This is a genomic window from Hymenobacter sp. HDW8, from assembly GCF_011305775.1.
GTDB classification, from domain to species: Bacteria; Bacteroidota; Bacteroidia; order Cytophagales; family Hymenobacteraceae; genus Hymenobacter; species Hymenobacter radiodurans.
In genome coordinates this window covers 922,743-1,038,085 of record NZ_CP049907.1, presented here as the reverse complement: position 1 = coordinate 1,038,085, position 115,343 = coordinate 922,743, and the positions used below count along the sequence as shown (strand labels likewise).

77 protein-coding genes, 1 tRNA gene and 6 pseudogenes (2 of these 84 cut by a window edge) are annotated in these 115,343 nt (G+C 54.3%); 53 read left to right on the top strand and 31 right to left on the bottom strand.

What is annotated here, in order from left to right; translation table 11 throughout:
* From G7064_RS04295 to G7064_RS04255, 9 genes are all read left to right on the top strand, one after another.
* Positions 1 to 2,190 carry the 3' portion of a substrate-binding domain-containing protein gene (locus G7064_RS04295; RefSeq protein WP_240935730.1) on the top strand. The gene continues 531 nt to the left of window position 1, outside the view, so only the last 2,190 of its 2,721 coding nucleotides appear in the window; its start codon lies off the left edge, out of view; it ends in the stop codon at positions 2,188 to 2,190.
* 189 nt (positions 2,191 to 2,379) lie between these two features.
* Positions 2,380 to 3,705, top strand: a complete 1,326-nt coding sequence (locus G7064_RS04290; protein WP_166072595.1) for a sugar porter family MFS transporter — start codon at positions 2,380 to 2,382, stop codon at positions 3,703 to 3,705.
* Between the two features lie 157 nt (positions 3,706 to 3,862).
* Entirely contained in the window at positions 3,863 to 7,021 is a 3,159-nt protein-coding gene (locus G7064_RS04285; protein ID WP_166072594.1) for a SusC/RagA family TonB-linked outer membrane protein, read from the top strand.
* A 21-nt stretch (positions 7,022 to 7,042) separates the two neighbouring features.
* Entirely contained in the window at positions 7,043 to 8,764 is a 1,722-nt protein-coding gene (locus G7064_RS04280) for a RagB/SusD family nutrient uptake outer membrane protein (protein ID WP_166072593.1), read from the top strand.
* 191 nt (positions 8,765 to 8,955) lie between these two features.
* A complete protein-coding gene (locus G7064_RS04275) occupies positions 8,956 to 9,849 on the top strand; it encodes a carbohydrate kinase family protein (RefSeq protein ID WP_166072592.1) in 894 nt (297 codons plus the stop codon).
* 147 nt (positions 9,850 to 9,996) lie between these two features.
* A complete protein-coding gene (locus G7064_RS04270; RefSeq protein WP_166072591.1) occupies positions 9,997 to 11,505 on the top strand; it encodes a glycoside hydrolase family 32 protein in 1,509 nt (502 codons plus the stop codon).
* Between the two features lie 387 nt (positions 11,506 to 11,892).
* Entirely contained in the window at positions 11,893 to 14,253 is a 2,361-nt protein-coding gene (locus G7064_RS04265) for a glycosyl hydrolase family 28 protein (protein WP_166072590.1), read from the top strand.
* A 72-nt stretch (positions 14,254 to 14,325) separates the two neighbouring features.
* Positions 14,326 to 16,272, top strand: coding sequence for a glycoside hydrolase family 88 protein (locus G7064_RS04260; protein ID WP_410505532.1), 1,947 nt, complete (start codon positions 14,326 to 14,328; stop codon positions 16,270 to 16,272).
* 26 nt (positions 16,273 to 16,298) lie between these two features.
* Complete coding sequence (locus tag G7064_RS04255) at positions 16,299 to 17,921, top strand: glycoside hydrolase 43 family protein (RefSeq protein ID WP_166072589.1); 1,623 nt, start codon at positions 16,299 to 16,301, stop codon at positions 17,919 to 17,921.
* Positions 17,922 to 17,993: 72 nt separating this feature from the next.
* Here the strand turns inward: G7064_RS04255 and G7064_RS04250 are convergent, their stop codons facing one another.
* The gene (locus tag G7064_RS04250; protein WP_166072588.1) at positions 17,994 to 19,085 is read right to left on the bottom strand and encodes a LacI family DNA-binding transcriptional regulator; all 1,092 of its coding nucleotides are present in this window, start codon (positions 19,083 to 19,085) and stop codon (positions 17,994 to 17,996) included.
* A gap of 317 nt (positions 19,086 to 19,402) precedes the next feature.
* Here G7064_RS04250 and kduD point away from each other — a divergent pair, with 317 nt between their 5' ends.
* The 18 genes and pseudogenes from kduD (at position 19,403) to G7064_RS04155 (ending at position 43,275) form a co-directional block, all read left to right on the top strand.
* Positions 19,403 to 20,173 (top strand): 2-dehydro-3-deoxy-D-gluconate 5-dehydrogenase KduD, encoded by a 771-nt coding sequence (gene kduD, locus G7064_RS04245; protein WP_166072587.1) that lies wholly within the window; start codon positions 19,403 to 19,405, stop codon positions 20,171 to 20,173.
* Positions 20,174 to 20,214: 41 nt separating this feature from the next.
* Complete coding sequence (gene kduI / locus G7064_RS04240; RefSeq protein WP_166072586.1) at positions 20,215 to 21,033, top strand: 5-dehydro-4-deoxy-D-glucuronate isomerase; 819 nt, start codon at positions 20,215 to 20,217, stop codon at positions 21,031 to 21,033.
* Between the two features lie 37 nt (positions 21,034 to 21,070).
* Entirely contained in the window at positions 21,071 to 24,337 is a 3,267-nt protein-coding gene (locus G7064_RS04235; RefSeq protein ID WP_166072585.1) for a SusC/RagA family TonB-linked outer membrane protein, read from the top strand.
* Between the two features lie 20 nt (positions 24,338 to 24,357).
* The gene (locus tag G7064_RS04230; protein WP_166072584.1) at positions 24,358 to 26,223 is read left to right on the top strand and encodes a RagB/SusD family nutrient uptake outer membrane protein; all 1,866 of its coding nucleotides are present in this window, start codon (positions 24,358 to 24,360) and stop codon (positions 26,221 to 26,223) included.
* A gap of 10 nt (positions 26,224 to 26,233) precedes the next feature.
* Positions 26,234 to 26,578 carry a cupin domain-containing protein gene (locus G7064_RS04225; RefSeq protein WP_166072583.1) on the top strand — a complete coding sequence of 115 codons (345 nt, stop codon included), beginning with the start codon at positions 26,234 to 26,236 and terminating at the stop codon, positions 26,576 to 26,578.
* Positions 26,578 to 28,659 carry a pectate lyase gene (gene pelA, locus G7064_RS22210; RefSeq protein ID WP_240935728.1) on the top strand — a complete coding sequence of 694 codons (2,082 nt, stop codon included), beginning with the start codon at positions 26,578 to 26,580 and terminating at the stop codon, positions 28,657 to 28,659. The genes G7064_RS04225 and pelA overlap by 1 nt, the downstream gene beginning before the upstream one ends.
* 10 nt (positions 28,660 to 28,669) lie before the next feature.
* Positions 28,670 to 30,199: a tagaturonate reductase gene (locus G7064_RS04210; protein ID WP_166072582.1), complete on the top strand. Its 1,530-nt coding sequence runs from the start codon at positions 28,670 to 28,672 to the stop codon at positions 30,197 to 30,199.
* Positions 30,196 to 31,851 (top strand): UxaA family hydrolase, encoded by a 1,656-nt coding sequence (locus tag G7064_RS04205; RefSeq protein ID WP_166072581.1) that lies wholly within the window; start codon positions 30,196 to 30,198, stop codon positions 31,849 to 31,851. Before G7064_RS04210 ends, G7064_RS04205 begins: the two co-directional genes overlap by 4 nt.
* A gap of 258 nt (positions 31,852 to 32,109) precedes the next feature.
* Complete coding sequence (gene uxaC, locus G7064_RS04200) at positions 32,110 to 33,567, top strand: glucuronate isomerase (RefSeq protein ID WP_166072580.1); 1,458 nt, start codon at positions 32,110 to 32,112, stop codon at positions 33,565 to 33,567.
* Positions 33,568 to 33,674: 107 nt separating this feature from the next.
* Positions 33,675 to 34,682: a sugar kinase gene (locus tag G7064_RS04195; RefSeq protein ID WP_166072578.1), complete on the top strand. Its 1,008-nt coding sequence runs from the start codon at positions 33,675 to 33,677 to the stop codon at positions 34,680 to 34,682.
* Positions 34,683 to 34,831: 149 nt separating this feature from the next.
* On the top strand, positions 34,832 to 35,488 hold the full coding sequence (locus G7064_RS04190; protein ID WP_166072577.1) for a bifunctional 4-hydroxy-2-oxoglutarate aldolase/2-dehydro-3-deoxy-phosphogluconate aldolase: 657 nt from the start codon (positions 34,832 to 34,834) through the stop codon (positions 35,486 to 35,488).
* Positions 35,489 to 35,564: 76 nt separating this feature from the next.
* Positions 35,565 to 36,914 (top strand): MFS transporter, encoded by a 1,350-nt coding sequence (locus tag G7064_RS04185; protein WP_166072576.1) that lies wholly within the window; start codon positions 35,565 to 35,567, stop codon positions 36,912 to 36,914.
* A gap of 53 nt (positions 36,915 to 36,967) precedes the next feature.
* Positions 36,968 to 37,441: a nuclear transport factor 2 family protein gene (locus tag G7064_RS04180; RefSeq protein ID WP_240935726.1), complete on the top strand. Its 474-nt coding sequence runs from the start codon at positions 36,968 to 36,970 to the stop codon at positions 37,439 to 37,441.
* Positions 37,442 to 37,634: 193 nt separating this feature from the next.
* Positions 37,635 to 38,686: pseudogene (gene fbp, locus G7064_RS04175) on the top strand (class 1 fructose-bisphosphatase).
* 41 nt (positions 38,687 to 38,727) lie between these two features.
* Positions 38,728 to 40,080, top strand: coding sequence for a Gfo/Idh/MocA family oxidoreductase (locus G7064_RS04170; RefSeq protein WP_166072575.1), 1,353 nt, complete (start codon positions 38,728 to 38,730; stop codon positions 40,078 to 40,080).
* An 86-nt stretch (positions 40,081 to 40,166) separates the two neighbouring features.
* Complete coding sequence (locus tag G7064_RS04165) at positions 40,167 to 41,711, top strand: aldehyde dehydrogenase family protein (RefSeq protein WP_166072574.1); 1,545 nt, start codon at positions 40,167 to 40,169, stop codon at positions 41,709 to 41,711.
* A gap of 175 nt (positions 41,712 to 41,886) precedes the next feature.
* Complete coding sequence (locus G7064_RS04160; protein WP_166072573.1) at positions 41,887 to 42,228, top strand: hypothetical protein; 342 nt, start codon at positions 41,887 to 41,889, stop codon at positions 42,226 to 42,228.
* 72 nt (positions 42,229 to 42,300) lie between these two features.
* Complete coding sequence (locus tag G7064_RS04155) at positions 42,301 to 43,275, top strand: ADP-ribosylglycohydrolase family protein (protein WP_166072572.1); 975 nt, start codon at positions 42,301 to 42,303, stop codon at positions 43,273 to 43,275.
* Between the two features lie 83 nt (positions 43,276 to 43,358).
* On the opposite strand, the gene G7064_RS04150 is transcribed toward G7064_RS04155, so the two are convergent.
* From G7064_RS04150 to G7064_RS04140, 3 genes are all read right to left on the bottom strand, one after another.
* Positions 43,359 to 44,225 carry an AraC family transcriptional regulator gene (locus tag G7064_RS04150; protein ID WP_166072571.1) on the bottom strand — a complete coding sequence of 289 codons (867 nt, stop codon included), beginning with the start codon at positions 44,223 to 44,225 and terminating at the stop codon, positions 43,359 to 43,361.
* 151 nt (positions 44,226 to 44,376) lie between these two features.
* Entirely contained in the window at positions 44,377 to 44,826 is a 450-nt protein-coding gene (locus G7064_RS04145) for a DUF983 domain-containing protein (RefSeq protein WP_240935725.1), read from the bottom strand.
* 344 nt (positions 44,827 to 45,170) lie between these two features.
* Positions 45,171 to 48,401: a VPS10 domain-containing protein gene (locus tag G7064_RS04140; RefSeq protein ID WP_240935722.1), complete on the bottom strand. Its 3,231-nt coding sequence runs from the start codon at positions 48,399 to 48,401 to the stop codon at positions 45,171 to 45,173.
* A gap of 200 nt (positions 48,402 to 48,601) precedes the next feature.
* On the opposite strand from G7064_RS04140, the gene G7064_RS04135 reads away from it, so the two are divergent.
* Entirely contained in the window at positions 48,602 to 50,185 is a 1,584-nt protein-coding gene (locus tag G7064_RS04135; protein ID WP_166072570.1) for an N-acyl-D-amino-acid deacylase family protein, read from the top strand.
* A 17-nt stretch (positions 50,186 to 50,202) separates the two neighbouring features.
* Here the strand turns inward: G7064_RS04135 and G7064_RS04130 are convergent, their stop codons facing one another.
* The 6 genes from G7064_RS04130 to G7064_RS22205 all read right to left on the bottom strand — a co-directional run bounded on the left by G7064_RS04130 (position 50,203) and on the right by G7064_RS22205 (position 58,736).
* Positions 50,203 to 51,579, bottom strand: a complete 1,377-nt coding sequence (locus G7064_RS04130) for an alpha-amylase family glycosyl hydrolase (protein ID WP_205711172.1) — start codon at positions 51,577 to 51,579, stop codon at positions 50,203 to 50,205.
* 134 nt (positions 51,580 to 51,713) lie between these two features.
* Positions 51,714 to 54,146, bottom strand: a complete 2,433-nt coding sequence (locus tag G7064_RS04125; RefSeq protein WP_166072569.1) for an ABC transporter permease — start codon at positions 54,144 to 54,146, stop codon at positions 51,714 to 51,716.
* Between the two features lie 144 nt (positions 54,147 to 54,290).
* Positions 54,291 to 56,657, bottom strand: a complete 2,367-nt coding sequence (locus G7064_RS04120; RefSeq protein ID WP_166072568.1) for an ABC transporter permease — start codon at positions 56,655 to 56,657, stop codon at positions 54,291 to 54,293.
* 55 nt (positions 56,658 to 56,712) lie between these two features.
* Positions 56,713 to 57,402: an ABC transporter ATP-binding protein gene (locus tag G7064_RS04115; RefSeq protein WP_166072567.1), complete on the bottom strand. Its 690-nt coding sequence runs from the start codon at positions 57,400 to 57,402 to the stop codon at positions 56,713 to 56,715.
* A 75-nt stretch (positions 57,403 to 57,477) separates the two neighbouring features.
* Positions 57,478 to 58,533 (bottom strand): efflux RND transporter periplasmic adaptor subunit, encoded by a 1,056-nt coding sequence (locus tag G7064_RS04110; RefSeq protein WP_240935720.1) that lies wholly within the window; start codon positions 58,531 to 58,533, stop codon positions 57,478 to 57,480.
* Positions 58,533 to 58,736, bottom strand: coding sequence for a hypothetical protein (locus G7064_RS22205; protein ID WP_240935718.1), 204 nt, complete (start codon positions 58,734 to 58,736; stop codon positions 58,533 to 58,535). Before G7064_RS22205 ends, G7064_RS04110 begins: the two co-directional genes overlap by 1 nt.
* Positions 58,737 to 59,052: 316 nt before the next feature.
* Here G7064_RS22205 and G7064_RS04105 point away from each other — a divergent pair.
* The 6 genes and pseudogenes from G7064_RS04105 (at position 59,053) to G7064_RS04080 (ending at position 67,309) form a co-directional block, all read left to right on the top strand.
* Positions 59,053 to 60,434, top strand: a pseudogene (locus G7064_RS04105) (sigma-54-dependent transcriptional regulator).
* Positions 60,424 to 61,776 (top strand): sensor histidine kinase, encoded by a 1,353-nt coding sequence (locus tag G7064_RS04100; RefSeq protein WP_166072565.1) that lies wholly within the window; start codon positions 60,424 to 60,426, stop codon positions 61,774 to 61,776. Before G7064_RS04105 ends, G7064_RS04100 begins: the two are co-directional and overlap by 11 nt.
* A gap of 130 nt (positions 61,777 to 61,906) precedes the next feature.
* Positions 61,907 to 63,439 (top strand): alpha/beta hydrolase family protein, encoded by a 1,533-nt coding sequence (locus G7064_RS04095; RefSeq protein ID WP_166072564.1) that lies wholly within the window; start codon positions 61,907 to 61,909, stop codon positions 63,437 to 63,439.
* A 14-nt stretch (positions 63,440 to 63,453) separates the two neighbouring features.
* Positions 63,454 to 63,891: a hypothetical protein gene (locus tag G7064_RS04090; RefSeq protein ID WP_166072563.1), complete on the top strand. Its 438-nt coding sequence runs from the start codon at positions 63,454 to 63,456 to the stop codon at positions 63,889 to 63,891.
* Between the two features lie 235 nt (positions 63,892 to 64,126).
* Entirely contained in the window at positions 64,127 to 65,203 is a 1,077-nt protein-coding gene (locus G7064_RS04085; RefSeq protein WP_166072562.1) for a metallophosphoesterase, read from the top strand.
* A 378-nt stretch (positions 65,204 to 65,581) separates the two neighbouring features.
* Positions 65,582 to 67,309, top strand: a complete 1,728-nt coding sequence (locus G7064_RS04080) for a CotH kinase family protein (protein ID WP_166072561.1) — start codon at positions 65,582 to 65,584, stop codon at positions 67,307 to 67,309.
* A gap of 142 nt (positions 67,310 to 67,451) precedes the next feature.
* Here the strand turns inward: G7064_RS04080 and G7064_RS22200 are convergent, their stop codons facing one another.
* Positions 67,452 to 68,297: a tetratricopeptide repeat protein gene (locus G7064_RS22200; RefSeq protein WP_240935717.1), complete on the bottom strand. Its 846-nt coding sequence runs from the start codon at positions 68,295 to 68,297 to the stop codon at positions 67,452 to 67,454.
* Positions 68,180 to 69,019 carry a hypothetical protein gene (locus G7064_RS22195; RefSeq protein ID WP_240935715.1) on the bottom strand — a complete coding sequence of 280 codons (840 nt, stop codon included), beginning with the start codon at positions 69,017 to 69,019 and terminating at the stop codon, positions 68,180 to 68,182. Before G7064_RS22195 ends, G7064_RS22200 begins: the two co-directional genes overlap by 118 nt.
* Before the next feature lie 456 nt (positions 69,020 to 69,475).
* Between G7064_RS22195 and G7064_RS04070 the strand changes: the two genes are divergently transcribed.
* The 10 genes and pseudogenes from G7064_RS04070 (at position 69,476) to leuB (ending at position 81,759) form a co-directional block, all read left to right on the top strand.
* Positions 69,476 to 70,381, top strand: coding sequence for a branched-chain amino acid transaminase (locus G7064_RS04070; RefSeq protein WP_166072560.1), 906 nt, complete (start codon positions 69,476 to 69,478; stop codon positions 70,379 to 70,381).
* Positions 70,382 to 70,427: 46 nt separating this feature from the next.
* Positions 70,428 to 72,100 (top strand): annotated as a pseudogene (gene ilvD, locus G7064_RS04065) (dihydroxy-acid dehydratase).
* Between the two features lie 9 nt (positions 72,101 to 72,109).
* Positions 72,110 to 73,846 carry a biosynthetic-type acetolactate synthase large subunit gene (ilvB, locus tag G7064_RS04060; protein WP_166072559.1) on the top strand — a complete coding sequence of 579 codons (1,737 nt, stop codon included), beginning with the start codon at positions 72,110 to 72,112 and terminating at the stop codon, positions 73,844 to 73,846.
* A 155-nt stretch (positions 73,847 to 74,001) separates the two neighbouring features.
* Positions 74,002 to 74,607: an acetolactate synthase small subunit gene (gene ilvN / locus G7064_RS04055; RefSeq protein WP_166072558.1), complete on the top strand. Its 606-nt coding sequence runs from the start codon at positions 74,002 to 74,004 to the stop codon at positions 74,605 to 74,607.
* Positions 74,608 to 74,806: 199 nt separating this feature from the next.
* Positions 74,807 to 75,871: a ketol-acid reductoisomerase gene (ilvC, locus tag G7064_RS04050; RefSeq protein WP_166072557.1), complete on the top strand. Its 1,065-nt coding sequence runs from the start codon at positions 74,807 to 74,809 to the stop codon at positions 75,869 to 75,871.
* Positions 75,864 to 77,138: a threonine ammonia-lyase IlvA gene (gene ilvA, locus G7064_RS04045; RefSeq protein WP_166072556.1), complete on the top strand. Its 1,275-nt coding sequence runs from the start codon at positions 75,864 to 75,866 to the stop codon at positions 77,136 to 77,138. Before ilvC ends, ilvA begins: the two co-directional genes overlap by 8 nt.
* 347 nt (positions 77,139 to 77,485) lie before the next feature.
* On the top strand, positions 77,486 to 78,652 hold the full coding sequence (locus tag G7064_RS04040) for a 2-isopropylmalate synthase (RefSeq protein ID WP_166072555.1): 1,167 nt from the start codon (positions 77,486 to 77,488) through the stop codon (positions 78,650 to 78,652).
* 1 nt (position 78,653) lies between these two features.
* Positions 78,654 to 80,044, top strand: a pseudogene (gene leuC, locus G7064_RS04035) (3-isopropylmalate dehydratase large subunit).
* 9 nt (positions 80,045 to 80,053) lie between these two features.
* Positions 80,054 to 80,650, top strand: a complete 597-nt coding sequence (gene leuD / locus G7064_RS04030) for a 3-isopropylmalate dehydratase small subunit (protein WP_166072554.1) — start codon at positions 80,054 to 80,056, stop codon at positions 80,648 to 80,650.
* Complete coding sequence (gene leuB / locus G7064_RS04025) at positions 80,638 to 81,759, top strand: 3-isopropylmalate dehydrogenase (protein ID WP_166072553.1); 1,122 nt, start codon at positions 80,638 to 80,640, stop codon at positions 81,757 to 81,759. Before leuD ends, leuB begins: the two co-directional genes overlap by 13 nt.
* A gap of 186 nt (positions 81,760 to 81,945) precedes the next feature.
* Here leuB and G7064_RS04020 read toward each other — a convergent pair whose 3' ends face one another.
* From G7064_RS04020 to G7064_RS03995, 6 genes and pseudogenes are all read right to left on the bottom strand, one after another.
* Positions 81,946 to 83,415 carry a glutamate synthase subunit beta gene (locus G7064_RS04020; protein ID WP_166072552.1) on the bottom strand — a complete coding sequence of 490 codons (1,470 nt, stop codon included), beginning with the start codon at positions 83,413 to 83,415 and terminating at the stop codon, positions 81,946 to 81,948.
* A 212-nt stretch (positions 83,416 to 83,627) separates the two neighbouring features.
* A pseudogene (gene gltB, locus G7064_RS04015) lies at positions 83,628 to 88,141 on the bottom strand (glutamate synthase large subunit).
* A 132-nt stretch (positions 88,142 to 88,273) separates the two neighbouring features.
* On the bottom strand, positions 88,274 to 88,609 hold the full coding sequence (locus G7064_RS04010) for an ASCH/PUA domain-containing protein (RefSeq protein WP_165963526.1): 336 nt from the start codon (positions 88,607 to 88,609) through the stop codon (positions 88,274 to 88,276).
* 617 nt (positions 88,610 to 89,226) lie between these two features.
* Entirely contained in the window at positions 89,227 to 89,808 is a 582-nt protein-coding gene (locus G7064_RS04005; protein WP_410505529.1) for an outer membrane beta-barrel protein, read from the bottom strand.
* A gap of 364 nt (positions 89,809 to 90,172) precedes the next feature.
* A complete protein-coding gene (locus tag G7064_RS04000; RefSeq protein ID WP_133272460.1) occupies positions 90,173 to 91,405 on the bottom strand; it encodes an NADP-dependent isocitrate dehydrogenase in 1,233 nt (410 codons plus the stop codon).
* A 153-nt stretch (positions 91,406 to 91,558) separates the two neighbouring features.
* Complete coding sequence (locus tag G7064_RS03995) at positions 91,559 to 92,491, bottom strand: hypothetical protein (protein WP_166072548.1); 933 nt, start codon at positions 92,489 to 92,491, stop codon at positions 91,559 to 91,561.
* A 165-nt stretch (positions 92,492 to 92,656) separates the two neighbouring features.
* On the opposite strand from G7064_RS03995, the gene G7064_RS03990 reads away from it, so the two are divergent.
* Both G7064_RS03990 and G7064_RS03985 read left to right on the top strand, forming a co-directional pair.
* On the top strand, positions 92,657 to 93,109 hold the full coding sequence (locus G7064_RS03990; RefSeq protein ID WP_166072547.1) for a MarR family winged helix-turn-helix transcriptional regulator: 453 nt from the start codon (positions 92,657 to 92,659) through the stop codon (positions 93,107 to 93,109).
* The gene (locus G7064_RS03985) at positions 93,100 to 94,455 is read left to right on the top strand and encodes a serine hydrolase domain-containing protein (RefSeq protein WP_166072546.1); all 1,356 of its coding nucleotides are present in this window, start codon (positions 93,100 to 93,102) and stop codon (positions 94,453 to 94,455) included. Before G7064_RS03990 ends, G7064_RS03985 begins: the two co-directional genes overlap by 10 nt.
* A gap of 129 nt (positions 94,456 to 94,584) precedes the next feature.
* Here the strand turns inward: G7064_RS03985 and G7064_RS03980 are convergent.
* Positions 94,585 to 94,656 (bottom strand) — tRNA-Glu (locus G7064_RS03980).
* A gap of 307 nt (positions 94,657 to 94,963) precedes the next feature.
* On the opposite strand from G7064_RS03980, the gene gap reads away from it, so the two are divergent.
* From gap to G7064_RS03960, 4 genes are all read left to right on the top strand, one after another.
* A complete protein-coding gene (gap, locus tag G7064_RS03975) occupies positions 94,964 to 95,971 on the top strand; it encodes a type I glyceraldehyde-3-phosphate dehydrogenase (protein ID WP_133272483.1) in 1,008 nt (335 codons plus the stop codon).
* Positions 95,972 to 96,068: 97 nt separating this feature from the next.
* On the top strand, positions 96,069 to 97,040 hold the full coding sequence (locus tag G7064_RS03970; RefSeq protein ID WP_240935714.1) for a diacylglycerol/lipid kinase family protein: 972 nt from the start codon (positions 96,069 to 96,071) through the stop codon (positions 97,038 to 97,040).
* A 31-nt stretch (positions 97,041 to 97,071) separates the two neighbouring features.
* Entirely contained in the window at positions 97,072 to 97,419 is a 348-nt protein-coding gene (locus G7064_RS03965) for a translation initiation factor (protein WP_166072545.1), read from the top strand.
* 76 nt (positions 97,420 to 97,495) lie between these two features.
* On the top strand, positions 97,496 to 97,900 hold the full coding sequence (locus tag G7064_RS03960; protein ID WP_166072544.1) for a DUF1622 domain-containing protein: 405 nt from the start codon (positions 97,496 to 97,498) through the stop codon (positions 97,898 to 97,900).
* Between the two features lie 9 nt (positions 97,901 to 97,909).
* Here G7064_RS03960 and G7064_RS22965 read toward each other — a convergent pair whose 3' ends face one another.
* Together G7064_RS22965 and G7064_RS22960 are read right to left on the bottom strand one after the other, a co-directional pair.
* Positions 97,910 to 98,239: a cytidylyltransferase domain-containing protein gene (locus G7064_RS22965; protein WP_317172853.1), complete on the bottom strand. Its 330-nt coding sequence runs from the start codon at positions 98,237 to 98,239 to the stop codon at positions 97,910 to 97,912.
* Between the two features lie 122 nt (positions 98,240 to 98,361).
* Positions 98,362 to 98,661, bottom strand: a pseudogene (locus G7064_RS22960) (cytidylyltransferase domain-containing protein); the annotation flags it as partial.
* Between the two features lie 401 nt (positions 98,662 to 99,062).
* Between G7064_RS22960 and G7064_RS03950 the strand changes: the two are divergent.
* Together G7064_RS03950 and G7064_RS03945 are read left to right on the top strand one after the other, a co-directional pair.
* A complete protein-coding gene (locus tag G7064_RS03950; RefSeq protein ID WP_166072543.1) occupies positions 99,063 to 99,956 on the top strand; it encodes a LysM peptidoglycan-binding domain-containing protein in 894 nt (297 codons plus the stop codon).
* A 112-nt stretch (positions 99,957 to 100,068) separates the two neighbouring features.
* The gene (locus tag G7064_RS03945) at positions 100,069 to 100,827 is read left to right on the top strand and encodes a TIGR02757 family protein (RefSeq protein WP_166072542.1); all 759 of its coding nucleotides are present in this window, start codon (positions 100,069 to 100,071) and stop codon (positions 100,825 to 100,827) included.
* Between the two features lie 13 nt (positions 100,828 to 100,840).
* On the opposite strand, the gene G7064_RS22955 is transcribed toward G7064_RS03945, so the two are convergent.
* From G7064_RS22955 to G7064_RS03900, 10 genes are all read right to left on the bottom strand, one after another.
* Complete coding sequence (locus G7064_RS22955; protein WP_317172817.1) at positions 100,841 to 101,527, bottom strand: amidohydrolase family protein; 687 nt, start codon at positions 101,525 to 101,527, stop codon at positions 100,841 to 100,843.
* Positions 101,528 to 101,535: 8 nt separating this feature from the next.
* The gene (locus G7064_RS22950) at positions 101,536 to 102,108 is read right to left on the bottom strand and encodes an amidohydrolase family protein (RefSeq protein WP_317172816.1); all 573 of its coding nucleotides are present in this window, start codon (positions 102,106 to 102,108) and stop codon (positions 101,536 to 101,538) included.
* Positions 102,109 to 102,276: 168 nt separating this feature from the next.
* Positions 102,277 to 104,529 carry a S46 family peptidase gene (locus G7064_RS03935; RefSeq protein WP_166072541.1) on the bottom strand — a complete coding sequence of 751 codons (2,253 nt, stop codon included), beginning with the start codon at positions 104,527 to 104,529 and terminating at the stop codon, positions 102,277 to 102,279.
* 192 nt (positions 104,530 to 104,721) lie between these two features.
* Positions 104,722 to 105,210, bottom strand: a complete 489-nt coding sequence (locus G7064_RS23185; protein ID WP_166072539.1) for a YkvA family protein — start codon at positions 105,208 to 105,210, stop codon at positions 104,722 to 104,724.
* Positions 105,211 to 105,506: 296 nt separating this feature from the next.
* Positions 105,507 to 108,584 carry a T9SS type A sorting domain-containing protein gene (locus G7064_RS03925; RefSeq protein ID WP_166072538.1) on the bottom strand — a complete coding sequence of 1,026 codons (3,078 nt, stop codon included), beginning with the start codon at positions 108,582 to 108,584 and terminating at the stop codon, positions 105,507 to 105,509.
* 214 nt (positions 108,585 to 108,798) lie between these two features.
* Entirely contained in the window at positions 108,799 to 109,986 is a 1,188-nt protein-coding gene (locus G7064_RS03920) for a hypothetical protein (RefSeq protein WP_166072537.1), read from the bottom strand.
* Between the two features lie 125 nt (positions 109,987 to 110,111).
* Complete coding sequence (locus G7064_RS03915) at positions 110,112 to 110,945, bottom strand: type 1 glutamine amidotransferase (RefSeq protein WP_166072536.1); 834 nt, start codon at positions 110,943 to 110,945, stop codon at positions 110,112 to 110,114.
* 148 nt (positions 110,946 to 111,093) lie between these two features.
* A complete protein-coding gene (locus G7064_RS03910; RefSeq protein ID WP_133272496.1) occupies positions 111,094 to 112,197 on the bottom strand; it encodes a carboxylate-amine ligase in 1,104 nt (367 codons plus the stop codon).
* Between the two features lie 89 nt (positions 112,198 to 112,286).
* Complete coding sequence (locus G7064_RS03905) at positions 112,287 to 113,381, bottom strand: RimK family alpha-L-glutamate ligase (RefSeq protein WP_166072535.1); 1,095 nt, start codon at positions 113,379 to 113,381, stop codon at positions 112,287 to 112,289.
* A gap of 82 nt (positions 113,382 to 113,463) precedes the next feature.
* Positions 113,464 to 114,168 (bottom strand): esterase family protein, encoded by a 705-nt coding sequence (locus G7064_RS03900; RefSeq protein WP_166072534.1) that lies wholly within the window; start codon positions 114,166 to 114,168, stop codon positions 113,464 to 113,466.
* A gap of 137 nt (positions 114,169 to 114,305) precedes the next feature.
* On the opposite strand from G7064_RS03900, the gene G7064_RS22945 reads away from it, so the two are divergent.
* A protein-coding gene (locus G7064_RS22945; RefSeq protein WP_317172815.1) for an alpha/beta hydrolase-fold protein crosses the window boundary here: on the top strand, positions 114,306 to 115,343 show its 5' portion. 468 nt of this gene lie beyond the right edge of the window; the window shows 1,038 of its 1,506 coding nt (coding positions 1-1,038); the start codon lies at positions 114,306 to 114,308; its stop codon lies beyond the right edge, outside the window.

Below are 115,343 nucleotides of genomic sequence, written 5' to 3'. Positions count from 1 at the left end.
CACGGCGACTGGAAGCGCCCTTCCGTCATTCAGAATCTCCCGGCCTTACTCAAAGCTCATCCCGAAGTCGATCTGATTTTTGCCCACAACGACCGCATGGCACTGGGCGCTTATCAGGTGTGTAAGCAGTTGGGCCTCGACCGGCGCATTAAGGTGGTGGGAGTAGATGGGCTGCCGGGTCCGCACGGCGGTATTCAGTTTGTGCAGGATGGCATCCTGGCAGCTACTATTCTCTACTCGCCGGGTGGGGAAGAAGCCATTCGGGCGGCCATGAAAATCATCAAGGGCCAGCCGTACGAAAAGGAAAACATGCTCGGCACAATGGTCATTGACTCGACCAACGCGCTGACGATGAAGATGCAGACGGAAAAGCTGAATAGTCAGCAGCAGGATATTCAGCGCCAGCAGCAACTTCTGCAACAGCAGCGTGATACCTACGCCAGCCAGCGCACCGTGTTGTACATCTTGCTTGCTGCCTTGCTAGGTGCTGCCATATTGGGCTTACTGGCGTGGCGGGCTTTTCGAGTAAACCGTCGCTTAATCAAGCGGTTAGAAAGGCAAAATGAGGAAATCAGCTCCCAGCGTAACCAGATAGCCGAGCTAGCCGAGCAGGCCCGCATCGAGACGGAAGCCAAGCTGCGCTTCTTCACCAATTTCTCCCACGAGCTACGCACGCCGCTCACCCTTATTCTGGGGCCGGTGGAGGAAATGCTGACCGCCAGCGCCGATTTATCGGCCGGGCAGCGCCACGATTTAACCTTGGTGCACCGCAACACCCAACGCCTGTTGCAACTGGTGAATCAGCTCATGGATTTCCGCAAAATCGAAGTGGGTAAGATGCCCGTGCGGGCGTCGGAGGGCAATATTGTGGCCTTCGTGCGTGAGATTATGGACGTGTTCGAGAAGTCGGCCCGGCAGCGCGGCATCATGCTCCGTTTTTTGCCTGCTGAACCCATCATTCCGCTTTGGTTTGATGTGAATATTCTGGATAAGGTCTTCTTTAACCTGCTATCTAACGCTCTGAAATTTACCCCCGACCGGGGCCAGATCACAGTCAGCATCCAGCGCGTGCCCACCGACAATACGGTGCGCGTGAGCGTAGAAGACACGGGTTGTGGCATCTCGGAACAAGACCGGGAGCACATTTTCGAGTGGTTTTACCAAGGGCATCAGCCAGCCGCCAAAGGCTCGGGTATGGGCTTGGCATTGGCAATGGGCCTCGTGCGTCTGCACCAAGGGCAGTTATCATTTACCAGTCAGCCGGGGCAAGGCAGCACGTTTGTCGTGACCCTACCGCTGGAGCTGCCGGCGGCGCTGCGGAGCAATACGCCTTATGCGGGCCTGCCCACCAGCTTCGCCCAGGAGGAAGAAATGCCCCCCAGAGCCCAGGAAGAACTCACGCCCACACCTATTTCTGCCAGTGAGTCCTTGATATTGGTGATTGAGGATAACGACGACGTGCGGGACTTTGTGGTACAGAAGCTGGCGCCGCACTTTCAGGTGTCCTCAGCCGCTGATGGCGACACGGGCCTGCGAATGGCTGCCGAAACCATTCCGGACCTGATTGTATGCGACGTGATGCTGCCTGGCCTCAGCGGCCTGGAAGTAGTTACGCAGCTGCGGGCCGACTGGCGCACCTCGCACATACCAGTGGTCATGCTCACGGCCCGCAACGCGCCCGAGCAGCAGGTAGAAGGGGTGCAGTCGGGCGCCGACTTATACCTAACCAAGCCGTTTAACCCGACCTTTCTGCTGGAAAGTATCCGCACCTTGCTCGCCAACCGCGCCCACCTGCGCGAGCACTTCCGCCGCGAGTTATCGGTGGACACCGCTACCGTGGCGCCCCAGCGCGTCGACCAAAAATTCCTGGCCGAACTCACCGCCATCGTGGAGGCCAACCTCACGCGCTCCGACCTGAGCGTAGAAGATGTAGCGCGCAGCTTGGGTATCTCGCGGGTGCAGCTTTACCGCAAAGTGAAGGCCCTGCTAGGTACCGGCGTCACCGACTTTATTCAGGGCATCCGCCTGACCAAAGCCCGCCAGGTTTTGCTCGACGACAGCCTGACTATTGCCGAAGTAGCTTACCAAATGGGCTTCTCTTCGCCCTCATATTTCTCCACTGCTTTCAAAGCCAAGTACCAGATTTCGCCTTCCGAGTTCAAGGCCTTGCACGTTACGCCCCAAAGCTGAATCAATTTCGAAAGCCAGGTATCATGAGCGAAACCCTAGTTTCAAAAATGAATCAGGAATAGTAGTTAAGTTATTGACTTATAGTGATTTAAATATTACGTAAACGTTGTATCAAAAATGGAAGACTTTGGAATAATAGAGCACGCTTAGGCAGCCGCCACGACCGAATTTTGAGAAAAAAAAACGGTCGTGAAAAACAGCAAAGTATTCTTCTGGTCCATTGTCATTGCCCTGGGGGGCTTTTTGTTTGGCTTTGACACGGCCGTTATATCCGGCGCGGAAAAAGCGATTCAACAGCTCTGGCAACTCACCGCTTTCGAGCACGGGTTCACCATATCTATCGCGCTTATAGGTACGGTGCTCGGTGCCTTACTGGGGGGCATTCCTTCTGATAGACTAGGGCGCCGCAAGACGCTGATCTGGATTGCGGTCCTCTATTTCATCTCGGCTTTGGGCGCGGCATTGGCGCCGAGTTGGGTGCCTTTTCTAATCTTCCGCTTCCTTGGTGGTCTGGGTGTTGGCGCCTCCTCCGTCACGGCGCCGCTCTACATTTCAGAGATTTCGCCGGCTGCCTCCCGGGGCCGCATGGTGGCGCTGTTTCAGTTTAACATCGTCTTCGGAATCCTGATTGCCTACCTCTCCAACTATCTGCTGGCCGATAGCGGCGACGCGGCCTGGCGCTGGATGCTCGGCGTGCAGGTGTTCCCAGCCGCCGCGTTTTTACTCCTGCTCTTCCGCGTACCTGAAAGCCCACGTTGGCTGATCACAAAGAAGGGACTGGTAGAAGAGGGTCGCGCGATTCTGCGCATCATCAACCCCACCTCCTTTGACAGCGACGTAACAGCCATCCTGACGTCGCAGGCTCAGGAAGGCGCGGGCGGTGAGTCGCTCTTTACCCGCAAGCATATTGGTCCGGTGATGCTGGCAGTGCTGTTCGCCGTCTTCAATCAGGTTTCCGGCATCAACGCTATTCTCTATTATGCCCCCCGCATCTTTGAAATGACGGGGTTGGGTACTAGTTCGGCGCTGCTATCGTCGGCGGGCCTGGGGCTGATCAACTTCGCCTTCACGCTGCTGGCCATGAACTTCATCGACCGTTTTGGCCGCCGCAAGCTCATGCTGATTGGCTCCTTCGGCCTGATTGCCACATTAGGTTTGGTAGCCCGGTCTTTCTACACGGAGCAGTTTACGGGCTTCACGGTGCCCATCCTTTTGTTTGTGTACATCGCCTTTTTCGCCTTCTCGCAAGGGGCTGTTATCTGGGTATTTATCTCCGAGATTTTCCCCAACAGTGTTCGCGCTAAAGGACAGGCGCTGGGTAGCTCCACGCACTGGATCATGGCTACCATCATCGCCTTCACCTTTCCTTACTTCGCCGAGCACCTGGGCGGCGGCCACACCTTCCTGTTTTTCTGTCTGATGATGGTGCTGCAACTGGTCTTCGTGTGGCGCTTTATGCCCGAAACCAAGGGCACGAGCCTAGAGCAAGTCGAGAAAATCTTGGTGGTCCATTAAGATACCATTCAAGAAAAAAAGCCCCTCAGACCGTCATGCCGAGCACAGCGAAGCATGCTTTTGGGTGCTTCACAACCAAGACCGATTACCACCTGAGGGCGCTTTTTTGCCCCCAGCACTGGTTAGCCATTAACTCCCTCCACTTTACACAACACCCATGAAAAAGATCGTACTCATGCGCCGCCGGACACTCCTGCCCACGGCGTTGGCTGCTCTGCTGCTGACGGCCCCAAACCTCGTCGCAGCGCCCAACCGAATAGAACGGATCAGTATCTATAAGGCTGATATCCAGGTGACTGGTCAGGTAGTTGACGATAAGGGCGCGGGGATACCCGGTGTAACCGTGCTTGTGAAAGGCACCACCAACGGCACCGCTACCGACCCCGACGGCCGCTTCAGCCTTACCGTTCCCGAAGATGCGGTGCTGACCTTCTCTTCCATCGGCTTCACTTCCCAGGAAATTGTATTAGGTGGCCGCACTACCCTTAATGTAACGATGGCCGCCGACACCAAGACCCTGGATGAAGTGGTCGTGACGGGCTACCAAACCCAGCGCAAGGCCGACCTGACCGGCGCCGTATCGGTAGTGAAAACGGAAGAAATCAAGGATATGGCTTCCAACGACGTGACCCGCAACTTGCAGGGTCGGGTGCCGGGCGTGAACATCACCACCGACGGTGCGCCGGGCAGCTCCGCCACCGTGCGCATTCGCGGTATCGGTACGCTGGGCAACAACGACCCGCTCTACGTCATCGACGGCATCCCGACGCGGGAAGGCATCAACCAAATCAACCAGAATGACATCGAGTCAATACAGGTGCTGAAAGACGCTTCCGCCGCCAGCATCTACGGCTCGCGGGCCAGTAATGGCGTTATCATCATCACCACCAAAAAGGCCAAGCAAGGTGCCACGCGGGTGGATTTCTCGACCTTCTTCACTCTCCAGACGCCGGGCCCGCACATCCAGATGCTCAATACCCTGGACTACGGCCGGGTGTACTGGCAGGCAGCCACCAACGATGGTGCCGTGGCCAGCCGCCCGTTCTACACCTTTCAAACGCGCACGGGTCCCGACGGACAGCCCGTGCTCGACCAGGTGATTGTGCCTGAGTTCATCGACAAGGACAAAACCATGCGCGCCGCCGACACCGACTGGTTTAAGGAAACGCAGCAGAACGCCCTGATTCAGAGCTACAACCTGAGCGTGAGCAGCGGCGGCGAGCGAGGCGGGGCATTGTTTTCACTGAACTACTACGACAACTCCGGTACTCTCAAACATTCTGGCTTCAACCGCTATACGGCCCGCCTCAATTCCGATTATAACTTCCTGGGGGGCAAATTAAAGATTGGCGAAAACCTGACCATCGTCAAGTCGCAGCGGGCGGAGTTCGACCTGAACCTAGTGCGCGACCGGACTACCCAGTTGCCCTCTATTGTGCCCGTGCGCACCGTGGATGGTATCGGCTGGGGCGGCCCTGTGGAAGGCATGAGCGACCGGGACAATCCGTTGCGCCTGCTCTCCGATAACCGCCAGAACCGCTCCAACACCGGCCGCGCCTTCGGTAACGTATTTGCCGACGCCGAACTGCTGCCCGGCCTGCATTTGCGCACCAGCTTCGGCATCGACTACAGCATGTACAAGTTCCGCCAGATATACAAAACCTATAAGGCGGGCTTCCTCTCCGAAGCCAACAACCGAGTAACTGATAACCAGCGCTTTTATGGTAACTGGGTGTGGCAGAATACTTTGAACTACGACATGACGTTGGGGGGCAAACATCAGCTCAACTTCGTGGCCGGCACCGAGCGCATCAGCTACTACGACGAGAGTAGCTACGCCTCCCGCACCAATTTCGCCAGCGAAGACCCCACCTACGCCTACCTCGACGCGGGTGCGGCCAATAAGGACAACGGCGGCGGCGGCACCGCCTACAAGCTGGCTTCCTACTTCGGTAAATTCAACTATTCGCTGGCTGACAAGTACTTGGCCTCCGTTACCATCCGCCGCGACGGCTCCTCCCGCTTCGGTGAAGACAACCGGTTTGGCGTATTCCCGGCCGCGTCGGTGGGCTGGCGTCTGAGCGAAGAGAACTTCGTGAAAAACACGACCCCGTTCTTTTCCGATCTGAAGCTGCGCGCCGGCTGGGGCCAAACCGGCAACCAGGACATTGCCAACTTTGCCTCCCGCGGCCTCTATCAGTCGCTCTTAGGCACCCTAGACCCCAACTTTGAGTACGACCGTGGCACGGCCTACGACATCTTCGGCAACGATACCAATTTGCCTTCCGGTTACCGCCGCGTGCAGCAGGCCAACCCCGATTTGAAGTGGGAAACCACCACCCAAACCAACCTCGGCCTTGACTTCGGCTTGCTGGATAACCGCCTCACGGGTTCGGTCGACTACTTCATCAAGAAAAGCGAAGACATCCTCGTGAACCTGCCTTACCTGGCCGTAGTTGGCGAGGGCGGCGACAAGTTCGTGAACGGCGCTTCGATCGAAAACAAGGGCTGGGAGTTTCTGGTAGGCTACCAGAATGAGTTAGCCAACGGCCTGACGTACAGCATCACGGGTAACCTGTCCACGTACCGCAACAAGCTGACCTTCCTGCCCGACGAGGTTATCAACGCCTACGGCGGCAACGGCCAGGACGTAACTCGCTTAGGCCATTCTATTAATGCCGTGTATGGCTACGTAGCCGACGGCTTGTACCAGAACGCCACCGAAGTAAGCGAAGGCCCCACGCAGGTAGGTGCCGCCCCCGGCCGCATTCGCTATAAGGACCTGAACGGCGACGGCAAAGTTGACAACTTCGACCAGACCTGGATTACCGAGGGCGTGCCCGACTTCAACTACGGCTTAAACTTGGGCGCCGGCTACAAAGGCTTCGACGTGCAAGTGTTCCTGCAAGGGGTGCAAGGCCTGGAAGCTTACAACAACGCCAAATTCCGGACTGACTTCGCATCAATTGCCTCGGGTGAGAACTGGGGCGAGCGCCTGCTCGACGCGTGGTCGCCGACTAACACGGGCTCTTCGATTCCGGCCCTTACCCTGCAAAACTCCAACAATGAAGGCCGCGCCTCGACTTACTTCATCGAAAACGCTTCTTACCTGAAGCTGCGCAACATTCAGCTGGGCTATTCGCTGCCCGCCACCTTGGTCAGCAAGATTAAGCTGCAAGGGGTGCGCGTGTACGTGCAGAGCCAGAACTTATTCACTGTCAAGAGCAAGGAGTACACCGGCCCGGACCCCGAGGTAACCAACTACCAGTACCCGGTTCCCCGCATTTTCACCACCGGCCTCAACGTTTCCTTCTAATCATCCGCCAGCATTACTACCATGAAAATCCTGAAATCCAGCGTACTGGCGATTTCGCTGCTCGCCCTTTCCTATGGCTGCAACGACAAAGAGTTTCTCAATGTGCAGCCCACCGGCGCGCTCAGCGACGACCAGCTGAATACCGCCGCCAATATTGAAAAGCAGGTTATTGCCACCTACTCCCAGCTGGGTAACGACGTGTACCGCGCGCCTTATACCTCTTTGTGGCCCTACGGCAACGTCCGCGCCGGCGACGCTTACAAAGGTGGCAACGGCACGGCCGACGTGGATGCGTTTCACTTCTACGAAACCTTCACTTTCAACCGCGTCGATGTAGGCAACACCGACGAGCTATGGTTCCTGATCTACATCGGCATTTCGCGCGCCAACGACGCCCTCCGCCGCCTCGAAACCGTGGATGCGGCGGCCATGCCCAACAAGGCCATTCGTCAGGGCGAGATGCGCTTTCTGCGCGGCCACTTCTACTTTATGCTGAAGGAACTGTTCAAACGAGTGCCTTACATTGACGAGAAAGTGCCCACTGCAGAGTACGCTACCGTATCGAACGTGGGCCTGACCAACGACGAACTATGGACGAAGATTGCCGATGACTTCCGCTTTGCCGTAGCTAATCTGCCGGATACCCAGCCTGAAATCGGGCGAGCCAACAAGTCGGCGGCGCAGGCATATCTGGCCAAAACGCTGCTTTTCCAGGCTTACGTACAGAGCGACAACAACGCCGTTACGTCCGTTGACCAGGCGAAGCTACAAGAAGTGGTTTCCCTTACTAACCAGGTAATTGCCTCAGGCAAATACTCGTTGCACTCTGATTTTGCCACCAACTTCCTGACAGCCGGCGACAACGGGGTAGAGTCGGTATTTGCCATCCAGTTTTCACGCAACGACGGCACCCCCAAGGGTCGCACGGACCGGGGCAATGCCCTGAACTACCCGATGAATCCGGACTACGGGTGCTGCGGGTTTCATCAGCCCAGCCAGAACCTGGTGAACGCCTTCAAGACGGATGCCCAAGGTCTGCCCCAGTTTGAAACCTTCAACAACTCGGACCTAAGCGCCCCCGCTGATTTCCAGACCAATACCGTCGATCCACGCCTCGACCACTCCGTTGGTATTCCCTCGCACCCTTACAAATATTCTCCATCGTTCATCTTCGAAACCTCCTGGTTGCGCGACCAGAATACTTACGGGGTGTATATGTCGATGAAGGAAAACGTGCTGCCCACGGACCCAAGCTTCCAGAAAACGCCCCCCTTCATGAGCTCATCGAAGAACTGGACCATTATCCGCTACGCTGATGTGCTCCTTTGGAAAGCCGAAGCATTAATTGAGCTGAACCGCCCGGCCGAAGCTCTGCCCATCGTTAACCAGATTCGGCAGCGTGCCCAGAACAGCACCGCTCGGTTGAAAACCACTTCCGGCGCCAACATCTCCAACTACCGGATCGGTCAGTACTCGGCTGGAGTTTGGAATCAGGCGTACGCTCGCCAGGCGCTACGCTTTGAGCGCCGCTTAGAGTTTGCTTTGGAAGGCCAGCGCTTCTTCGACCTCGTGCGCTGGGGAATCGCGGCCGATTACCTGAACACGTACTTCGAAAAGGAAAAAACGAAGCGTCAGCACCTAAAGGACGCCCGCTTCACCCGCGGCCGCGACGAATACCTACCAATTCCGTTAAATCAAATCAACTTCAGCAAAGGCCTGTACCAGCAGAATCCAGGTTGGTAGGCATTCAAAAGAGGTCATATCGCAGGTTTGATTCGGTCATTCCACCCCACCTGTCATCCTGAGTTTACGAAGGACCTTATCACGTTAATACGAACAGTTGCTATGCTAATTGTTCATCGGGCATAAGGTCCTTCGTAAACTCAGGATGACAGGAGAATTGACAGGTCTATAAATCATCAAATCAACTTCTTATGCAAAATACAGTTGTGTGCTTCGGTGAGACGCTCTGGGATGTGCTGCCCTCGGGTAAGCAGCCGGGCGGAGCACCTTTCAACGTGGCGGTGCACCTGCATCAGTTTGGGCAGCCCGTAGAGCTTATCAGCCGGGTCGGCGACGACGACCTAGGAACTGAGCTGTTGGATTTCCTAGAAAGTCGAGGCGTCAGCACAAAATATGTACAGCGCGGCAAGACTCATTTGACGGGTGTCGTAAAGGCGAATGTAGACGACCGTAATGAGGTAGTTTACAAAATTGTTCAGCCCGTGGCCTGGGACTACATCCAATACGATAATGAGGTCCGCGACCTAGTGGCCGGCGCCAAAGTATTCGTATATGGTAGTCTGGCGGCGCGGAGCCAGGCTACGCGCGAAACTCTGTATCGGCTGCTGCAAAGTGCTCAACTCAAGGTATTCGACGTGAACATGCGCCCGCCGCATTACACCCGCGAGGTCATTAAATACCTGCTGGAACAAGCCGATGTGGTGAAAATGAATCACCATGAGTTGGCCGAAATCCTTGATTGGTTCGGCGGTAGCACCGAAGACGAAGCGGCCTTGGCTGGACTGGCCAGTCGTTTTGACCTAAAAGCCGTGTGCGTCACGCTTGGCGCCGACGGGGCCATGCTATGGGCTGGGGGGCAATTTTACCGCGCCCCCGGTATCAAAGTCGAAGTAGTGGATACTATCGGCAGCGGCGACGCGTTCCTGGCGGCTTTCTTGCGAGCTTGGTTAAGCGGGCGCCCCTACGACGAATGCCTGCGCATTGCTTGCGCGAGTGGGGCTTTAGTTGCGACTTATCAGGGCGCAACCCCAGCCCTCAGCGAAACGCATATTACTGATTTGCTGGACGTTCAAGTTCGGCAGTAAATCATGCTCCTCTAGGCGGTCATGCAGAGCGGAGCGAAGCATCTCGCTTGCTAACGTCAGATTAGTAATCTTACTACCGATGGCGAGATGCTTCGCTCCGCTCTGCATGACCGCCTTTTTCCTTAATAGGTCATTTATCAACTCCCTATGAAAAAACTGATTTGTCTAACTGTGGGCCTGCTGGGCCTGACGCTCAGCGGCTGGGCCCAACGGCCGCAAGCTACTGAGCAGTACCGCCCCAAGTTTCACTTCACCCCGAAGGCGAAGTGGATGAACGACCCTAACGGCATGGTCTATAGCAAGGGGACGTATCATTTGTTCTATCAATATTACCCCGACAGCACCATATGGGGGCCGATGCACTGGGGTCACGCTACCAGCAAAGATCTGGTGAGCTGGCAGCACCAACCCGTGGCCTTATATCCTGATAGCCTGGGGTATATCTTCTCGGGTAGCGCCGTTCTGGATGTGAACAATACTTCGGGCTTCGGCAAAAACGGCCAGGCGCCGATGGTGGCTATTTTCACCCATCATAACCCTAAGCTGGAGAAGCTGGGGGGCAATAAGCACCAGAATCAGAGTATTGCTTATAGCCTGGACGAGGGCAAAACCTGGACGAAATACGAGAAAAACCCAGTGCTGAAAAATCCCGGCATTCCGGACTTCCGCGACCCAAAAGTGAGTTGGTACGAGAAGGACAAAAAGTGGATTATGACCCTGGCTACCAAAGACCGCATCACGTTTTACTCCTCGCCCAACCTGAAGGACTGGACTAAGCAAAGTGAGTTTGGCGAGAAGGTAGGCGCGCACGGCGGCGTGTGGGAGTGCCCCGACTTGTTCCAGCTGACGCTGGGGGGCAAAAAGCAATGGGTGTTGCTGGTGAGCATCAACCCCGGCGGCCCCAACAAAGGCTCGGCGACTCAATACTTCGTGGGCGACTTTGACGGTAAGACGTTTACACCACTTTCTACCGACACGAAATGGGTTGATTATGGCCCCGACAACTACGCCGGCGTGACGTGGTCGAACACCGGCGACCGGAAGATATTCTTGGGTTGGATGAGTAACTGGGAATATGCCAATCAGGTGCCCACGTACCCCTGGCGCAGTGCCATGACCATCCCGCGCGACTTGTCGCTGCGCAAAGTAGGAACGGAAGTGCTATTGGTGTCGCAGCCATCCAAGGAAGTAAGCAAGCTGGAATCAGGAGAAATTACACTGGATAATGTAGCGGTGAAAGGGGAGATGAACCTCTCTGACAAGACCAAGAACACGGGTCCATTCCAACTAAAACTCTCTGCTGATCAGCTCGCTGACTTTGCCGTGGTTTTGACCAACGACCGTAAGGAAGAAGTCCTGATTGGCTATGACAAAAAAGCCAACCAATACTATATCGACCGCACCAAGTCCGGAAAGCTTGACTTCAGCGACAAATTTGCGAGTCGGGCCACTGCGCCGCGCCTGACTACCAGCGCGAAAATGGACTTGACACTCATTGTGGATGCCGCTTCGGTAGAGCTTTTTGCTGATGAAGGCCTGACCGCCATGACGGGGATATTTTTCCCGAATGAGGAATACAAAATAATCAAGGTTCGCGTGGCTAATCCACTGACGCTGCGCAAAGTCACTTACAAGCGTATGGGCGTCGGAATCTGATAATAATGCGACGGTTTCATTGAAGAAGCTGTGCAATAAAAGCAAATCGGGTAGCAAGCTGAGCTAGGTTCAGCCTGCTACCCGATTTGCTTTTATTGCATCGTCATAAAATACAACATTGACGCAGCCTTACAAACGTCACTTACTTCCTCAGATCACGCACGACGGCTTTAAAAGCGCATTATTTGGGTGTTGCAAAAGGCATCAGAGGGAGGAATGAGAACGTTCCCGGTAACGATTGCGCAAATAAACTCTCTGCTAAGCCCGTTTCGCTAAAGCGTCCGTCTGTAGCTTAAGCTATTGCTCAATAGCTGCGAAAGCGGCCGCATCAGGAAAGAATTACACTCCAGCCCGAGCTGGGGGGCTTTTTTCTTTAAAGCTCATTCCATGAAAAAATACGCTGTATTGCTCTTGTCTTTGGTCGCTCTGGCCTTCCGACCGGCTGAGGAAAAGAAGGTTCAAGTATTCCTGGTTGGCGACTCCACGATGTCGGAGAAGCCGGACCGCAACAAGCCGGAGCGCGGCTGGGGCATGTACTTTGATCAGTTCTTCGATGGCGAAACCACCGTGCAAAACCACGCCATGAATGGGCGTAGCACCCGCAACTTCCGTCACGAAGGCCGCTGGGCCAAGGTGATGGAGCAGGTGAAGCCTGGCGACTGGGTGCTTATCCAGTTTGGCCACAACGATCAAAAAAAGGAAGACACCGCCCGTTACGCCGCGCCCCAAACCGATTATCGCAAAAACCTGACGCGCTACGTGCAGGAAGCCAAGCAGCGGGGGGCAAATCCGGTGCTGCTCACGCCTGTGGGCCGACGCTACTTTGATGAGCAGGGCAAGCGCAAAGACGACCATGGCGAGTATCCGGCGGTGGTGCGTGAGGTAGCAAAGTCGCAGAAAGTGCCGCTGATTGACATGCACGAGAAGAGCTGGGCGCTGTACTCTCAACTGGGTGAGAAGGGTAGCCGAGACCTTTTCTGGAGTTACCAGAACGGCTACTACCAAGAGAACCCGGTGCCCCCAGCCAAGAACGACAACACCCACTTTTCGGCCTACGGCGCTGAGCTAATTGCGCAGCTGGTTGCCCAGGACATAAAGAAGCAAAACCTGGGTATAGCCAGTCACCTGAAGCCCTTGGCCTTTACGGGCAAGTACGCCTTCGATTTGCCGGTGGTTCTCCAGCCTTCGTTCCGTGCCGATACGTTTAACATCACCAAGTTCGGAGCTGTAGCCGATGGCCAAACCCTGAACACCGAGGCGTTTCGCAAAGCCATTGAGGCCTGTAGCCAGCAGGGCGGCGTAGTATTGGTGCCGCGCGGCTTATGGCTCACGGGCCCGATTCAGTTGAAAAGCAACGTGAACTTACACGTGCAGCGGGGAGCTCTGGTCCAGTTTAGCAACAAGCTCTCCGACTACAAACTCATCAAAACGAACTGGGAAGGCGAGGATGCCGTGCGCAATCAGTCTCCTATTTCGGGCTACGACCTCGTGAATATTGCCATTACCGGCGAGGGCACTTTCGACGGTGCCGGCGACTCCTGGCGCATGGTGAAGAAGGAGAAGCTGAGTGAAGGGCAGTGGCAAAAGCTCGTGAAGTCGGGCGGCGTGGTGGATGAAAAAGCCACCACTTGGTACCCGACTGCTAGTTCTTTGAAAGGCTCGCTTTCGCCCAAAATCTGGGTTATTCCTGCTGGACAAACTGATGTTGATTACAACCGCTTCACGGAGGTAAAAGACTTCCTACGGCCCAACATGCTCAGCCTACAGCGCTGCAAGCAGATTCTGCTCGAAGGCTTCACCATTCAGAACTCGCCGGCCTGGACTATCCACCCGCTGCTCTGTGATAACATTACTCTGCGCAACGTGACGGCCAAAAACCCTTGGTACGGCCAAAACACCGACGCCCTCGACCTTGAATCTTGCCGCAATGGTTTGGTAGAAGGCTGCACGTTTGATGTAGGCGACGACGGCATCTGCATCAAGTCGGGCCGCGACGAGCAGGGCCGAAAGCGTGGGGTGCCAACGGAGAACTTCATCATCCGCGACACCAAAGTATACCACGCCCACGGCGGCTTCGTGATTGGCTCCGAAATGTCGGGCGGCGCGCGCAATATCTACGTGACCAACTGCACCTTCATGGGTACCGATGTAGGTCTGCGCTTCAAAACGGCTCGTGGCCGCGGCGGGGTAGTAGAGAACATCTTCGTCGACGGCGTGGACATGACCGACATTGCCGGCGAGGCCATTTTGTTTGACATGTTTTACGCGGCCAAAGACCCGGTGCAGGTAAACGGCGAGGCCTTTGCTATTCCCGAAATCAAGGCGGAGCCTCTGAACGAGGGTACCCCGCAGTTCCGCAGCTTCCGCATCAAAAACGTCACTTGTAAAGGGGCAAATACTGGTATCCTGATTCGCGGGGTACCCGAAATGAACATCAAGGACATTGAGATCGAAAACGTTGTGCTCGAAAGCAAAAAGGGCCTCGTATGTCAGGAAGCCGATGGTATCAAGCTCAAAAACGTAGCACTGTTTTCCACCGAAACCAAGCCCGTGCTGGAAGTGCAAAACAGTCGCAACATCGTGATGGACAACATCCGCTACACCAACGGCGCCGAATTGCTGCTGCGCGTAACCGGCGACCGGAGTAAGAATGTAAAATTGGTAAACACCAATGTAAAAGGCGCGAAGGAGGATGTAGAGTTCGGGAAGAAAGTGTCGAAAAAGGTGGTCACCGTTTCGAGCCGCTAACCTATAAGAACAGTAACCCTCGCCTCGACTGAGGTGAGAGAATAGCCCATTGCTTAAGCTCACACAAAGCCTATGTTCCGTAGTCTCTTCCTTGTCTGTTTTCTATTCTCGTTTGTTGCTGCGACGGCCCAAAAAGCCCCCCAGACGGCCGCGCGGCCTATGTCGCAGCGCATGGCTGATTCATTCATCAAATGGCACCCCGATTCTATCGTTATCGGCAGCCGGAAAACGACTCGGTGGGATTATGAGCAGGGCCTGATGCTGAAGGCATTGGAGCGGGTGTGGCAGCGTACCGGCGACCCCAAATACTTCACTTATATTCAGAAAGATCTCGACCTGTTTGTGCAGCCCGATGGCAGTATTCGCACCTATAAAATCGAAGATTATAACCTCGATAACCTGACAACCGGCCACGCGCTTTTGCTGATGAGTCAGATGTCGTTGGGTAGCTCGGTGGTGCAGCAGAAATACGTTAAAGCCGCTCAATTGCTCCGCAAGCAGCTTGCGGAACAGCCCCGCACCAAAGCCGGCGGCTTCTGGCACAAGAAGATTTACCCCAATCAAATGTGGCTGGATGGCCTGTACATGGCTCAGCCATTTTACGCGGAGTACAACCAGGTTTTCAAACAAACTCAGGACTTCGACGATGTAGCAAAGCAGTTTGCGTTGATCGAGAAAAACCTTGTTGATCCGAAAACTGGGCTGCTTTACCACGGCTACGATGAAAGCCGGGAGCAGCAGTGGGCCAACAAGCAAACGGGCCAGTCGCCTAACTTCTGGGACCGGGGCATGGGCTGGTACGCAATGGCCTTGGTTGATGTGCTTGACTACTTTCCGAAGGAGCACAAAGAGTACGCGAACCTGCTGAAATACGTGCAGCGGTTGGCGCCCGTGTTGGCTAAATATCAAGACCAAAAAACGGGCACTTGGTCATTGGTAGTAGACCAAAGCTCACGCAAAGGCAACTACGCCGAAGCCTCGGGCAGCAGCATGTTTGTGTACATGCTGGCCAAAGGCGTACGCATGGGCTACCTCGATAAGTCGTATCAAAAAGTGGCCGATAAAGGCTATCAGGGCCTATTGAAAACCTTTGTAGCCAATGAGGCCGACGGCGCACTAGCCTTCAATGGAACAGTAAGCGTGGGTGGTCTGGGGGGCAAACCTTACCGCGATGGTAGCTTTGAATACTACCTCAGCGAGCCGCTGCGCAAGAACGATTTGAAAGGTGTTGGGCCATTTATTCTGGCCAGTGTGGAGATGGAAATTGCTGCTGAAAATAAGCTCGGCCAAGGCAAGACAGTAGGCCTAGACTATTACTTCAACCACGAGTCGCGCAAGAGCCCGATTACCGGCGAGCCGGAGCCATTTCATTACACCTGGGAAGAGCGCACGCACGGCGGCTTCTGGTTCTGGGGCAATCAGTTTCGGGAACTGGGGGGCAAAACAGTGTCTGTGCCCACGGCGCCAACAGCCGCCTCGCTTAAGGGTTTGGACGTGTACATTATCGTAGACCCGGACACACGCAAGGAAACTCCCAATCCGAACTTTGTGGAGGCCGCGCACGTGCAGGCTATCAGCGACTGGGTAAAGGCTGGTGGTACATTGGTGATGCTGGCCAACGATACTTCCAACTGCGAAATTCCACGTTTTAATCAGCTGGCACAGGCCTTCGGATTACGCTTCGCTAACACCAGCCTCAACATGGTGAAGGGCGACCAATTTGAGCAGGGAAAAGTTGACCTGACCGGCGGCAAAACGGTGTTCAAAACGGCCAAGACGGCGTACGTAAAGGAGCTAGCGCCATTGGAAGTAAAGTCACCTGCTCAGCCGCTGGTCAAGAACGGCAATCACGTGATTATGGCCACGGCCAAAGTGGGTAAAGGAACGGTGTTCGCGCTGGGCGACCCGTGGCTGTACAACGAGTATGTGGACGGCCGCAAAATTCCGGCTACGTACGAGAACTTTCAGGCTGGTAAAGATCTGGCTACCTGGCTCCTGCAGCAAACCGTTCGCAAGTAAGGCTGAGCCATTTAGCTTTACTTCTCATGAAAATACTTAGCGTTCTGTACTTGTTGCTGCTACCTGTTCTGGGGGTGGCGCAGTCATCAACTTTGTCGAAAGTATGGGTGCCGGATTTGGGCAATGGCACCTACAAAAATCCAGTGCTGTACGCCGATTATTCCGACCCAGATGTTGTGCGTGTTGGCTCCGATTATTACCTCACTTCTTCGAGCTTTAACGCGGCGCCCGGCTTGCAGATTCTGCACTCGAAAGACCTGGTAAACTGGACGATTATCAGCACGGTTTTCAGCCAGCAGTCACCGCTGGATGTATTCAGCAAGCCCCAGCACGGCAATGGGGTTTGGGCTCCTTCCATTCGCTACCATAAGGGGCAATTTTACATCTATTACCCCGACCCGGACTATGGGATTTATGTAACGCGGGCGAAGAATCCGGCGGGCCCTTGGGAAACGCCCATCCTCATCAAAGAAGCGAAAGGCTGGATTGATCCTTGTCCGCTCTGGGACGCGGACGGACAAGCCTATCTGGTGCACGCTTTTGCCGGTTCGCGGGCCGGATTTAAAAGCGTGCTAGCCATATCGCGCATGTCGCCCGATGGGTTGAAGCTGCTGGGTGATGAAGTGCTGATTTTTGATGGCCACGAGAAGCACCCAACCATCGAAGGCCCGAAGTTTTACAAGCGCAACGGCTACTACTATATTTTCGCGCCGGGTGGGGGAGTATCCACGGGCTGGCAAGTGGTACTGCGTTCCAAGAATGTATTCGGTCCCTATGAAGACCGCATTGTGATGGCGCAGGGCAACACACCCATCAACGGGCCTCATCAAGGTGCGTGGGTGACGACGCCCGGCGACAAGGAAGATTGGTTTATGCACTTTCAGGACCAAGGCCCTTACGGCCGAGTGGTGCATTTGCAACCAATGGTTTGGAAAAACGACTGGCCCGTAATCGGCAACGACCCTGATGGCGATGGCAAAGGCGAACCCGTACTGACTTACCGCAAGCCCGCCCACAAAGCAAAAACTCAACCGCTAGCGACGCCGGCTACTTCTGATGAGTTTGATGGTACTACGTTGGGCTTACAGTGGCAGTGGCACGCTAATCCTCAGCTCGGCTGGGCCTTCCTAAATGCCCCCCAGAGCTTGCTGCGCCTCTACTCTGTGCCCTTGCCCACTGATTTCAAGAACTTCTGGCAGGTGCCGAATCTGCTGTTGCAGAAGCTGCCGGCCGCCGCGTTTACCGCTACCACAAAGCTTACATTTATTCCACGCTTTGAAGGCGAGAAAACGGGTTTGATTGTGATGGGGATGGACTACGCTCACTTAAGTCTCACCAACCAAAATGGCCGCGTATACTTAGCTTCAACGGTGTGCCAAAACGCGGACAAGCTTGCGCCGGAAACAGCGACTGCAACACCAGTAGAAGTGCCAGCCAACAAGCCGATTTATCTGCGTGTAGCCGTGCGTGAGGGCGCCAAATGCCAGTTCAGCTACAGCCTCGACGGGCAGCAGTTTCAGCCTATCGGTACCGAGTTTCAAGCCCGTGAAGGCCGCTGGATTGGAGCCAAAGTTGGCCTGTTCTGCACTCGGGCCAGCAAAACCAACGACGCTGGCTCCGCCGATGTGGATTGGTTTCGGATTGAATAGAAAAAAGCCCCCAGCGAATGCTTGCTTCAGCTTAACACCCAGTGGGGGGCTTTTTCTATCCTGACTTCCTAATTAGATAGACAGTACAAAATCCTTTGGCTTCGACTTCTGATCGGGTGATGCTGTTGCTAGGCGGGCCGCGATGTGGTCTGGGAGTCGCGTGGAGTCGCGCGCTATTAACTCAGTGGGAATGCGGACGGTGCCAACGGGCTGCGCCCGATGCTTGCGCTCAATCAAATCGATGAGGCGTTCGGCCGCAACTTGCCCAATCTCCTGAGCCGGCTGCACCACCGTGCTCAGTGAGGGCGACAGAAGTTCGGCTACGTTCAAGTTGGTAAAGCCAATAAGCGACACATCATCGGGAATGGTAAGGTTGCGCTGGCGCAGGGCCGTAAGGCAGCCCACTGCTAGTCGGTCGCTGGCGGTAAAAAAGGCATCGGGGGCAACCGGTAAGGCCATGAGCTCGTCTACCATCGGTCCAACTTCATTGGGGCCAAAAGTGCCGTAGCGTACTAGATTTTCATCGAAGGGCAAGCCGTATTTTTCCAAGGCGGCGCGGTAACCAGCTAGGCGCTCCTGCGTGATGCTCAACCAAGGCTGAATGGTGAGGTGGGCGATGCGCCGCCGGCCCGACTGAATAAGGTGCTCGGTGGCAGCAAAAGCCCCCTTGAAGTTATCAGCCACGACCTGCGTTACATCCAACTCGGCTGAAACCCGGTCGAAGAGGACAATGGGAACACCTTTAGCGTGCAGCTCACGCAAATAGGTAACGTTGGACGTTTCGCTGGATAAAGACAGCAGCAGCCCATCAACCCGCCGCGACATAGCCTGCTCTACATTCGCCACTTCGCGGTCGTAAGACTCGTGGCTCTGGAAGATAATAACGTGGTAGCCGCGGTTGTAGGCAATAGCCTCAATACCGTTGATGGCTTGGGAGAAAAAGTAGTTGGCAATCTGGGGTACAATGACACCAATAGCGCGGGTGCCACTCCCTTTTAAGCTCAGCGCTATCGGATTGGGGCGATAGTTAAGACGCTCGGCGCATTCCATCACCAGCCGCTTGGTCTCGGGGTTGATTTCGTAGCTGCCGCGCAAGGCACGCGAAACAGTAGAGGTTGAAATATTCAGTTCGCGGGCAATATCCTTGATGGTGAATGTTTCCAAGTAAGTAGCAGTGTAGGGAGAGAGGAGTAGGGGAAGATAGGGGCAAAGCTTCTTAAAGTTCAAGAACTATAAGCGTGCCGCTAGGGCCTGTTGCATGCTGACAGCAGAAATATCCACTTGTTTTCAGCGCAAATCCTAGTCGGGACCGAGGAGATTCGGCTTTGTGGCAACGTTCCCGATAACGTTTGCGCGAATAAAAACCAGCTTATACTTCCTGTTAACCATCACTTGAGTTGATATTAACAGAGCGAATAATTCGATCAGTGTCTTAAAAGTACACTGAATTTCTTTGAAAAGTTTATAAAGACAACACCTGCATGAGTGCATCATCTCTCTTCAACTTGGCTGGCAAAGTGGCCTTGGTAACTGGTTGTAACCGGGGTATTGGTCAGGCAATGGCGATAGGGCTGGCAGAAGCTGGCGCTGATATTATCGGCGTGTCTGCCTCCCTGGAAGCCACCGGAAGCGAAACGGAGCAGCAAGTGCAGGCCCTAGGTCGGCAGTTCACGGCCTACCAGGCCGACTTTAGCCAGCGCGCCCAAGTCGATGCCTTTATCCAGCAGGTGCAGCATGACTTTCCCCGCATCGATATCCTGATCAATAACGCGGGCACCATCCGCCGCGCCCCCGCTGCCGAGCACTCTGATGCCGACTGGGATAACGTGCTGGCCATTAACCTAGACTCACCATTCCGTCTGGCTCGCGCTATTGGGGGGCAAATGTTGCGGCAGGGCAGCGGCAAAATCATCTTCACCGCGTCCTTGCTCACCTTCCAAGGGGGCATTAACGTGCCGGGCTACGCGGCCAGCAAAGGCGCTATTGGCTCCTTGGTAAAAGCCCTGGCCAACGAGTGGGCCGGTAAAGGCGTGAATGTGAACGCCATTGCCCCCGGCTACATCGCCACCGATAATACCGAGGCGCTCCGCAACGACCCCGACCGCTCCGCTAGCATCCTGGGCCGCATTCCGGCCGGCCGCTGGGGCACGCCCGAGGACTTTAAAGGGCCCACTGTATTTCTGGCTTCCGAGGCCGGAGGCTACGTGCACGGCACCATCCTCACCGTCGATGGCGGCTGGATGGGGCGCTAATTCCACCTACGACTTCCTACAGCACAACCCAATACGTTCCCATGCAGCAACGCCACGCCAGCAGCCCCCGCGAAACCGTCACCCTGACCACTGACCAGCTCCGCGAGCAGTTTTTGATCGAACAGCTTTTTGTCGACGGTCAGATTGAACTCGTGTACTCCCACTACGACCGCATGATTGTGGGCGGCGCAGTACCAGCTGGTCAAACCTTGACTCTGCCTAACCCGGAAAACCTCAAAGCCAACTACTTTCTGGAGCGCCGCGAGCTAGGCATTCTGAACGTGGGTGACGCGGGCCAAGTCACAGTCGATGGCACTAGCTACGAGCTCGGCAACCAAGATTGCTTATATGTGGGGAAAGGTGCGCAAACCATTACGTTCAGCGGCGCAGAGGCTCGCTATTATTTACTCTCCGCGCCGGCGCACGCCACCCACCCGACCACACGACGCACACAGGCCGAGGCCACGCCGGTAGAAATGGGATCCATGGAAACGGCCAATGAGCGCACCATCTACAAGTACATATACAACGAGGGCATTCAGAGCTGTCAACTGGTAATGGGCCTTACCCAACTCAAGCCGGGCAACGTGTGGAACACCATGCCGGCCCACACCCACGACCGGCGCATGGAAGCCTATCTGTACTTCAATTTGCCCCCCAACCAGCGGGTACTGCACCTAATGGGCGAACCCCATCAGACCCGGCCGCTGTGGGTGAGCAACGAGCAAGCCATCATCTCGCCGCCCTGGTCCGTGCACACGGGCTGCGGTACCAGCGCCTACGCCTTCATCTGGGGCATGGCCGGCGAAAACTTAGAATACACCGACATGGATGCCGTGGGCATTTATGAGTTACGGTAAGCGACTTAAAACCCACCATTTTTTTCTCATCCCCACCATGAAAAAATATCTATTCATCTTCTGTCTGCTGCTGGGTGCGGCGACGGGGGCTTTTGCTCAGGCCCAACGAACCATTACGGGCGTGGTGCGGTCGGCAACCGAGGCCCTGCCCGGCGTAACCGTGCTCGTGAAAGGCACCACCAACGGCGCCTCTACCGATCCCGAGGGCCGCTTCAGCCTCACTGTGCCTACGGGCCAGCCGGTGACCCTAAATATCAGCTCGATCGGCTACGTATCGCAGGAAATCCCCGTAGGCGACCGTGACCAGATCAACGTGACGTTGAAAGAAGATGCGCAACAGCTGAATGACATAGTAGTAATTGGTTACCAAGAGGTTAACCGCCGCGATGTAACTGGCTCCGTATCATCAGTTGGCGCCCAGCAGATTAAGGACGTACCGGTAAACTCGGCCGCTGAGGCACTCACGGGCCGCTTGGCTGGTGTGCAGCTGACCAGCGCAGAAGGTACGCCCGGCAATCAAAACGTTCAGATTCGGGTGCGCGGTGGGGGCTCCGTAACGCAGGATAACTCGCCGCTCTACGTGGTCGATGGTATCCAAATTGAGAATGCACTCGGCGTAATTGCCCCCCAGGACATTGCCTCCGTCGACGTACTCAAGGACGCATCTGCTACGGCTATTTATGGCGCGCGCGGTGCCAACGGCGTTGTAATTATCACCACCAAAAAAGGCTTGGAAGGCAAAACTGTTATCAGCTACAACGGCTTCGCTGGGGTTCGCAAAATCACCAACACGCTGGGCGTGCTCGGCCCCGATGACTACCTCAACTATCAGTATGAGCGGTCCCGGTACGCCGGTACGGCTGGCCTAAACAGCTTCAGAACGCTGTTTGGCTCTAGAGACTTTGCGAGCGACACTATCACGCGGGCCCGTAATTCTCCCTTTGTAGATTGGCAGGACGATGTGTTCGGCAAGAATGCATTCCAGCAAACCCACAACGTATCAGTAGCTGGCGGCGTGAAAGGCACCACCTACTCTCTGAGCCTGACCCGCAATACGGAAGACGGTATCCAGCGCGGCTCCGACTACGAGCGCAGCCTGATCAACTTCCGCTTCGACACTAAAGCGACTGACAAGCTCACCGTCGGCCTGAACGTGCGCTTCAACGATCAGGAAGCCAACGGCGCCGGCACCTCTACCTCCGGTTCCTCCGTTACCTCACGCCTGCGCAATACGGTGCAGTATCAGCCCCTGATTATTCCCAGAGCTGACGGCACTGTGATAGATGTAAGTGCCTTCGACCCGGAGTTCTTCGAGACTTCTTCGCTGGTAAACCCCATCCTGACCATCGACAACGAATACCGCCTCGATAAGCGCCGCACCTTCAACGTGGGGGGCAATATTGCGCTTGAACTAGCTAAAGGCTTGGTGTTCCGCTCGACGGCTGGTTTCGACATCACCAACTTTGACCTAAGCACCTTCAATGGCCGCTATTCGCCTACCATTCGGCAGGCAGCGGGGGGCTATTTGAACCTGCCTTTCGCCACTATCACGACTACCAACCAGACCACGATCAACAACTCCAACGTACTGGACTATTCCTTCAAGAAGGACCAGCACTCTGTTGGTATCCTGGTAGGTCAGGAGATCTATCAGCAGCGCAACACCCAGCAGTTTATTCAAACCAACTTCCTGCCGCTAGAAATCACGGCGGAGCGGGCATTGGCCAACATCAACCAAGGCGTATTGCCCGCTGGCCAGACTTCGCAGCCTGTGCTGCCCCAAACCAGCATCCCGCAGGACTACCGCTTGCTGTCTGGCTTTGGTCGCCTGACGTATTCATACAATGACAAGTACCTGTTTACCGGTACTTTCCGGGCCGACGGCTCTTCAAAATTTAAGGATAGCAACCGCTTCGGCTTCTTCCCTGGTGCTTCCGTTGCGTGGCGGATTTCGCAGGAAGAGTTCTTTAAAGGAGTTCCAGCCGTATCCGATTTGAAGCTGCGCTTAAGCTACGGCCAAGCCGGCAACAACCGCATCGCCGACTTCCTGACCGACCAGTTGTACCGGGCTGGTAGCGCCCCTTACGCGCTCAACGGCAACATCGTGAATGGCTCGGCTCCGGTCAGTTTGCCAAACCCAGATTTGCAGTGGGAAAAAACCACTTCGCGCAACTTAGGTCTGGATTTGTCATTGCTCGACAACCGTATTCAATTCACGGCTGATGCGTACTACAACACCACCAGCGACCTGCTGATTAACCGTCCGATTCCGGCTTTTACGGGCTATACCTCCCAGCTCCAGAACATCGGCTCGACCTCTAACCGCGGTCTGGAATTGCAGGTCATTGGTAACATCGTAAATAACGAGAACTTTACCTGGACGGCAACCGCCAACACCTCCTTCAACCGGGGCCGCATTGAGGATTTAGGCCCTAACACCAACGAAATTCTAGGCATTGCCTCTGGCTGGGCTGGCACTGCGCTCAATCAGGATTTCGTGGCCCGCAAAGGACAGCCAGTAGGACAGATGTACGGCTTCGTAACGGATGGCTACCTAACGGCCGATGACTTCATCGGATACGTTCCTTCCACTACGCCCGGCGGCGTGGGCACCTGGACGGTTAATCCTGATCGGCCTTTGGTAAATAACCTCGGTATCATTGGCGCGAATGAGTTCCGTCCAGGTTTGATTAAGCTGCGTGACCTCAATAACGACGGCATCATTAATAACCAGGACCAGACGGTAATTGGAAACGCGAACCCGAAAGCAGTGGGCGGTCTGAATCAGCAGTTTACCTACAAGAACTTCGACGCCAGCATCTTCCTGAACTTCGTGGTTGGTAACGATGTCTACAACGCGAACAAAATCGAGTTCACGACCAACACGGCTAACACTACCTTTAACAACGTGCTCGACATCATGGGCAACCGCTACCGCACTATTGAGGAAAACGGCAGCCCCATCACAACATTAGAGCGTCTGCGTGAGGTGAATCAAAACGCCGACATCTGGACGCCTACGCAGGCTTACTTCCTGCACTCATGGGCAGTAGAAGATGGCTCTTTCCTGCGGGTGAACAACCTGACTCTGGGTTACTCATTGCCCAAGGCTCTGATCAGCCGCGCCAAGCTCTCGACGCTGCGCTTCTACGTGACGGCCAACAACATCTACACGTTCACCAAGTACTCGGGCTACGACCCTGAGGTGAGCACCCGCCGTGCTACGCCCCTCACGCCGGGCGTTGATTACGCTGCTTATCCCCGCAGCCGTGCTTTACTTTTTGGTGTGAACGTTTCCCTCTAATCTAGCAATCTCTTCAACTCATGAAATCCTTTATTTCTTTTCGAGCTGCGCTAGCTGCTGTCGCCTTAGCCGGCACCGCTGGAACGATATCTTCCTGTAAAGACTACCTGGAGGTTGATCCGGTAGGTTTGAATACCACTAGCTACACCTTTAGCACCGTGGCCGGCGCTACTGCCGCCGTTATTGGGGCCTACGATCCGCTGTCCGGCGATAATGGTTATGGTACTCGTATTAGCATGTATTATCCCTTTGATTCCGACGAGATGATCGGGTCTATAGGACCCGTCGATGGTGGTCGGCGCAGTATTGCCCGCTACGCTGCGCTGCCTGCTAATACCGAAATCACGAACCCCTGGAACCAGTTATACCAAGGCGTTGAGCGCACGAACATTTGCATCGAGCAGATTCCGTTAATGGCGCTGTATACTACCGGCACACCCGCCGATACGGCCGAGCTGCACCGCTTACATGGTGAAGCATTAACTCTGCGCGCCCAATATTTCTTTGAGCTGATTCGCAACTGGGGCGATGTACCGGCTCAGCTTACACCAGCTAAATCAGGTCAGGATTTCAACCTGCCCAACGCTGACCGCAATGTGACGCTCACCAAGATGATCGAGGACTTGGGGGTTGCTGCCAAGCTGGTGCCGTGGCGCTCGAAGGCGGGCGCCGCCAATGAGCGTATTACCAAAGGTGCCGTGAAAGCGTTGCGGGCGCGCCTGGCCCTGTATCGGGGCGGCTACTCGCTGAAAGGCAATGCAATGGTGCGCCCCACCGACTACCTGGAGTACTACGCTATTGCCCGCCAGGAATGTGCTGAGCTGATGGCAAACCGTGGGGAGCATAACCTCTCGCCTGACTTCCTGCAGCTATTCAAAAGCATCAATGAGAAGAAGCCTTCGCCCAACAACGAAATCATATTTGAGGTAGGCATGGCCACGGCCACGGCAGGTTCGGGCAGTAAAGTGGGCTACTATAATGGCCCCCGCATGAATGCCTCACCCATTTATGGCTCTTCGCAGGCCGGCGTAAACATCGCGCCCACCTACTACTACGCCTTCGATTCCACTGATACGCGCCTCAACGTTACCATCGCGCCCTATACCATTCCCTCGACTAACTTCCAGACGGGCGTGGCCTTAAACACGGTTTACGACGGTAAATTCCGCCGGGATTGGCACATTCCACCCGTGCCTGGCACCGGTAACTACTTGGATTACAACTGGCCTTTGATCCGCTTTGCCGACGTGCTGTTGATGTTTGCGGAAGCTGAAAATGAGTTGAACGGCCCAACCGCCGCCGCTCAGAACGCACTGCTGGAAGTGCGTACTCGTGCTTTCGGAGGCAATCGGACGCGGGCTACTACTACGCTTACCCAGGGTGGCTTCAGCTTAACTAGCAAGCAGAATTTCTTTAATGCATTGGTGAATGAGCGTTATCTGGAATTTGGGGGCGAAGGCATCCGCAAGTTTGACCTGCTGCGCTGGAATCTATTTGAACAGAAAATAGCCGAGGTAAAAGCCAATATTGAGAAGCTGTCGAAGGGCGAGGCGCCTTACCAAAACGTGCCGCAGTACATGTACTTCCGTACACCGTCGGCCAGCGCCTTGCAGTGGACCCGCTCTTTCTATCGGCCTTCGCCAGCTAATAACGCTGCCCCCGCGGGCACCGTGCGTATCAACTGGCGCCTGAGTGTCGATGCCCAATATGTAGCCAATACCAAACCAGTAGGTACGGTTTACATTCAGAATGCTACTACTCGCGCCACTAGCACAGGTGCTGGCTTAGCTGCTGAGTACGTGCCCGGCAAAGGCAAGGAGCTACTTCCGATTCCGCAAAGCACTATCGCTTCCGACCCGGCGCTCGTGCAGAACTTCGGCTACTAGTATTCTGCTGATGGCAACTACATCCACGTCAGACACCTTCTTCGAATCCGATCGTCTTCCCTGGGAGACGGTCGGAGAGGGGGTGAGTCGGCAGATTCTTACCCACGAGCCTAGCTTGATGTTGGTACGCGTGAGCTTCGAGGCGGGCGCCGTGGGTGCCCTGCATCACCACGTGCACACGCAGATGAGCTACGTGGAAAGCGGCGTATTTCGGTGCACGGTAGGAGAGGAGGAACGCATACTAAAAGCCGGCGACGCTTTCTATGCGCCTTCCAATGTGTGGCACGGCGTGGTGTGCGAAGAAGCGGGAAAATTGGTGGATGCCTTCAGCCCCATGCGGGAGGATTTTGTGTAATGCCCCGAAGGCACCTATACGATGCATATGAAACAACTACTCAAATCACTTCTGCTGCTACTGCTGTTGGGGGGCTTTTTGCCCCCGCTCAGGCCCAGCGAATTGTGGTAGCTCAAAATGGCTCGGGGCAGTTTCGCACTATTCAGGAAGCTATCAATAGCCTGCCGAATGAAGCGGCTAAGCCACGGGTAATTCTGATCAAAAACGGCACTTACCGCGAGAAGCTTTTCATCGACGGCAAGAGCAATATCACGCTCAAAGGTCAGAGCGAAAAGGGGGCCATTATTACCATTTCGCAGGCCCGCGATGCCTGGCGCTGCGACCCCGTAAAAGGCGCCGATGACTGGGGCGTAGCGACGCTGAATATGCGTAACTCACCTGACATCACGCTCGAAAATTTAACCTTCATCAACAGCTACGGCTTTGATGCCAAAGGCGAGACTACCATTGACTGCCCCGCTGACCCAACGGGCAAGAAAGTGGTGCAAAAAGATGGTCACCAGATGGCCATGCGCACCTTCGGGGGCGCTACGCGGATTGCGGTTCGGCAATGCACTTTTCGCGCCTTGGGTGGCGACACGGTTAGCCCTTGGGATACCGAAGGTGGCATGTTCTATTTTCAGAACTGCACCATGGAAGGTGGGGTCGATTTCTACTGCCCCCGCGGCTGGGCTTACATCGAAAACAGCCGCTTTATCTGCCACAATATGTCGGCCGCAATTTGGCATGATGGCTCAGGTAATCGTGACTCCAAAACGGTACTGAAGAACTGCACTTTTGAGGGCGACGACAACTTCAAATTGGGGCGTTACCACCGCGAGTCGCAGTTCTATCTGATCGACTGCAAGTTTCCCAAGAACATGGCCGATGCCGACATTTACCATTCGCCTTCTGGGCCGGGTACGCCTAACTGGGGGCGGCGCGTGTACTATGCCAATTGCCACCGCGAAGGCGGCGACTACGCGTGGCACCGCGACAACCTAAACACCGCCGAAAATGCCCCCCAGGTGCGTGCGATTACGGCCAACTGGACTTTCGGCGGCCGCTGGAACCCCGACCCCAAATCGCCTATCATCAAAGCATCTGCCGCGCCAGTTAGCGTTGATACCATCGCTGAGAAAATGCTGGTGTATCAGCGTAGTGTAGGCGGCTGGCCCAAAGCTGTTGGTGATGTTAAAGTGGACTACACCAAGCCGTTGAGCACCGCTAAAAAAGCTGCTACACTCGACGATTCAAGTCGCAATGACGCCACCATTGACAATGATGCCACCACCCGGGAGATTAAGTATCTGATGGAGGCATTCAAGCAAACCAATAACCAAGCTTACCGGAGTGCGGCTCATAAGGGCATTCAGTATCTGCTGAAAATGCAGTATCCCAACGGGGGATTTCCGCAGTACTACCCCGACAACAGTGGCTACCGGCACTACATCACCTACAACGACAACGCCATGATGCGGGTGATGGTGTTACTTCGGGATGTAGCACAGCAGAAAGGCAACTTTGCCATCGTGAATTCAGCCTTGATACCGCAGGCTCAAGCTGCCGTGGCGCGGGGCATCGACTGCATCCTGAAAACGCAGTATGTACAGAATGGCAAGCTCACGGCTTGGTGTGCCCAGCACGATGAGAAAACCTTTCAGCCAGTGAAAGCCCGGGCCTTCGAACTAGCCTCGCTGAGCGGTATGGAAACCGTGGAAATAGTGGAATTCTTGATGGACGTGGATAAGCCTTCGCCCGAGATTAAAAAGTCTATTGAGGCGGCTGTGGCTTGGCTGGATATGGTAAAGATTCCGGGCTACGCAGTGAAGCTTATTGATGCGCCGAAGGAGCCCACCGGCAAAGACCGCGTGATTGTGCCGGAGCCTGGCTCGGTTATCTGGGCCCGCTTTTATGATTTGGAGACCAACAAGCCCATTTACGTGGGCCGCGACGGGGTGAAAAAAGCCACCCTAGCTGAAATCGAAAATGAGCGGCGTGCAGGCTATGCCTATGCGGGTACGTGGCCGGCTAAGCTGCTAGCGAAAGAATACCCCAAGTGGCAACAGAAGTGGGCCAATACCACCGGTGCGAAACTATAAGTACTAGATTATGAAAAATTTATCTCGCGCTGTAGCCTTGACAGACACTGAGGCACCCGTGCTCCGACCCACTGCTGCTCTGCTGGAATTGCCCGAAAAAGTGCTGCAATTCGGCACCGGCGTCTTGCTACGGGGCCTGCCCGATTATCTGATTGACAAAGCTAACCGCCAAGGTGTTTTTAATGGCCGTATTGTGGTTGTAAAATCAACTGATGGTGGTGACCTGACCGCTTTCGAGCGTCAGGATAACCTCTACACCGTCGGTATTCGGGGTGTGGAAGATGGCCAGACCGTAGAGGAAAATGTGCTGTGTGCGTCCATCAGCCGAGTGCTGTCGGCGAAAAGCCAGTGGGCGGAAGTGCTTGACTTTGCGGCTAGCCCCGACTTACAGGTTGTCATTTCCAACACGACAGAAGTAGGGATTCAGCTTTCGGCTGATAATATTCAGCAGGAGCCGCCACACTCGTTTCCGGGCAAGCTGCTAGCCGTGCTGTACGCTCGTTTTCAGGCCTTTGATGGTGATGTATCTAAAGGTCTAATCATTGTGCCCACGGAATTAATTCCGGACAATGGCAGTAAGCTAGAGGCGATTCTTTTGGAATTGGCTCATCGGAATGGCCTCGAACCGGAGTTTATTGAGTGGCTGGAAACGGCCAACACCTGCTGTAATTCCCTGGTCGACCGAATTGTGCCCGGCAAGCCCGACGCCGCTACTCAACAGGCGCTGACTACGCAGCTTGGCTACGAAGATGAGCTCTTGACCATGACAGAAGCATACCTGCTGTGGGCCATTGAGGGCGACGAGCGGGTGAAGGAAATTCTGTCTTTCCACCAAGCGGATAAGGGCATATTTATTCGGCCCGATATCAATCTGTTTCGGGAGCTGAAGCTGCGCTTGCTCAATGGTACGCACACGCTAAGCTGCGGCCTGGCTTATCTGAGTAGCTGCGAGACGGTGCGGGGGGCTATGGAGAATGATTCTGTCGCCACTTTTGTGCACAATCTGATGTTAGGAGATTTGCTGCCGGGCATCCCGTATGCCGTGGACGAGAAAGTAGGTCAGCGCTTTGGTTTGCAAGTGCTGGACCGCTTTCGGAACCCCTACATCGAGCACCGGTGGCTGGCTATTACCATGCAGTACACCATGAAAATGCAGATGCGCAACGTGCCCACTTTGCTGCATTATTACAAGCGGTTCAACACGGCCCCGCACTATGTGGCGCTTGGGTTTGCGGCCTATCTGCTATTTATGCGCGGCACTCGTCAGGAAGGTAAAACGTGGTACGGCACGGCCAACGGCACGGAGTATCCCATCAACGATGATCAGGCCGGCTACTTTGCCGAGTTGTGGAGCCGCAACTTATCTGCGTCCGAGTTGACAAACATTGTTCTACAAAATCAAACGCTTTGGGGCCACGACCTCAGCCAGTTACCAGGCTTTGCCAAGCGCGTAAGCGACAATCTTCAGCAAATGCTGGAAACGGGCGTTTCTGCCACGGTAGCAAAGCATTTAAATAAAAAAGCCACCTTAGTCAAATGAAGCATCAGGTAGCCCGAATTCATCCCGATGATAACGTATTGGTAGCCCTGGTTGATTTGCCAGAAGGCACGCCCGTACCGTGGGATGGAACGACCATAACCACGACGGCTCGAATCCCGGCCAAGCACAAGCTGGCTACCCGCGACTTCGAGCCCGGCGATTTAATAACCATGTACGGAGTGTTGGTAGGTAAAGTCCGTCAGTCGATACCGGCCGGGGGCTTGCTCACGACTAGCAATATTCAGCACGCCACCGACAGCTACGACGAACATCAACACGAAAAAGCCCCCTGGACGGCCCCTGACGTAATTCGTTGGCAAGACCGCACCTTCATGGGCTACCATCGTAGCGATGGACGCGTGGGTACGGCCAATTACTGGCTGGTTATTCCGCTGGTTTTCTGCGAGAACCGCAACGTGCAGGTGTTAGAAGAAGCATTGGTAAATGACCTGGGCTATGCCCGGCGCAAGAGCTATCAGCCCCAAACGCAGGCGCTGATTTCGTTGATGCAGGCGGGGAAGTCAGTGGAGGAAATTCTGCAAACTGACCTGCATAGCGACGAAAATGCCCCCCAAGGCCCAAACCGACTGTTCCCAAACGTGGATGGTATCCGGTTTCTGAGCCACGAGGGCGGCTGCGGCGGTATTCGCCAAGATGCGCAGACGCTTTGCGGCCTGCTGGCCGGCTATATCACGCATCCGAATGTGGCCGGTGCTACGGTGCTGAGTCTGGGTTGCCAGAACGCGCAGGTAACCATGCTGCAAGACGAAATTAACAAGCGCAGTCCCAACTTCGATAAGCCGCTGTTCATTCTGGAGCAGCAGAAAATTGGGACGGAAGAAGCAATGATTAGCATGGCTTTGCGGCAGACGTTTGCGGGCTTGATGCAGGCCAATCAGATGCGGCGCCAGCCCGCGCCGTTGAGCAAGCTAAACATCGGTTTGGAATGTGGCGGCTCCGATGGATTCTCGGGTATTTCGGCGAATCCAGCCGTCGGATACGTGTCGGATATGGTGGTGGCGCTGGGTGGCTCGGTTATTCTAGCGGAGTTTCCGGAGCTGTGCGGCGTCGAGCAGGAATTGGTGAATCGGTCGGTGGATAACGCTACGGCTGAGCGCTTTAGCCAGCTGATGAAAGCGTACGGCGACACTGCCATTGCTGTGGGCTCGGGCTTTGACATGAATCCTTCGCCCGGCAACATTCGGGATGGGTTGATTACCGATGCCATGAAGTCGGCGGGTGCAGCGCGCAAGGGTGGCAGCTCGCCAGTAGTGGCGGTGCTCGACTACCCAGAACCAGTGACCAAGCCTGGATTGAACCTACTTTGCACGCCCGGTAACGACGTGGAATCGACCACGGCTGAGGTAGGCTCGGGTGCCAATGTGGTGCTGTTTACGACTGGCTTGGGTACGCCTACCGGCAACCCGATTGCCCCGGTTGTGAAGATTGCGACCAACACGGCGCTGGCCAAGCGCATGCCCGATATCATTGACGTGAACACCGGCACCGTCATCGACGGCGAGGAAACTATCGAGCAGGCTGCCGAGCGCATTCTGGATTATGTGGTTCGGGTGGCTAGCGGGGAAGAAGTTGCTGCCGTGCGCCACGGACAAACTGATTTTATTCCGTGGAAACGCGGCGTTTCGCTCTAATAAATAAGAACGACCAAATCCCCTCCTCATCTGAGGAGGGGACGCGGCGCCAACGGCGCCGCTGGGGTGGTTGACCTCGTTGCTGATGTTGTTTAGTTGTTTAAAAAGGATTGAAAAAAGCCCCCCACACGCATCGTTCAACTAAATAACGACCTCAACCACCCCAGCCGCGCCTTCGGCACGGCATCCCCTCCTCATCTGAGGAGGGGAGCTACGTTCACTAATCAAAATTTGCACGCTACTTCACAGGTACCAACCATGAAAAAGCCCTTTCTCAACGACGATTTCCTGCTGCAAACGGAAACGGCCCAGCAACTCTACCATGAGTTTGCGAAGCAGATGCCCATTATCGATTACCATTGCCATTTGCCCCCCGACCAGATTGCGGAGGATCGGCAGTTCGAAAACATCACCCAAATCTGGCTGTACGGCGACCATTACAAGTGGCGCGCCATGCGCACCAATGGGGTAAATGAGCGCTACGTGACGGGTGATGCGTCAGATTGGGAGAAGTTTGAGAAGTGGGCCGAAACCGTACCACAGACCGTGCGCAATCCGCTGTATCACTGGACGCACCTGGAGTTGCAGCGCTACTTTGGCATCACGGAAGTGCTGAACAAGGACAGCGCCCGCCGCATCTACGACGCCTGCAACGAGAAGCTGCGCACGCCAGAATATTCGGTAAAGAACTTGCTGCTTAAAATGCAGGTGAAAGTGGTGTGTACGACGGATGATCCGGCCGATTCGCTGGAGTATCATCAGGCTATTGCGGCCCAGCCATTTGGAGTACAAATCTTGCCTACTTTCCGGCCCGATAAAGCCATGTCGCCGGAAAATGTAACGGCTTACAATAGCTACCTAGATAAGCTGGGGACAGCAGCTGACGTTACCATTGCTACTTATGATGACCTGCTGGAAGCGCTGCGTCGTCGCCACGATTTCTTCCACGCTCAGGGCTGCCGCCTTTCCGACCACGGCTTGGAGCGTCTGTACGCTTCTGACTATTCCGCGGAGCAAGTCGCTAATGCCTTTGCGCAAGTGCGTGGGGGGCAAAAATTAAATCAGGAAGATACCGAGGCGCTGAAATCGGAGCTACTGCTGGAACTGGCCCGCATGGACCACGCTCGCGGCTGGACGCAACAGTTTCACGTGGGCGCCCTGCGCAACAACAACGCGCGGATGCTGCGCCAACTCGGCCCCGATACGGGCTGGGATTCTATTGGTGACTTCCCGCAGGGCCGCGCCCTATCTACCTTCCTCGACCGCCTCGATTCATCAGATCAACTGGCCAAGACCATCCTCTACAACCTCAACCCCGCCGACAACGAGCTGATGGCGACCATGATTGGTAACTTTCAGGATGGCACGGTGGCCGGCAAAGTGCAGTGGGGCTCGAGCTGGTGGTTTTTGGATCAAAAAGACGGCATGGAGAAGCAGATTAACGCCCTGTCGAACATGGGCTTAATCAGCAAGTTTGTGGGCATGCTCACCGATTCGCGTAGCTTCCTTTCTTACCCACGCCATGAGTATTTCCGCCGCGTGCTCTGCAACCTGTTGGGCAACGACGTGGAAAACGGCGAGCTGCCCGACGATATGGAGCTGCTGGGGGGCATTGTAGAGAACATCTGCTACTACAACGCCAAGCAATATTTCGGCTTTGACGCGGTAGCTCAGGCGGCACCAACTGCTGCCTCAGGTGAGTACATGAAGGTATAGCCGCATTCATTGCCCATCTTGCTTGTACCACGAAATGAGGAGAAGCAGGGTGGGCTTAAAATTATCAGCAAATCAGCTTCGCTTTTTTCAGCATTCCTACCTTCCCGATGAAACAGGTTGTCACCTTTGGCGAGATTATGTTGCGGCTTTCGCCGCCTCTGAACTACCGGTTTACGCAAGCGGCTAGCTTCGAGGCGACGTATGGTGGGGGCGAGGCTAACGTGGGCGCGGCCCTGGCTGGGCTGGGCATACCGGCGGCGCACGTCACCTGCTTTCCGGCCAACGAGCTAGGCCAAGCTGCCACCCAAAGCTTCCAGCGCCTGGGCATGGACATGAGCCATACGGTGTACAGCGGCAAGCGGCTGGGGCTTTATTTCCTGGAAGTAGGTGCCTCCATGCGAGCCAGCAAAGTCGTCTACGACCGCGCCGATTCATCCTTCGCCAACCTTGATCCGGCCGCTTTCGATTGGGATGATATTCTGAAAAATGCCCAATGGCTGCACTGGACGGGTATTACGCCCGCCATTTCGGCCGCGGCGGCTCAGGCCATCGGTGAAGGTATTCAAGCGGCTCGCCGTATGGGCCTTACCGTATCGGCTGATGTGAACTACCGCCGCAATCTGTGGCAGTACGGGCAGCGCGCTCAGGATGTAATGCCGGACCTCGTAGCTGGCTGCGACGTGGTGGTATGCTCCGAGAATGACGCCGACGACTTGTTCGGTATTCGACCTGAGGCGGGCGCCGAGAATAAGTTTGCTTCCATCAGCGAGCAGCTGATGACTCGGTTTCCGCAAATTAAACAAGTAATCAGTACGCGTCGCAAAACCCAGAGTGCCTCTCACGAGCGCATTAAAGGTCAGCTGTTTGACGGCGCTTATTCTGAAACGCCCTACTACGATATCACGCCCGTGGTCGACCGCATTGGTGGTGGCGACGCGTTTCTGGGGGGCTTTATTTATGGCACGTTAACCTACGCTACGCCGCAGGAGGCGCTGCACTTCGCCGTGGTGGCTTCGGCCCTCAAACACACGATTCACGGCGACGTGAACTTGGTGACGGTGGCCGAAGTGGAGCACGTGTTGCAAGGAAATACGACCGGCCGCTTAGTGCGGTAGTCAGAAAAGTGCCGCGAAGCTTCCGCTTTGCAAATCGTTGGGGTGTTCTCAAAAAAGCCCCCCAACGCTCATCATTCCACAATTCACGGAGCTGAAGCTTGACTGCGTCATTCTTCGGTTCACGTTACAGCTTATCTCGATTTATCTCGATGCCTCGTTTTTCCGCTGACCATATTCTCGAAACCGTTCTGCGCCATCCCATCGTGCCGGTTTTTTACCACGCTGAAGCTGACTACGCGAAGCGTATTATGCAGGCTTGCTACGACGGTGGACTGCGGGTATTTGAGTTTACCAACCGCGGTGAAAAAGCCCCCCAGGTTTTTGCTGAGCTGGTGACTTTTGTGCGCGACATCTGCCCCGATATGTTGCTGGGAATCGGCACTATTTATCAAGCCGAAGAAGCGGAGCGCTTCATTGCCGCCGGCGCTGATTTTGTGGTGCAGCCCGTCACGACGGAATCCGTAGCGGCGGTGTGCCAGCAGCACGATGTGCCCTGGCTGCCCGGCGCCATGACCTTGAATGAAATCTATAACGCTACCCAGCTGGGCGCGAAGCTCGTGAAGGTGTTTCCGGGCAACGTGGTCGGGCCGGGCTATATCAAGAGCTTGCGCGGGCCCATGCCGACGGTGAAGATAATGGTGACTGGCGGCGTGGAGCCCACAACGGAAAGCTTGCAGGAGTGGTTTGGCGCCGGCGTAAACGTTGTTGGGATGGGTTCGCAGCTCTTTAAAAATGCCGATGATACCGAAGCGTTAAGCCGTCAAATTGCCGACTTGCTAAAGTTTGTAGATACCTTGAAAAAGTAGAGTTGCCCCGGGTGGCGCGTCGTTCGCGTCGTCGTTTTGCTTACGAATACTGCTCTGACTTTTATTCCCACAATCGATGATACCTTCTCCCACTCAATCGCCGCCCGGCACTCTGCATACTGCCTCTGAGAAGATGAGCAAGTATCGGTGGACCATCTGCGCGCTGGTGTTTTTCGCCACTACGGTCAACTACCTCGACCGGGCCGTTATTTCGCTGTTGAAGCCTTATCTGGAGACGGAGTTTAATTGGAATTCGGGTGACTATGCCAACATCGAAATTGCCTTCAAAGTAGCTTACTCGCTGGGTATGCTGGGGGCGGGTCGCATCATTGATGCGCTAGGCACCAAGATTGGCTACGCGTTATCTACTTTTTTGTGGAGCTTAGCCGCTATTGGCCATGCCTTTGTCAGCAGTACGATAGGCTTTAGCGTGGCGCGGGCTTTCCTGGGCGTAACCGAGGCTGGCAACTTCCCCGCCGCCATCAAGACGACGGCCGAATGGTTTCCACAAAAAGAACGGGCATTGGCAACCGGTATATTCAACTCGGGCTCCAACGTGGGCGCTATCATTGCCCCGCTCACCGTGCCGCTCATCGCCGAGACAATCGGCTGGAAATGGGCTTTCATTATCACTGGCGCTTTCGGTTTTGTTTGGCTTGCCTTATGGTTCATCTACTACGAGGTACCTGCTAAGCAAGCCCGCCTGACCAAAGCTGAATTCGACTATATCCACAGCGACGTGGACGATATGGCGGCGGCCTCAATTACGACCCAACCCAAGGTTTCCTGGTTTAAGCTGTTGACTTTCCGTCAAACCTGGGCCTTCGTGCTGGGCAAGTTCCTGACTGATCCGGTGTGGTGGTTTTACCTCTTCTGGTTGCCCGATTTTCTGAACAAGCAGTACGGTTTGAAAGGCACCGATGTGGCCTTGCCTGTGGCGGCGGTGTATGTGCTGTCGAGCATCGGTAGCGTGGGTGGCGGCTGGATTCCGCTGAACTTTATCAAGCACGGAATGCCCGCTTTTAAAGCCCGCAAAACCTCCATGCTGCTTATCGCGCTGTGCGTATTCCCGATTGTATTTGCCCAGTACCTCGGGCGAATTGATATGTGGCTGGCGGTATTGGTAATCGGGATTGCCGCGGCGGCGCATCAGGCCTGGAGCGCTAATATCTTCACTACTGTATCGGATATGTTCCCCAAGCGGGCCGTGGCTTCGGTTACGGGCATCGGCGGCATGGCGGGTGGTCTGGGGGGCATTTTGCTGACGGCGTTGGTGCAGAAGCAAATGTTCGTGTACTACGAGAGTATCAATCAGCTGGACAAGGCCTACTTCATTATGTTCCTGATTTGCGGTGGCGCCTATCTGCTGGCTTGGGTGCTTATGCACTTCCTAGCGCCGCGCATGAAGCAAATTTCCCTCGACTAAGTAGCTCGCCTCACGCTGCTGCGCGGTCCTTTCGCATTCTAACTCTCCCTGTTATGCAAAAACATTTTCTGCTGCTGGCGCTCCTGTTATTGGTGCTGCCGGTGCTCAGCTTCGCCCAAAACAAAAAAAACATGGATGCCGCGAAAGAGGTAGAAGCACTAGAGCGTCAGCGCTTTGCGGCCCAAGTGAAGAAGGATTACGCGCTGCTCGATAAGTACTTCGGCGATGATTTGATCTACACGCATTCCAACGGTAAGCAGGATAATAAAACCAGCTACATCCAGAGCATTCGCGATGGCAAAAGCGTGTATGATAAGATCGATGTGGAAGCGGTGAACGTGCGTGCCTATAACGACGGGCTAACGGCTGTGGTGAACGGCATTATTACAATTACCTCGCCGCCCAAACCTGATGGCCAGCTCAATATCGCTCACATCAAATACGTGGTTGTGCAGGTGAAAGACCCTAAAAAAGGATGGCAGGTAGTGCTCTGGCAATCGCAAAAGCAGCCGGAGGTAAAAAGCTAAGCCACAAGCATAACAAGAATATATCGGGTCGTTGCGCCATACCCCAACTGCGCACAAAAAAGACACATAATGATGTGTCTTTCCATAATCCCTGCAAGACAAGGTAGCTTCTTCTGAGTCGGGAGATGCTGCTTCCTGCCTTACATCTTCTGGCCTTGTAACGAATTCTCTGCTCCCCATTCATCCTACTCCTATGAATCCCGCTCACGAAAACAACCTAGCCCAGCCTGTTGGCACCACGCTCGATCGTTATATCATGCGCAATCAGTCCGAGTTTGCTTTTGCAACCGGCGAGCTGTCGCAGCTGCTGCGTGATATTGCCTTAGCGGGCAAAATCGTGAACCGAGAGGTAAACCGCGCGGGCCTTACCAGTATTGTCGGGACGTTTGGGGGGCAAAATGTACAGGGGGAGCAGCAGCAAAAACTGGATGTAGAGGCGAATATCCGCTTTATTCGGGCCCTCACTAATGGGAAGGAAGCCTGCGCAGTACTATCAGAGGAGAACGAAGATATTATTCAAACCGGCAACCCCGAAGGCCGCTATGTGGTAGCCATTGACCCGCTGGATGGCTCGTCGAACATCGATGTGAATATTAGTATTGGCACGCTGTTCAGCATTTATCGGCGCGTATCACCGATAGGAACCGAGGCCACGCGCGCCGATTTTTTGCAGGGTGGGCGCAAGCAGGTGGCGGCGGGCTACATTCTGTACGGCTCCAGTACCATGCTCGTATACACCACCGGGCACGGGGTGGCGGGCTTCACGTATGAGCCGTCGCTGGGTGAGTTTTTCCTCTCCCATCCCAATATCCGCATCCCCGCTAGCGGCCCCGTATTCTCCTGCAACGAAGGCTACTGGTTTGAGTACCCCGAGTACGTGCGCAAGTTCCTGCTGAGCTGCAAGCGCCGCACAATGTCGGGGCGCTACGTGGGCTCCCTGGTCGCCGACTACCACCGCAATCTGTTTACGGGGGGCATTTATTTGTACCCACCCAACAAAAAAGCCCCCAAGGCAAGCTACGCCTGCTCTACGAAGGCTATCCGCTGGCTTTCATCATTGAGCAAGCCGGCGGCTTAGCTTCGTGCGGAAAACAAGCAATTCTCGACCTCGAGCCCACCGATTATCATCAACGCTCCCCGCTCTTTATTGGCTCGCCCGAGTTAGTGGCCGAACTAATAGCGGGCAACGTGGAGCCCGTTACAGCCCCGGCCTACGAGGCTGCATCCGATCTGCATAGTGTTTGAGAATTAACATTCTCTCCCTTCAACTTCTGGTACTTCTTTCAATGAATGCGAATACGAGCGACGCTTCCCGCCGGGAATTTTTACAAAAGTCGATGCTAGCCACGGCGGGCCTGCTCACGCCGCTGCCGCTCACTGTATTGGGCGCGCCGAAGGCCAAGCGCCGCGTGGCCATGGTGGGCACCGGTCATCGTGGTACCGACATGTACGGCAAGGATTTGCTGGCCGAGCATGGAGATGTGATTGAGTTCGTTGGCCTGTGCGACTCGAACAAAGGCCGCCTCGAAACGGCGAAGAAGATGATGGGCGTAAACTGCCCCACCTTCACCGATTTCGAGCAGATGATGCGCAAAACCAAGCCCGAAATCCTAATCGTGACTACCGTGGATAATACCCACGATGAGTTCATTATCAAGGGGATGGAAATGGGCGCCAACATTGTGTCGGAGAAGCCCATGACCACGGACGAGACGAAGTGCCAGGCTATTCTGGACGCGGAAAAGCGGACGGGCAAAAAGGTGACTGTTACCTTCAACTACCGCTACTCGCCGCACCGGCAGAAGATGTACGACCTCATCCGGCAGGGCGAAATTGGCACGGTAACATCCGTCGATTTTCACTGGTACCTCGACAACCGCCACGGCGCCGACTACTTCCGTCGCTGGCACCGCCTCACCGAGAAAAGCGGCTCGCTGTGGGTGCACAAAGCCAGTCACCATTTCGACTTGCTGAACTGGTGGCTGGAGTCGGAGCCCGAAACCGTGTACGCGAAAGGCGCCTTAGAAAACTACGGCAAAAATGGCCCCTTCCGTTTCACCAACTGTCGTCCCTGTCCGCACAAAGACAAGTGCCCCTACTACTGGGACATGACCAAGGATGCCCGCTTGATGGCTCTGTACGCCGCCAACGAGCAATACGACGGCTACCACCGCGACGGTTGTGTGTACAAGGAAGACGTAAACATCTATGATAAGATGGCTGCCACCATCGGCTATGCCAACGGGGTGCAGGTTAGCTATTCGCTTACCGCTTACTCGCCTTACGAGGGCTACCGCATTGCTTTCAACGGCACCAAAGGCCGCATCGACGCCTGGATAAAAGAGTCGGGTGCCATGAAAAAGGAGCCCTACGACGAGATTATGCTTTCTCGAAACTTCGGGAAGGTGGAGTACTTCCAAGTGCCTCAGGCCGAAGGGCACGGCGGCGGCGACAAACTGCTGCGGGCCCAGATTTTCCGCCACCCCGAAGCCCCCGACACCTACCGCCAAGCCGCCGGCAGCCGCGATGGCGCTATGGCTATTCTGGTAGGGGTGGCAGCTCGTAAAAGTATAGCCAGCGGCCAAGCCATTCGTATTGCCGACCTTACCAATCTGAAGCCTGTGGCTGTCAAAGCGTAGCCGCTTTACTGTTCTAACCTAAACCTCTACTCTTTCCCTCGAGAGCTGCGTTGACTCCAACCTCACAACCGGCTCTTTTCTGCACTATGCCCAAAATAATTGCCCCCCAGGTCGAGTTCAGCCACTTGCTGAGCCAGGTTAAAAGCGTCACTCCCGAAATCCTGACCCCGGATGGTCAGTTTCTGAACCTGATGGAAGGCCGCTGGCAGGAGCCAGGCAAGCCCCGCAAATTCACGTCGCCTGTGGACGGCACCGACCTGGGCTCCCTGCCCATGCTCGACCACGACACCGGGCTGCGGGCCGTCATCTTCGCCAAGCAGGAAGCTGCCGCTTGGGCCGCCACCGACCTCGACGAGCGTAAAAGCCGGGTGCAAGATTGTCTCAATCAGCTCCGCGACCAGGTAGATCTGGTGGGCAAGCTGCTCATCTGGGAGATTGGCAAAACCTATAAGCTGGGCTTCACTGACATCGACCGGGCCATTGAGGGCGTACAGTGGTACGTTGATAATATTGAGGAGATGCTGGGCCAGCGCAAGCCGTTGGGTTTGGTGAGCAACATTGCCTCTTGGAACTACCCCATGTCGGTGCTGCTACACGCGGTGCTGGTGCAGGTGCTTTGCGGCAACTCTGTGATTGCCAAGACGCCGACTGATGGTGGTTTTATCTCCCTGAGCCTCACTTTCGCCATTGCCCGCCGCTGCGGCTTACCGGTTACGCTGGTGAGTGGTCCGGGGGGCGAATTGAGCGACGTACTCGTGAAGCACGATGCTATCGACTGCCTCAGCTTCGTGGGTGGCCGCTACAACGGGCGCAACATTGCCGACGCCCTGAGCGCCCACCACAAGCGCTACATGCTGGAGATGGAAGGCGTGAATACCTACGGCATCTGGGATTATAGCGATTGGAACAGCATGGCCGATCAGCTCAAAAAAGGCTACGATTACGGCAAGCAGCGCTGCACGGCCTACGTGCGTTTCGTGGTGGAGCGCCGCCTGTTTCCGCAATTCCTCGAAACCTACCAGAGCGCCATCCGCAGCCTGAAAGTGGGCAATCCAACCTTGGTCGATAACGCCGACAACAAACTGCCTGATCTAGCCTTTGGCCCGGTAATTCACGCTCAGCAGGCCCAGGATCTGGATCGACTGTATAAGAATGCCCTCCAGACCGGCGCTACGCCCATCTACGAAGGCCGGCTCGACGATAACCTGTTCCTGCCCGGCCAAGACCGCTCGGCCTATGTCGCGCCCCGCGCGCTCGTCAACCTGCCCCGCCAAAGCGAGCTTTACTTCAAAGAGCCGTTCGGCCCAATCGACAGCATCGTGCTGGTAGATAGGGTAGAGGAACTGGTCGGCGAGATGAACATCAGCAACGGCGCGCTGGTGGCCGCCATTGCCTCCGACGATGAGAAGCTGGCCCGCCGCACGGCCAAGGAAGTGCGCGCCTTTAAAGTGGGCCTCAACAAGCTGCGCTCCCGCGGCGACCGGGAAGAAGTATTCGGTGGCTTGGGCGAATCTTGGAAGGGAGCCTTCGTGGGGGGCAAATTGTTGGTTGAAGCCGTGACAGTAGGCAACCTCGGGCAGCCGGTATTGGGAAATTACGAAGAGGCCACCCTGCTACCGGAGAAGATTTAGATGCATTATAGCATTTTTTGACCCGTAATTGAATAAAAGAAGAGCCTCAAGGAATGATATTCATCGTCATTCCTTGAGGCTCTTCTTTTACAGAGAATTCCTTTCTAAGGAGTATCATTGGTAGATAATAGCTACTTCAAGGACTTGAGTCCAACCAATACATATTTTGCTACGAATGACAACCACTCTATTTAGACCTGCCAGTAAAAAAGAACTAGATCTAATTGAAAAACTGGGCTGGGCACGCTTTCCACCTAGATTACCGGAGCAGCCTATTTTCTATCCTGTTACTAACCTGGAATATGCGAGGCAGATTACCGTCGATTGGAATGTCCCTGCTTATGGTAATGGTTATGTAACCAAATTTGATGTCAATAGTGCGTATTTGAAGAAATACACAATAGAGAATGTAGGTGACCCAATTCATAATGAATTATGGGTACCTGCCGAAGATCTCGAGGCATTCAATGATAACATTGTGGGCCTTATTGAAGTCGTTGAGTCTTACTCGAAGTAACAAAGTTGTAATACATCTGCAGTTGAAGCACTGACCATTTAAGGCTCTTACTTTTGTTGTCGCCTCCCTCAAATGAATACTCCTAATTGTAATCCTTATCAAAGCGCCTTACTGGGATTAGCCGTCGGGGACGCGTTGGGAGTGCCCGTTGAGTTTGAAAGCAGGGCGCGCCGGCGTTTAGATCCGGTAGTAACTATGCGCGGCTACGGTACCCACAATCAACCTCCTGGTACTTGGTCCGATGACGCTTCCCTTACCTTTTGCCTCGCTGAATCGATAAGCCGATGCAAAGCCGATGCTATTGACATGCAGGATTTAAGTCGGCGTTTTATTAACTGGTTGGATAGCGGGTACTGGACTCCACATGGTCGAGCGTTTGATGTTGGTGTAGCCACGCGTGCCGCTATTGGGCAATTGCGCGCTGGCATTGAACCTGAGCAGGCGGGGGGCAAAAAGGAGTATGACAACGGTAACGGCGCCTTAATGCGCATTCTGCCCCTGGTTTTTCATCCGTTGTGGCAGGCTGCCACCTCCGCAGATCGGCAGCGACTAACCCACCGTGTTTGTAGTATCACGCACGGCCACACCCGCTCTACACTTGCTTGTTATCTTTACTTAGAAGTAGCCTGGGGCCTGTTGCAAGGGCTAAATCCGGTGCAAGCACATGCACGATTACGGCGCGAAATCCCCATCATGCTGATACCAGTACTCGCAAAAGAAATAGAGCATTTTGCAACGGTACTGGACGAGCATTTAATCCTTATTCCGCAACAGCTTATTCAGTCAACAGGCTATGTGGTTCATACATTAGAAGCGGCGCTCTGGTGCCTATTGCGCGGCGAATGGTACGCTGATACGGTATTGGCAGCGGTAAACCTGGGTGACGATAATGACACGACTGGCGCAGTTACGGGTGGACTGGCTGGGCTAAATCATGGTATTGATAATATTCCTGTGGAATGGCAGGATACGCTAGTGCGCCGAGCAGACATTATCATGTTGGCTGATCAGTTAGCTCATGCATGTACATTAGTACAAAAAAGGTAAGCCAGTAACTGATTAGGAGGTGGGTACTCCTCCTGCGCAAAAAGATGTGTAGCGCGGCCGCCGTCGAAAGTAATATGAATTGGTCATTGCGACTCATGCCGAAAGGCTTCGGGCGTTTGACCTGTGTACTTTTTAAAGTAACGAGTAAAGTAGGAGGCGTCTTCAAAACCTAGCGCGTCGGCCACTTGCGCAACAGAATGCGCGGAGTGCTTTAGTTGACGCTTGGCCTCGGCCACTACTCGTTCATGAATCAGGGCACTGGCCGTTTTGTTGAGCAAGCGCCGACAGATAGCATTTAGATGGTTGCCCGTTAGGGATAGTCGCTCAGCATAGTAGCCTACCGTTTTTTCGGTGCGGAAATGCTGACTAAGCAGCCGCCCAAACTCCCGTATATGCTGCTGACCATAAGCAGGTTGAAGAGCGGGTTCGTGCGGATACCAACGAGCCGCGAGTTCCAGATACAGGAAAAGATAAGCTCCTACGACGTTGTCACGATTGGGGGCGGGATGAGTTATATTATTCTCCTCAAAAATGCCCCCTAACAACGGTAGCAACTTGTTTTCGGAGGGCATTGCGGAAATGACCGGAGCATTGCTGAGGTTAAAAAAAGGGTACTCCGCCAGTCTGCCAGCCGGGTATTGCTGAAGATAAAATGCCTCGCTGAAAAACAGAATGAACCCGCGCGTATCAGCCGACAATGACCACGAGTGGACCTGCCCCGGTGTCAGGAAGAATAGGCTGCCCGGTTGCAAGTCGTAGGTAATCAGGTCGATGGTATGCGTGCCGTGGCCGTGCGTAACGTAGAGTAGCAAGTAAAAGTCGTGAGCATGCGGCTCTTGTACATGCGGAAACTGCGCTACGTGCACCTCTAGCTGCTGAATGTAATAGAGGTGCTGGTGATGCGACGGAAACGCAGCAAGAGCCAAAACAGGCAGCGACGGAGATTTCATAGGAGCGGGCCAGCGCCGCTATCCAGGCCCTGACTTGTCCGTGCAAGCTACGCAACGTTCACTTCTGCGTGCCGCCTCCACCTACGACTCTTTTTTGCCTAAAGCCATCATAAAAAGCTGCCAGCCTGTACGGGCCAGCAGCGTAGAAAAGTTAAGCTACGGCTTTTAGGGGACTTTTTCGTGGGCTAGGCTGCGGGCCAGAATCTAGTGGCCGGCCGTCATTGTATTTCGGATCGTAGGGAATGAAGCCGAACAGATAGAGCATAATAGCCCGGGAATAGCGCAATGTAATCGGGGCCGTGACCAAAACGAAACCAGTGACCATCAGCACGTACACCCACACCGCCGGATCATTGAACAGGTAGTAGGTTGCTACGCCGCCTAGGGCAAAACACGCTACCGAAAAAGCGTAGCTCACAAACATTGCCCCCCAGTAGAAGCCAGGCTCGGGTTCGTAGGCTACCTCGCACACGGCGCATCGCTCGGGCATTACCGCGTACTTGGTAAGCTTATAGGCAGGATATGAAAACAACTTACCCTGATGGCACCGGGGGCAGCGCAAATCCAAGAGGGCTAAGGTCGAAGAATCAATAGGTTTCATAATAATGTGATTATGAATAATTTGATAGCACAAAGTTAACTATGGTACACTAGCCAAGTAAGACACAAACTCGGGGATTTACCGCACAAATCAACGATCTGCTTACCCTGCCTTTTTAGAGAATCTCCCAACATCAAAGTGCCTCCCTTTCCAAAAGGAGGCACTTTGATGTTGGGAGTACTCGCTACCTGCTATTTTCCGTGCTCCTCCTTGCCCTAGCTACTTTGACTTAAAACCCGAAGGCGGATATTCTTATCCATTACGCCGTTCCCTATGATAATACTGCAATACCTAGAGACCTGGCCATGCAGGCAGGCCACATTTGGCCTGCCTAGAACATTTTCCTATATGCTGCTGGGCGAAGCCGGCGGGGCTGGCTGCGGCAGCGTAATAGCATCCACGCTTTTATCCCGAATGAGCTTGTTCAGTGCCGGGATATCCTGCTCCTTAAGCATTTTGAACTGATTGAGCTGCTGATTAATCTGCTCCGTTACCTCCTTCTTAAATGCTACGGCCTGCTCCGTAGGTCGAAAGTCGCCGGTGCTAGCCTGCCCGACCAAGGCCGCTAGTTTGTTATTCAAGCGGATAGGAAAGTTCAAGGGGTCCTGACCGCTTTTGTTCTTGGTCTGGTAAAGTGTCTCTTCAATCTGGGTCATTTTCTTGTCAATGGCCGCTGCGGAATCGACTATATCCTTAGCATTAGCCTGGTCTTTCAAGGGGCCCGTGATGGTGTTCAGCTGCCCGCGAATAGTGCGGATATCACGGATAGCATCGTGGGTTTCCGTCAGCTTCTGCTGCACCTCTTGTAGGAAGCTAAACTGCGCTTGTAAGTCCTCCGGTGTGGCTTTGCTGCGTGGGTCGGGCAGCACAGTGAAAGTAGTTTCCTGAGCCTCTTGGTTAAGTGTCAGGCGGGCTTTGTAGGTTCCCGGCACGGCTCTTGGGCCCTGGGTGCCGCCACCCCACAGAATAAGACCTTCGAATTGGCTGGCATCGGGGTAGCTCAAATCCCATACGTAGCGGTTCAGGCCCTTACGAGTAGGCAGCAGCTCCCTTTTTACCTTGGCTTTCTCCGCCTTTGTCAAATTTTTGCCCCCCAACTCCCGATCGGTGTTGGCGAACGTGCGAATAAGCTTGCCCCTTGAATCCAGAATTTCAAGTTTCACCTTGCTGGTTGAATCTTGCTTTTGGGCGAAGTAATAGTGTAGCATGACCCCACCCGGATGATTCTGGCCTGCGGTTTTCGGAATAGTGGGCGTGCCGCGTCCCTCCATCTTATAGGTCGCGGTAGGCATGTATAGATGAAACTTGCTGGCGGCCAACGGCGCGCTCAGCTGGTGTAGAGGCGTGATGTCGTCGAGCAGCCAGAACCCACGGCCCTGCGTTGCGGCAATTAGGTTGTCGTTTTTAATTGTGAGGTCTGTAATAGAAACCGGCGGTAGATTGAGCTGAAACGGCTGCCACTGCTTGCCGTCATTAAAGGACACGTACATGCCGTATTCGGTGCCGGCGTAGAGCAGGCCGGGGCGCTTAGGATCAGCGCGGACCACACGGGTAAAATGCGTGTCGGGGATGCCGGTGGTGATTTTTGTCCACGTCTGGCCGTAATCGGTCGTCTTGTACAGGTAAGGCCGAAAGTCACCGGACTTGTACATCGTGGCCGCTACGTAGGCTGCCCCTTTCGTAGTGGGGTGGGCGTCGATGCTATTTATCTGAATCCAGTCGGGCATGCCTTTGGGCTGCACCTTTGTCCAGGTTTTGCCCTGGTCACGAGTTACATGCAGCAGCCCATCATCGGAGCCCGTCCAGATAACGCCTTGCTCGGCCGGCGACTCCGCAATGGCGAAGATGGTGCCGTAGTACTCCACGGCCGTATTATCCTTGGTAATGGGTCCACCCGACGGCCCCAGGGTTTTCGGATCGTTGCGGGTCAGGTCGGGGCTGAGTATTTCCCAAGACTGGCCTTCGTTGGTCGTGGCGTGCAGATGGTTGGAGCCCGCGTAAAGCTTTTTGGGGTCGTGGGCGGAGAACAGCAGGGGAAAATTCCACTGAAACCGATACTTCATGCCCTCCGCGCCGTGGCCCATGGGGTTGTCGGGCCACACGTCAATATTGCGCTCCTGCTTGGTGTTATGGTCTACGCGGGAGAGAAAGCCGTCGTAGCTGCCCCCGTACACGATGTCGGGGTTGCGCGGATCCACTGCTATATGGGCGCTTTCGCCCCCCGCCGTCGGCTCCCAGTCGCGCTCCTCAATGCTGCGGCCCACCGTACGGTGTGGTATCCGCACAGTCGAGTTGTCTTGCTGAGCCCCGTAAATGCGATAGGGAAAAGAATTGTCGGTAACCACGCGGTAAAATTGCCCCGTGGGCTGGTTGTGGTACGTAGTCCAGTTCTGGCCGCCGTCGGTGCTCACTTGGGCGCCACCGTCGTCAGCCATCACCATGCGGTTGGGATTCTCGGGAGCAATCCACAGATCGTGGTGGTCGCCGTGGGGAGCATCATTGGCCTGGAAGGTGCGACCCCCGTCCTTGCTTTTGTGGTACGATACATTCAGCACGTACATGACGTCCGCATCCTTGGGGTCAGCATAAATGCGGGTATAGTACCAGGCCCGCTGGCGCAGATTACGGTCGTCTGAGAGCTTCTGCCAGTTCTTGCCGCCATCGTCGGAGCGGAATAAGCCACCCTTTTCCGCCTCCACCATAGCCCACACCCTACTGGAGTTCACGGGCGAAACTGCCACGCCAATGATGCCTAAAGTGCCCGCCGGCAAGCCTTCGCTGCGGGAAATATCCTGCCAGGTGTCGCCGCCATCGGTGCTTTTCCACAGGCCCGAGCCCGGCCCGCCCGAGGAGAAGCTGTAGGGGGTGCGCCGCACGTTCCAGGTGCTGGCGTACAGAATACGCGGGTTCCCAGGGTCTAGAATCAAGTCGACGGCGCCCGCGTCTTTGTTAGCAAACAGCACTCGCTCCCACTTCTTGCCGCCATCTTTGGAGCGGTACACGCCGCGCATTTCGCTGGGCGCGTACAAATCGCCCATGGCTGCTACATACACCAGATCCGGGTTTTTGGGGTGAATGCGAATACGGCCGATGTGGCGCGAATCCTTGAGGCCGACGTTCACCCAGGTCTGGCCCGCGTCCTGCGACTTCCACACCCCAAAGCCCGACGACACGTTGCCCCGCACGGTTTGCTCGCCCTCGCCGGCGTAGAGCACGTTCGGGTCCGACTCGCTGACGGCCACGGCTCCAATGGACCCGCCAAAGTAGCGGTCGGAGATGTTGTCCCAAGTGCCGCCGCCATCGGTGGTGCGCCACACGCCTCCCCCGGCCGTGCCCATGTAGTATAAGTTGGGGTTGCCGGGCACGCCCGTCGCCGTACCAGCCCGTCCGCCGCGGTAGGGGCCAATGGAGCGCCACCGCAGCCCGTTGTACAGGGTAGTGTCAAAAACCGCAGCGGTGCCTTGGGGGGCTTTTTTGCGCTTGGCGCGCTGCTGAGCTTCAGCCCCCGCTGGGAGCAGCAGCATACTAAACAGCACGCCAAGTAAAGCGGCATTCAGGGGTAGCGGAAATTTCATGCGCAAGAAAATTAACATGGAGTAAACGCCGAGAGCAGACGCCCAAAAATCACGGTGAAAGGGCTTAGCAAGTCAACTGCCTCTAAGGTAATGAGGGTTAAATATTAAACTAGCGAGTAGCTTTCTTAGGGGGGCTAAATCTATTGATGGAGTTGCTGCTAATGATGCAGTAAAACCGGCTCTGTGCTACCTTAGCCGCTATGCGCTACATCCTGTTGTTTGTCCTGCTGCTGTTGGCTCAAATCACCTCGGCCCAAATCCAGAAAGCTGATATTCTTATCCGCAATGGCCGCCTCTACGACGGTACCGGCAATACCTGGACTCTGGGCGACGTAGCCATCCGGGCGGGCCGCATCGTAGCCGTAGGCCGCCTTCCAGCCAACTACCCGGCCGATACCGTGCTGGATGCAAAAGGCCTAGCCGTCGCGCCGGGTTTCATTGATGTGCACACCCACATCGAAGACGACGAGGTGCGCCAGCCCACCGCCGATAACTTTATCTACGATGGCGTAACGACCGTGGTAACCGGCAACTGTGGCTCCTCGCGATTACCACTGGGGGGCTATTTTCAAACGCTGGACAGCCTAAGATTGTCGGTGAATGTCGCATCGTTGGTTGGCCACGGCACCGTGCGCAAGGCTGTGATGGGCCGGGCGCAACGCACGCCCACCGAAGCTGAGCTACAGCGCATGGAAAGCTTGGTAGACAGCGCCATGCTGGCCGGTGCGGTGGGATTATCGTCGGGGCTGATTTACATTCCCGGCACTTATTCACGGACGCCTGAGCTAGTTCGCTTGGCGCGGGTAGCGGGCCGTCGTCAGGGCCTCTACGCTACCCACATGCGCAACGAATCCGACAGCGTCACCTTCTCTATCCAAGAAGCGTTGCGCATCGGGCGCGAGGCCGGGCTGCCCGTCCAAATTTCTCATCTGAAGCTGGGTGGTCAACAAAACTGGGGACGTACTGCCGACCTGCTCACGCTAATTGAGGACGCCCGCCAGGCTGGCCAGCAAGTCACCATCGACCAGTACCCGTACACTGCCAGCTCCACTTCCCTAAGCACTTTGCTCCCCGACGACGTGCAGGCCGATGGCCGCGACTCTCTGCGCGTTCGGCTGGCCCGCCCCGCAGTGCGCAAGGCCGTGGAAGCTAGTATGGTAGACCGGCTGCGCCGCCGCAAGCTCAAGCACTTTAGCTACGCTGTAGTGGCTAGCTTTCCGCCCGATACTAGCTACAACGGCCGCAGCATTGAGGAAATCAACCGCATGCGCGGCGGCCGTCACAAGGCCCGCGCCGAGGCCGCTACCATCCTCGACCTGGTGCTGCAATATGATGCGGGCATGGTGTTTCATGGCATGAGCGAAACGGACGTGCAAAACATCATGCGCTACCCGCAAAATATGGTGGCGTCCGACGCCAGCATTCGGGTGTGGCAGCAGGGCGTACCGCATCCCCGCGGCTACGGCTCCAACGCCCGTGTGCTAGGCTATTACGTACGCGAAAAGCACGTTTTGACGTTGGAAGAAGCCATCCGCCGCATGACCAGCCTGCCCGCCCAAACCTTCGGCTTTACAGATAGAGGCTTGCTTCGGCCCGGCTTCGTCGCCGATATTGTGATCTTTGATCCTACTACTGTAACTGACCGCTCTACCTTCGAGAAACCCCATCAATACTCCGTGGGCATGCAGTACGTGCTGGTCAATGGCCGCCTCACCCTGCGCGATGGGCACCATACGGGAGCCCGTGGGGGGCAAATTCTGTATGGCCCTGGCCGGCAGCAATAGACCTACGCTGAACTAGACTAGGATTTCTGTATTACGCGCCACCCGTGGCCTGGTACAAGTAATCCTTCGCTCGCCGCTAGGGTAAGTGTAGTGTCGTTGAAGATGTCGGTCCAGGTGCCTGCTACTTCAGTAGGCAGCGGCAGCATCTGAGGAGTAGCGGCACGGTTGATAACGCAGAGGACGGCTTGCCCTTCTTTGTGGCGCCAAAAGCCGTAGAGGTCGTCAGAGCTGGGGAGGCGCTGGAAGTGACTGGCAGTGTCGCCGTTGTGCAGGGCTGGGTGCCGAAGCTTGAGTTGCAACAGGCGAGTATAGAAATCCTGTAGTGGAAAGTCCTGCCAGTCAATCGTGTCTTTATCGAAGAAGGCCAGCCGCCGGTCTAGCGCCGCTTCCTGACCACTATAGAGCAGCGGCATACCTGGCAGTAGCACCGTGAGTACGGCGAAGGGCAGCGCCAACGGACCTAGGCGCTCGTACTCGGTGCCATCCCAACTGTTCACGTCGTGGTTGCTGATAAAGTGCATCAGATACACCGAAGGCGGATACTTGGCTCGCTCGGCGGCCAAATACTCGTCAATGGCTTGAAGCGGCTGCTTCCCTTCGGCAATATGGTCAAGGAGGTAGTGCAAACGGAGGCCGAAGCTCATGTTGAACGCCTTTTCTAGCAGCTTGGTGTCGCCGTTGAATTCCTCCCAAGAAAGCCCCCCAGAGGGATACAATTCGTCCCATTCGGCCAGCATAAATAAGGGCTTCGCCGCATCCAGCTCTACACGGGCTTCATCCCAGAAATCAGTCGGTACGAGGCCAGCCACGTCGCAGCGGTAGCCATCAATGTCGGCCTCGCGCACCCAATAGAGCAGGGCATCCGTCATGTAGCGGCGCAGCTCTGGGTGGGTGTAGTCGAAGGCTACAACATCGGTCCAATCGGCTACGGGCGGCACCAGATTGCCCTGGGCGTCGTGCTGGTACCAGTCTGGGTGTTCGGTTACGAGCGGGTTGTCCCAGCTGGTATGGTTAGCTACCCAATCGAGCAGCACGCGCAGGCCCAAGTCGTGAGCCGTTTGCACTAGGTGGCGCAAATCGTCGAGAGTACCAAACTCCGGGTTGACGCCAAAATAGTCGCGCACAGCGTACTGGCTGCCCAAGCTGCCCTTGCGTTCCACTTCGCCAATGGGATGAATCGGCATCAGCCATACGATGCTTATGCCCATGGCTGCCAGCCGGGGCAAATGAGCCTCAAACGCCCGAAACGTTCCCTCTAGAGTATAATTACGCAGGTTTACTTCGTAGATAGTTGCCTGAGCGGCCCACTCCGGGTGACGAACCTGGAACAGATGAGCATGAGGATGAGCAGCAGAATCGGGCACGGCAGCAATGGGGGGCTTTTTTGGAGCCAATTAATGCATGGCTTGTAGCGGCTGCAAGTTCACCCAATCAAATGGAATTCGTACTTCTTTTACACACGAAAGGCTCTTGGAAAAGCCCCCAGAGAGCATTTGCCAAGAGCCTTTACTGTTTAATTCGTTTAAGCTTACTCGGTGCGCAGGTTTTTGATCGGGTTGATGGTCGCCGCTTTTATAGCCTGATAGCTAATGGTCAGGAAAGCAATCAGGGCCGCCGCCACCCCGGCCGCCACGAAGGCCCACAGCGGAATGTCGATGCGGTAAGCAAAGTCCTGCAGCCAGTTGCGCATCACCAGCCAAGCAACGGGGAAGGCAATGACAGCCGCCACAACCACCAGCTTTACGAACTCTTTAGACAGCAGACCCACAATGGTCGACACATCGGCGCCCAGCACTTTCCGGATGCCGATTTCCTTTTTGCGGCGCTCCGCTGCGTAGGCAGCCAGACCGTACAACCCCAGGCAAGCTACAAAAATGGCCACACCGGTAAATACCCACAGCAGCGTCTGCAGTTTGTCTTCTGACTGATACATTTTATCGAAGTTTTCGTCTAGAAACCGGTACTCGATGGGACTGTCAGGGCTGAACTTGGCCCATACCTGTTTTACTCCTTCAATCGAGCTGCCGATGTTTTCGCCCTTCATCTTCACGGCCACTTTCCAGTAAGCAGCTGGGAATATTTGGAGCACGGCCGGCTCTAGTTTGTCGTACAAGCTTTTGTAGTGGAAGTCTTTTACCACGCCGATAATCTTACCGACTTTCAATGAATCGGGGTTCGTGTCGCTCCACACGGTCCATTTCACTGTTTGGCCAATGGCCTGCTGTGGCGTACCAAAGCCGAATTCTTTCACCGCCGTTTCATTGATAATGAAGGCGTGATCCTTGTCGTCGCTTAGCTCTTTAGAAAAATCGCGGCCCGTGACCAGTTGCAGCCCCAAAGTTTTAATGTAATCGTAGTCCACCATCAGTTGCGTGACCGAATGCTCTTTCATCTCGCCGTTGGTAGGCACGATGAGACCATCACCAGCCACCTGGTCGCCGGGGAAGCCGTAACCAATGCTGGTCGACACCACGCCGGGCACCTGCTGCAGCTCGTTTTTGAAGGTCTCGTACTGCTTGTTCATGTTCTCGCCACGCATGGGAAAGAACATGATTTGATCACGATTAAAGCCTAGATCTTTGTTGTGCAGGTACGACACCTGCTTGAATACCACCAAGGCGCAGATAATCAGAAATACCGACAAGGCGAATTGTACCACAATCAGCCCGTGACGTAGCCACTGCACCCGGCCAAAGATTCCCTCCGTAACCACTGCACTTTTCAGCACCTTCACCGGCTGAAAGCTAGACAACACTAGCGCCGGATAAAAGCCTGCTACCAGCCCTACCACCACGGTCAGTAACGCCAGCAGGCCTAGCAGCGCGGGGCTGCGGAGCAAGTCAAACGTCATGCTTTTATCCGTAAAGGTATTCAGTGGGGGTAGCAGCAGCGCCGTGAGCACCGTAGCCAGCACCACGCTCACCAGCGTGAGAAGCACGGTTTCGGTCAGAAACTGGAGCATCAGCTGCTGCTGACTGGCTCCAATTGTTTTGCGGATGCCTACTTCCTTGGCTCTTTGCATAGACTTGGCCGTGGCCAGGTTCACAAAGTTGAAGCCGGCAATCAGAAGAATGAATGCGGCGATGATGCTCAGGGCTTTCACGTAGGTGATGTTACCTTTCACCCCCGGATCGTATTTGAAGCTCGAAGAATATAGGTGCGCCTCGAATAAAGGCTGCAAATAGGGCACAGACGTTAGCCGGTCCTCTTCGCTGAGCGTGGGCTGCACCTTCTGCACAAGGTAGTTCTGTAGCTTAGCTTGCGTTTGGTTTGCATCGGCGCCGGGCTTCAGCTTGACGTAGGTATAAAACTGCTGCCAGCCCCAGTTTCCCATACGCTTCTTGGGCAGTTGCGCTGCCGCCAGCGGGACGATATAGTTAATCTTTAAATGGAACTTGGACAGACTATTTTCCAGCACGCCGGTTACCAAAAAAGTCGATTTGCTAATTTTTAGCTCTTTACCAACCGGATTTACATTCCCAAAAAAGCGTAGAGCCACATCCTCAGCCAACACCACCGATGTGGGCGCATCTAGAGCATGGGCGGCCGAACCATATTTGAAGGGCAACTGAAAAACCCCAAAAAAGGTGGAGTCCGCAAAGAGCCCGTTTTCTATGTAGATCTTTTTCTCACCGACCTCTAATAAGTTGAGGCTAGTGCCCGTCATTAGGATGCGCATGGTTTGCTCCACCTCCGGAAATTCCTGCTTTAGGACAGTAGCAAACATGGGCGACACGGAGCTATGTATATCGGGCGCGTGGCTTCCAGTCTGCTGGGTATAGACGCGATAAATCCGGTTGCCGTTGGGCACGAACTTGTCATATTGCAGCTCATCGTACACGAACAGCCCAATCAGCAAACAAGCTGTGACGCCTAGGGCCAAGCCAGCGATATTGAGAAACGAAAAGCCCTTATGCCGGATCAGGTTGCGGTAAGCAACGTTTAAGTAATTCTTAAGCATGGCAAGAAGTGGTGAAGGTGTAGCGGGACCTAAAAGACCCGAATGAATTCAAAAGCAGAAGGTGATTTTTAGCCGTAGCGAACTGCGAATGGATTGCCGTTCGAGTAGCTACTTCAAAAGCAGATGGAGTGCACTGCGCCCTTATTATTCGTCGCGTAAGCAGATGACCGGGTTCACTCTGGCCGCGCGTACAGCTTGCGTTCCAACAGTAAGCCAGGCAACCAGTAAGGCCAGCAATCCAGCTCCTAGGAAATGCCAAAACTCTAGCTCAATGCGGTACTCGAAGCTGTTGAGCCACTGACTTACCACTAGGTAGCTGATGGGAAGGGCTACGCCTATAGCTACAATTACTAACTTCGTGAGGTCGCTCGATAGCAGGTATACTATGCTCAATTCGCTGGCTCCTAGCACCTTGCGGACTCCTATCTCCTTGCGTCTCTTTTCGGCCGCGAAAGCTGTTAAGCCCAACAAACCAAAACAGGAGATAACAATAGCCAGCCCTGCGAAATAGCGGGAGAGTACCGCCACGCGTCTCTCCGACGCATATTGCGCTTGGTAGGCGGCGTCCAGAAATTGATAATCGAAGGTGAGGCCAGGGTTGAATTGCTGGTAGAATTGCTGAATAGCTTTGATAGTTTCTTGCTCGCGGCGGGGAGCGAGTTTCACTAGTACAGTGCCAGCCGCCTGCGGCTCCAAACGGAAGATGAAGGGCTCTACTTTTTCGTGGAGCGACTCGTAATGAAAGTCTTTTACGACGCCCACAATCTGCGCCTTGCCCAGGACTTTGCCCACTGGATCTTGCATACCCAAACTGGCTACCAAAGCTTCATTGACAATAACCTTGGTGCTGTCGGAGCGAAACTGCCGGGAAAAGCTACGGCCTGTCTTGATCTGGATACCTAGCGTTTCCAGCATGTCATAATTCACCGCCAGGTTGTTCACGGATGTTTTTCTGCCCTCCCACTCCAGTTGTGGTCCCCCCAACTCGCTAGGGCCTACTCTCACGAAGTAGCCCCACATACCCGAAGCATTTGCCACTCCTGGTATCCGCTTTATCTCGGCAAGAAATGCAGCGGGTTGCTGAGCAGATTTTCCTGCCGTTTCGAAAGAAATGATATTGCTCTTATCATAGCCAAGGCTTTTATTCTGCACATAAGCTATCTGCTGATGTACTACCAACACGCAAACGATAAAGAGTACCGACAGCGCAAACTGGAATACCACTAAGGCCTTGCGTGTCCATAAGTTGGCTACGGAGTTGATGAGCGTACCTCTAAATACAGCTGCCGGCTTAAACCCCGATAAGTAAAAAGCTGGATAGCTGCCTGCCAGCAACCCCGTTAATAAGGTGATTCCCAGAAAGCCGCCGATAATGCTGGGTTTCAGTTCGAGGGCCAACTGCTTGCCCGTTATTTCATTAAACTGCGGGAGCACGATCTGCACTATCGTAACGGCCACAAACAAGGCCAGAAAGGCCATTAGCACGGACTCGGCTAGGAAGTGTATGACCAGCGTAAGTCGAGTGGCTCCCAATGTTTTTCTCACCCCAATTTCCTTTACTCGGCGCGTGGCCTTGGCAGTAGTCAGGTTCATGAAATTGATGCAGGCAATAAGCAGCACGAAAAGGGCAATGCCAGAAAACATCTTCACGTACTCAATGCGTCCGCCCGCCTGGACGCCATTTTCATATTCACCGTACAGGTACTTAGCAGAGTAAGGCTCTATAAACAGCGTGCGATTCTTATTCTTAGCGCTTTTGTGCTCCAGCAGCCCCGCAATCTTGCTTTCAAAGTTGGCTGCGTTAGCACCTTGCTTCAGCACGATGTAGGTATGAAAAGGACCCATATCTTCCCACGTTATCTGCTGTCCCATCTTCATGATATCCTTGAAGGAATCGAAGGTCAGCACGAAATCAAATTGCTCGGAGGAATTAGCGGGAATAGGGCCGAACACCCCCGAGATAATGCAGGTTTGCTTGAGACCTGCCAATTGCCATTCAATTGACTTTCCGACGGCATTTTTAGGGCTTCCGAACAAGGCAGTAGCTGTAGCCTCGGAAAGAACAATGGCGCTTTTGTCTGCTAGTACCTGGTTGGCGTTGCCTTGAATAAGCGGATAAGAGAAGATGTTGAAGAAATTTTTGGCGGCATATTTCCCGTCGGCTTGAATATTCTTGTCTTTGCTTACTAGTGTGAACTTAGGAAAGAAGCCGGGTGGCGTAACGGCAGCGGCATATTCAATTTCCGGCATCTCGTCTAGCAGTGATTCAGCCAGAAGCGGATGAGTGCCCCAACTGGTATTTATTCCCTGATTGGTGCGCTGGTTTTCCATCACTCGAAAAAGCCGGCTGTCATTCTCGTGATACTTGTCAAAACTCATCTCATCGCTTACCCACAGATACACAGCTAGGGCACACGCCAATCCCGTTGATAACCCAATCAGGTTGATCAAAAACGTCGTCTTAAACCGCTGAAAGTTGCGGTAAATCAGAAGTAGAGAATGCCAAATCATGCCGCTGGATAGTAGGGAGAGATAGAATCAAAATGCCACCTTGGGTGGCCTCACATCAGGTGGTAAACTGTTTGTGTACATTCTCCATCACTACCTCGCCATCGAGCAGCCGAATGACGCGGTGGGCGTAGCGGGCATCGTGCTCAGAGTGGGTCACCATGATGATGGTGGTACCGGCCTCATTAAGCTCCGTGAGTAGTTCCATTACCTCGTTGCCGTTGCTCGAATCGAGGTTACCCGTCGGCTCGTCGGCCAGAATCAGGCGGGGGGCATTTATGACGGCTCGGGCCACGGCCACGCGTTGCTGCTGACCACCCGAGAGCTGCTGCGGAAAGTGGTTGCGGCGGTGCATGATCTGCATTTTCTCCAGCACCTTTTCCACTTTCTCCTTACGCTCCGCCGCGCCCACACCCAGATAAATCAGCGGCAACTCTACGTTTTCCAGCACCGTGAGCTCCTCAATCAAATTGAAACTCTGGAACACAAACCCAAGGTTGCGCTTGCGCAGATCAGCCCGCTTTCGCTCGTTGTAATGGGCTATTTCTGTTCCGGCGAATTTGATGCTGCCTCCGTCGGGCTCATCCAGCAATCCGATGATATTTAGTAAAGTAGACTTTCCGCACCCCGACGGCCCCATGATGGCCACAAACTCCCCTTCGTTCACCACGAGGGATACTTTGTTGAGCGCTTTGGTTTCAACTTCCTCCGTGCGGTACACTTTTTCGAGGTTTTCAATCTGGATCATAAGGCTGGTAGTTGAGCTGGTTTGTGCGTGTTACTTTGACGTTGTTCTTTGTTGCATTCGGGCTTCTGGGAGGCTTTATTCCTCTTTGTCTTTGAGCACCAGTTCGCCCATATCTTCGTAGCCTTCGTAGCTGGAGGTCACTACTTTATCGCCGGGCTTCAGGCCTTCGAGTACTTCGTAATAGTCCGGGTTCTGGCGCCCCAGGCGGATGTCGGTCCGGTAGGCTTTGGTGCCGTCCTCGTTGACTTTGAAAATCCAGTTGCCGCCAGTTTTCTGGTTGAATCCGCCCTTGGCCACGCGCACGGCCTGGGTTTGGTCGCTCAGGGATAACCGCACCTGCAGCGTCTGGCCGCGACGAATGCTCTGGGGGGCATTTCCCACGAATTCCAGATCTACCTGCAGGCCTTTATTTACCTGCGTGAATATCTTTTTGACGCTGAGCTCATAGCGTTTGCCGTCGAGCATGAACTCGCCTTTCTGACCCGGAAAAATGCGCGAGATGTAGTACTCATCAATGTTGGCGCGCACCTTTAGGCCGTTGAGCATATCCAGTTGCCCGATGCGCTGCCCCGGCGCGATCGACTCGCCCACTTCCGCATTCAGCGACGTAATCCGGCCGGCCACGGGCGCTTTAATAGTCAGGTCATCCATCTTCTTGTGCATGAGCGCCAGGTTGCTTTGCATGCGCCCCACCGACTCCTGCATCTGATTGACTTGCTGGCGCATCGCCACCGAATCCTGCTGCAGGGTTTGGTTGGTAAGCTGCCGCTTGCGTACCTGGTACTGGTAGTTATTCTGGCTCTCGGTGAACTCTTGGCGCGAGATGACTTTCTGCTCGTACAGCGACTTATTCAACTCATAAATCCGCTTGGCTTCCTTCAGTCGAAATTCGATATCGGCAAACTGATTGAGCTGCTGAATGCGGTTTTGCTGCATCAGGTTGCGCGTGTTCTGCAGGTTATTCATTAGGTCAAACACGGCTGTTTCGCGGTTCACCATTTCCAGCTGCAAGTCCGTGTTGGTAAGCTCCAAAATCGGCTGGCCGGGCGTGAGCGTCGCCCCATCTTCTACCAGCACTCGCTTCACGGTGCCGCCTTCAGTGGCGTCGAGGTAAATGGTTTTGATGGGCATCACGGTGCCGTCAATCGGAATAAACTCCTGAAAAGCCCCCGAGTCACTTCGCTGATGGTGATGCGCTCCGGATCGACGTTGAGCTTGCTGGAGCCCGTCGTGGAGAAGTAGCTCGCCGCCAGTAACGCCAGCACTACCACAATTCCGCCAGAAAGCAGCAGCTTGCGAAGTGTCCAGGTTTTCTTTTGAATGGGAACGTCCATGTAACTGTTGAAATGCTGAAGAATGCCTCTGTGAAAGCGTTGTCGTCTGTTCTAGTAAGGATAATGCCAGCTAATTAAGTTGTTGATTATAAAATAGTTACATAACGTGTTCCTCCGGTAGCCTCTTGAACTGTTCGCTTTCGATACAACTAAGTGTGCGGTAGTGATACAACTTGGCAGGCACGGCCAACAAAAACGCGCTTAGCAGGCTAGAAAAGGAGATTTTATTATTTAGTATAGTTTATGGTAGGCAATTGGGTACTTAGCATTCTGAATCGGTAGGCCGGTTCTTTTATCTTCTTTCGTAGTAGTTCCCATGGCTTCTAATAAGGCGCGCGTTCTGGTAGTAGATGACGACCGTGATGTACTGTTCGCGGTAAAGCTGCTGCTCAAAACTGAGGTGCAGGAAGTAGTGACGGAGCGGAATCCGGAAAACCTGCTTTCCGTGCTGAGCCGTCAGTCGTTCGATGTCATCTTCTTAGACATGAACTTCAAAAGCAACCTCGGCACCGGCAACGAAGGCTTGTATTGGCTGAGCCGCATCCTAGAGCGGGATAAGGACGCCACCGTAATTATGATTACCGCTCACGGCGAAATCAGCACGGCCGTACGCTCCCTAAAGGCCGGCGCCACCGACTTCATTGTGAAGCCTTGGCACAACGAGAAATTTCTGGAGACTTTGCACGCTACCCTGCAGCACAAAGCCACCAAGACCAGTTCGCTGCCCCAAGCGCCTAAGCGCCCCGGTTCCTTCGCCGACATAGCTATGCTGGGCAACTCGGAGCCCATGCAGGAGCTATTTCACACTATCGAGAAAGTGGCACCCACGGAGGCCAACGTGCTGCTATTAGGTGAAAACGGCACTGGTAAAGAACTAGCTGCCAAGGCGCTACATCAGCGCTCGTTTCGCGCTAGTAAGCCGTTTATCACCGCCGATCTGGCGGCTATGAGCGAAGGCATTTTTGAAAGCGAGCTTTTTGGTCACAAGAAAGGCTCGTTTACTGATGCCAAAGACGATAGGGTAGGGCGGTTCGCCGCCGCTTCTACGGGCACATTATTTCTGGACGAAATCGGCAATATCTCACTGCCCCAGCAAGCCAAGCTGCTCACCGCTCTGCAAAATCGGCAGGTGATTCCACTAGGCAGCAATACGCCCGTACCCATTGATATTCGGCTTATCTCGGCTACCAACGTGCCTATTTATGAGCTGGCGGCCAAGAACCAGTTTCGCAAAGACTTGATTTACCGCATCAACACGGTTGAAATAACCTTGCCCCCCTGCGCGACCGCGGCGATGATATACTCATGCTGGCCCAGCATTTCGCGGGCTTGTATGCGGCGCGCAACCACAAGCCTCGCCCCGAATTTGAGCCGGCTACGCTCAAGAAGCTTCAGCAGCATCGTTGGCCCGGCAACATTCGCGAGCTGCAACACGCCGTGGAGCGCGCCGTTATCTTGGCCGAAGGGCAGGTGCTACGCCCTCAAGACTTTAGCTTCTCCGCGATGGAAACGCCACGACCCGTTGGGGGGCAATTTCTGCCGGATTTCGCCGATGGTCCGTTGCAGCTGAATGAGATAGAGAAGAACACGATTCTGCGGGTAATTGAGCGCCACAATGGAAACATTACCAAGGCGGCCAAAGAGCTCGGCCTTACCCGCACCGCCCTCTACCGCCGTCTGGAAAAGCATGACCTTTAAACGGCTCGAAATCGGTATTTTCTTCCGGCTGCTGGGCATCCTGGTTTTGCTGTACGCAGCGGTGTATTACGGGCACCGAGGCACTTATGCGCCGGTAGTTTTTGCCGGCTTGCTGGTAGTTGTGCTAGTGCTAGAGTTGACCCGCTACGTGACGCGCAGCAACAAGGAGCTGGCTAATTTCCTGCTGGCCGTGCGGTACCGCGACTTTTCACAGCACTTCAACGAAGCGCACGCCAACCCAGCCCTGAGGCAGTTGTATTCGGCTTTCAATCAACTCAATACCACTTTTCGGCAGCTAAGTGCGGAGAAGGAAGCGCAGTTCACGTACCTACAAACGGTACTAGAACTGATCGATACCGGCATTATTTCCTACGACGATGAAGGCCACGTAGAATGGATGAATGAGTCGTTTAAGCAGACGTTGGAGCTGCCCTATCTGCGCACTATTCAGGCTCTCCAAAAGCGCTATGAGGATCTTTATCACGCCATCACGCAGTTGGCCCCCGGCAGCCCCGTAGTGGTGAAATTGACGGTGGGCCAGAAAACGCTCCAGCTCTTATTGTCGGCCACGTCTTTCAGGCTCCACGGCCGCGAATTCACGCTTATTGCCTTCAAAAATGTCAGTCATGCCCTCGACGAAACCGAAACCGAGGCGTGGCAGAAACTGCTTCGCGTGATGACCCACGAAATCATGAATTCCGTGGCGCCTATTGCTTCTCTAGCGGATACCTTGCGCCGCCACGTGCAGCTCGAGAAAGCCAAAGGCTCAGACCCTTCTCTGCACGACTTAGACTTACTGGATGATGTAGAAGAGGGAATCGGCATCATTCAGCACCGCAGCGAGGGCCTGTTGAATTTTGCTCAGGTCTACCGCAATTTCAGCAAGATCACCACCCCACTTCTGACCACCATTTATGTGCAGGAGCTTTTTAGTAGTGTGCAGGCCCTGCTGGCGCGTTCGCTAGCTGAAGAGAAGATCGAATTGGTGCTATCGGTGAAGCCGCAAGACTTGCTCTTGCAAGCCGATAGTCATTTGATGGAGCAAGTGCTCATCAACTTAGTGCTTAATGCTGCCCACGCCGTGAAGGAGCGCGCTCAGCCTCAAATCCAACTTGTGGCATATACCGATGAGAAAGAGCGCGTTGTTCTGGAGGTGATTGATAATGGCATTGGTATCCCAGCCGACTTGCTGGACAGTATTTTCATCCCATTTTTCACTACTCACAAAAGTGGTTCGGGGATTGGGCTGAGTTTGGCCAAGCAGATCATGCACTTGCACAAGGGCAGCATTCAGGTGCAATCGGTGGAGGAAGCAGGCAGTATTTTTCGGCTGTTATTTTAGAAGATTATTCCCTTTTCTTGAAGGCTTGAAAGCGACGGTTTTCGGGTCTTTTTTCTTACTATTTAATGGTTGGCTTTCGGTAACTTTAAGAGTGGCCAATCAATGTAATCGACTATCCTTCGGGAGGATTTTGCTGCTTTCCGTGCTGTGCGGATGGCTGCTTAACGGGGCCGCTCGCGCCCAAGTGCCTTACAACGTCATTGACTGGAAGGCGCCAACTACGCTCAATACCTACCTGATTCAGCAGCTTCATCAGCAATCCGACCAGCGCCGGGCCGCTTTTGCGGCTGCTTTAAAGTCGGGCGCGGCCATGCAGGCGTATCAGGATACTGTTCGGGCGCGCTACCGCCGCCTCTTAGGCCCACTGCCGGCCCGTACACCGCTCAAAGCACATGTGGGGGGCAAAATTGAGCGTGCCGGCTACCTGGTGGAGAAAATCATTTACGAAAGCACACCCCGCCACCACGTTACGGCCAACTTATATGTACCCAAAGGCAAAGGCAAGTGGCCCGCCGTACTGCTTTTTTGTGGCCACGAAGCCACCGCCAAAGCCACCGAGTCGTACCAAAAAACAGCCATACTCTTTGCTCAAAATGGCTTCGTGGTGCTGGTCATCGACCCGATTTCTCAGGGTGAGCGATACCAACTTACCGATGCCACCGGCAAGCCGCTTACCCGCGGTGGCACCACTGAGCACACTCTGCTCAATGGTGGCGCGGCCTTGGTAGGTACGAGCGTACCCGCTGCTCAGCTGTGGGATAATGTGCGCGGCCTCGATTACCTGCTCACCCGCCGCGAGGTCGACCCCGACCGTATCGGCTGCATCGGCAACTCGGGGGGCGCTACGCAAACTGCCTATTTCATTGGATATGATCCGCGGGTGAAGGTGGCTGCGCTGTGCAGCTACGTAGCCAGCGGCGAGAGAAATCTGGAGCTTACCGGCCCCGCCGATGGCTGCGTACAGATTCCCGGTGCCGGCCAAGCTGGCCTCGATATAGCTGAGTGGCCTATCATGTTCGCGCCCAAGCCCTTGCTGCTCCTAGCTGGTCGCTATGATTTCATTGATTATGCCAGTATCCAAACTGCGTATCACGAGCTAAAGCAAGTATACACTGAACTCGAAAAACCGAGTCGAGTCAACCTGTTTACCTACGACGACGGACATGGAATTTCTAAGCCGAAGCGGGAGGTCGCTGTTGCGTGGTTTCGGCGCTGGCTACGCGATGATGGTCAACTGGTGCCGGAAAACAACTTGGCTACCCTGTCGGCTGAGCAGCTGAACTGCACCGCGACGGGCCAGGTAAACACCGCCTTCCCGAAAGAGAGCACCCTGTCGGAGCAGTATCTGGGGCAGGCGCAGGAACTGGCTTCTCGGCGCCAGCCCCTTACCTATGCTAGCCTCACGGCTGCGATCCGACACGTATTGGCCTTGCCTGAAGCTACGGTCATCGTACCTCCTGTTGAGGCTTCCGCCGAAGGCAGCGTGCAGGCCAAAGGCATCGCTATGCGTAAGCTGTTGCTGCGCCGCGCCGGACAGCCGCCTTTACCCGCTTTGCTGGCTCTGCCACCCAATAATTTGCCCCCAGCAAGGTCATTATCTGGCTACCCGACAAAGGCAAGGCTACACTTGCTGATAGCGCCAATCTGGTTGCCCAATATCTGAAAGAGCGGGCTGCCGTGCTGCTCGTAGATCTGCGCGGGCTGGGCGAAACTACTGATCCGGCGGCGTTCAACGACCCTAAGTATTACAACCGCGAATACCGCCCGGCATTGCTGGCGCTGCACTTAGGGCGGCCATTGCTGGGGCAGCGCGTTGAGGATGTGTTCTCGGTGCTAAGCTTTATCCGGCAGGATAATCGTTTCAATGCCTTGCCCATTGAGGTTTATGCTAACGGGCGGGCTGCGCCGGTAGCACTACACGCGGCCGTGCTGTCGCCCCAAATTACCCGATTAGAAATAAGTGATTTACCCAGTTCTTTTCACGAAATTCTGACTCAGCCTACACGTAAAGATTGGTACTCCTTGGTGCTACCCCAGGTATTGCGCTACTACGATTTAGCAGATCTGGCGGCAGTAATTGGCCCCCAACGTCTTCATCGCCGTGACGTGCGCTAAACCTGTCGTAGATGTGGCGGGGGAGTCTAAAACCAATCTTTTCGTGTTTTGAGCTCGACCGTGGCAAGAAAATTGAATTAATTTTATGCGGCGGGATCGATAAAAGAGCTGGAAACTAGTTTCAATACCTGAAGGTACTTTTGCAGACGTGTACCTCACTATACATCATACCAGCTTCATGTCATTTCGTTTTCTTGAGGTTTTGCACCGCGTTCTACTCGTTTGTTGCCTCTGTGTGCTGGCTCAGCTTAGTTATGGGCAACGATTTGCGGCCATCGGCGATTATGGGTATGCCGGACGGGCTGAGAAGGAGGTAGCGGACCTAGTGAAAAGTTGGGACCCGGAGTTCATAATTACGTTGGGCGACAATAACTACGAGCTGGGCGACTCGGCTACCATCGATCAGAACATTGGCCAGTATTATCACGCGTACATTCATAAGTACAAAGGGCGCTACGGTCCCAGTGCCTCCACCAATCGGTTTTTTCCCTCGCTGGGCAACCACGACTATTACACTTCGAATGGGGAGCCCTATCGAGACTATTTTACGTTGCCCGGCAATGGGCGCTACTATGATTTTGTCCGCGGCGATGTGCACCTTTTTGCCATCAATAGTGACCCTGCCGAGCCTGATGGCATAGATGCTAACTCGGTGCAGGCCCAATGGCTAAAAAAGCGGTTGGCTGCTTCTTCAGCGCGCTGGAAAATAGTGTATCTGCATCATGCGCCATACTCGTCGTCGGGCCACCATGGTAGCACCGAAGTTATGCAATGGCCCTACCGCGAGTGGGGCGCCTCAGCGGTATTGGCTGGCCACGACCACCACTATGAGCGTTTGATGGTGGACGGGTTACCATATTTTGTGAATGGTTTGGGTGGGCGTAGTGTAAATGCCATTAATAAGCAGCCCTTACCCCAAAGCCAGGCGGTTTATGCTGCCAACTACGGGGCGATGCTCCTGAATGCCACGCCGGATAGTCTTGTGTTTCAATTTTTTACCCGGCGCCACGAACTCAAGGATACCTATATATTACGGCCGGCCCCCATTACTGTGCCTGCGTTATATCCGGTTAGCCCCAATCCTTTTCAGGATGCCACCCAGATTGAATTTTCGCTGCCCAATACTGCTGAAGTGAAGGTGCGAATCTTGAATACGCTTGGTCAGGAGGTAACTACTTTACAGCAAGGCGTAGTAAAAGCTGGTCGGCACCGGCTCACGTGGCAGCGTGACGCTGCTTTACCCGCTGGGGTCTACTATGTACAATTGCTTGGTAGCGACTTCTCTCTTGTAACCCGCGCCGTAGCATACTAATACATTGCTTGTTAGCAGCATGCCTAAATGGGGTTAGATATAGCCTCAGTTGGCATGCTGCTTTTTTGTGCCCTGAGAGATTGAGCCCAAGCCTATGCATAGTAGCATTTTGGGCAGCCAGCAGTATAAATGCGGCATGCAACCAACAGTTGATCGTGAAGCTCTTAATACCAGATGTCAACTTAGGATCGGGCTCTACGAAGAGACTATTTGAATATAAAGCTAAGTATATACTTGAAATACAATGACTTACCTAACTACTATTGATTTCTTATTTTAATTATATAAAACAGCTTTCTGGCATGCTTTTTAATAGCTGGGTTCAGTTATATAACCATACTCCTACGTTACCCTTTCCGAACTTAACACAAGCTGATTATGCAAAAACGCTTTACCACGAAGAGCCTGACTAGTATATTTATTCTTATAGCAGTTGCCACTATAGATACGTTAGCAAGTGTTAGTCTCACGGTTCCTGCGAAGTTCTACCACGTTGACGAAAAAAAAGATCTCATACTTGTTAATCAGAATATTAGTGATATTAATACGAATGGAGAAGGAAATATTAATGAAATTGTTCTTGATAAAAAGTACAGTTTTATAGAGCCAGTTGCATCTTTAAGTACGAACAGCTCTTATCGGGTAAAATTTGAGGAGCAAGTTTATAGCTTGTATTTTACTCAGCTTCCTGTAATTGAAATTGGCGCTAAGAAGGAAATAGTAGACAGCCCAAGTATTTATGCTGGCTTCTCTATGTCGGAGCAAACGGGCGTAGTTACTGAATCGGCAATAGATATTGAAATCAGAGGAGCATTTTCGCAAACATTTCCAAAGAAATCGTACGAAATAGGCTTCCTGACTGATACTATAACTGCTGAAGACCGTGACGTGCGTCTGTTGCAAATGCGCACGGATAATAAATGGAATTTGCAGGCTATGTATAATGAGCCATTGCGGATAAGAAGCAAGATATCAAATGAATTGTGGCAGAATATTCATCAGATATATTATAAAGACAAAGAGCCCGAAGCTAAGAACGGTATAGATATGGTCTATGTCGAACTTTTTGTGAATGAGGAATATAAAGGGGTATATGCATTAAGTGAACGGGTAGACCGCAAGCAATTAAAGCTGAAGAAATACAGCAATGGCATAAAGGGCGAGTTATATAAAGGCGACAACTGGGGTGGAGCTGTAACTTTCACTGCTTTGCCACCCTTCGACAACAAAAACTTGCTCTGGGGAGGATTTGAGTATAAGCACCCTGAAGAAGAAACCGATTGGTCTAAGATTTACGCTTTCGTAGATTTTGTAAAGAATAGCCCAAACGAGGAATTTTATCGTGACTACCAGAAAAAGTTTAGTTTTAATAACGCGGTCGATTATTTTATTTTTCTAAATTTATCCAGAGCCGCGGATAATACTGGTAAGAATATTTATATCGCAAAATATAAAACTGACGAACCATATTATTATGTTCCGTGGGATCTTGATGGGGTATTTGGTACTGATTGGCAAGGGTGGGATATAAATGTTACAAACGATATTCTGTCAAATGGATTTTATGATCGTTTGATGCAAGACCGCTCAGCTAATGGCTTCCGAGTTGCTTTAAATCGCCGGTGGGCTGAGCTAAGAGCAACCGTAATTACTGAAGAATTTATTATGTCTAAGTTTAGGAGAGATTACGATTATCTCTTAAATAATAACGTGTACGAGCGTGAGCGAATTACATGGAATGCATTTGAGCAAAACGAAGCGCAACTAACCTATATTAATACTTGGTTGAAAAATAGATTAGAATATCTGGATGTAGCTTTTGGGAATGTGCTGGTTTCTTCAGATGTCGTTTTAAGTACTTCTACGAAAGAGGCGGATGCCGTTTTTCAAATTTATCCTAACCCCGCTAGCGACTATCTGATAGTTACTTTTGATTCAATGCCTTCTGAATTAATTATTCAGGATTTGAATGGTAAAGTAGTATTTAAGTCTTCTTTAGTTGGTAAAACAAATAAGATTGCTATTCACACTTTACGTAAAGGCTTGTATGTAGCCACTGTGAAAAGTGATAAAAATATAAGGACACAGAAACTATTAGTGCAATAGTAAAGACCAGTAAAGTGCTATACGATACCTACTTAGCTTATATCAAAGTTAAGTAAGCAGCTTCAACAAAAAAGCCCCCCACGAGAGCGTGGGGGCTTTTTGTTGAAGCTGCCACAACTGCTATATAATGGCTGGGTAATAGTTATTTCAACAATAGAAACTTACGCTGAATAATCTCCTGCACGGGCACGTTTTCAATCTTACTTTCCAGCCAGGAAATAATGTCGAGGTAGAGAAATGGGCGCCGTTCAAACGGGTTGGCGGCAATGCGAATAAGCTGTTCCTTGAGCTGCACAAACGCCTCTTTCAGCTGAGAAGGCGCCACGTCGCCGAGATTGCGTAGAAACTGGAAAATGGCCACCTGCATCTGCTGCTGCTCGTTCATCTTACCCAAAAACCGATACACCGACTTGATCTGATACTCCAGATCCTCGTCGCGGCCGGCCTCGTAGTGGGCAATCAGGTTGAGGATACGGGCGAAGCACTGAATGTCTTCGCGCAAGCTTACGTCCTTGTACTGAATGACTTTGGTTAGGTAATCGATGGCCTTATCGTGGTTACCGCTACCGAAATACAGGCTGGCAATTTTGTAGTAAAACACCAGCCGTCGGTGCGGGTCGAGCTGCTGGCGAAAGTGGCTGAGGTTGTCGAGTAGCTCGGGGATGATGGTGAGGCCCTCGGTGAAGCGCCCACGCATGAAGTAAGCATTGATGCGGTTGGTGTACACGTACAGGAACAGCAGCATATCCGTGTTGGGGCTCGGGCGCCGGTCGGGATCGTTGGCCAGCGCCTCCAGGGTATGCAGTACCTCGCTGAACTTGCTGTAATACTGCAGGTTGAAGAGCGAAATCAATAGGTTGTGCAGGCCCTTCAGGTAGAGCATGAACTGCTGCTCCTGCTGGCCCGGATACTCGGCAAACAGATCGACCCACTTCTGCGCGTAGCGGTAGCAGGCGCGAAAGTTCTGGGTGATGGTGTGGTACCACACCTGCGCCTGATAATAGTACAGCTTCTCAAAAAAGCCCCCGCCGTCAAATCAACCCCGGCTACGGCCTCCCGGAAAAGCTTAGTGATGCTTTCGGAGTCTTCCTGGTTGCGGGCGTGGCCGATTTTCAGATACAGCCCGTACATGCGCAGCGACAGGTTGGAAAGCTCGTGTTCCTGCGTCAGGTGGGCCACCGTGTCTCGTACCTCCGCCGATAAGTTTTCGGCCTTGCCACGCAAGCTGCGCGTGATATACTGCGACTCAATGAGCTTCTCGAAGTCGAGAGCAAGCAGCGCAATGTGGGGCATTTCGGCGTGGTGCGCCGCCACTTTCACTTTCTCCAGCATCTTCAGGCTCTGCTGATACAGACCCCGATTGTAGAGGACGCGGGCATAATCGAGCTGTTCGCGCAGCTGGATATCCAGGTTCTGGCCCAAGTGGTAGAGGCGCAGGCTGGCCAGCATTTGCTTGTATAAGTTGGCTTTCAGGTTGGCCAGCTGCACCTTTTTGATGGCGGGTACTTCCGTCAGCACGCGCTCCTCGTCGTAGCGCGCCTGCTCGTCTAGGGCGTCGAAAAGCTGAAGAAATTTCAAGCCTTCGTTGGAGCCTTGCCGGTTGGTAAATAGTCGAAAGTGCCGCTTTTCGGAGCGAGTTAAGGACTTAATTAACTGAAAAACCGGGTCAAGGCTTTCGTTAGGCATTGTATTCTGTTGTTTGATAAACATCTGTCAAAGAGATGTTTATATATTAAAAAGTCGCATTTGGAAATAGTGGTTAAACTGAAATTTGTTTTTAGCCCACTAAACCGACGGTGCTACTTGCGTGCAGCTTACAGCAATGCAGTACCCGCTTTCAAGCAAACTGCGACACTTAACCAAAGTGCACAGTAGCATCGCAAGCTAAACAGAAAGCAGCACCTGCTTATTGCCTGCCAGCTGCTCGTCCTGACCGACAACTCAAATGAACTTACGTGCATAGTTGGGCTCCACTTTCCTGCACGCATCAACAACGCCACCGCTCCAGCCGCCATGCTTTTTACCGTCCTGGTCGTCATTCTGGTCATTATTCAGCTGCCGCTGGGCTGAAGGAGCTACTTCTGTTTTTCAAGAACAAGCCTTTCTAAGCCCCGCGCTCAGGAAGGCTTTTTACTGCTGACCACTTAACTCAAATTCACCGCTTCTATGTATTTCAAGGAAAACACTGTCGCTTTTGTTGATGGTGAGTTTGTTCAGGCCGATCAAGCTACCTGTAGTGTCTATGCGCAATCGTTGCACTACGGATATGCCGTTTTTGAAGGTGTCAGAGCCTATAATACCCCCCAGGGTTCCCAGATTTTTAAGGCCCGTGAGCACTACGAGCGGCTGGCGTACTCGTGCGATACCGTGGGAATGCCACTGCCTTATTCGGTGGAGGAGCTCATTCAGATTAGCTATCAACTACTGGAGAAAAACGGCCTGGCTGACGCCTACATCCGGCCATTGGTGTACGCTGGCACGCCCAATATGAGTCTGAAATGCGCGAGCAGCAGCAACCTGCTGATGGCCGTGTGGGAGTGGGGCAAATACCTCGGCGACCAGAGCCTGCGCCTGACTATTTCGCCCTACGAGCGGCCCAATCCGAAAGCGGTGCCGATTGAGGCCAAAATATCCGGCCACTACGTCAACTCCATCATTGCCAGTTCTGAGGCCAAAGGCCGCGGCTACGACGAAGCACTGCTGCTGGATATGAACGGCTACGTGGCCGAAGGACCGGGGGCCAATTTCTTCTTCGAGAAAAACGGCGAGCTGTACACCGCGCCGGCCGGTAGCATTCTGCGCGGCATCACCCGCAATACCATCATCGATTTGGCGCGGGAAGCGGGTATTACGGTGCACGAAAATTTCTTCACGCCCGCTGCGCTACAAGGCGCCACCGGTGCCTTCATGACCGGCACCGCCGCCGAGGTAATCGGCGTGTCTTCCGTGGATGAAGTCGTGTTTGAGACGCCCTACCAGGATACCATCGGAGCCCTACTTGCGCGCCGCTACCAGGCGTTGGTAACGGGTCAATTTATTGAAAGCGAGCAGCAAGAAGTGGGAAGCGAGTAAAAAAAACAACCTGACTCACCTCTCACCTCTCACAACTTCACCACTAATGGCTCTCAATCCTTACAGCCGCATTTATACCCAAGACGACAGCCTGCCTGCCTCGCAAGCCATGCTGATTGGCTCCGGCCTGTCGGAGGCGGATTTGCGCAAGCCGTTTGTGGGAATTTGCTCCACTGGCTTCGATGGCAACACCTGCAACATGCACCTGAACGGGCTGGCCGACCAGGTGAAGGAAGGGGTGGGCGCGCACGGCATGGTGGGACTGCGGTTCAATACAATTGGCGTGAGCGACGGCATTACCAATGGCACGCCGGGCATGCGTTATTCCCTGGTTTCGAGGGAGATAATTGCCGATTCCGTGGAGGCCATGGCCGCCGCGCACAACTACGATGCGCTGGCCTGCGTGGTGGGCTGCGACAAAAACATGCCCGGCTCGCTCATGGCCATGGCGCGCCTGAACCGTCCCTCGCTCATGGTGTACGGCGGCACCATCAAGGGGGGCAATTTTAAGGGCCAGCAGCTCAACATCGTCTCGTGCTTTGAGGCTTACGGTAAGAAGCTGCAGGGCCAGATTTCGGACGAAGACTACACCGGCATCATCCGTAATGCCTGCCCCGGACCGGGCGCGTGCGGGGGCATGTACACGGCCAACACCATGGCCTCGGCGGCGGAAGTACTGGGCATGTCGGTGCCGTATTCCTCGTCGGCGCCGGCGGTGAGTGCGGCCAAGCGGGAGGAATGCCTGCACACGGGCGAGTACCTGCTGCGTTTGCTGGAAAAGGACATCAAGCCGCGCGATATTCTGGTGCGCGAAGCTTTCGAAAACGCCATGGTGCTTATCACCGCGCTGGGGGGCTCCACCAACGCCGTTATTCACCTCATCGCCATTGCCGACGCGGCAGGCGTGAAGCTGACGTTGCGTGACTTTCAGCAGGTCAGCAATAGGGTGCCCATGCTGGCCGACCTCAAGCCCAGCGGTAAGTATCTGATGGAAGATTTGTCGGCGCTGGGGGGCATTCCGGCCGTGCTGAAAACCCTGCTCAACGAGGGGCTGCTGACCGGCGACCTGCCGACCGTAACGGGCAAAACTTTGGCGGAGAACCTGGCTGGAATAGCTGCCTTGGGCGAAGAGCAGGACTTGCTGCGGCCGTTTTCCAACCCCATTAAAGCCGACGGCCACATCCAGATTATGTACGGCAACCTAGCCCCCGAAGGCGCAGTGGCTAAAATAACGGGCAAGGAAGGGACAAAGTTCGTGGGCCCAGCCAGCGTGTTTGATTCGGAAGAAGAACTGAACGAAGGCCTGACCCAGGGCAAAGTAGCAGCCGGCCAGGTGGTGATTATCCGATACGTAGGTCCGAAAGGCGGACCCGGTATGCCCGAGATGCTGAAGCCAACATCGGCCATCATCGGGGCTGGCTTAGGCGACAAAGTAGCGCTGGTAACCGACGGCCGCTTTTCAGGCGGCACCCACGGCTTTGTTATCGGTCATGTGTGCCCCGAGGCCTACGACGGAGGCCCCATCGCGCTGGTCCGCAACGGCGACCAGGTGGTGCTGGATGCCGCCAACAACACGATCAGTGTGCTTGTGGATGACACGGAACTGGCGACCCGCCGGGCCCAATGGACGCCACCTGCTGAGAAAGCCCCCGGGGCGTGCTGCGCAAGTATATCCGCACCGTGGGCTCCGCCAGTGAGGGGTGCATCACCGATTTATAAGCAAACGCGATGTTCACGAAGGAAGAACCAGTTCAACTGCTGCAGGAAAAAGTCCCCCAGACCATGTCGGGAGCGGAAATGACGCTACGCGCTCTGCTGGCGGAAGGCGTAGATACAGTCTTTGGCTATCCGGGCGGGGCTATTATTCCCATCTACGACGCGCTGTTTGACTTTAAAGATCAGCTCAACCATGTGCTGGTACGCCATGAGCAGGGCGGCATTCACGCCGCCCAGGGCTATGCGCGCGCTTCGGGCAAAGTAGGGGTGGTGTTTGCCACCAGTGGGCCCGGCGCCACTAATCTAGTCACGGGCCTGGCCGATGCGCTCATCGACAGCACGCCGCTGGTATGCATCACCGGCCAGGTATTCGCGCACTTGCTGGGCACTGATGCCTTCCAGGAAACCGATATCATCAACATCACGACCCCAGTTACCAAGTGGAATTACCAGGTAACGGAGGCTAGTCAACTACCGGAGGCGCTGGCCAAAGCTTTCTACATCGCCCGCAGCGGCCGGCCCGGCCCGGTATTGATTGATATCACCAAAAATGCTCAGCAGCAGAAGTTTGGCTTTGCGGAGTACACGCCCTGCACGCACATCCGCAGCTACCGGCCCGCGCCCATTGTTCGGCCCGAATATGTGACCCAAGCGGCAGCGCTGATTAACCAAGCCAAACGTCCTTTTGTGCTCTGGGGACAGGGTGTAATCTTGGGAGCGGCCGAGCAGGAATTCCGCGCGTTTATCGAGAAAAGCGGTATTCCGGCCGCCTGGACTATTCTGGGCGCCGGCGCGCTGCCTACTGATCATCCGCTAAACGTCGGCATGTTGGGCATGCACGGCAACTACGGCCCCAACGTGCTCACCAACGAATGCGATGTGCTCATTGCCATCGGTATGCGCTTCGACGACCGGGTAACGGGTCGCCTCGACAAATATGCCAAACAGGCCCAGGTCGTTCACCTCGACATCGACCCCACGGAGATTGATAAAAACGTGGCTACCACCGTGCCGGTATGGGGCGATTGTAAGGAAACGCTGCCCTTGCTCACCGCGCTGATTGAGCCGAAAAGCCACCCGGAATGGTGGCAGCGGTTCGAGCAGTTTAAGACCGAAGAAGTGGCTGCCGTCATCCAAGACGAGCTTTTTCCGACCTCGGATGAGCTGACCATGGGCGAAGTAATTCAGCAGTTGAACGAGTTGACGCAGGGCGAGGCTATTGTGGTGACCGATGTGGGCCAGCATCAGATGGTCGCCTGCCGCTACGCCAAGTTCAACCATTCGCGCAGCAACATCACCAGTGGAGGGCTGGGCACGATGGGCTTTGCTCTACCGGCCGCTATCGGAGCCAAGTTCGGTCGCCCCGACCGCACGGTAGTCGCCATTATTGGCGACGGCGGTATTCAGATGACAATTCAGGAGCTGGGCACCATTATGCAGACCGGCGTAGACGTCAAAATCATCATTCTCAACAACCAGTTTCTGGGCATGGTGCGGCAGTGGCAGGAGCTGTTCCATGACCGGCGCTACTCCTTCGTCAACATCGCCAGCCCCGACTACGTGACCGTAGCCAGCGGCTACAGCATTAGCGGCAAGCGGGTTGCGGAGCGTGCCGAGCTGAAAAGCAGCCTCCAAGAGATGCTAGGGCATCCCGGCTCTTTCTTGCTGGAAGTGATGGTAACTAAGGAGAACAATATTTTCCCCATGGTGCCGCAAGGCTGCAGCGTCAGCGAAATCCGGCTGCTGTAGAGGCGTGGCATTAGAAACTAGGGAAGGCGGTCATGCAGAGCGGAGCGAAGCATCTCGCCCGCAGTCGTGAGATAAGTAATCCAGTGTCAGCACGCGAGATGCTTCGCTCCGCTCTGCATGACGGCTGATAATTGACTAGAGCTAAAACAAGAGCTATGAGTGAGCAACCCATCGACCGGCAGGAATACAACATCACGGCGTATACCGAGAATCAAATCGGCTTGCTCAACCGCATTGCCATCATCTTCTCGCGCCGCAAAATCAACATCGAAAGCCTGAACACCTCGCCCTCTGAAATCGATGGAATTCACCGCTTCAACATCGTGATACACGAAACTGAAGAGGTGGTACGCAAGATTGCTAAGCAGATTGAGAAGCAGGTGGAAGTGCTGAAAGTGTACTTCAACACCAATCAGGAGGTGATCTGGCAGGAGATGGCGCTCTACAAAGTGCCGACTGATATCATAGCCGAAAAAGCCTCCGTGGAGCGCCTGCTGCGCGAATACGGCGCTCGTGCCGTCGTGATTCGCCGCGACTACACGGTATTCGAAACCACGGGTCACCGCGAAGAAACCGACAACCTCATCAAGGTGCTACAGCCCTACGGACTGATCGAGTTTGTGCGCAGCGCCCGCATCGCCATCATCAAGCACAGCGACGGCTTCAACCGCAAGCTGCGCGAATTTGAGCGCACCGAACCCGGCTCAGAAGTGATTGAGAATGAGTTTCTCAACAGTCGCGACAAGGTCTTTACGATGTGAGAAAATACATCACATAAGAACGTCCTGCAGAGGCGGAGCCGAAGCATCTCTCCCGCTTCGTTGAGATTAGTAACCAGTCGAGATGCTTCGACTAGCTCAGCATGACCGCCTTTTTCGGTTAGTATGCCCGCCTGATCCGAAAAAAGCCCCCAGACGACAGAAAAACAACTTCAAACCATAAAACTCAAACCCTAACAACATGGCAACCATCAACTTTGGCGGCGTAGACGAAACCGTAATTACCCGCGACGAATATCCGCTGTTCAAGGCTCAAGCCTATTTGAAGGAGGAAGTAATTGCCGTGATTGGATACGGGGTGCAAGGCCCGGGCCAAGCGCTAAATCTGCGCGATAATGGCTTCAATGTTATCATTGGGCAGCGTCAGGATTCGCCTTCTTGGGAGAAGGCCCTGCAGGATGGTTGGGTGGAAGGCGAAACGCTGTTTTCCATTGAGGAAGCGGCGGAGCGGGGCACCATCATCGCCAATCTACTGTCCGATGCCGGCCAGATTGCGCTGTGGCCTACGCTGAAAGCCAAGCTCACACCCGGCAAAACGCTCTACTTCTCGCACGGCTTCGGCATCACTTTCAACGACCAAACCAACATCATCCCGCCCACCGATGTGGACGTGATTCTGGTAGCGCCCAAAGGCAGCGGCACGAGCCTGCGTCGGCTGTATTTGCAGGGTGGGGGGCTAAATTCGTCGTTTGCTGTGTACCAAGATGCGACCGGTGAAGCTTTCGAAAAGGCCATTGCACTAGGCATCGGAGTGGGCTCGGGCTACCTGTTTCAAACCGATTTCAAGAAGGAGGTTTACTCCGATCTGACCGGAGAGCGGGGTGTACTGATGGGCGCTTTAGCTGGCATCATCGAGGCTCAGTATCAAGTGTTGCGGCAGCGCGGGCACTCGCCTTCGGAAGCCTTCAATGAAACGGTGGAAGAGCTAACGCAGAGCCTTGTGCCGCTGGTGGGCGAAAACGGTATGGACTGGATGTTTAGCAACTGCTCCGTGACGGCTCAGCGCGGCGCCCTCGACTGGAAAGGCCGCTTCCGCGAGGCCACCTTGCCCGTGCTCAACGAGTTGTACGACAGCGTGGCCTCCGGCAAAGAAGCGGAGCGCACCATCCAGCGCGGCTCAACGCCGAATTACCGGCAGGAGCTGGAAGTGGAATTGAAGGAAGTCCGCGAGTCGGAGCTGTGGCAGACCGGCACGACCGTGCGCCAGCTCCGTTCCCTGAAAAAGACCCAAGAAGCGGATGCATAGCGAAACGATAGCCACTTCAGCCCCAGCAGTGCTGCTGAAAAACGTGGAGCAAGCCGCCCGCAATTTGCAGGGTGTGATTTACGAAACGCTGTTGCAGCAAAATCTGGGCTTGTCGGCCGCGTACCGGGCCACCATTTACCTCAAGCGGGAAGACTTGCAGGTGGTGCGCTCCTACAAGATTCGGGGAGCTTATAACAAGATTTCTACGCTAACCCAGGAGCAGAGCGCCCACGATGTCGTGTGTGCCAGCGCCGGCAACCACGCCCAGGGCGTGGCCTACGCGTGCCAGCTGCTGGGGCTGAAGGGCTATATTTTCATGCCGGCCAATACGCCGGCTCAGAAGGTGAACAAAGTGCGCCTGTTCGGCAAAGATCAGGTGGAGGTAATTCTGACCGGTAACACCTTCGACGACACGTTTACGGCTGCCAAACGCTTCTGTGATGAGCGCGGCAGCACCTTCGTGCATCCCTTCGACGACATGGCTATCGTGGAAGGCCAGGCCACCGTGGGCCTGGAAATTCTGCAAGCAGCGCCCGTGCCTATCGATTATCTTTTTATGCCCATCGGCGGGGGAGGGCTGGCTTCGGGTGTGGGGGGCATTTTTCGGCAGTTGAGTCCGCATACCAAGCTCATTGGCGTGCAGCCCCAAGGCGCGCCGTCCATGCAGCAAGCCATTCAGGCCGGGCAGCGACAGGCGCTGGAGAATATCGAAAGCTTCGTTGACGGGGCCGCCGTGAAGTGCCCCGGTGCCCTCACGTTTGAGCTGTGTCGGGACCTACTCGACGATGTAGTGCTGGTGCCGGAAGGGCAGGTGTGCGAAGACTTGCTCAAAATGTATAATGAAGAAGGCATCGTGCTGGAGCCCGCCGGCACGCTGAGCATTTCGGCCTTGCGCCAGTACGCCGAGGAAATCAAAGGCAAAACGGTGGTGTGCGTGCTCAGCGGCAGCAACAACGACATCACCCGAATGGAGGATATCAAGGAGCGCGCCATGCGTCATCAGGGCCTGAAGCACTATTTTATGGTCACATTCAACCAGCGCCCCGGTGCCCTCCGCAGCTTCGTAAACCACGTGCTCCACCCCGACGACGACATCATTCACTTCCAGTACATCAAGAAAAACAACAAGGAGAAAGGCCCCGTTTTCGTGGGTATCGAAGTAAAAAAGCCCCACGAAATCGAAGGTATTCAGTCGCGGATGGAAGCGGAAGGCTTCGCCTATGAATACCTCAATGGAAAACAGGATTTCCTGAGCTTGCTGGTATAGGAACATGGTGAACTAGCAGCCTACGTTTCATAAAGGTGGTCATGCCGAGCGCAGCGAAGCATCTCGCGTGCTGACGCTGGGTTAGCATTGCAACGAAGCGGGCGAGATGCTTCGCTGCGCTCGGCATGACCGTCTAGGGTAGGTTTATATCATATATCCATCATAAAATATAGTCAATTCAAGCGTTAGCCTTTGTATTTGGATTGGATATAAGTTGCTGATTATTAAATTTATAATAATTAAAAAGCCTTAATTAGAAATAGTAGGCTCCTAAAAAATTCGTTTCTCATCCTACGTTTTGCCGGTGTACTTGCGGACAGCTATTCGCTTCAAAGGACTCCGACTATATGGCAGCTGAGAAAATACGAATCTTCGATACCACGCTCCGCGACGGTGAGCAAGTGCCGGGCTGTAAGCTCAACCGTGACGAGAAACTGATTATTGCGGAGCAGCTTGAACAGCTTGGCGTTGATGTTATTGAGGCTGGGTTTCCGGTTTCCAGTCCCGGCGATTTTGAGGCGGTGCAGGCGATTGCGGCTCAAACCCGCGAAGCCACCGTTTGCGGCCTGAGCCGGGCCGTGGAAAACGATATCCGCGTAGCAGCTGAGGCACTTAAGCATGCGCGCTATCCGCGTATTCACACGGGCATCGGAACCTCCGAATCGCACATTCTGCACAAGCTTTGCAGCACCCAGGATAAGGTGTTGGAGCGCGCTATAGCAGCAGTTAAGCTGGCTAAATCCTTTGTGGAAGACGTCGAGTTTTATGCCGAAGACGCCGGCCGCACCGAAAACGCTTACCTAGCTCGCGTGTGCGAAGCGGCTATCAAGGCTGGCGCCACCGTGCTGAATATTCCAGACACCACCGGCTACTGTCTGCCCGATGAGTACGGCGCCAAAATCAAGTACCTGCGCGAGAACGTGCGTGGCATTGAAAAGGTCTGTCTGTCAACGCACTGTCATAATGATTTAGGGCTTGCCACAGCCAATTCTATTGCCGGGGTGATGAATGGCGCCCGCCAGATCGAGTGCACCATCAATGGGGTAGGGGAGCGGGCCGGCAATACGGCGCTGGAAGAAGTCGTCATGATTTTACGCCAACATCCTTACCTCCAACTCGATACCAATGTTATTTCCCAGCGTCTGGCCGACACTTCGGTGCTGGTTTCAACCATGATGGGGATGCCGGTGCAGCCTAATAAGGCCATTGTGGGGTCTAATGCCTTCTCCCATTCCAGTGGCATTCACCAGGACGGAGTGATTAAGAACCGCGAAACCTACGAAATCATCGACCCGCGCACGGTGGGTGTAGCCGATTCGTCGATTGTGCTTACGGCCCGCTCGGGACGGGCGGCGCTGGCGTACCGGCTCCAAAAGTTAGGCTACGAATTCGACCGGCCGGCGCTAAATAGAGCATATGCTTGCTTTATGCAAATGGCTGACCGTCAGAAGGAAGTGGTGGATAATGATCTGCACTTATTAGTGGAACAGGAAAATTTGGTAGCAGCCAATTAACATGGGCAAATCGTTAGTTGATAAAATCTGGGATGCGCACGTGGTGAAGGCCGTGGGCGACTTGGAGGTGTTTTACATCGACCGTCACTTGATTCACGAGGTGACGAGCCCGCAGGCGTTCGACGAACTCGCAGCCCGCGGTTTGATCTTGCACAACCCCGCCCAAATTGTGGCTACCGCCGACCACAACGTACCCACGCGCAATCAGCACTTGCCGATTCAGGACCCGCTTTCGCGCTCCCAGGTGGATAAATTAACGGAGAACTGCGCTAAGCATGGCATTGAGTTATTTGGCTTAGGTCATGAATACCAGGGTATTGTACACGTCATTGGACCTGAGTTGGGCATTACCCAGCCCGGTATGACTATTGTGTGCGGCGACAGCCACACCTCGACTCATGGCGCTTTCGGCGCCATTGCTTTTGGTATTGGTACCAGCCAAGTAACACAGGTAATGGCCTCGCAGTGCTTACTGATTAGTCGGCCCAAGCGCATGCGCATCACTGTGGATGGTGAGCTGCGGCCGGGCGTCACGGCCAAAGACTTGATTCTGCACGTGATAGCCCAGCTCGGGACGGGTGGCGCTACGGGCTACTTTGTGGAGTACGCGGGTAGCGCCATTCGGGCTCTGAGTATGGAAGGCCGCATGACGGTGTGCAACATGAGCATCGAAATGGGGGCCCGCGGGGGCTTCTTGCCCCTGATGAAACTACGTTTGCTTACCTGAAAGGTCGTCCCTACGCTCCGCAAGGCGAGCGGTGGGAGCAGGCCGTGGCGTATTGGCAAACCCTGTACTCTGATGCTGACGCTAACTTCGATGCGGAACTGAAATTCGATGCGGGGGGCATTTTGCCCATGATTACCTACGGCACCAATCCGGGAATGGGCATGGCGCTGAATGGCACTATTCCGTTGCAGGTGCTGGAGGGAGAAATGGCAAGTTTCGATAAGTCATTGAATTACATGGGGTTTGCGCCCGGGGAATCGCTGCTGGGCAAGCCGATCAACTACGTGTTTATCGGTAGCTGTACCAACTCGCGCATTGAGGATCTGCGCACGGTGGCGGCTTACGTGAAGGGCAAGCACAAAGCGCCGCACGTGGAGGCCATCATTGTGCCCGGCTCCAAGCAAGTGGAAAAACAAGCTATTGCCGAGGGCCTAGATCAGGTGCTGACGGCCGCCGGCTTTGAGCTGCGCGAGCCCGGTTGCAGCGCCTGCCTGGCCATGAACGACGACAAGATTCCGGCGGGTGCCTACTGCGTTTCTACCTCTAACCGCAACTTCGAAGGGCGCCAAGGACCCGGCGCCCGCACCCTGCTGGCTAGTCCGCTGGTGGCCGCCATCACCGCCGTAGAAGGACGCATCGTGGACATTACCAAGTACTTAAACTAGGCCGCGCCCATGGAAAAGTTTCAAACGCTCCGCTCAACGGTCATACCGCTGCCCATCGAAAATATCGACACGGACCAGATTATCCCGGCCCGTTTTCTCAAAGCGACAACCCGCGAAGGCTTCGGCGCCAACCTGTTCAGCGACTGGCGCTACACGGCCGATGGCCAGCCCAAGCCCGACTTCGTGTTGAACGATGCGCGCTACGGGGGGCAAATTTTGCTGGCAGGCAAAAATTTCGGTTGTGGCTCCAGCCGCGAGCATGCGGCCTGGGCGCTCTACGATGCTGGTTTCAAGGTGGTCATCTCCAGCTACTTCGCGGATATTTTCAAAGGCAATGCCCTGAATACCGGGCTGTTGCCGCTGCAAGTTTCGGATGAGGTGCTGCAACGACTTTTCCGGCAGGTAGAGCTGGACCCGCAGACCCAGCTGGTCGTGGGCCTGCCCACGCAGACGCTCACGGTGCCCGTGTGGGAGGAAAGCATCGGCTTTGCGCTGGATCCTTACAAGAAGGAATGCCTCATCAATGGGTACGACGACATTGATTTTCTCATCAACCAAAAAGCGGCCATTGCCGCCTACGAACAGCAGCGACCATGGGCATACTAAGAAAGCGAATTGTGGTGTTAGCCGGTGACGGCATCGGCCCGGAAGTGTGTCAGGAAGGGGTGCGCGTGCTGAAGGCCATTGCGGAGCGTTTTGGCCACGAGTTTATCTTCGACCACCAGCTCATGGGCGCCTGTGCCATTGATGCCACCGGCGACCCCCTGCCCAAAAAAACCCTGGCTGCCTGTTGGCAGGCCGATGCAGTTCTGCTCGGCGCCATCGGCGACCCCAAATACGATAACAACCCCGCCGCGAAAGTACGCCCCGAGCAAGGACTGCTGAAGCTGCGCAAGTCACTGGGTCTCTACGCCAACATCCGGCCCGTAACGGCCTACGATCGGCTGCTGGAACACTCACCACTCAAGAAAGACCGCATCCAGGGCGCCGATATGCTCATCTTCCGGGAGTTGACGGGGGGCATTTATTTCGGCGAAAAGGGCCGCACCGAGGATGGCGCCGCCTATGACCATTGCACCTACAATCGGGAGGAAATTGCCCGCATTGCTCACCGCGCTTTTCAGGCCGCTGATAACCGTCGCCAGAAACTGACGCTGGTAGATAAAGCCAACGTGCTGGAAACCTCGCGCTTGTGGCGGGAAGTAGTGCAGGAAATAGCCCCCCAGTACCCCAATGTGGTCGTCGATTATCTTTTTGTGGACAACGCGGCCATGCAACTTATCCTCAACCCGCGCCAGTTCGACGTAATTCTGACCGAGAACATGTTCGGCGACATCCTCTCCGACGAAGCCTCCGTCATTGCCGGCTCGTTGGGCCTGCTGCCTTCCGCTTCCGTCGGCGACCAGATTGCCCTATTTGAGCCTATCCACGGCTCTTTCCCGCAGGCCAAAGGCAAAGGCATTGCCAACCCCATTGCCACCATCCTTTCCGCCGCTATGTTGCTGGAACACTTTGGTTTACAAACCGAGGCCGATTGCGTGAAAGATGCCGTAAATAATGCACTGGAAAGAGGTGTGCTCACGCCCGAGCTGACCGCTGGCGTGCCCTACACCACAGAGCAAGTGGGCAGCTTTATTGCCTATGGCGTCCTGGATTTGCAGGACTGTCAGCTGCACCGAAGCAACATTGAAGTCGGCTTAAGCACGATTATATAGAGACCAACCAGAACGTCATGCAGAGCGGTAGCGAAGCATCTCGCGTGCTGACGTTGCAACGCTAATCAACGAAGCGAGCGAGATGCTCCGCCTCTGCATGACCGCCTGTTGGGTTGAAACGAAAAAAGCCCCCCGGCATACTACAAGAGTATGCCGGGGGCTTTTCTGACTCCAATGCTTAGTAGCTCAGGCAAACATTCCCACGGCGTTCTTGCTTGGCAGAGAAGTTTTGCCGGTCAAAAACATATCAACGCGGCGTGCTGCTTCACGGCCTTCCGAAATGGCCCACACCACCAACGACTGCCCACGGCGCATGTCGCCGGCCACGAATACATTGGGTAGATTAGTTTGGTAGGTATTTTCCGGGGCGCGCACGTTGCCGCGCTCATCTAAGGCCACGTTCAACTGCTCCAGAAGGCCTTCATACTGTGGGGACGCAAAGCCTAAGGCCAGTAGCACCATGTCGCAAGGAATTTCGCGCTCCGAGCCTTCGATTTCCTGAAAGGCGATGCGGCGGCCGAGTACATCGGTTTCCCAGGTTACGTCGGTCACCAGCACGGCCCGCAATTGACCTTGCTCATCACCCAGAAACGCCTTGGTATGAATGCCCCAGTAACGGTGGCAGCCTTCCTCGTGGGAGGTGCTGGTGCGGAAAATAGTTGGGTAATTAGGCCAGGGCGCGTGCGCGGGCCGATCGGTGGAGGGCTCGTGCATGAGGGCAAATTGCGTAACGGAACTGGCCTGCTGCCGGTTAGCCGTGCCCACGCAGTCGGAGCCCGTATCGCCACTGCCAATTACAATTACCCGACGATCGGCGGCCAAAATAGGCTCATTTGTGATGGGCAACTCACTCACCCGACGGTTGTGCTGGGTCAGGTAATCCATGGCGAAATGAATCCCAGCCAAGTCTCGACCCGGAATGGGCAAGTCGCGGGGCACGAGGGCGCCGCCAGCCAGCACTACGGAATCGAAAGTGCGGGTAAGCTCAGCGGCTGGCAGGTCTTTGCCGATTTCGGTGTTACAGCGAAACACAATGCCGTCTTCTTCCAGCAGCTTGATGCGGCGGTCAATCACCCATTTGTCCAGCTTAAAATCGGGGATTCCGTAGCGTAAAAGCCCCCCAGGCCGGTCGTCGCGCTCAAACACGGTTACGGAGTGACCCGCTTTGGCTAACTGCGCCGCCGCCGCCAAGCCCGCTGGTCCTGAGCCAACTACGGCCACCGTTTTGCTAGACTTTAAGATGGGTGAGGTTGGCCGCACGTAGCCCTTGCTAAACGCAATTTCAATGATGTGCTTCTCAATTTCCTCGATGGCCACCGGCTCCCGGTTGATGCTTAACACGCACGCCGATTCGCAGGGCGCCGGGCAAATGCGGCCCGTGAACTCGGGGAAATTATTGGTCGAAGACAGAATCTGATACGCCTGCTCCCAGTCGTGCTGGTACACCGCGTCGTTGAACTCGGGGATGATGTTGCCCAGCGGACAGCCCGCGTGGCAAAACGGAATGCCGCAGTCCATGCACCGTGCCGCCTGATGATTCAGCTGCTCCTCAGAGTACTTGCCGACGAATTCCTGGTTGTGCGCCACCCGTTCCTGGGGCGCTGCCTTGGGGGGCAATTCTCGCTCAAATTCCTTGAATCCTGTGATGTGCGCCATCGGAAGAGAGTTATGTAGAGACGCGATACGACGCGTCTCCTCGTTGAACGACTGGTTTTGAGCAGTTAATTAATTTCGCCCGTCATGCAGAGCGCGAAGCATCTGGGGTGTTTAGTGAGAATACTGACCTCTCGTCAGCAGGCGAGATGCTTCGCGCTCTGCATGACGGTTACTTTTGCAACCTCAGCAATGCGACGCGAAGCATCGAGTCTCTACACGGTGGCGTACTGGGCCTTTTGCAGCACCTTTTTGTATTCGGAAGGAAAGACCTTGACGAACTTGTCCGCTTCTTCGGCCCAGCTATCCAGCAGATAAGCCGCAAGCTGACTTTGGGTGAGTTGCACGTGCTTGCGCAGCAGCGCCCGAATCTGGTCTTCGTCGTCTGAATCAAGTGGGTCTAGCTCCACCATTTCGGTGTTGCAGTTGTCTGGGAAGCTGCCGTCGGGGTCGTATATCCAGGCTAGGCCGCCGCTCATGCCAGCGGCGAAGTTGCGGCCGGTTTTGCCCAGAATAAGGGCGCGGCCACCCGTCATGTACTCGCAGCCGTGGTCACCCACGCCTTCCACTACGGCCGTGGCGCCGGAATTGCGCACCGCAAACCGTTCCCCCGCCTGGCCCCGCACAAACAGCTCGCCGGAAGTCGCGCCGTACAAGGCCACGTTGCCGATGATGATGTTTTGCTCGGGCACAAACTGGCTGTTAGGTGAAGGAAAAATGACCAACTGCGCCCCCGACAGGCCTTTTCCGACGTAGTCGTTGGCTTCGCCTTCCAGCGTAAGCGACAAGCCTTTGACGCTGAATGCGCCAAAGCTCTGCCCCGCCGAGCCGCTAAATCGGAAGTTGATGGTGTTATGCGGCAGCCCCACCGCGTGGTAGCGTTTGGTTATCTCATTGGAAAGCAGCGTGCCTATCGTCCGGTCGATGTTGCGCACCTTGAAGGAAGCAAAAACCGGCACGCCTTCTTCCAACGCGGGTTGAGCATGCTGGAGCAACTGCCAGTCGAGAATCTCGTCCAGGCCGTGGTCCTGGGTTTCGCTGTTATATAAAGTGCCCCCGAGGGGTTGGCGGCCGGGTGAAGCAACCCACTGAGGTCCAGGGTGCGAGCCTTCCAGTGGGTTATTTCGCGCACCTTCAAGAATTGAGTCCGGCCCACCATCTCGTTCACGGTGCGGAAGCCCAACTCCGCCATGATTTCGCGCAACTCTTCGGCCAGGAAACGAAATAGGTTCACGATGTGCTCCGGCTGACCCGTGAACAGCTTGCGCAGCTCCGGATCTTGGGTAGCCACACCCACGGGGCAGGTATTGAGGTGACATTTGCGCATCATCACGCAGCCGCCCGCAATGAGCGCGGCAGTGGCTACGCCCCATTCTTCGGCCCCGAGCAGGGCAGCAATGGCCAGGTCGCGGCCGGTTTTAAGCTGGCCATCGGCTTGCAGGACCACGCGGCTGCGGAGCTGGTTGCGCAGCAAAGTTTGGTGCGCTTCGGCCAAGCCTAATTCCCAGGGCAAGCCGGCGTGCTTAATGGAGCTCATGGGCGAAGCACCCGTGCCGCCGTCGTAGCCGGCAATCAGAATCACATCCGCGTGCGCTTTGGCCACACCGGCCGCAATGGTACCGACGCCCGCCTTCGACACCAGTTTCACGTTGATGCGGGCGGCGCGGTTGGCATTTTTCAGGTCGAAAATCAGCTGGGCTAAATCCTCGATGGAGTAAATGTCGTGGTGGGGTGGGGGCGAAATAAGGCCTACGCCGGGTGTGGCGTGGCGCACTCGTGCTATCCACTCATCGACCTTATGACCAGGGAGTTGGCCACCTTCGCCGGGTTTTGCCCCCTGCGCCATTTTGATTTGCAGCTCGTCGGCATTTGTCAGGTAATGGGCCGTGACACCGAAGCGGGCCGAGGCAATCTGCTTGATGCCGGAGCGCATAGAGTCGCCGTTGGGCAGCACCTCGTAGCGCATCGGATCCTCGCCGCCCTCGCCCGTATTGCTCTTGGCCCCAATGCGGTTCATGGCAATGGCCAGGGTGCTGTGCGCCTCGTGCGAAATGGAGCCAAACGACATGGCCCCCGTTGCGAAGCGCCGCATGATATCCTCGGCGGGCTCTACCTCATTGAGGGAAATGGGCTCGCGGTGGTGGGCAAAATCCAGCAGGCCCCGGATGCTGAACAGCCGATCGGTTTGCTCGTTGAGCAGACGGGCATAGCGCTGATAGGTCGCGTAGTTGTTGGTGCGAGTGGCGTGCTGAAGCAGGTGCACCGTTTCGGGGTTGAACATGTGGGCCTCGCCCCGGCGGCGCCACTGATACACGCCCCCGTCGGGTAGTAATTGTTGCTCTTCGGGGGTAGTGCTTTTGAAACCCTGAAAGTGCTTATACAGCGTCTCCCGGGCTATTTCATCGAAGCCCAGCCCGCCAATGCGCGTAACAGCCCCGGTGAAACAGTGGTCTACAACTTCCTGGTTGAGGCCCAGAATCTCAAACACCTGCGCCCCGTGGTAGGACTGCAACGTCGAAATTCCCATTTTAGAGAAGATCTTGAGCAAGCCATCGCACACGGCCTTGACGTAGTTTTTGACCAGCTTCGGATGGTCTTCCGGCGAGTCAAATTGTCCCCCAGCCTGCATGGTTTGGATGGTGGAAAGGGCCAGATACGGATTGATGGCCGTAGCTCCAAAGGCTAGCAGACAAGCGAAGTGATGCACTTCCCACACGTCGCCGGCTTCGACTACCAGTCCCACCGAACCACGGTAGCCCTTACGGATAAGGTGGTGATGCACCGCCGATACCGCCAGCAGCGACGGAATAGGCGCGTGCTCTGAGTCCAGGGCGCGGTCGGAGAGAATAAGTACCTCAAACCCGTCACTCACCGCATCCTCCGCATAGCGGCATAGCCGATCAACGCCATTCTGTAGGGAGCCAGGCTTGCCGTCCGCCTTGAAATAGCTCATCAGCGTCTTGGCGTGAAACAAGCCCGTATCGATGCTGCGGAGCTTTTCCAACTCGTGGTTGGTCAGGATGGGCTGATGCAAAGCCACGCAGTGGCAGTGCATTTTGTCCTCGTCGAGGATATTGCCGTTGTTGCCGATAAACGTGGCCAAACTCATCACCAGCCGCTCGCGAATCGGGTCGATGGGCGGGTTGGTGACCTGGGCAAAAAACTGCTTGAAGTAACTGGATAAGTGTTGGGGCTGGTCGGAGAGTACCGCTAGCGGCACATCTACTCCCATGGACCCAATGGGCTCTTTGCCCTCCACGGCCATGGGCGTGATGATGCTGTCAATATCCTCGCGGGTATAGCCAAACACTTGGTGGTATTTGAACACCGACTCGGCCGACAAATCGGTGAACATCTGGCGCGGTTCGGGCAACTCCTCCAGCCGAATCTGGTACTCGTTCAGCCACTGCCCGTACGGCTGCTGGCTAGCGGCCTGGGCTTTAAGCTCTTCGTCCGTAATAATTTGCCCCCCAACGGTATCAACGAGCAACATTTTGCCGGGCTGCAAGCGGCCTTTCTGTACAATTTTGGAATCGGGAATAGGTAGTACGCCGGCCTCGGAAGCTACTAGCACGCGCCCGTCGTTGGTAACTACGTAGCGTAGAGGCCGCAAGCCATTGCGGTCGAGCATAGCCCCGATCATTTTGCCATCGGTAAAGAGCAAGGCCGCCGGACCGTCCCAGGGGCCCATAAACGTGGCGTGGAATTCGTAGAACGCCTTTTTCAGCGGGTCCATCTGCGTGTTGCCGTCCCAGGCCTCGGGCACGAGCATCATCATCACATGCGGCAAGGAGCGGCCCGAGTGCAGCAGAATCTCGGCAATGTTGTCGAGGCAAGCGGAGTCCGACTGGTTGTTGTCGATGACGGGCAGCAGCATGTCCATTTCCTCGGCCGAAAAATAAGGCGAGACGTAGGAGCGCAGGCCGGCATAAAACCAGTTTAGATTGCCCCGAAGCGTGTTTATCTCGCCATTATGGGCCAGCAGCCGAAACGGATGAGCCAGTTTCCAGGATGGAAACGTATTCGTGGAGAAGCGCGAATGCACCATCCCAAACCCCGACGTCACCCGCGCATCGGATAGGTCGGGGAAGTAATGGCGCACCTGATAGGTGGTCAGCTGGCCTTTGTACACGATAACCCGGCAGGAAAACGAAGCGAAGTAGAAATCGTTTTCCGCCTCCGGCACCGCTTCCATAACCGTTTTCGTAATCAGCCGCCGCAGCACAAACAGCTTGCGCTCAAAGTCTTCACTAGTAGTGATGCCGGTTGGCCGCGCCACAAACACTTGCTCCATCACAGGCTCTGCCGCTAAGGCCGTCTGCCCAATACCAGTTGGGTTCACCGGCACCGGCCGATACCCCAGCAGCTGGAAGCCCAATTTTTCAGCAGCGGCATTAATAATAGAGCGGCAGGACTCGCGCTGGGGGGCATTTTTGGGTAAAAAAACCATACCTACCCCGTAGCAGCCCGGCTCAGGCAAACGAATGTTGAGGGCCGTGCACTCTTCCAGAAAAAACCAGTGTGGCACTTGCAGCAGCAAACCGGCTCCATCGCCCGAATCGGAGTCGCAGCCGCAGGCGCCGCGATGCTCCATGTTTTCCAGCATGGTCAGCGCATCCGCAATCGTTTGGTGCGACTTATGGCCGTTGAGAGAAGTGATAAAACCGGTACCACATGCATCATGCTCGAATTCGGGGCGGTACAGGCCTTGCGGGTCAGTAGATTTCATCACCAGAAGTAGGGCGTTAGGGTTCTATCGTGCTGAGCATGGAGCAGCAGCACAGGGTTATAAGTGAGGCAGTACCAAAAGAGAAATAGGTGCCGACTGAGGAAAAAACATCTTCAGTCGGCACCTATTCGGTTACCACAATCGGGTGTCGCTTACGCCAGGCGGCAGCGGCCGCAACTCGGTTAAGCCCAAGATGCACCAGCCAGCTTGCAGGCCAAAAGCGCCGCCCTGCAGCACGTAGCTGATCCAGCGGGCCGTGGAGCGGCCACTGTAGGTCTCGCTTTCTGGTTCGTATTCGCACAGCTGCACGGCGTCGCCCACTTGATAGTTTCGGTCATTTTCGCGCACGTCAAACGTCTTGGCCCCCGACAATGTCGCTTCGAAGCAGGCGGGCCAGATTTTGAGCTCGTGGGTGCGGGTGTGCGACAGGGAAGTAGGTTGATCTAGGGTTGCGATATGGGTAATCATATTGATGGTCATTAGAAGTTGATGTGGGGCCGTGCAGACAAGCACAGCCCATCACGCAGATGTGGGGTCGCAGACCTGCTGGCAGGTCGTCATTCTCAACAAATACAAGTGCCCACACCTGTCACCCGACGTATACCCCAGGCCTGAGTAAATGCCTGGAAGTCAAGGTTAAAAAATGGTTGCCTTTTAAATGGAAGGCTGAAAAAGAAAAATGATGGTACAGTTACCCAGCACCGTAGCAAAAGGCCGAGCCTTTCTGGTAAGCTGGTTCGCCTGCTCCCTGTTGCAGGCGGAATATTGAGCGGGCCGGGTGGGAGGGCGGCAGCAGCTCCAGAGCGTACGTTGGCTGAATATAAGAAATAAATGATTTAAAACTTCAATACCCTTACTTCAGTGCTGTTTAAATAATGAGTGAATTAAAAAACTAAAAGCCAACAACACAGACAAGTAGCAAAGCGTGCCATCAAATAACAGATACGCAGTCCAAAACAAAAAGAAACCGCCCTGGGGGGCAAAACGAGCGCCACGGCCGAATACTCAGCCGTGGCGCTCGTTTTGCCCCCAGGGCGGTTTCTCTTACTTCAACCTTAAAAAAGGAGGTGCGAACGTAGCAGTAACTATTTGGACTTGGAGCGCCTGTACAGTTGAAATCCGCCTTCCAGCACTAGCTGTTGCATTCTGCGCGTCAGAAAGGGGGACTCGCCGGGTGCGGGAAAAGACTGCTTATAAGGAGAGAGGCCCCACTCATACCGAACATTCAGATCCAGGCGGCCCAGCGTAACGCCCGCTCCGGCCTGCACTGAAGCCTGCCACCGCTTGGGGTTTGCGTCCAAGGCGCTCATAGCAGCCTGTAATTCCGGATCCGGGGAAGTAAAATTTCGCGAATTAAAGAGATAGTAACCGATGCTAGGGCCCGCAAACAGGCGCAGCGGCCCAGATTGATAGCCTCCCAGCAGTCGGGCATCAAGGCGCCTGATACGGCTATTAGAATAGGGGAAGGCGCTGCTAGCGTTTGATAGTAAAATCGGAGTCTCTAGGGCCGACATATACCCCAACTCAGGTTGCAGATACCAGCCTGTTTGCCCAATCTTCCAGCGGCCAAACAACGTAATGCTGTTGCCTGTCTCGTCGTTTGATTGATCGGCCAGTGGATCAATTAGAATGGAATTGTACCGAAAGGCATAGCGATCTGCCTTCAAGCGTGCAATATTAAACCCTGCGCTAATGCCGGCAGCTTGTAGCTGTTGTGCGTAAGTGGGCGTTGCAAAGCAATACAAGCCTAGTGCTGCAAGGCTGCTAAATGCAATTCTTCTCATTGGGATGAGGGTATGGATATATCAAAAAATAATGGTCCTAAAAGCTAGCCTCGAAATAAGCCCCCGGTGGCACTAGTTGAGCGAGTATACTGGGCGGTACTATAGTGAAGAGCTTACGTGGTGATGTAATGGTTGCAGCCAAATGGCAAAAACGTTATCGTCTAACACACTGCTTGCCTTTGTAGTAATGACACAAAAAAGCCCATTCGATTACCGAATGGGCTTTTTATAAGGCGATTAATCAGGCTTATTTGCCCAACTTCGCTTTCAGATTTTCATCCAACGCTTCTAGGAACTCCTCGGTGTAGAGGTAATCCTTGCCGTGCGACACCTTATTGCCGTGAATACAAACGGCCAAGTCCTTAGTCATCTTACCGCTTTCTACCGTTTCGATGCAAACGGCTTCCAACGTTTTGCAGAAGTCAATCAACTCCTGATTGTTGTCCAGAATTCCGCGGAACTCTAGGCCGCGGGTCCAAGCAAAAATGGACGCGATAGGGTTCGTAGAAGTTGGCTTGCCCGCCTGATGGTCGCGGTAGTGACGCGTTACGGTGCCGTGCGCGGCTTCGGCCTCCATTACAGTGCCATCTGGGGTAACTAGGGTAGAAGTCATCAAACCCAGCGACCCAAAGCCCTGCGCTACGGTGTCGCTTTGCACATCGCCATCGTAGTTTTTGCAGGCCCACACAAAGTTGCCGTTCCACTTTAGAGCGGAGGCCACCATGTCATCAATCAGGCGATGTTCATAGGTAATGCCTGCGGCCGTGAACTTGGCGCTGTAATCCTGCTCGTAAATTTCCTGGAAAATGTCCTTAAAACGTCCGTCGTATTTCTTCAGAATAGTGTTTTTGGTCGACAAGTACAGCGGCCAGCCTTTCATCAGGGCTTGGTTGAAGCAAGCGTGAGCAAACCCCCGGATTGACTCATCCGTGTTGTACATGGCCAGCGCCACCCCGTCGCTCTTGAAGTTGAATACCTCGAAAGACTGGGTTTCACCGCCGTCTTCTGGGGTGAAGGTGATGGTAAGCTTACCTTTTCCTTTGGTCACGAAATCAGTAGCCCGGTACTGGTCGCCGAAAGCGTGGCGGCCAATGCAGATGGGAGCCGTCCAGTTGGGAACCAGGCGGGGCACATTGCTCATCACAATGGGCTCACGAAATACAGTACCGTCCAGGATGTTGCGGATTGTGCCGTTTGGCGATTTCCACATCTGCTTCAGGTTAAACTCTTTTACCCGCTCTTCATCGGGTGTGATGGTGGCGCACTTAATACCTACTCCATACTGCCGGATGGCGTTGGCAGCGTCGATAGTAACTTGGTCACCGGTCGCATCGCGGTACTCAATGCCCAGATCATAGTACTTGATGTCGAGGTCGAGATAAGGCGTGATCAACTTGTCCTTAATAAACTTCCAGATGATGCGCGTCATTTCGTCGCCATCAAGCTCCACTACCGGGTTTGCTACTTTGATTTTTGTCATTTCCTCAGGGAAAAGTTGGTTGATATTTTCCGCTTAATGTGTTGCCCGAAGATACGGGCCCAATCTTATCTTGTTCAAGAGGCGACGACAAAATCAACTAATTGCCGAACCCAACAGGGCCCACACAACCTGGCTGCTTTAGCAACTCAAGCCTTACCTAATATTTAATAGCGGATAGTCCTTTAAAACGGAAAACATGTGCCGTTGGCCCTTCTCCGATAAGTGAATAACATCTCGGTAATCGCTCTCATGGAAGTTATAATCTAGCTCTTGGATAACAGAGATTGCATTTGTACGACAAAATGAGAGTATCTCCTGACCTTGCCGATTATACTGTTTGCTTTTTAGCTCCGCTTTATCCGCATGTAGGTAGATCACCAGTGGAATATTTTTGCGGCGGGCATAAGTATTAAAATTGGCAAAACCACTGTTGAACGGGGTCCCGACAGCCTGTTTATTAATTACTAAATCGGTGGTTAGAGCATCAGGAGCACGGGATGCAGCGAAATATTTCAGGATGTACCGGGGGTAGACATAGTGCGCCACAACTTCAAATAGGGCTAATCTATACTGCTTTTTTGGGTAGCTAGGATGCACCCCCACGGTGCGTTTAAAGGACATATTATCATAAGCATCATGCGAGCTGACCACCAGTAAGATTGCTTTGGCTCCAAAGTCCCCATACTTCTGCAGATACGCAAAGCAGTTATCAGGTCCCCAAGATCCCGCCCCGATATTGATTACTAATGTCTTGTTTGATTTTCCTTTCGATAGGTAAGCGGATAAGAGAGTCGTTGCCAAACTATCTTGATCTGTTTGTGCCCCACCATTAATTACAGAATCTCCAAAGCCTAAGATTACTGTTGTGTCACTGGGCATCAGTTCTCTGTTGCGTTGAGAAAAGCGATTGTAAAAGCTTGTTTTATGGAATCGAAAACGACGCTGTGGTACTGCTATATATTCAAATTGATTATCGGCTCGAAACAAAATTGCATCACCTAACCCATACTCCTTCCGCAGTATAACTTCTGTAAGCAGAAGCGATACAGCCAGGATCGAAACGGCATAGAGTGACCTTTTAAGCATCCGTATAAAGCTGTGTAGTTCACTCCGAAATAGTTAAGCTATTTATAGGGCTTTACCAAGCATATTCAATAAGAAAGAGGCGTACACTAAGTTGACATACTTAGGCAATGGTTATCTAATTTGAATTATTGATATATCAACTATATTTGTATCAAATAAAAATGTATGATCGTCGATACCCCAACCCAAACTGTACTTTATACCCTCGAGCAAGCCATTAAGGCGTACCGAAAGCTTTGTCAGCAGAACATTGATAAAGTCATGGATAAGCTCACCGTGGATCAAGCCCTGATTCTGATTGTACTGGATAAGCACCCGGCCCTTAACCAGCAACAGATTGCCGATCTGGTATTTAAAGACAAAGCATCGCTGACTCGCATCATTGAGCTGTTGGTCCAAAAGGACTTACTCACGCGAGAGATTCACGCCACCGATCGTCGGAAATTTGAGCTGCACCTTACAGTTCAAGGGCGGCACACCTTGGCCCAGTTAACTGATACCATTCTGCTCAATCAAAGAACAGCGCTTGCGGGCCTAAGTGAAGCGGAACTCGCCCAGTTCCACACAACACTGCAGAAAATCATTGCTAACTGCACCACTCCGGCCCTATGCGCATAACACTTATTGCATTCCTGTTTTGCCTGGGCATCATTAGCTCCAGTGTAGGTCAACTGTCCGTGCGGCAACAATTAGCGGCCTATATGCAGGCGCAACACGATGTGAACCGCTTCGCCGGAGTGGTGCTTATTACGCGTCACGATTCGGTGCTGCTGCACCAAGCCTACGGGCTGGCTGATGCAGAATGGGCTGTGTCCAACACCCCAGATACCAAGTTTGCCCTGGCTTCCATCACTAAGCACATTACGGCACTGGCTATTCTGCAGCTAGCCGAACGCGGCCAACTCCGACTCACGGATAAGCTCAGCAAGTTCCTGCCAGGGTTTCCCAATGGCGACGCCATATCCTTGCACCAACTGCTGACCCACACGGCCGGCCTGTCACTTGACTTTGAAGAACTGTACCTGAATCACACGGCTATATCAAAAGATTCTGCTTTGGCATTTATCAAAAAGCAGCCTGTTCAATTTGCCCCCGGCACTCAGATGGGGTACAGCAATGTCGGGTACTTTTTGCTGGGCCAGATCATTGAGAAAGCTTCGGGAATGTCGTATGGTGTGTATCTGCAAAAATACATCTTCGATGTGGCTGGGATGACAAACACTGGCCTGCATAGTAACACCGCACTTGTGCCCAGACTGGCTCGCTCGTATTGCCGAGAAGGCGAGTCATTTATCAAGAACCCTTACATCAATTGGGACCTTAACGTGGGACACGACGGGCTATATTCCACGGCCGGCGACCTAGCCAAGCTAGACCGTGCAATGAAGGGCACCGCACTGCTTTCAAACGCCTCCAAAGCGCTCATGGCTACCCAGCACAATAAGCGGTTTCCGGGTAAAGGCTTTATCGACCATTACGGCTACGGTGTATTCGTGGATCCCTATTATAACCATGGCCACTACCTTTTAACCCACAGTGGGGGCTATTTTGGCGCCATGACGACCATGGACCGCTACCCTCAAGATGATATTTTTGTCACGGTATTGTCGAACAATCAAGCTGAATCGCACTGGATCAGCTATGGGCTTGCTGGCATCCTGTTCGGTAAAACTGTGGAAGTGCCATATATTCATCGTCCCGTAGCCGCCACGCCGTCCAAATTGCCTGACTATGCAGGGCACTACGAGGAAATTTACATTCTCTATGCCAACGGTCACCTGTATCTACAGGACGAGGAGGCGCCCTTAGTGCCGGAATCTGCCCGAAAGTTTTTCAACCGCAACAATCCTGACCGGACGGTAGAGTTTCTGACCACCAAATCGGGACGCGTATATGCCCTGACTTTAACGAAAGGAGGTGTGAAAGACCCACCCCGGAAAAAAAGCGCATCTGCCAGGCGCTAGCAATACCTGTTGCCTAAGCATGTGCTATTATTTTCAAACTGTACTTCCAAGTGAAGACAGCTCAAATGCAAAAGGCCGCTCTACGAGGTGTAGAGCGGCCTTTTTTAGCTTAAAACAAGTGGCTTAGAGTAGTCCGTAGGGGAATCGAACCCCTGTTGGTAGAATGAAAATCTACTGTCCTAACCCCTAGACGAACGGACCAGATGATGTGCCTTACTCGTTTTTAGTGGTGCAAAGATAAGGGAGAGATAATTCAGCGCAATACGTACGGTCAAAAAAAAAGCCCCCCAGTCGCAAATAGGCTGACTTTCAGGAAGAAATTCTTTTTGTGGGGGGCAAATTTAGAGTTTATAAGCCGTCGGGAGTGGCAAAAAACCGTAAGAGAGGAAGCATTGCAGAAGGCTTAGTAGTTGATTTGGCTATATTCCCTTAGCCCTGTACCTTCGCTGCGCGTTTCCACCAGGGGCCCTCGTGGTCTTTTTAATTCCCAAACCCCAAACTTTTCATCATGGCTAAAATTAAAGTCGCCATCAACGGCTTCGGTCGCATTGGTCGCCTCACGTTCAAGTCTCTGCTCGGCCGCGACAACGTGGAAGTCGTGGCCATTAACGACCTGACTGATAATAAGACGCTGGCTCACCTGCTCAAATATGACTCTGTACATGGTCGCTTCAACGGCACAGTAGAGTTCGATGACAACAGCCTGACAGTAAACGGCCAACGCATTCAAGCGCTAGCCGAGCGCGATCCGAAGCTATTGCCTTGGGGCGAACTGGGCGTCGACGTAGTATTAGAATCTACAGGGCGCTTCGTAGATGAGGCTGGCGCTGGCCAACACCTTACTGCCGGCTGCAAAAAAGTTGTGATTTCGGCTCCTGCTACGGGCAACATTCCAACCGTAGTACTGGGTGTAAACGAAGACATCCTGACCGGCGACGAAACCATTCTGTCTAACGCCAGCTGCACTACCAACTGCCTAGCCCCCATGGCAAAGGTGTTGGATGAGGCTTTCGGCATTGAGAAAGGCTACATCACCACGGTGCACGCTTATACTTCCGACCAAAATCTGCAGGACGCGCCGCACAAAGATTTGCGTCGGGCCCGCGCTGCTGCTTTAAGCATTATTCCGACCAGCACTGGCGCCGCGAAGGCCGTAGGGTTGGTATTGCCCCAGCTAAAAGGCAAGCTCGATGGTATCGCTATGCGCGTGCCCGTGCCGGATGGCTCGACCACTGACCTGACCGTAATTCTGAAGCAGGAAGTAACAAAGGAGCAAATCAACGACGCCGTACGTAAGGCTGCTGAAGGCCCTATGAAAGGCATCATTGAGTACTCCACCGACCCGTTGGTGAGCATCGACATCGTAGGCAATCCTCACTCTTGCATCTTCGACTCGCAGCTGACTGCCGCTAATGGCACGCTGGTGAAAGTGGTAGGCTGGTACGATAATGAGTTTGGCTACAGCACGCGCACCGCTGATTTGATTCAGCAGTTGGGCGAGAAAATGGCTAAGTAGGGCCTGCTATATTGCCTTTTAATAAAAAAAGCCCGCCCACTTTGGGTGGGCTTTTCTTTTAGTGATTTGACGCGGCTGGGGGGCTTTTTTGCTTGTTTTGACTATTGTCGAGACGCGACCTTTCACAGTTCAATACTTCAACTTACGCCGCTACTCAACCTTGCGCTTCGCGCCGCGTTTCTATCCATCTATGCCCGCTAAGCCGCGTATCTGTTTTATTCTGAATCCTGCTTCTGGTACTAACCGTGCGCAAGATGTGCCAGCCCTGATTGAGCGTTACCTCGATCATACGGCCGTTGACCACGCCCTGCGCCTAACAGCTTATGCGGGGCACGCAGAAGAAATAGCTCGCACCGCTGCTGCTGAGGGGTTTCGCACGGTAGTAGCCGTAGGCGGCGACGGAACAGTGAACGAAGTGGGCCGCGGCTTACTGGGTACGAATGCTGCGATGGGTATCCTACCGCGCGGCTCCGGCAACGGCTTGGCCCGCCATTTAGAGGTGCCATTGGCTTTGCCCGCCGCCATCCGCCGAATGAGCCAGCCTGAGTTTCAGCGTATGGATGTAGGTCGGATTAATGGTCGTCCATTTTTCTGCACGGCCGGGCTTGGTTTTGATGCCCACGTAAGCAAGTGCTTTGCCACGGCTGGTACGCGCGGCCTGGGCACGTATGTGCGCGTGGCGCTTCGTGAGTACCGAACTTTCCAGCCAAAGCCCATTACCGTCACGCTCAACAACCGCACACTGACCACCGATTGCTACGTGCTGGCCTTTGCGAATGCCGGGCAGTATGGCAACAACGCCTACATTGCCCCCCGCGCCGATATTCGCGACGGATTACTAGACGTGTGCCTGATTGATGCGCTGCCGATACGTCGGGCCGTGCGCGTGGCTATTGGCTTAGCCCTAGGCGATTTGCCCCAGTCGGGAGCCGCAGTATATCATACCTCACGACACGTATTGGTTGAGGCCGCCGCGCCCATGGGGTTTCATGTGGATGGCGACTATGCCGGCGAGGCCACTAGCTTTGAAATTGAATTGTTGCCTCTAGCTTTGGAGGTAGCCGTATAACCCAAAACTGATTTCCGCTTTACATTTTGCTATGAAAGCCGACAAAAACCGCCGCAGCCGCGAAGGCGTGGTGTACTCCACCAACTCCGACTTTTCTTATCAGCATGCCGATGAGGAATCGGTGGTAACCTTGCCGCCCCAGCAGCAAAATCTGCGCGTGCACCTCGACCGCAAAAGCGGGGGCAAACAAGTAACGCTCATCACCGGCTTCGTTGGTCAAGATGCGGATCTACAAACCCTGGCTAAGCTGCTGAAAACCAAATGTGGAGTGGGCGGCAACGCCAAAGACGGCGACATCCTCATTCAGGGCGACTTTCGAGATAAAGTGATGGGCGTACTGCTAGATCAGGGCTACAAAGCGAAGAAAGCCGGAGGCTAATCCGGCAGAAAGGGCGTATGCAGCGGTAGCTGGTTTAGCACACAACTTTTAATTGCGCAGTCCTTTGCTCACTTAGATGGAAGCCGTCAACCCACGCGAAATAGCCGAAAGCGGCATTATAAACGCCGTACAGTGGCTAAAGCTGGGTGTCGAAACTGTTGGGGCGTTCATTATTGCCCTAGGCATACTCGTAGCAGCCTGGTTGCTGCTAAAAGCATTAATACAGCGTCGAACGGCCAATTTCACGGCTATTCGCCTGACACTGGCCCGCTACTTGGCCCTGGCGCTGGAGTTTCAACTAGGCGCCGATATTCTCTCCACAGCAATTGCCCCAAGTTGGGAGCAAATTGGGCAGCTCGGCGCCATTGCCGTCATCCGAACGGGTCTCAACTATTTCTTAACCAAGGAAATGCAGCAGGAAGAGCGTCAAAGTGCCGAACAAGCTGTGACGGAGCGTGCACATCAAACTCCTAGTAGCTAAGAGGAAAAATTACCCTTGACTCTGTAAATACCTTTTAGCCCGCTCCACATCCTCCGGCGTGTCAATACCGATAGTTTCGCGCTCTGTTTCAGCAGTTAGGATACGGTAGCCATTTTCCAGCCACCGCAGTTGCTCCAGGCTTTCGGCCTGTTCTAGTGAGGAAGGCGGCAGTTTCGTAATTGCGGCCAGCACATCGGGCCGGTAAGCATACAGACCGATGTGGCGTAGATAGCGATGATGCGCAAGCCACTGATCCGACTCAAATTGACGCTGATAGGGCAGGGGGTGACGACTGAAATACAAGGCGTAGCCTTGGGAGTCAAGTACCACTTTGGGCAGATGCGGACTGAATAATTCTTCGTTATTAAGTACAGGTTTAACCAGAGTAGCAATCTGGGGGCATTTTCTCCCTTAAAAAGCGCTATTAGCGAGTCAATTTGGGCAGGGTGAATAAAAGGCTCATCGCCTTGAATATTAATGATACAATCAGCAGCGGGCTGTATCCGCTGATAGGCGTCGTATATCCGATCAGTGCCACTGGGGTGTTCAGGGTCAGTGAGCATAGCTTCACCCCCGAAATCTTCAACGTGTTGATAGATGCGCTCATCATCCGTAGCTACCACCACTCGGCTCAGACTAGACAGCCGCGCCTGCTCTACCACTCGTTGAATCATGGATTTGCCCCCCAGATCAACCAATGGCTTGCCGGGTAAGCGAGTGGAAGCATAGCGAGCGGGAATAATCCCAATGGCGTGGATCATAAAAAGAAGTTTAGGGAAGCTGAATACGAGCGGGGGGCTTTTTTGCAAAGAACAACGAAAACCCCGAATTGAACGACGGTTATATAAGGTGTGTGGCGTGGCAGGCCAATAAATGACACCCAGCCACGTTAGTTGTAAGTAGTTTATCAATGGCCTTTGAGCCTCGCAGAAATGGCATTTTTGGGACTCAGCTGGGATTATTTTTTATCTTTCGGCGCTTTTAAATTTCCCCCTAAGCTGCCCCACCCAGATTTTGGGGCCACTCGTTTTTCGCGAACTGCTCGTATGACCCGTTTTTTGTTGCTGCTGCCTGCGTTTATTCTCGCTGGTTTTGCCGCTACCGCCGCGCCCCGGCTCGCACTCCCCCCGATTCTATTGGGGTTGAATACCGCAATAATAAAATGTTTATCAAGCACCGTGTGGTGGCCGGTGAGACCCTCTACGGCCTCTCACGGCGCTATTCAGTGCCCGTTGAGCAAATTGTGGAAACCAACTCTTCGCTCAAAGGTGCCCTCGTTACGGGCCAAGTAGTGTTGGTGCCCCGCACACGGGTAGTGCTCACAACGCCCGCACCAACTAGTACCGCCGCGCGACCCTCAGCACCCGCCAACACAGTTGCTGCGGCCCGATCTCTGCCTACCGATAACAACGGAAACCGCGTATATACAGTGCAAAAAGGGCAGACACTGTACGCCGTAGCGCGTCTATTTCAGCTTGCACCCGCCGACCTGGCGCGCTTTAATAACCTGCCTGCAACTACTGGAGTAAAAGTAGGGCAGCGCCTGATTATTGTGCCGGCCGGTGCCAAGGCGCCTGCAACGGCGGCAGCTACTCCGCCATCTGCACCTGCAGAGGCACCTGCTACTGCCGCACCTGCTTCGGCGCCAGCGCCTGCAACGCCTAAACCAGTCGCGTCGGCCCCGGTGCCTGCTCGAACGGCTCCTGTTGCGACTAACACCAAAGATTCAGTGCGTACTCCGGCCCAAATTGCTGAGGAACGTGCGCCGGAGCGAGCCAGCGAAGTAGTGCGTCGCGTGACCGAAAGCGGCTTGGCCACCAAAATTGAAGGCACCGGCACCGATAAATACCTGGCCTTGCACAAAACGGCTGCTGTTGGTACCATCATGCAGGTGCGCAACATCATGAATGGACAGTCGGTGTACGTGCGTGTCATTGGGCAACTGCCCGATACAGGCGAAAACAGCAATATTCTGGTGCGCCTCTCGCCTCGCGCCGTGCAGCGCCTCTCTACACCCGACAGCCGCTTCCGGGTCGAAACTTCATACGTGCCATAAGCAAGAGCCTGAGACTTAAGATCCAGGAGTTAGGAGTTGAGGCGAAAAGTAATGCCTCGCAACTCTTGACTCCTGGTTTTGTTTTATGGATAACCGCTTCTAAATCCTTCAGTTGAATCACGCGCAGCTCCGAGAGTTTCTCGACGACCACCACGACCGCTACAACCGGCCGGCCTTCATTACCAACGACCCAATTAGTATTCCGCACCGGTTTTCTCAGCTTCAAGATGTGGAAATAAGCGGGCTTTTTGCGGCCCTGCTAGCCTGGGGGCGCCGTCCAACCATTATCAGTAAGTGCCACGAGCTAATGCGTCGCATGGACGACGCGCCCTATCAGTTCATCACCCAGCACTCCGATGATGATCTGAAGAAGCTGCTGGGCTTCTGCCACCGCACTTTCTGCGATACCGACCTGCTGTATTTTGTGCATTGGCTGCGCTGGTACTACGCAAACCATGACACATTGGAAGACGCGTTTCTGCAGGGCAACACTCAGCGCCAGCGGCTCGAAAACTTTCATACTCTGTTCTTTAGCCTGCCCGATGCGCCCCAGCGTACCCGCAAACACGTGGCTACGCCGGCCCGCGGCTCAGCCTGCAAACGGGTGAATATGTACTTGCGTTGGCTCGTGCGCCGCGATGACCGGGGCGTAGATTTCGGCCTTTGGACGCGCCTACCCATGGCCGATCTAGTCTGCCCTTGCGATGTGCACGTAGAACGCGTTGCTCGTCGCTTAGGCCTGCTTACGCGCCGTATCGTTGATTGGTCAGCAGCCGAGGAACTGACCACTCACCTCCGCAATTTTGCCCCCCAAGACCCCGTGAAGTACGATTTCGCATTGTTTGGGCTGGGTGTTGAGGAGAAGTTGTAGGCTTCAAATTCCATTATGGCTGTGCGTATAGCACGCCACCTTTCATCACCAGCTTTACTTGCCGCAACGCCGCTACATCGCGGGTTGGATCGCCGACTACGGCTACTAAGTCGGCAAGCAAGCCGGCGCGAACGCTGCCACGATCGGCGAGATGAAAAATGCGGGCATTGCCACTGGTAGCAGCGCGCAATACCTCAAGCGGCTGCATGCCATGGTCCTGCACGAGCTGTTCCATTTCGCGTACATTGTCGCCATGCGTGAATACGCCTACATCGCCGCCTATCACCAAATCGACGCCAGCTTTGCGGGCTGCCTGCATACTGGTGCGCTTTTGCTGAACTCGTTCGGGTAGAGGCGCGGTACCTCTGCGCCAACCCTGATACTGGGAAATAGCGTCGCCGGCCGCTACGGTAGGGCAGAGCGCTACCCCGCGTTGCTTCATCAGCTTGAATATTTCCGGGGTTCCATTGTCGCCGTGCTCAATAGTTTCCACGCCGGCTAAAGTGGCCCGCCGCATACCTTCAGGCGTGCTGGCGTGGGCTACGACGGGGCGGCCCGCGGCCCGCGCGGTTTGCACAATCAGGTTCAGTTCGTCCTGCGAAAACGTTGGCCGAGAAGGTTCGCCCTGGCCCCAACGGTAATCGGCGTAGACTTTAATAATATCGGCACCCCTGCCAATCTGCTCCCGCACGGCTCGCACAATACCGTCTACGCCATCAGCTTCCTGCGCACCTTGGGGGCATTTACATCCACAGAAAGCTTGGGCCCGTAGCTGCCAGTTGCCACCAGTGCCAGCGTAGCCACGAGTAGGCGCGGCCCGGGTATAATACCTTGGTTTATAGCTTGTTTTAAGCCAACATCAGCGTAGCCTGCTCCCTCGCTGCCTAAGTCGCGGGCGGTAGTAAAGCCGGCCAAAAGCGTTTTATGGGCGTGGGCAGTGGCGCGAGCTACCCGCAGCGCGTGCGATTCCAGCAGCACTTGATCATTCCAACTCGTCTCGTTGTAGGGGTGAAGCAGCATGTGCGAATGCCCCTCAATAAGCCCCGGCAGTAGCGTAAGCCCCGGCAGCTCCAGCGTACGTGCTCCTGTTGGTGCTGTCACTTGGCTGGCCGGACCAGCCGCCGTAATCTTGTCGCCGGTTACCACTACCACCCAGCCCCAATGTAGGCTTTCTCCATCGAAAACTGCCGCTGGACGAAGTAGCGTAGTAACAACTGGCGCAACAGAAGAAGCTTGAGCCAGAAGTGTAACAGGCTGTCCCAACCAAAACGCAGACAGCAAAAAACCTAAGCAGCTAAACGAAACACGATTCATACAGAGGAGAGAAAGCTAATACAAAGCTGATGGCTGGAATCAGCTTAAAAAGTAAGCTGTGGCTATTAACCGAAAGTAAGGCCAATTGGCTTAGAATAGGCACATTTTAAAACACCACCCCAATACTCTTCGTCTTTACTTGGCCTTTTTCAATCGCTTAGCTTTATTCTTGTCCTTGCTTTCAGATGGCGCGGTAACGACCCCACTTACAAGAGTCATTTCATTAACCAAATGCTTGGCTCCAGCATACTTATCAACCACAAATAGCATGTAGCGTACATCAAGAGTAATGTTGCGCACGCGGTCGGGGTCAAACATAATGTCGCTCATGGTGCCTTCCCAGTTACGGTCGAAGTTGACCCCAATCAACTCGCCCCGTCCATTGATAACCGGTGAGCCAGAATTGCCCCCCGTCGTATGATTCGTGGCAATAAAGGCCACGGGCACCGTGCCGTTCACAGCATAAGGCCCATAATCTTTCTTCTGATACAAATCGGTGAGGCGGGCCGGAACTTGGAAATCCGGATTGGCAGAGTCAGCTTTGGCCATGAGTCCATCAAGGGTAGTATAATAGGCGTAGCGCACGCCGTCAGCGGGCTCATAGCTAGCTACTTGCCCATAAGCCATCCGTAAGGTTGAGTTGGCATCAGGGTAGAATTTGCGGTCTGTCTGCATCTGGCGTAAACCGGCTAAATAGGTACGGGCCAGTACGGCTACGTTATCGGTGGCAATAGTATAAGGCGGCAAAATATTCGCCCGATAGTTCGTAACAATAGCATTTACCAACTGATAAGCTGGATCATTGAGCAACGCACGGGCATTTCCCTGAGCCACTTCATCAAGTACAGCGTACGCATCGGCTTGGGTCGTAAGGCGCGATTTTGAATACAGCGAGGAGGCATAGATAGCCCAGTCTGTGGGGCCGGGGTATTGCTTGCGCAGTGTTTTTACATAGTCGGGAAGGAGAGCCGGGGGAGTGCCGTCGCTGTAGAGAGCGAGCAGAGCCGCCGCTACTTTCTGGTCGGTCGGCTTGTTGTAGTTTTTAAAGAAGCCCACGGCGCCCCTCTTTAACTTTTCTACGGCGGCAGCGAGGTCGGCGGGGGGCGTTTTGGCAGCGGCCATGTCGCCTAACGCGGTGAGGCTATTAGCGTAGAGCAACAGTTCCACGCCCAAGACAGCTTCGGTTACGTAGTCGCGGGCTACGGTTAGGTCGCGCAGACTGGCGTAATTTTTCTCAAATTCAGGAAGTAAAGCTCCGTAGGTGGCTTTGCGAGCAGCATCGCCGGAATTAACCCACTGCGTGAAACGGGCTTCCTGCTCGCGCTTGCGGGCAACGGCATCCAGCTTTTTAAGGCCCCGATTTTCACCTATCCATTTCTTCCAATAATTAGCCAGACTCGCATATTTGGCCGCATACTGGATGCGCACTTTATCCGAGGCCTTCATATCCTGATCCAGAAGGCGAAGCTTGGCGTCGCGCACTTTGATTTTGGCGGGGTTGGAGAGCGAATACAACTCGTCAACGCCCCACGAGGTCAGGTATTCGTTGGTCCTACCAGGAAAGCCGAAAACCAGGGTAAAGTCGCCGGGCTTGACGCCATTTAGGGAAATGGGCAGATGATGACGCGGCTTAAACGGTTTGTTCTCAGGAGAATAAGTGGCAGGCTTATTATCAGGGCCGGCGTAGATACGGAACAAGGAGAAGTCGCCGGTGTGGCGGGGCCACATCCAGTTATCGGTGTCGCCGCCAAACTTGCCAATGGCAGAAGGCGGAGCGCCTACCAGTCGTACGTCCTGAAAAACCTCCGTGACAAACATATAATACTCGTTGCCATTGAAAAAGGGGCGTACAAATGCCTGGTAATGCGTACCTTGCACGGCGACCTGCGCCACGCGCTGCTCGTTCTGCTGCACCAGCCGCTCGCGCTCAGCCTCCGCTAGGCCCGTAGCTGGCACGCCCGCCAAAACCTGACTGGTTACATCCTCCATGCGCACGATAAACGTAGCCGTCAGGCCCGGATTGGGCAATTCCTGGTCGCGGCTCATCGCCCAATAGCCGTTGGTGAGGTAGTCCTTCTCGACGGAGGAATGGCTTTGAATCTGGCTATAGCCGCAATGGTGATTGGTGAGCAAGAGGCCTTGGTCGGAGATAATCTCGCCCGTGCAGCCACCGCCAAACTGTACAACGGCGTCTTTCAGGCTGCCTTTATTTACGCTGTAAATCTGCTCGGCGGTGAGCTGAAGGCCCTGTTTCTGCATATCTGCCTCATTCAGCTGCTTGAGTAGCATTGGCAGCCACATGCCCTCATCGGCGCGGGCGGCAGGCAGAAAGGAAATCAGCGTGAGTACCAGTAGAAACAGGCGGGTAGCGAATGGGTGTGCAGACATCAATAGGTAATGGCGAAAATGATAGAGCAAGCTCATTTTAAGCGCTTGTCAGGCGGGTTTAGTTTCGAAGTGTTCTCCACAATACTTTAGGGAGAACCGTGCACGCAAGAAAAAGCCCCCCGCTAACCGTTACATCGAACGACCAGCAGAGGGCTGCATTTCATTTAAGGTGTTAGGAATGACCTAGTTCAGCTACGGCAGGCTGCGACTTATCCGATATAGCGGGTGTCGAAGGGGGGCGATAACACCGTTGTTTGGCGCCGCCGATTTGCTTTCCCAAGCCTGAAAACGAGCAATCTCGCCCTGAAATTTGCTGATGAACCAGCTAATCAGACTCAAATCGTCCAGAAAACCAACGACGGGAATAAAATCGGGCACCAGGTCGATGGGCGACAACACATACAGGAGCACGGCGAGGCCAGAGACGATTGTCGTCGTCTCAATTTGCCGATACGAGCCGCTGGCAAAGGCGCCCACCAAGCGAATCAGCGTGCGCCCCATATCGATAACTTGCTGTAGGGGGCCTTTTTTGCTGTCTTTCGCGTCGAGCTTAGAGGCTACTTCGCGCAGAATGAGGGCAATGCGGAACGGTCGCCCCAGCAGTTTGCTGGCGCGCCCCAGAAAGACGTTGAAAAGTGCGTTTTTCGAAATTGCGAGGCCTTTTTCGTACAATGAGGACATGAGTAATCAGTTAGGTAAGAGGTTGGTAAATGGGGTACGGTTGAGAACGGGCTGGCGTTGTAGAAGTCTTATCTAGTAAATGATTTTTGAGTGTGAGTTGAGGCGTAAATGGGATTTGTGTGATCAGCTTAAAGTTCTAAAATCTGCGGGGGCTTTTTTTGATGATCAACTACATTAGAATAGATAAACAACTAGGTTTGGGTACAAAAAGCCCCCAGGTAGAATCTACCCCACAAAAAAGGTCCCACTTACCAAGTGGGACCTTTTTTGTGGGGTAGATTCTATCCGATGTTTATCTATTGCTTCACAAACCGCTTCACATACGTTTGGCGTGGGCTGGTGATGCGTAGAATATACACACCATCACTGAGGGTAGACATCTGCTGGTTAAGCTGTTGGTTTACTTGCTCCAAGGAACCCACTGCCTGCGCTACGGCTCGGCCATCTGCGCTCATCACCTGCATACGCACCTGCTGACCCGCAGAAGCTGGCAAGCGCAACTGCACCTTACTGGTAGCCGGATTAGGGTAAATATCAAGCTGAGCATTCGACTTTTGTGCACTGCTGCTGGCGGTTACATAGCCAAAAGCAAAGCGGGTCAAGACAGGATAATGGTCGGAGGTGGTGTTGGCGTAGTTAGGAATTTGAGCTGCCAAATCGGTGCGGAGCTGCGCTGTGGAAGGCAGATAAAACGCATTCAGCTCGCTTGACACCACGACGTGGTCGATAACATCGCCAAAATCCACGGTTGAGCGCTGGCCAGTCTGGCTCAGGGGCAAAGTAAGCGCGATGTAGTTAGCTACATCAGCGGTAAAGGCGCTGTATGAGGTAGCAGTGGTGTTCACGCCGGAGGCCACGGTTTGGTCGAGGTCATCGTTGAAGTCACCCAAAATAATGACGTTACCAGTGCCGAAGCGCGTGTCCAGCTCAACTTTCAGCGCATCGGCTCCCACTTTACGGCGGTCATATGCCTCCTGAGCATCAGCTACGGAAGTATTTTCGTTGGCTTTGGCGTGAATAAGCACAAAGTTCATTCGCTGCGTCTGCCCATTGATGCTCACGTCGGCTTCCATCAAATAAGGGAAGCGGCCCGACGACCAGGCATTGTATTGGGGGCAAGTAGTGGCATTGCCAGGGCAGCGCAACAGACCGGAGAACGTAGGATTGCTCACAACATTCGTGCGATACACAAAAATCAACTTCTGGGCTGAAGCGTAGTCAGGGTCATTATTGTCGGGCGCATTCGAGCCGAAATCCGCTACCTTATACTTGTAGCTGCCAGGCAATTGGCGCACCACAGCACCCAATCGGGCGGTATCTACTACTTCCACCAACCCGTACACATCAGCATCGAGCTTGGTGAGCATGGCTAACGCATTGGCTTGCTGCAAGTCGTCATCGGTGGGTGCCTGCGCTGTAGAGCCAAACCACTCAATATTCCAGTTGACGATGTCTAGCGTGTTCTCAGGCGCATACGTGTTGCCCGACACAGCTACCGTTACATTCGAAGCACCTGTGGTACTGGCGGTTAAGGTTGCAGTGTAGGAGCGTGCCTCCAGAGTAGGCGTGAAGCGTACAGTAACGGGAGTAGAAGTGAAGTTGGCCTCTTCTACGGTATAAGTCAGGGAGTTGGAGAAAGCAGTAGTACCAGTCTTGGAAAGCTGAAAGGCTGGATCAGAGGACGTTATCGTTACGGGACCGGTCAGGTTGCGGAATGTGGCTGTCAGCGTTTGCTGAGCCGATGCATTAATAGCCTGATAGCCAAAGGCCAAACTAGCGGGATTGAGCAGCAAAACCGGCGCTGCGGGCGTACTGGCATTTTGCAGGCGCAAATCATCCAACGTCCAACGGGCAGCTCCCAAGTCCGGGCCACTTGTATACACAAAAGCTATGTAAACAGCAGATGCCTTGAAGCGAGTGAGATCCACGTCTGGTGTCAACGTCCAAACGTCGGAGCCGCTGCCGGGGAAGTCAGCGTCTAGGTCGGTCCAAGTTACGCCAGCCGCGGTTGGGCTGCCCGTACCGGAATAGTTGGTCGAAACTCGCAGCCGCAACGCCGGGCCGGAGAAGGCTACCCGGCTCCAGAAGGAGAAACGAGGGAACTGGAAAGAACTTAAATCAAATGCTGGCGAAATAAGCCAGTCTTCATTGGGTACACCAGCACCCGAAGCAAATCCGTTGATCTGCAATCCATTAGGAGCGGATGCCCTGTTAGTTGGGTCATTGCCCGCGCGACCGAAGGTAGTGCAGCCCCAGGTTTGAGGCCCCGTCACGCTGACGGCCGTCCAGGTGTCAAAGGTGGTAGAGCCGCTGGGGCACACATCAAACGAAAACAGGTTGTTATTCGGATCGATACCGGTACCAGAAACGGCCACACTCTTGGCCTCTGCTCCCGTGCTGGTATGCACGATGGCACCGCTAGTGGCGCCGCCGGTAGTGGGGGTAAAGCGCACATACACCGTTTGGGCCGTAGCCAACTCAGCGGGCGTAAAGGTGAGCGTAGAAGTGAAGGCTGCGGCGGTGGCGTTACTTTTAGATAAGGCGAAACCAGCTGGGGCCGTGGCTGTTACGTCTGCCGTCAGGCTGCTGCCGGTAATAGTATAGGATTTGAGTGCAGAGCTAGTATTAATGGCTTGGCGGTCGAAGGCAAGGCTGGCCGGGGTTACACTCAGAAGTGGGGAAGGAGTGCCCGCATTGAAAGACAAAGAAAAGTCGTCAATAGCCATTCCGTCATCAGCCCCGGCGGCATTGAAATCGGTCCAGCGAATCCAGAAAGTGGCGTTTGGAGCAATGTTCAGGTTGCTGATCGTGGCAGTGAGCGTAGCCGTATGAATAGGGGTAGCCACCCCACCAATAACCGTAACGGCACTGGACGGATTGCTGTAATCAAGCTCGTTCACATCCAACCAACCATCGGCCGTGGTAAGCGAAGTAGCTGAGGTACTATATTGAAAATCAAGCCGATCGGAGCGAGCAGTGCCGCCCACGCGCCAGGTCTCACCTTGGTAGGTCAGGGTTAGGCTCGTGATGGTAGCGCTGGTGTTGTTGGTGAAGGAAGCGCCCAGCGTAGGAGTTACGCTGCCGCTTAATAAGCCCCCTAGGGCTCGGTCCGTCGATCCATCGGCACCGTAGCTGTAGGTGTTGCCGCTATTTAGGGCGCCATTATTGGCGGTATAGGTATCATTAGCCCCTGTTCCCACCTCCACAAAATTCCACCCCGTAGGTAGCGTCGACTTCTCATTGGTACCGGTGGTGGGCAGCAAGTCAAAGTTTTGTGTGTAAGGGCTAGTAGTAAGGGGCGCCTGCGCCCAAGCACCGGCCCCCGGTGCGAGTAAAAGGCAGCAAAGCAGCCGAAAAAGTAAAGTCTGTTTCATGAGACAGGTGTTTGGTGACGGATAGGCTAATCTACGTTCTTGTATTAAGAATAGATATTATTTTAATACTACCAATTTATCATGATATCTCACCCTAGATTCCTTTCAGATTTACTATAGAGAACAATTCTCGTGTGCCCGCAAACGAAAAAAGCCCCCCAAGTAGACATCGGGAGGCTTTTTTGCTAGCAATGTGTAAATGGGGTGGACAAGTCTATTCGAACAGGCACACTGTGCCGCCCACCCAATCTTTATTTTTATTAAAATCGACCCCAATCATTTCGCCCCGGCTTAGGCGGCCCAAGTTGGTGAGTAAAAGTGGACGCAGCGCGTGCTCCGGCCAGCCATATAGCATCCTGATTTCGCATTTCACCAATCCATCCGTCGACTGCACTACCGGCTCGTACTGCACCTTGCGTTGGAGCAGAAAGTTATGCTTGTCGGTGATGGCATCGAGGTCGGCAGCGGTTATGTGCAGGCGCACACCGCTACCCGCGAAGGAAAACAGTGGTTTGAGCACATAATTCTCCAGATCGGCGGGATAAGTAGTAAGGGTGTGGAGATAGTGGCTTTCGGGCACAAAAGGACTGTGCAGCAAAGGCATCGTGTACTTGCTGATGCGGAAAAACCAGTTGGGGTGTCCTACCCAAGTTACGTCCACGTCGTCGGTAAGCTGAAATTCCGTTTGTAAGTTGGGGTGCTGGTCTAGCTCGTCAAAAATCAAGCGGTTGTAAATGCGCTTTATCGGTATCTGCCGCCCATCTTTCTCATAAAATAGCTGCCGCCCTTCCTTACGGACTTTCGTCAGGCACACCACTTCAATACCCAGCGCCCGGCGCGTCAGCTCAAAGTCGAGGCGGGTTTTCTGCTTCTCCGGAAACAGCTCCAGCAAGATCACCTGCTCTGGGTTTTCATCAGCTACAATTAGTTGGCGCAAATGCTCTATATAGGCAGCACTGCCACCCGGCTGAAACACGTGCGAAACCGAATCAGGCACCGGAAAATGCTCTCGAAACACTCGCGGTAGATAATCCTGAAAAGCATACAGGGAAGGAAAACCTTGCAACTCAATTAGCTGCGGTTCCAGTTCGCCTTGCTCATTTCGGCACACTGCAAAGTCAATTGCCAGGAAAGAAGTATGCTCGTTTTCGTTGGGTACGCGTTGGCGGGGCGGTACAGCCTGCTCGGTGAGCGCCTTAAAATCGGGAGCCGTAAGCACATCAATAATGCTTTCGCCGGCGCTGATAAGCTTATCTCGCAGAGCGGCGGGCACAAAAATGGGCGTTTCGGCAATTCGAAAATCCGGCAGGCCAGGTAACTCACGCTCAATTGCTTCGAGCATTTCCTGGTAGCGCGACACGCTAAAGGCTTGGTTATACGCTTGGCGGATTTCGGGAATCATAGCTGAATGGATAGAGGCGGAGTGAAGAGTAAGGGTGTGGCAAGTGTACGCAAAATAAAAGAACGTCAGACTCCACCTTCGTGGTGCCTGACGTTCTTTCTACTAAATACCAGTACTGATGCTAACTATGCTGGCTGCAACGTAGCTTCTGGTGTCGACAGAGCGGTGATGGCCTCCCGTAGAAACGTAGGAACTACTACCGATTCCGTCAATTCAATCGTATCAGGGTCCTGAAGCAGGCGCACCATGTCGTTATACTTGTCTTCGCCATGCTCTTGCACAATCTGCTGGCGCTTGGCATCCGTTAGGAAGTAGCGCAGCATGCCTTCCCCATCGGCCTCCGGATGAAACTGAGTACCAACTATTTCGGGCGTAAACCGGATGGCCATAATAGCCCGTTCCAGCGGTACGTGAGGACGTTCCTTTTCCAGACACAACACCTTAATGCCCAAGTCGGCCATATGGTTAGCATCCGGCTCGGTTACTTGGTAATCGCGTGAATCGACGGCGTAGAATGGGGCCGGCAGCGACGCAAATAGGGGGTCAGCATGGCCAGCATCGGTTTTGGTGATAGGGAAAATGCCGAACGACGTGGACTTGCGCTTGCTCAAGGTACCAACGCCTAAGTGCCGGCTTACCAGCTGAAAGGAGTGACAAATGAGCAATAAATGTTTTTTACGCACATGGATGCTATTCCAAGCAAAGATGCTGTCAATCAGCGCAAAATAGGGCTGCTCCCAAGCTTCATCGGAGGGAAGCGGGCTGCCCGGTCCTCCCGAGGAAATGTAAATATCATAGTCCAACGTCGGTAATTCCGCATTAGCCCGAACGTTAAATATGTCGAAATACAAGGCCGCACCGTCAGTTTGGGCCTGACGGATTAACCGCAAAATACAACGCATGCCTTCGTTCGGCCGGTTGTCGTACATGTCTAAAATGGCAATCTTCAAAAACTTCATTCGCACATGCTAACTGCAGAGAGTCAGCCAATTATTGGAAAAAAGTAGACCTCAGCAGTTACCCAGTGGGTCTGTGAGGTCTACACTCATTGGCAAGATACAACGTAGTTGCCTATCAGTACGTTTTTATCCTATTCGCATTGTAAAATCAAAGACCGAAACTGGTTTCCGCGACAATAAAGTCTACTACCTGTTTCAGGTCGCCGGTTTGGCGGAATACAGCTAGCTGACGGTCGGCACCGGTGCCCATTTCCAGCATCTTCAGTACATACTCTACTTCGTGGCGACTACCTAGCTCGTCCACCACATCATCCACAAAATCAAGTAGTTCGAGAATGAGTGTGCGAGTCGGAATCTCTTCCTGCTTGCCAAAATCAATCATTTTGCCAGCAATGCCATAGCGGGCGGCGCGCCACTTATTCTCATTGATAAGCGCCTTGCGATACTGCCGAAAACTCAGGTTGCTTACCATGAGCTTATGAATTTTGGCCACCAACGCCTGCATTACGGCTGCCAGCGCGATGGCTTCATCGGCACGTAGCATCATGTCGCACACGCGGTACTCAATGGTGTTGAAAAAAGGATGGAGACGCAAATCCCACCATATTTTCTTGCCATTATCAATGCAGCCCGTCTTTACCAGCAGCGCAATATACTCATCGTACTCGCTGGCACTGGCAAAGTGTTCGGGAATACCCGTGCGTGGGAAACGCTCGAATACTTTGGTTCTGAATGACTTGTAGCCCGTCTCACGACCTTCCCAGAAAGGTGAGTTGGTAGATAAGGCGAAAATGTGCGGCAGAAAATACCGCAGCGAGTTCATCATGTACACGCCTAGCTCGCGGGTTTCGAGGCCCACGTGCACGTGCATACCGAACACTAGGTTGGAGCGGGCAGCGTCCTGTAGTTCTTCTACAATCTTGTCGTAGCGCACATCGGGGGTAATGGGCTGATCTTGCCAGCGCGAAAACGGATGTGTGCCCGCGGCGGCAATCTTCAATCCTACCTTGTCGGCCAGCTCTATCACCTGCTGGCGCAGATGAATAACCTGGTGACGGGCTTCCTCGATATTCTGGCAAATAGTAGTGCCAACCTCCACCACCGACTGGTGCATTTCGGCCTTCACTTGCTCCTGCAGAATCATCTGGCCTCCCTCCACGATCTGCGACATGTGGGAGCGCAAATCGCGGGTTTCCGGATCAATCGTTTGAAATTCTTCCTCTATTCCGAGCGTAAAAACAGGCTTAGCCATAACGTTACTTACTTATCAATGGGAAGAGATGCCGCGAAAAGCGTTGGGGTGCTTTTTTAAAAACTCACTATAAAAAAGCCCCCCAAATACTATTCCTGAGCTTTTTTAGCTTTAGGAGCAGCCGCTTTCTTCGGAGCTGCTGCTTTCTTCGGTGCGGCGGCTTTGGGCGCAGCTGCTTTGGGCGCAGCAGACTTTTTAGCAGCCGTTTTGCCCGCCGGAATTGCATCCTGGAAACCATTTTGGGCCGAACGCTGCACGAACGTGCCCCAGGTCAGGTTGTCGCGGCCGGGCTGGTAGGCGCGGGCCTTCTCGATGGCGAGGTTGGCGGCGGCTTCTACCACCCACTCAAAGTTCTGCTGGCCCACCGAGTTCACGTCGGCGTCGGGAGCGGGGTTGCCAAAGTCGATGGCAATTGGAATACCATCGCGCACAGCGAATTCTACGGTGTTGAAGTCGTAGCCCAAGCCTTTGTTGAGGCGCAACACATAATCCTTGATGGTAGCCAGAAGCTTTTCGCCGGCGGGGCCAGTGGTTTTCATCTGGGTAGCATAGCGCTGATGAAACTCATTGCGGGGCTCGTAAGGCATAATGAGTACTTCCTTACCGCCGATGCAGTAGCAACGGAAATAATCGTCGAACTCAATGGCTTCCTGAAGCAGCATTACTAGCTGGCCGGTTTCGGCATAGGCGCGGAAAAACTCCTCTGGGTTGTGGAGCTTGTACACACTTTTCCAGCCGCCGCCGGAGTGAGGCTTCATGAAGGCGGGGAACCCAATTTTTTCGAAGGCCGCGTCCCAATCCATCATGCGCAGATTGCGGAACGACCGCTCGCTGGTGTCGTCGGGGCGCTCTTTGGAGGGCAGGAGCAGGGTGCGCGGTACGGGCACGCCAAGCTGCACGGCTAGGGCATTATTGAAAAACTTCTCGTCGGCGCTCCACCAGAAGGGGTTATTGATGACGGCAGTACCGGTCAGGGCCGCGTTTTTGAGGTAAGCCCGATAAAAGGGTACATCCTGGGAAATGCGGTCGATGATAACGGCATAGTCAGTGGGCACATTCTGCTCAACTTGGTCGATGGAGACAAACTCAGCGGTGAATTCGCCGCCGGCTTTTTCATTTACCCGATCGACAAAAGCCTGAGGGAAAGTGTTTTCCTGGCCAAAGAGGATTCCGATTTTTTTCATGGTGTTAAGGTCTTAGGGAGGTGTTCAATATGAAAGGACGTCAGGCTGAGCTTGACGCTGTGAAAAGGCTTGGGGGGCAATTTTACATCAGGGACAAATAATGCGGAAACATTTCGCGCCAGATGGGCCAGTCGTGGCTGCCATTGGGCCGAATGTCGAGCCAGTGCCGGATGCCCTTGTTGTGCAGGATGCCGGACATTTCCTCATTGCCTGAGCGGCAGAAATCATGCTCAGCAGTGCCCAGCACGATATTCATCTGATGGAAATGCTCATTCTGGGCATCGGGCATGTACTGCGGCGGGTTGTTGTAGTACACGTCCTCGTCGTAATGCCCATCCAGAAACCGCCGCATGTCGAAGGCGGCGCCCATCGTAAATAAATAAGCTACCTGCTCGGGGTGCCGAAAGGCGAAGTTGAGGGCGTGAAAGCCACCGAAGCTGCACCCGGCCACTCCAATTTTATCGACGTGGCACTCCTGCTGGAGCGCAGGCACAAATTCCTGATGGAGGAAACGGTCGTAGCGGTTATGGTTTTGGATCCGCTCGACGGGGTGAAGGTGCTTACCGTACCAACTGTCGTGGTCGCGGCTATCGAGGCAGAATAATTTGATTTTGCCCGACTCAATAAACCAGCGTACCGATTCGACCAGCAGAAAATCCTTGGCTTCGTAGTACCGTCCGCCCGAGGTCGGAAAAATTACGATTGGGTACCCATGCGTACCAAAAACCAGCATTTCGATGGCATGGCCAAGATGCTGGGAATAAAAGGTGCGGTATTCTTCGTGCAAAATCGTAAGAACTTAGAGGGAGAGGAGAGTTGGAGAAAAGTAATGAAATATTTCATTGCACCATGTAAGCTTCAGCTAAGAACCGGAAAAAGGTACCTTGCAAGCCTAATACAGCGTCCGCCGATTTAGTTTTAGTAATGAATCAGTCACTTTTTTCGCCTTCCCAAGCTGCCACCGTACAAGTAGTACGCGACGAAGCACTCAGTTCAGCTGCTTTAGAGCGTACGGTGCGGCTTGATGTGGTGTTGCCGCCGGCCTTCGACCCCGCCAGTCACGGGCCTTATCCGGTTTTGTATCTGAATGATGGCCAGGATTTGCGGCGCCTGCGCCTAAAAGCTACCCTCGATGCGCTGTATCAACAGCAGGCGCTGCGGCCGTTTGTGCTGGTTGCCATTCATGCCGGCGACCGGATGCACGAATACGGCACCTCCGGCCGGCCTGATTACTTGGACCGCGGCAACAAAGCGCATCTCTACACTGATTTTGTGCTGGAAGAATTGCTGCCTTATGTGCAGCAGAAATACCATGTGACCACCGATTCGGAGCAAGCCGTATTTGCGGGTTTCTCTTTGGGCGGCCTCATGGCGTTTGATTTAGTGTGGCGCAACCCGGATGCGTTTACGCGGGTAGGCGTTTTTTCGGGCTCATTCTGGTGGCGGCGCAAAGCCTTCGAAGACGGCTACATTGATGCGGACCGAATCATGCATGCGCTGGTGCGCTCGGGTCGGCCGCATCCCGGTCACCGCTTTTGGCTCCAAACCGGTACGCAGGACGAGACCAACGACCGTAACCACAACGGCATTATCGACTCGATTGAGGATACACTGGATCTGATGGCGGAACTAATCCGTCAGGGTATTTCTGATCAGCATATTCGCTACGTGGAAGTGGCTGGCGGCCGGCACAACCAGGAAACATGGGGCCGCATCATGCCGGACTTTCTGCGTTGGGCCTTCGGCAAAACGACGCCCCGGCCCGCCGATGCCTGGCTGCCCGCCGGCGCTCTGCCCTCTAAGCGGAACTGGGGCAGCGCCCAGCGCCTAAGCCGACAACGACGCTTGGCGGTACCCAAAAAAGCCCCCCAAACAGTCGAAACCCCAGTCCCAGCGGAGCCAGTAGTTGTTAAACAACCCCTCAGTGGCGAATACCCCGCTTACTACGAAAACTACCTCCGC

Excerpts from the sequence above, each read along its gene's own strand:
- G7064_RS04285 (WP_166072594.1), top strand. The coding sequence starts at position 3,863 with ATGAAAAAGATCGTACTCATGCGCCGCCGGACACTCCTGCCCACGGCG.
- G7064_RS04280 (WP_166072593.1), top strand. The coding sequence starts at position 7,043 with ATGAAAATCCTGAAATCCAGCGTACTGGCGATTTCGCTGCTCGCCCTT.
- G7064_RS04275 (WP_166072592.1), top strand. The coding sequence starts at position 8,956 with ATGCAAAATACAGTTGTGTGCTTCGGTGAGACGCTCTGGGATGTGCTG.
- G7064_RS04270 (WP_166072591.1), top strand. The coding sequence starts at position 9,997 with ATGAAAAAACTGATTTGTCTAACTGTGGGCCTGCTGGGCCTGACGCTC.
- G7064_RS04265 (WP_166072590.1), top strand. The coding sequence starts at position 11,893 with ATGAAAAAATACGCTGTATTGCTCTTGTCTTTGGTCGCTCTGGCCTTC.
- G7064_RS04260 (WP_410505532.1), top strand. The coding sequence starts at position 14,326 with ATGTTCCGTAGTCTCTTCCTTGTCTGTTTTCTATTCTCGTTTGTTGCT.
- G7064_RS04255 (WP_166072589.1), top strand. The coding sequence starts at position 16,299 with ATGAAAATACTTAGCGTTCTGTACTTGTTGCTGCTACCTGTTCTGGGG.
- kduD (WP_166072587.1), top strand. The coding sequence starts at position 19,403 with ATGAGTGCATCATCTCTCTTCAACTTGGCTGGCAAAGTGGCCTTGGTA.
- kduI (WP_166072586.1), top strand. The coding sequence starts at position 20,215 with ATGCAGCAACGCCACGCCAGCAGCCCCCGCGAAACCGTCACCCTGACC.
- G7064_RS04235 (WP_166072585.1), top strand. The coding sequence starts at position 21,071 with ATGAAAAAATATCTATTCATCTTCTGTCTGCTGCTGGGTGCGGCGACG.
- G7064_RS04230 (WP_166072584.1), top strand. The coding sequence starts at position 24,358 with ATGAAATCCTTTATTTCTTTTCGAGCTGCGCTAGCTGCTGTCGCCTTA.
- G7064_RS04225 (WP_166072583.1), top strand. The coding sequence starts at position 26,234 with ATGGCAACTACATCCACGTCAGACACCTTCTTCGAATCCGATCGTCTT.
- pelA (WP_240935728.1), top strand. The coding sequence starts at position 26,578 with ATGCCCCGAAGGCACCTATACGATGCATATGAAACAACTACTCAAATC.
- G7064_RS04210 (WP_166072582.1), top strand. The coding sequence starts at position 28,670 with ATGAAAAATTTATCTCGCGCTGTAGCCTTGACAGACACTGAGGCACCC.
- G7064_RS04205 (WP_166072581.1), top strand. The coding sequence starts at position 30,196 with ATGAAGCATCAGGTAGCCCGAATTCATCCCGATGATAACGTATTGGTA.
- uxaC (WP_166072580.1), top strand. The coding sequence starts at position 32,110 with ATGAAAAAGCCCTTTCTCAACGACGATTTCCTGCTGCAAACGGAAACG.
- G7064_RS04195 (WP_166072578.1), top strand. The coding sequence starts at position 33,675 with ATGAAACAGGTTGTCACCTTTGGCGAGATTATGTTGCGGCTTTCGCCG.
- G7064_RS04190 (WP_166072577.1), top strand. The coding sequence starts at position 34,832 with ATGCCTCGTTTTTCCGCTGACCATATTCTCGAAACCGTTCTGCGCCAT.
- G7064_RS04185 (WP_166072576.1), top strand. The coding sequence starts at position 35,565 with ATGATACCTTCTCCCACTCAATCGCCGCCCGGCACTCTGCATACTGCC.
- G7064_RS04180 (WP_240935726.1), top strand. The coding sequence starts at position 36,968 with ATGCAAAAACATTTTCTGCTGCTGGCGCTCCTGTTATTGGTGCTGCCG.
- G7064_RS04170 (WP_166072575.1), top strand. The coding sequence starts at position 38,728 with ATGAATGCGAATACGAGCGACGCTTCCCGCCGGGAATTTTTACAAAAG.
- G7064_RS04165 (WP_166072574.1), top strand. The coding sequence starts at position 40,167 with ATGCCCAAAATAATTGCCCCCCAGGTCGAGTTCAGCCACTTGCTGAGC.
- G7064_RS04160 (WP_166072573.1), top strand. The coding sequence starts at position 41,887 with ATGACAACCACTCTATTTAGACCTGCCAGTAAAAAAGAACTAGATCTA.
- G7064_RS04155 (WP_166072572.1), top strand. The coding sequence starts at position 42,301 with ATGAATACTCCTAATTGTAATCCTTATCAAAGCGCCTTACTGGGATTA.
- G7064_RS04150 (WP_166072571.1), bottom strand. The coding sequence starts at position 44,225 with ATGAAATCTCCGTCGCTGCCTGTTTTGGCTCTTGCTGCGTTTCCGTCG.
- G7064_RS04145 (WP_240935725.1), bottom strand. The coding sequence starts at position 44,826 with ATGAAACCTATTGATTCTTCGACCTTAGCCCTCTTGGATTTGCGCTGC.
- G7064_RS04140 (WP_240935722.1), bottom strand. The coding sequence starts at position 48,401 with ATGAAATTTCCGCTACCCCTGAATGCCGCTTTACTTGGCGTGCTGTTT.
- G7064_RS04135 (WP_166072570.1), top strand. The coding sequence starts at position 48,602 with ATGCGCTACATCCTGTTGTTTGTCCTGCTGCTGTTGGCTCAAATCACC.
- G7064_RS04125 (WP_166072569.1), bottom strand. The coding sequence starts at position 54,146 with ATGCTTAAGAATTACTTAAACGTTGCTTACCGCAACCTGATCCGGCAT.
- G7064_RS04120 (WP_166072568.1), bottom strand. The coding sequence starts at position 56,657 with ATGATTTGGCATTCTCTACTTCTGATTTACCGCAACTTTCAGCGGTTT.
- G7064_RS04115 (WP_166072567.1), bottom strand. The coding sequence starts at position 57,402 with ATGATCCAGATTGAAAACCTCGAAAAAGTGTACCGCACGGAGGAAGTT.
- G7064_RS04110 (WP_240935720.1), bottom strand. The coding sequence starts at position 58,533 with ATGCCCATCAAAACCATTTACCTCGACGCCACTGAAGGCGGCACCGTG.
- G7064_RS22205 (WP_240935718.1), bottom strand. The coding sequence starts at position 58,736 with ATGGACGTTCCCATTCAAAAGAAAACCTGGACACTTCGCAAGCTGCTG.
- G7064_RS04100 (WP_166072565.1), top strand. The coding sequence starts at position 60,424 with ATGACCTTTAAACGGCTCGAAATCGGTATTTTCTTCCGGCTGCTGGGC.
- G7064_RS04080 (WP_166072561.1), top strand. The coding sequence starts at position 65,582 with ATGCAAAAACGCTTTACCACGAAGAGCCTGACTAGTATATTTATTCTT.
- G7064_RS22195 (WP_240935715.1), bottom strand. The coding sequence starts at position 69,019 with ATGTTTATCAAACAACAGAATACAATGCCTAACGAAAGCCTTGACCCG.
- G7064_RS04070 (WP_166072560.1), top strand. The coding sequence starts at position 69,476 with ATGTATTTCAAGGAAAACACTGTCGCTTTTGTTGATGGTGAGTTTGTT.
- ilvB (WP_166072559.1), top strand. The coding sequence starts at position 72,110 with ATGTTCACGAAGGAAGAACCAGTTCAACTGCTGCAGGAAAAAGTCCCC.
- ilvN (WP_166072558.1), top strand. The coding sequence starts at position 74,002 with ATGAGTGAGCAACCCATCGACCGGCAGGAATACAACATCACGGCGTAT.
- ilvC (WP_166072557.1), top strand. The coding sequence starts at position 74,807 with ATGGCAACCATCAACTTTGGCGGCGTAGACGAAACCGTAATTACCCGC.
- ilvA (WP_166072556.1), top strand. The coding sequence starts at position 75,864 with ATGCATAGCGAAACGATAGCCACTTCAGCCCCAGCAGTGCTGCTGAAA.
- G7064_RS04040 (WP_166072555.1), top strand. The coding sequence starts at position 77,486 with ATGGCAGCTGAGAAAATACGAATCTTCGATACCACGCTCCGCGACGGT.
- leuD (WP_166072554.1), top strand. The coding sequence starts at position 80,054 with ATGGAAAAGTTTCAAACGCTCCGCTCAACGGTCATACCGCTGCCCATC.
- leuB (WP_166072553.1), top strand. The coding sequence starts at position 80,638 with ATGGGCATACTAAGAAAGCGAATTGTGGTGTTAGCCGGTGACGGCATC.
- G7064_RS04020 (WP_166072552.1), bottom strand. The coding sequence starts at position 83,415 with ATGGCGCACATCACAGGATTCAAGGAATTTGAGCGAGAATTGCCCCCC.
- G7064_RS04010 (WP_165963526.1), bottom strand. The coding sequence starts at position 88,609 with ATGATTACCCATATCGCAACCCTAGATCAACCTACTTCCCTGTCGCAC.
- G7064_RS04000 (WP_133272460.1), bottom strand. The coding sequence starts at position 91,405 with ATGACAAAAATCAAAGTAGCAAACCCGGTAGTGGAGCTTGATGGCGAC.
- G7064_RS03995 (WP_166072548.1), bottom strand. The coding sequence starts at position 92,491 with ATGCTTAAAAGGTCACTCTATGCCGTTTCGATCCTGGCTGTATCGCTT.
- G7064_RS03990 (WP_166072547.1), top strand. The coding sequence starts at position 92,657 with ATGATCGTCGATACCCCAACCCAAACTGTACTTTATACCCTCGAGCAA.
- G7064_RS03985 (WP_166072546.1), top strand. The coding sequence starts at position 93,100 with ATGCGCATAACACTTATTGCATTCCTGTTTTGCCTGGGCATCATTAGC.
- gap (WP_133272483.1), top strand. The coding sequence starts at position 94,964 with ATGGCTAAAATTAAAGTCGCCATCAACGGCTTCGGTCGCATTGGTCGC.
- G7064_RS03965 (WP_166072545.1), top strand. The coding sequence starts at position 97,072 with ATGAAAGCCGACAAAAACCGCCGCAGCCGCGAAGGCGTGGTGTACTCC.
- G7064_RS03960 (WP_166072544.1), top strand. The coding sequence starts at position 97,496 with ATGGAAGCCGTCAACCCACGCGAAATAGCCGAAAGCGGCATTATAAAC.
- G7064_RS03950 (WP_166072543.1), top strand. The coding sequence starts at position 99,063 with ATGTTTATCAAGCACCGTGTGGTGGCCGGTGAGACCCTCTACGGCCTC.
- G7064_RS03935 (WP_166072541.1), bottom strand. The coding sequence starts at position 104,529 with ATGTCTGCACACCCATTCGCTACCCGCCTGTTTCTACTGGTACTCACG.
- G7064_RS23185 (WP_166072539.1), bottom strand. The coding sequence starts at position 105,210 with ATGTCCTCATTGTACGAAAAAGGCCTCGCAATTTCGAAAAACGCACTT.
- G7064_RS03925 (WP_166072538.1), bottom strand. The coding sequence starts at position 108,584 with ATGAAACAGACTTTACTTTTTCGGCTGCTTTGCTGCCTTTTACTCGCA.
- G7064_RS03920 (WP_166072537.1), bottom strand. The coding sequence starts at position 109,986 with ATGATTCCCGAAATCCGCCAAGCGTATAACCAAGCCTTTAGCGTGTCG.
- G7064_RS03915 (WP_166072536.1), bottom strand. The coding sequence starts at position 110,945 with ATGAAGTTTTTGAAGATTGCCATTTTAGACATGTACGACAACCGGCCG.
- G7064_RS03910 (WP_133272496.1), bottom strand. The coding sequence starts at position 112,197 with ATGGCTAAGCCTGTTTTTACGCTCGGAATAGAGGAAGAATTTCAAACG.
- G7064_RS03905 (WP_166072535.1), bottom strand. The coding sequence starts at position 113,381 with ATGAAAAAAATCGGAATCCTCTTTGGCCAGGAAAACACTTTCCCTCAG.